Source organism: Streptomyces sp. CA-278952, from assembly GCF_028747205.1.
GTDB lineage: Bacteria > Actinomycetota > Actinomycetes > Streptomycetales > Streptomycetaceae > Streptomyces.
This window is the reverse complement of record NZ_CP112880.1, coordinates 6,946,158-7,061,500: the sequence shown is the minus strand read 5'-3', so window position 1 is coordinate 7,061,500 and position 115,343 is coordinate 6,946,158. Positions and strand designations below refer to the sequence as shown.

The window sequence follows — 115,343 nt, the reverse complement described above, 5'->3', positions numbered from 1 at the left end:
CGTGCCGACTTTCACCGTCGGTGAGGGTCGAGTCCGCCTGGGCCTGCGCCCGCACGGAATCGCCCTGCTTTCCAGAGTGACCTCGTCCGTGCGGTACGGGGGCCTGAGAGATTCCGGGGAGGAGTTGCTCCTTCGGCGCCTCCGGATTCAGCACCGGAGGACTCTCCCGCACGGGGTCAGCAGCCACCGCCAGCCTACCAGCGGCCACTGCGCGGGAGTTCTCGAGTGGCCGACGCCGCGGATCTGCACTTGTGTGGTGCCGGTGGAGCGACAGCGTCCACCCTGAGCAGGGGCGACCAGTGGGAGGCACCGTGCAGACCGATATCGATCCGCGCCGCCTGATCGGCCGCAAGGCATTCGATCGCAAGGGCGCCAAGATCGGAACGGTGGATGAGGTCTATCTCGACGACGCGACGGGCGTGCCCGAGTGGGCGGCCGTCCGCACCGGCCTGTTCAGCAGGGACGCCTTCGTCCCTCTGGAGCCCAGCGAATTCGTCGAGGACGCGCTGCGCGTCCCCTTCGACCGCGCGTTGATCAAGGGCGCGCCGGACTTCGGCGTCGGCCGGCACCTCTCGCCCGAGCAGGAACTGCAGCTCTACCGCCATTACGGGCTGGACTCCCCGCCCCCCTCGGAGGAGCCGGCGCCCGACCGGGACTTCGGCAGGCTGGCGGGCCAGGAGGAGTAGTCGGCCGCGTCACGGACGAGCGGCAGCGGGTCGGCCGGCCGCAGCAGCGGATCGTCGATGCGGAACGTCAGCACCCGGCCGGGTGCGCTCCACGGTTCCTCGAACCGGACGGTGACCCGGCCCACGCCGCTCCCCTGCACCCAGCCGTGCCCGTGCTCCTCGTGGTGCACGTCGTGACCGGCGGGCCAGCGCCGCGCGGCGAGCAGCTCCGCGCTGTCCGGCTCGGGCTCCGTCAGCGCGTTCTCCTCGCCGCCCTCCCCGGGCGGCGCCCGGTGCTCCTCCTCGGCCCGCTGAGCGAGCTCCCGGGCGTCGGCGGCCTGGGCGAACAGGTCCTCCTGCGTGTAGTCGGCCAGCCCCGTCACGCCGACCCCCAGCAGCCGTACGCCCCCCGTGGTGTCGACGGACTCCAGCAGCCGCCCCGCCGCCTCACGGACCACTGTGGGGTCGTCCGTGGGGCCTCTGAGCGTCTCGGAGCGGGTCAGGGTGGAGAAGTCGTAGCGGCGCACCTTCAGCACCACCGTGCGCCCCGACCGGTCGGCGGCGCGCAGCCGCTCCACGCACCGGACGGCCAGCCGCTCCACCTCGGCCCGCACCCGCACCCGGTCGTGCAGGTCCACGTCGAAAGTGTCCTCCACCGATACGGACTTGGCGTCCCGCTCGGCGACCACCGGCCGGTCGTCGAGGCCCAGCGCCATCCGGTAGAGCCCGTGGCCGTGCGCCTTTCCGACCAGCCGTACGAGCTCCGCCTCGCCCGCCTCGGCCAGATCGTGGACGGTGGTCATCCCCGCGCGTCTGAGGTGGTCGCCGGTGGCCGGGCCGACCCCCGGCAGGATGCGCACGGACATGGGGGCGAGCAGCTCACGCTCGGTGCCGGGCTCGATGAGCAGCAGCCCGTCGGGCTTGGCCTCCTCGGAGGCGATCTTGGCGAGCATCTTGGAACCGGCCAGCCCGACGGATCCGCTGAGGCCGGTCACCGCGCGGATGGCCGTCCGCAGCCCTTCACCCGTCGCACGGGCCGACGCCGCGTCGTCGGCCGTTCCGCCCGCCTCCAGGTCCACGAAGGCCTCGTCCAGGCTGAGCGGCTCCACCAGGGGCGACAGCCGCCCCAGGAGCTCCATCACCTGGTCGCTCACCGTCCGGTACAGCGAGAAGCGGGGCACCAGGTAGGCGGCGTTCGGCGCGAGCCGCCGGGCCTGCGCGGTGGGCATCGCCGAGTGCACGCCCAGGCGCCGGGCCTCGTACGAGGCGGTGGCGACCACTCCGCGCGGTCCGAGGCCGCCCACCACGACCGCTTTGCCGCGCAGGCTCGGCTTGGCCGCCTGCTCCGCCGACGCGTAGAAGGCGTCCATGTCCAGGTGAAGGATGGTGGGCGCGGGTCTCACACCGTCGATGCTGCCCTACGGCACTGACAACGCGACGGTCCGGCGCCCCGTGAGGTGCCGGACCGTCCCGTCGTCCTGTTCGTGTGCTGCCCGCCGTCCTGTGCCTCCGGGGATGCTCAGACGGCGCGGTTGCGTCGCCGCGCCAGCTCGTCGGCGGGGTTGTGCCCGACGAGCGTCTCGCCGGTGTCGACCCGCTCGCCGTGCAGCTGCGAGAGCGCCGCGTCCACGTCCCGCCAGACGACGCCGACGGCGATCCCGAAGACTCCCTGCCCGCCCTGGAGCAGGCTGACGACCTCGTCGGGCGAGGAGCACTCGTAGACCGTGGCTCCGTCGCTCATCAGCGTCATGCGCTCAAGATCCTGGAAACCGCGGGCCCGCAGATGCTGGACCGTGGTGCGGATGTTCTGCAGAGCGACCCCGGTGTCCAGGAACCGCTTGACGATCTTGAGGAGAACCACGTCCCGGAAACTGTAGAGACGCTGGGTCCCCGACCCGTAGGCCGGGCGCACACTGGGCTCGACCAGTCCCGTACGGGCCCAGTAGTCCAACTGGCGGTAGGTGATCCCCGCCGCCGCGCACGCCGTCGGTCCGCGATAGCCGATGTCCCCTGCATCGCTCGCCGCTGCCACGCCGCCCGCTGCCACCGCTGCCGGTTGAACCGGCTGCCTGATGGCGTGGTCGGCTCCACTGCCGTGCTGCGGATACGGCCCACCCGCCGCCGTACCGTCGCCGCTGCTTCTCACGCCGACCTCCGTCCTTGACCTGCCCACTCGAAGGTAGGCAGTCACTCGGGGTGCGTCAACGATCGCCACACTCGGCACGCCGAGTGATAATCACCCTGAGGGTGGTTTCCCGTGTCTCGTTTCCGGGAAAGGCTTGTCGGATGCGCTGACAGCACCCCTGCGGGACGGTCACTGACTGTTCGTACCGAAGTCCTCCGGAGAGATCTGATCGAGGAACTCGCGGAACTTCTCCACCTCGTCCTCCTGCTCGTCGGGGATCGCGATGCCCGCATCGTCCAGCACACCGTCACTGCCGTAGATCGGCGTGCCGGTCCGCAGGGCGAGCGCTATGGCGTCGGAGGGCCGTGCGCTCACCTCGACTCCGCTGGCGAAGACGAGCTCCGCATAGAAGACCCCTTCGCGGAGGTCCGTGATGCGGACCTCGGTGAGCTCCTGGCCCAAGGCCTCGAGCACATCCTTGAACAGGTCATGGGTCAGCGGCCTGGCGGGAGCCATGCCCTGCTGGGCGAAGGCAATCGCGGTCGCCTCCCCAGGACCGATCCAAATGGGGAGGTACCGGTCGCCTCCCACTTCACGCAGGAGAACGATCGGTTGGTTGGAGGGCATTTCCACCCGGACACCGACAACGTCGAGCTCGTTCACACAGCAACCCTAGGACGTGCTCGCCATGTTTGGGTAGTCGGGCTCCGCCGAGGTCAGTGCAGACGGCTGCGCAGAGCGCTCTGTACGAGTGCCGCGTGCAGCCGTACGGACAGCTCGGCGAGCTCGTTCGCGGTTGCCTCGGCATGGGCTCTGGTCTGCGGATTACGGTGCCGGCGCAAGGGCGCGACCAGCTGCTCCACCAGCCCCGCCTCTCGGTCGGCGGAGGCCCGCATGGCCCGAAGATGACGCGGTTCCAGGCCGAAACGCCCCAGGTCCCCCACCAGCTTGGCGACCGTCACCATCTCGGCGTCATAGCCGCCGTCGGGGGCGGGGACGATCAGTCCGTAGGACTCCCACTCGGCCAGCCGGTCCTCGTCGACCTCGGCCGCCGCGAGCAGCTCGGCCCGTCCGATCCGGGCGGCGGTCGCCGTCCCGGAGCCGGACTCCCACACCCCGTCGGCCAGGTCCCGCCGCTCGCCGGGCGAGGGCAGCACGGGCTGCTCCCCCCGGGCCAGGGCGTCCAGGTGCTCCCGGATGACCTTCAGCGGCAGATAGTGGTCCCGTTGCATGCGGAGCACCTGAGCCAGGCGTTCCACGTCACGCGGGGCGAACTTCCGGTATCCGGAAGGAGTGCGCTGCGGCTCGATGAGCCCCTCCGCCTCCAGGAACCGGATCTTGGAGATGGTGACTTCGGGGAACTCGTCGCGCAGCTGGATGAGCACCGTACCGATGCTCATCGGGCGCGCTTCCGCGGCGGCGGTGCCGTGTCCGGCACCGCCTGTCGGTGTTCGCAGCATGGGCCTTCCTCGGGGTCCCCCCGGACGGAGTCCGGGGGCTGGTCACACGCCCCGCGGGCTCGCATAGAAGACCAGGCGGTACTTTCCGATCTGGACTTCGTCGCCGTTGGACAGCTGGACCGAATCGATGCGCTCACGGTTGACGTAGGTGCCGTTGAGGCTGCCGACATCACCCACGGTGAAGCTACCGTCCGGGCTCCTGCGGAACTCCACATGACGCCGCGACACGGTCACGTCATCGAGAAAGATGTCGCTCTGCGGGTGACGGCCGGCCGTGGTCAGGTCGCTGTCGAGCAGGAAGCGGCTCCCGGAGTTCGGGCCCCTCCGCACGACCAGCAGCGCCGAGCCTCCGGGCAGCGCGTCGACCGCGGCCTGAGCCTCCGGGGAGAGCGAGGGCAGAGCGGTCTGCCCCGTCGCCTCCGCCTCGTACGCCTCCAGGCCGGAGATGGAGATGGTGGACGTCGTCTCCGAGGGACGCTCGGGAACACCGCCCCGCAGCGGCGCGCCGCAGTTGGAACAGAACCTGCCGGTCTCCGCGTTGCGGTGACCGCACCTCGTGCAGACCGGCATCGACGAGCCCTCCGGGGTGAACCCTCCACCCGTACTCGAGGCTGATGGTGCGCCGAAACCTATGCGTCCGGCACCGGCAGGGTCAACAGACGACACGCCGTCACCCCCCGGGGCGCCGGACACCTCGTCGCGGAAGAGCGGACGCTCCGCCTCCTGCTCCTCGCCCTGACCATGGCGCGGCGCGCGGTGGCGGGCAGCACTGTTGCTGTCCTCGCGTGCACTCTTCCCGAACAACTTCGCAAACAACTTCACGGGCGATTCCCCTTGACCGACATAGACCCGCCCGTGGGGCAGGACGAACCCTGATTGAACACACCTGCCGACCCGGACATCTTCACAACGTCCGTATCCACCCGACAGTTTCCACCACGCACCACCAATCCGGTGCGCCGACCCCCCGCAACCGCCCGACCCGCTCCACCGGCCCCCACGCCCGCCCGGCTCACGGGGATGACGACCGAGCGTAGTCAGGCCGCTGCGCCGGTCGCAAGGCACCGACGACGATGTCGTCGGACCGCGCCACGAGCACGGTGGCCTGCTCCTTCTCCAGCGTCTGGACCACACCGCCGGGAATGTTGAGGGCCGGCTCCAGATCCTGCGGTTTGCCGATCACCGTGAACTCGTACGGCGCCTCGATCTTCTCCCCGTCCACCTGGACGTTCCCGGCATCGCCGGAGAAGTAGGTGTTGGCCACCACCCGCACCCCGTTGACCTCGATCGCCTCGGCCCCCGCCGCCCGCAGTTCCTGAATGGCGTCGAGCAGCATGTCGGGCGCGACCGCCCCCGAGGGGTCGGTGATCGTCAGCGTGATGCCGGGACCCTGCGCCGCCACGGTGCCCGCGAGGATACCGAGCTGACGTTCCTTCTCCAGCGTCTGCTTCCGGGCCTCCTCGGCCTGGTCGGAGCTGGTCTCCAGCTCGGTGCGCTGATCGTCCAGGCGCTGCTTCTCGTCCTCCAGACGCTGGGTCCGGTCGTCGACCTCGTCGAGGATACGGACCAGGTCCTCCTGCCGGGCTCCGCGCAGCGCACTGTCGTCGCTGGTGGACCGCACCTGGATGGCGAGCCCCAGCCCGAGCCCGAACAGCAGCACGGCGACGATCAGTTGGGCCCGGCTCAGCCGCGGCGGCCACAGGCCCGCCTTGAGCCTCTGCCGACCGGACACCTCCGTGGCGGGCGGCGGCGCGGGAGCGTCGGGGACGGCGGACGCGCCGCCCTCGGGCTGTTCGCTGCGGGGATTCTCGTCGTTGTTCATCGGCCTCAAGCCCGGAAGACGTGCCGGCGGATCGCGGCGGCGTTGGAGAAGATCCGAATGCCCAGCACGACCACCACACCGGTGGAGAGTTGAGCGCCGACACCCAGTTTGTCGCCGAGGAAGACGATCAGCGCGGCCACCACGACGTTCGAGAGGAAGGAGACCACGAAGACCTTGTCGACGAAGATGCCGTCGAGCATGGCCCGCAGACCGCCGAAGACGGCGTCGAGCGCGGCGACCACCGCGATCGGCAGATAGGGCTCGACCACCGCCGGTACCTCGGGCCGGACCAACAGTCCGACCACGACTCCCACGACGAGGCCCAGTACGGCGATCACGATGTGCCCTTCCCTGTGTCTGCCGCACCACTGCCGGCGGCCTTCGGCTCTGCTGTACGGACGATCAGGCTCGGCGCGGCCGGAAGCCCCACCTTCGCCTGAGCGGAGATGCTGGTGCGGATGTCGAAGCTCTCCTTGAGCGCCTGAAGGTACTGGCCGTCGGCGCTGTCCTGGAAGGCGGTCGCGAGCTTCTCGCCGTCCCCCACCGCGAGCACCGTGTACGGCGGTACGAGCGGTCTGTTGTCGACCAGTATGGCGTCGCCGGCGGCCCGGATGGCCGACAGTGCCGTCAGCCTCTGCCCGTTGATGGCGATCGCCTCGGCCCCGGATTCCCACAGGCCGTTGACGACCCGCTGCATGTCCCGGTCGCGCACCCGCCCGGTGTCTGCGAAGCCCGTCGACTCACGCGGCCCGCCGCCGCCCTGATCGGTGTCCTTCGCGTCGTCGACGACCAGTTTCACGCCGGGGCCCTCGACCGGCGTCGCTCCGGCCAACAGCGCCACCAGCTGCCCCTGGTCCCCGCCGTGCCGCTCGAGCGCCTTGCGCTGACGTTCGCTCACATCGCGGCGGAGCGCGTCGACATCGGACTCCAACGTGTCCGCCGCCTCTGTCTCCGCGTCGATGCGGTCGATCAGCTCCTCGCGCTCCTTGGCGACGACCGGTGCGGAGATCCGCGCCTCGGCGGCGCCGAGGGTGACCACCAGAGCGGCCACCACCAGGCCGGCGGCCAGGCCGAGCTTCGACTTGAGCGTACGGGGCAGCCCCGCGCTCCCGTCGGCCCTGCGCCGTGCGGAGGCCTCCGCGTACCCGTCGTCGAGGCTGTGGTCCATCACGTTGTTCAGCAGCGACATGGAGGCGTCGGGGCGTGCGGGCGGCGGGACGGTGCTCCGATCGGGGGACTGCTGCGACATGCCGCACATCGTCGCACGTCATCGTGGCTGCCGCCGAATGGCCCCACCGGTGCGCCGCGACCCCCTGCCCGGGGCGTCGCGGCGCACCGAACGCGCGTCAGTCCCCGGCGCTGTCCACCACCGCGGCCCACTCGTCGAGCAGTGCCTGGGCCGAGGCGTCGTCGGGGCCTTCCGCCCACAGGTGGGTGACGGCCTCCGCCCGGTCGGGCAGGACCATGATCCACCGTCCGTCCGCCTCGACCACACGGACCCCGTCCGTGGTGTCCACGCTGCGGTCACCGGCCGCTTCGACGACCCGGCGCATGACGAGCCCCTTGACGGCCCACGGGGTCGCCAGGTCGCGGCGCAGGACATGAGCCCGGGGAATCCGGGCGTCGATCTGGCTCAGCGTGAGCTGGGTGCGCGCGACGAGCCCGATGAGCCGGACGAACGCGGCACTCCCGTCGAATACGCTGCTGAATTCGGGAACGATGAACCCGCCGCGCCCGTCTCCTCCGAAGATGGTGTCCTCTTCACGGCCCACCCGGGTCAGATCGTCGGGCGAGGTGGTCGTCCACTCCACCTGGGTGCCGTGGTAGGCCGCCACCTGCTCGGCGACGCGCGTGGTCGTCACGGGCAGGGCGACACGACCGCTGCGCCGCTCGGCGGCGACGAGGTCCAGGAGGACCAGCAGGGCCCTGTCGTCCTCGATGATCCGGCCCAGTTCGTCGACGAGGGAGAGCCGCTCACCCACCGGGTCGAACCGCACCCCGAAGGCCGCCCGTGCGGAGGACACGATCTCCCCGAGCCGGACGAGACCGGCCCGTCGGGTCTCGACGGACTCGGTGGGCCGTGCCTCGTCGAGTCCGGGGTTGATCGTCAGCGCGTCCACGCCGAGCCGCCCGAGCAGGCTGGGCAGGACGAGCCCGGCGCTGCCGTTGGAGGCGTCGACGACGACCTTGAGTCCGGAGTCCGCGATGCCGGTGACGTCGACGTTCCGCAGGAGGGACCCGGTGTACGAATCGAAGACGCTGGACGGGAAGTGCAGGTCCCCGATCTCGCCGGGGAAGGCCCTGCGGTACTCCTGGCGTGCGTAGACCCGGTCGAGCTTGCGCTGCTGCGCCTGCGAGAGGTCCGCACCCCGCTCGTCGATGAACATGATGTCCACCGAGTCGGGCACCCCGGGCGACGTACGGATCATGATGCCGCCTGCACTGCCCCGGGCGGTCTGCTGGCGCGCCACGGGCAGAGGGACGTTCTCGAGGTCCCGGACGTCGATGGCGCTGGCCTGGAGGGCCGAGATGACGGCCCGCTTGAGGGCACGGGCGCCCCGGGAGTGGTCACGTGCGGTCGTGACCGTCGAGCCCTTCTTGAGGGTCGTGGCGTAGGCGCCGGCCAGCCGTACGGCAAGTTCGGGGGTGATCTCGACGTTCAGGATTCCGGAGACCCCGCGCGCCCCGAAGAGGTGCGCCTGTCCTCGGGACTCCCAGATCACCGAGGTGTTGACGAACGCGCCGGCCTCGATCGTCTTGAACGGATACACCCGGACGTTGCCCTGGATGATCGACTCCTCGCCGACCAGGCATTCGTCCCCGATGACGGCGCCGTCCTCGATCCGGGCCGCGCGCATGATGTCGGTGTTCTTGCCGACGACGCAGCCCCGGAGGTTGCTGTGCTGTCCGATGTAGACGTTGTCGTGCACCACGGCCCTGTGGAGGAAGGCGCCCGTCTTGACGACGACGTTCGACCCCACGACCGTGTGCTCGCGGATCTCGACGTCCGCCTCGACCTTGGCGTAGTCGCCGATGTACAGCGGTCCGCGCAGCACGGCGTCGGGGTGGACCTCAGCCCCTTCGGCGACCCACACGCCGGGGGAGATCTCGAAGCCGTCGAGCTCCACGTCGACCTTGCGCTCCAGGACGTCCGCCTGGGCCTTCACATAGCTTTCGTGGGTGCCTACGTCTTCCCAGTAGCCCTCGGCGATATAGCCGTAGATGGGCTTGCCCTCCTTCATCAGCTGAGGGAAGACGTCACCGGACCAGTCGACCGAGGTGTCGGCCTGGACGTAGTCGAACACCTCGGGCTCCATGACGTAGATGCCCGTGTTCACGGTGTCCGAGAAGACCTGTCCCCAGGTCGGCTTCTCCAGGAACCGTTCGACCTGACCGTTCTCGTCCACGATGGTGATCCCGAATTCCAGGGGATTGGGAACCCTGGTCAGGCAGACCGTGACGAGCCCGCCCTTCTCCTTGTGGAACGCGATGAGGTCGGTGAGGTCGAAGTCGGTGAGTGCGTCACCGGAAATGACGAGGAACGTGTCGTCCTTCAACGCCTCTTCTGCGTTCTTCACGCTGCCCGCGGTGCCGAGTGGCTTCTCCTCGTTGGCATAGGTGAGCTCCATCCCGAGCTCTTCGCCGTCCCCGAAGTAATTTTTGACGAGGGAGGCGAGGAACTGGACGGTCACTACGGTTTCGCTGAGCCCATGCCGCTTGAGCAGCCGCAGAACGTGCTCCATGATCGGCCTGTTGGCCACGGGCAGGAGCGGCTTGGGCATGCTTGAGGTCATGGGGCGAAGGCGTGTGCCTTCGCCGCCAGCCATCACGACGGCCTTCATGTCGGAAACGTCCTCCTAGAAGAGACGACGGTCAGCCGAGTTCGCCCGTCGGGGCATCATTCACACCATCTGCCGCGGGCCGGCCACACTGCGCGACACCGCATCAACGAGCTCATTCGGCTACTGCGTCCGCCTTCACGATCCGGCGGACCTGAACCACATAGAGGATTCCTGCCCACCAGTAGAGCGTTGTACCCCATCCTGCGAACGCCCATCCGAAGACAGCTGCCACTGTGGCCAGCCAACCACTCCCGTCGCTGAGCAGCAACAAGGGGAACGCGTACATCAGGTTGAAGGTTGCAGCTTTTCCGAGGAAGTTGACCTGCGGAGGCGGATACCCGTGGCGTCGCAGGATGGCCACCATCACCAGGAGCATCAGTTCCCGGGCGAGAAGAGCCGCGGTGACCCAGAGGGGCAGGATCTCACGCCAGGTGAGGCCCACAAGGGTGGAAAGGATGTAGAGGCGGTCAGCCGCCGGGTCAAGGAGCCGGCCGAGGCTGCTGATCTGGTTCCACTTGCGGGCCAGCTTCCCGTCGAGGTAGTCGCTGATACCGCTGAACATCAGCACCAGCAGCGCCCAGTTGTCGCTGTTGGGCCCTCCGAACACGGGGCGAAGAATCAGCCACAGGAAGAGCGGTACCCCGACAAGGCGAGCCATGCTGAGGATGTTGGGGATGGTGAGGACCCGGTCCGTCTGGACCCGAGTCTCCTGGACCTCCACCCGGGGGCCTCCTGTGAGGAATGTGCCAATGATGCTCCCTGACCCTACCCTCAGCTTCCCCCGTCCGGTGCACCGGGGTGGAGGTCGCACAGGGCACACCCGAGGTCCTGGAACGCAGAAAAGCCCCGCACCAGAAGGTGCGGGGCTTTCCCGGAAAAATTGTTCGGCGGCGTCCTACTCTCCCACAGGGTCCCCCCTGCAGTACCATCGGCGCTGAAAGGCTTAGCTTCCGGGTTCGGAATGTAACCGGGCGTTTCCCTAACGCAATGACCACCGAAACACTATGAAATTAACCAACACCGGATGAAAACACGGCCGTTCGTTATTTCAGAACTAACACAGTGGACGCGAGCAACTGAGGACAAGCCCTCGGCCTATTAGTACCAGTCAGCTCCACCCGTTGCCGGGCTTCCACATCTGGCCTATCAACCCAGTCGTCTACTGGGAGCCTTAACCCTTCAAGAGGGTGGGAATACTCATCTCGAAGCAGGCTTCCCGCTTAGATGCTTTCAGCGGTTATCCTTTCCGAACGTAGCCAACCAGCCATGCCCTTGGCAGGACAACTGGCACACCAGAGGTTCGTCCGTCCCGGTCCTCTCGTACTAGGGACAGCCCTTCTCAATATTCCTGCGCGCGCAGCGGATAGGGACCGAACTGTCTCACGACGTTCTAAACCCAGCTCGCGTACCGCTTTAATGGGCGAACAGCCCAACCCTTGGGACCGACTCCAGCCCCAGGATGCGACGAGCCGACATCGAGGTGCCAAACCATCCCGTCGATATGGACTCTTGGGGAAGATCAGCCTGTTATCCCCGGGGTACCTTTTATCCGTTGAGCGACAGCGCTTCCACAAGCCACTGCCGGATCACTAGTCCCGACTTTCGTCCCTGCTCGACCCGTCGGTCTCACAGTCAAGCTCCCTTGTGCACTTACACTCAACACCTGATTGCCAACCAGGCTGAGGGAACCTTTGGGCGCCTCCGTTACTCTTTAGGAGGCAACCGCCCCAGTTAAACTACCCATCAGACACTGTCCCTGATCCGGATCACGGACCCAGGTTAGACATCCAGCACGACCAGAGTGGTATTTCAACGACGACTCCACAACCACTGGCGTGGCCGCTTCAAAGTCTCCCACCTATCCTACACAAGCCGAACCGAACACCAATATCAAACTATAGTAAAGGTCCCGGGGTCTTTCCGTCCTGCTGCGCGAAACGAGCATCTTTACTCGTAGTGCAATTTCACCGGGCCTATGGTTGAGACAGTCGAGAAGTCGTTACGCCATTCGTGCAGGTCGGAACTTACCCGACAAGGAATTTCGCTACCTTAGGATGGTTATAGTTACCACCGCCGTTTACTGGCGCTTAAGTTCTCAGCTTCGCCACCCCGAAAGGCAGCTAACCGGTCCCCTTAACGTTCCAGCACCGGGCAGGCGTCAGTCCGTATACATCGCCTTACGGCTTCGCACGGACCTGTGTTTTTAGTAAACAGTCGCTTCTCGCTGGTCTCTGCGGCCACCCCCAGCTCAAGCAGCAAGTGCTATCACCAGTGATGGCCCCCCTTCTCCCGAAGTTACGGGGGCATTTTGCCGAGTTCCTTAACCATAGTTCACCCGAACGCCTCGGTATTCTCTACCTGACCACCTGAGTCGGTTTAGGGTACGGGCCGCCATGAAACTCGCTAGAGGCTTTTCTCGACAGCATAGGATCATCCACTTCACCACAATCGGCTCGGCATCAGGTCTCACCCTTGATGTGTGACGGATTTACCTACCACACGGGCTACACCCTTACCCCGGGACAACCACCGCCCGGGCTGGACTACCTTCCTGCGTCACCCCATCGCTTACCTACTACAAGTCTGGTTCATCGGCTCCACCACTACCCTCAACTCCGAAGAGATCGGGCCGGCTTCACGGACTTAGCATCGCCTGATTCAGTACTGGGCGTTTCAAAGCGGGTACCGGAATATCAACCGGTTGTCCATCGACTACGCCTGTCGGCCTCGCCTTAGGTCCCGACTTACCCTGGGCAGATCAGCTTGACCCAGGAACCCTTAGTCAATCGGCGCACACGTTTCTCACGTGTGTATCGCTACTCATGCCTGCATTCTCACTCGTGAACCGTCCACAACTCGCTTCCGCGGCTGCTTCACCCGGCACACGACGCTCCCCTACCCATCCATACGGGCGTTGGCCCTATGTGTATGAATGACACGACTTCGGCGGTACGCTTGAGCCCCGCTACATTGTCGGCGCGGAATCACTTGACCAGTGAGCTATTACGCACTCTTTCAAGGGTGGCTGCTTCTAAGCCAACCTCCTGGTTGTCTCTGCGACTCCACATCCTTTCCCACTTAGCGTACGCTTAGGGGCCTTAGTCGATGCTCTGGGCTGTTTCCCTCTCGACCATGGAGCTTATCCCCCACAGTCTCACTGCCGTGCTCTCACTTACCGGCATTCGGAGTTTGGCTAAGGTCAGTAACCCGGTAGGGCCCATCGCCTATCCAGTGCTCTACCTCCGGCAAGAAACACACGACGCTGCACCTAAATGCATTTCGGGGAGAACCAGCTATCACGGAGTTTGATTGGCCTTTCACCCCTAACCACAGGTCATCCCCCAGGTTTTCAACCCTGGTGGGTTCGGTCCTCCACGAAGTCTTACCTCCGCTTCAACCTGCCCATGGCTAGATCACTCCGCTTCGGGTCTAGAGCGTGCAACTCAATCGCCCTATTCGGACTCGCTTTCGCTACGGCTTCCCCACACGGGTTAACCTCGCTACACACCGCTAACTCGCAGGCTCATTCTTCAAAAGGCACGCAGTCACGACTGCATGTGCAAGCACATACAGCGACGCTCCCACGGCTTGTAGGCACACGGTTTCAGGTACTATTTCACTCCGCTCCCGCGGTACTTTTCACCATTCCCTCACGGTACTATCCGCTATCGGTCACCAGGGAATATTTAGGCTTAGCGGGTGGTCCCGCCAGATTCACACGGGATTTCTCGGGCCCCGTGCTACTTGGGTGTCTCTTAAACGAGCCGTTGATGTTTCAGCTACGGGGGTCTTACCCTCTACGCCGGACCTTTCGCATGTCCTTCGCCTACATCAACGGTTTCTGACTCGTCTCACAGCCGGCAGACCGTGAAAAAGAGATCCCACAACCCCGCATGCGCAACCCCTGCCGGGTATCACACGCATACGGTTTGGCCTCATCCAGTTTCGCTCGCCACTACTCCCGGAATCACGGTTGTTTTCTCTTCCTGAGGGTACTGAGATGTTTCACTTCCCCTCGTTCCCTCCACACTGCCTATGTGTTCAGCAGCGGGTGACAGCCCATGACGACTGCCGGGTTTCCCCATTCGGAAACCCCCGGATCAAAGCTTGGTTGACAGCTCCCCGGGGACTATCGTGGCCTCCCACGTCCTTCATCGGTTCCTGGTGCCAAGGCATCCACCGTGCGCCCTTAAAAACTTGGCCACAGATGCTCGCGTCCACTGTGCAGTTCTCAAACAACGACCAGCCACCCATCACCCCACCCATACAGGCGAGTTCACTGGGGCCGGCAACCGAAGGACAGACTCAAACGAGCCCGTACCCTCAGATACCCAACAACGTGCCCGACACAATCAACCCGTTCCCGTTTTCCACGCCGAAGCAGTACTAACGAAACCGTGCTCATCGTGCCGAATAGTCAACGTTCCACCCATGAGCAACCAGCACCGAACATTCGCCGGTGTACTGGCCTCTGACCAAGCGAACTTGGTAAGAAGTGCTCCTTAGAAAGGAGGTGATCCAGCCGCACCTTCCGGTACGGCTACCTTGTTACGACTTCGTCCCAATCGCCAGTCCCACCTTCGACAGCTCCCTCCCACAAGGGGTTGGGCCACCGGCTTCGGGTGTTACCGACTTTCGTGACGTGACGGGCGGTGTGTACAAGGCCCGGGAACGTATTCACCGCAGCAATGCTGATCTGCGATTACTAGCAACTCCGACTTCATGGGGTCGAGTTGCAGACCCCAATCCGAACTGAGACCGGCTTTTTGAGATTCGCTCCGCCTCGCGGCATCGCAGCTCATTGTACCGGCCATTGTAGCACGTGTGCAGCCCAAGACATAAGGGGCATGATGACTTGACGTCGTCCCCACCTTCCTCCGAGTTGACCCCGGCAGTCTCCTGTGAGTCCCCATCACCCCGAAGGGCATGCTGGCAACACAGAACAAGGGTTGCGCTCGTTGCGGGACTTAACCCAACATCTCACGACACGAGCTGACGACAGCCATGCACCACCTGTATACCGACCACAAGGGGGGCACCATCTCTGATGCTTTCCGGTATATGTCAAGCCTTGGTAAGGTTCTTCGCGTTGCGTCGAATTAAGCCACATGCTCCGCTGCTTGTGCGGGCCCCCGTCAATTCCTTTGAGTTTTAGCCTTGCGGCCGTACTCCCCAGGCGGGGAACTTAATGCGTTAGCTGCGGCACCGACGACGTGGAATGTCGCCAACACCTAGTTCCCAACGTTTACGGCGTGGACTACCAGGGTATCTAATCCTGTTCGCTCCCCACGCTTTCGCTCCTCAGCGTCAGTAATGGCCCAGAGATCCGCCTTCGCCACCGGTGTTCCTCCTGATATCTGCGCATTTCACCGCTACACCAGGAATTCCGATCTCCCCTACCACACTCTAGCTAGCCCGTATCGAATGCAGACCCGGGGTTAAGCCCCGGGCTTTCACATCCGACGTGACAAGCCGCCTACGAGCTCTTTACGCCCAATAATTCCGGACAACGCTTGCGCCCTACGTATTACCGCGGCTGCTGGCACGTAGTTAGCCGGCGCTTCTTCTGCAGGTACCGTCACTTTCGCTTCTTCCCTGCTGAAAGAGGTTTACAACCCGAAGGCCGTCATCCCTCACGCGGCGTCGCTGCATCAGGCTTTCGCCCATTGTGCAATATTCCCCACTGCTGCCTCCCGTAGGAGTCTGGGCCGTGTCTCAGTCCCAGTGTGGCCGGTCGCCCTCTCAGGCCGGCTACCCGTCGTCGCCTTGGTAGGCCATTACCCCACCAACAAGCTGATAGGCCGCGGGCTCATCCTTCACCGCCGGAGCTTTTAACCCCGTCCCATGCGGGACAGAGTGTTATCCGGTATTAGACCCCGTTTCCAGGGCTTGTCCCAGAGTGAAGGGCAGATTGCCCACGTGTTACTCACCCGTTCGCCACTAATCCACCCCGAAAGGCTTCATCGTTCGACTTGCATGTGTTAAGCACGCCGCCAGCGTTCGTCCTGAGCCAGGATCAAACTCTCCGTGAATGTTTACCCGTAATCGGGTGCACACATCACGAGAGCGGAACAACCGGTCGGAATAAGACCCGTTGTTCTCAGCGTCCTCGCTGTGTAATTGCCTGCCGCCACCCACGAGGAGCGGAACGACAGGACTTTCAAAGGAACCACCAACCTGCCGAAGCAGGCCGGGGTATCAACATATCTGGCGTTGACTTTTGGCACGCTGTTGAGTTCTCAAGGAACGGACGCTTCCTTCGGTCCCGTTTCACCGGGGCCCTCCGGGCGCTTCCCTTCGTTTACTTCTTTGTCTTGCTGTCTTGCGTTTCCGACTCTATCAGACTCTTTCGTGTCCGATTCCCGGTCGAAGCGGGTCTCTCTTTTCGCTTCCAGGTAATTCGCTTTCGCGTTTTCCCTTTCGGCGAGTCCGACTCTATCAGGCCTTTTCTGTCCCTCTGACCACGTCCTGCGGGCATGCCGAAGGAAGGTTCAAGGTTAGAATCTGGGCTTGAAGGTCGCCGCCGACCCCCGACTCAAAGTCGCGTTGGGGTCAGGCAGGAGTACGACAGTACAGGCCGCCGGGGATCGAGGCAAATCGTTTCTGGTGTGCCCCTAGGTCCGCCAAGCGGTAGGTCTCGGGCGGAACCGGGACTTCATATGACTTACTCTGCTGAGCAGTACGCCGTCCCCCATCAGTCGCGGCGGCGACACCTGAATCTCCACCCCCCTGGGAGGCTCCCCATGACCAACGTGACGTCCCCTCTTGCTGGACGCGCCATCGGACTCGCCGCGGTTCCCGACCCGGTCTTCTCGGGCGCGATGGTCGGTCCCGGCACCGCCATCGACCCCGTACGTGAGCCCTCCGAGGCGGTGTCCCCGGTCGACGGCATCGTCGTCTCCCTGCACCCTCACGCGTTCGTCGTCGTCGACGCGGATGGGCACGGGGTCCTGACGCACCTCGGCATCGACACCGTCCAGCTCAACGGCGAGGGCTTCGAGCTCCTCGTGAACAAGGGGGACACGGTGACCCGGGGCCAGAGCATCGTGCGCTGGGACCCGGTCGCCGTCGAGGCCGCCGGCAAGTCACCCATCTGCCCGATCGTGGCCCTGGAGGCCACCGCCGAGTCGCTCTCCGATGTCCGTGAGGACGGGGACGTGAAGGTCGGCGACCCGCTGTTCGGCTGGCAGTGACGCCTCGGGCGCAGTGACAAGCCAGTTGCACAACCACCGCGGTGACTCGGTCGCCGCACAACCGGAGACGGGTGAAATGGAGACAACGCTGCGAGGCGTCGGCGTGAGCCACGGTGTGGCCATCGGCGAGGTTCGGCACATGGGTACGGCGGTGCTGGAGCCGCCCGCCAAATCGATTCCCGCCGAGGAGGCCGGTCGCGAACAGGGGCGCGCCAGGCAGGCGGTGGAAGCGGTCGCCGCCGATCTGATCGCGCGGGGCAACCTGGCCGGCGGTGAGGCACAGCACGTGCTCGAGGCGCAGGCCATGATGGCTCAGGACCCCGAGTTGATGTCCGACGTCGATCGTCGCATCGCCGTGGGCAGCACCGCCGAGCGTGCGGTGTACGACGCGTTCGCCGCGTACCGGGCGCTGCTCGCCAATGCCGGGGAGTACCTGGCGGGGCGGGTCGCGGACCTCGACGACGTGCGGAACCGGATCGTGGCGCGGCTGCTCGGTGTGCCGATGCCCGGGGTGCCGGACAGCGACGAGCCGTATGTGCTGATCGCGCGCGACCTCGCGCCGGCCGACACCGCGCTCCTCGACCCGACGCTGGTGCTCGGCTTCGTCACCGAGGAGGGCGGGCCGACCAGTCACAGTGCGATCCTGGCGCGGGCGCTCGGCGTTCCCGCCGTGGTGGCGCTGCCCGGCGCCGGTGAGCTGGCCGAGGGCACGGTCGTCGCGGTGGACGGCAGCACGGGCGAGATCTTCGTCGACCCGAGCGACGAGAAGCGCGCCGAGCTGGAGAGCGCCGCCGCCGCTCGTAGGGCGGCGCTGTCCGCCTCGACCGGTCCCGGCGCCACGTCGGACGGGCACAAGGTGCCGCTGCTCGCCAATGTCGGCGGTCCGGGCGATGTGCCCGCGGCGGTCGAGGCGGGGGCGGAGGGTGTCGGGCTGTTCCGCACCGAGTTCCTGTTCCTGGACGACAGCAAGCAGGCTCCTTCCGAGGAGAAGCAGATCGCGGCCTACCGCGCGGTGCTGGAGGCGTTCCCCGAGGGGCGGGTCGTCGTGCGCGTGCTGGACGCCGGCGCCGACAAGCCGCTGGACTTCCTGACGCCGGCCGACGAGCCGAACCCGGCGCTCGGCGTCCGTGGGCTGCGGAGCCTGCTCGACCACCCCGAGGTGCTGCGTACCCAGCTGACCGCGCTGGCGAAGGCCGCCGAGGGGCTGCCGGTGTACCTGGAGGTCATGGCCCCCATGGTGGCCGACCGTATCGACGCCAAGGCGTTCGCGGACGCGTGCCGCGAGGCCGGGCTGCGGGCGAAGTTCGGCGCGATGGTGGAGATTCCGTCCGCCGCTCTGCGGGCGCGGTCGATCCTCCAGGAGGTGGAGTTCCTGTCGCTGGGCACCAACGACCTGGCGCAGTACACCTTCGCGGCCGACCGCCAGGTGGGCGCGGTGTCGCGGCTCCAGGACCCGTGGCAGCCGGCGCTGCTGGATCTCGTGGCGATGTCCGCCGACGCGGCTCGTGCCGAGGGCAAGAGCTGTGGCGTGTGTGGTGAGGCGGCGGCGGATCCGCTGCTGGCGTGTGTGCTGACGGGTCTGGGTGTCACCTCCCTGTCGATGGGCGCGGCGTCCCTTCCTTATGTGCGGGCCACGCTGGCCAAGTACACGCTGGCGCAGTGCGAGCGTGCGGCGAACGCCGCTCGGGCGGCGGACTCGGCCGAGGAGGCGCGCAGCGCCGCTCAGGCTGTGCTGTCCGGCGAGTAGCCGGGATTTCGCAGGTCGAGGAGGGGCTTTCCGCCGGGTGGCGGGAAGCCCCTCCTGCTGTGTGGCTGGGGCGTGTCAGTGGTGGGGCTCCGTCGGGTCTGCACCGATGTCGAATCCCGCGCAGTACTCCACGCCGGATTCCGGGGAGACGGGCTCTCCGGTGTCCGCGTCGGTGCAGTAGGCGTTGAAGACCTCGCCCGCGGTGAGCGGGGCGAGGGCTCCGTGGGCCAGGCGCCAGCCGTGGACGCGGTCCGGGCTGTCGGGGGCGCTGGTGCGCAGGACGACTCCCCCGCGCGATTCCAGGGCGATGGCCACCGCGAGGACGGTGGCGAACTCCGCGCCCTCCGAGCTGTCGAGGCGGGCCGGTCCCGTGGTGTCGCGATGGGTGTGGAGCACGGCCAGGAGTTGGTCGTTCTCCGTCGGGGTGCTGCACACCAGGTGGTGGGTGCCCGGTCCGGCCGCTTCCAGCAGGCGCGTGAGGAGGTGCGAGGCGCGGTCGAAGGCCGCGCGTCCGATGTCCTGGCCGCAGTCGGCGCAGGTGCCGAGGTCGGCGAGGAGGAGGGTGGCGTACTCCCAGGTGGCCTGGCGGACCGCTCGGGAGACGAGGACGGGGATGAGGTCGCTCAGGCGTTGGCCGGTGTAGGCGACCGTGGCTCCGGCGGCGGCGATCTCGGCGGTGAAGCGGCTGCGGCTGGCTCCGGTGTCGGCGTCGAGGCCTGATTCGGCGCAGAACTCCGCGTAGTCCTCCGGGTCGAAGAGGGCGACGGTGGTGTGCACGCCTTGGGCGGCGAGCGCTTTGAGCAGGCCTTCGACCTGCTGGAGATAGACGGTGTGGTCGTCGAAGGTGAAGGTGCGGTAGCGCCGCATGGCCGCGAAGTCCTGTGCGTCGGTGAGGAGGCCGATCGTGCTGGGTGCTTCGCGGCGCAAGGTGCGTCGCATGGTGGCGCTGTGCTTCGTGTGGTGGGTGGTGGTGTTCTCGGTGGTGCTGTTCTCGGTGTGGCCGGTCTGCGCCATGTGTCCCCCTGTGCGCGGTGAATGCTTGCTCACTCAGAGTAATCAGGGGGACTGACAAGCGGGCTGACCAGCGGCCTAGCGGTTTCGGTTCGCGGCCAGTTCGGCGTAGAAGTGGAGGAGGTCGAGGTTGTCGACGGAGCCCGGGTTGACCGCCTTGGCCAGCTCGGTTCCCTGGAGGAGGCGCTTGACCGGAACCTCGATGCGCTTGCCGGTGAGGGTGTGCGGGATGGCGGGGACCTCGATGACCTCGTCCGGTACGTGGCGTGGGGAGAGGTTCTCGCGGATGGTCCGCTTGATCGCGTCCCGCAGCTCGTCGTCGAGGGTCGCGCCGTCGGCGAGGTGGACGAAGAGCGGCATCCAGTAGCCGCCGTCGGGTTCTTCGAGGCCGATGACGAGGGATTCGCGGATCTCGGGGAGCCGTTCGACGGCCTCGTAGATGTCGGCGGAGCCCATGCGGACGCCCTGGCGGTTCAGAGTGGAGTCGGAGCGGCCGTGGATGATCACCGAGCCGTGGTCGGTGAGGGTGATCCAGTCCCCGTGGCGCCAGACGCCGGGGTACATGTCGAAGTAGCTGTCGTGGTAGCGGCTGCCGTCGGGGTCGTTCCAGAAGCGGATCGGCATGGACGGGAGGGGGTTGGTGACGACGAGTTCGCCGACCTCGCCGATGAGGGGTTCGCCGGCCGGGTCCCAGGACTGGAGGTCGGTGCCGAGGCAGGGGGCCTGGAGTTCGCCGATGTGGACGGGGAGGGTGGGGACGGCTCCGGCGAAGCAGCTGCAGACGTCGGTGCCGCCGCTGACGGAGGCGATCCAGAGGTCTTCGGCCACCTCGTCGTGGAGCCAGCGGAAGCCGTCGGGCGGGAGCGGTGATCCGGTGGTGGCGACGCACTGGACGCGGGAGAGGTCGAAGTCGCGGCCGGGGTGGACGTCGGCCTTGCGGCAGGCCATGACGTACGCGGCGGAGGTGCCGTAGAGCGTCGCGCCGGTCTGTTCGGCGACCCGCCACTGGGCTTGGACGTCCGGATAGCCGGGGCTGCCGTCGTACAGGACGACGGTGGTGCCGGTGAGGAGGCCGGAGACGAGGAAGTTCCACATCATCCAGCCGGTGGAGGTGTACCAGAAGAAGCGGTCCTCGGGTCCGAGGTCGCAGTGCAGGCCGATCTGCTTGAAGTGTTCGAGCAGGATGCCGCCCTGGGACTGGACGATGGCCTTGGGCAGGCCGGTGGTGCCGGAGGAGTAGAGGACCCAGAGCGGGTGCTCGAAGGGGACCTGTTCGAAGACCGGCTCGGTGTCGGCGGAGGTGAGGGCGGCCCAGGCGAGCGCGCCTTCGGGGGCGTCGGTGCCGAGCAGCGGGATGTGGACGACGGCGCGCAGGGTGGGCAGTTCGCGGCGGAGTTCGGCGACGGTCTCGGTGCGGTCGTGTTCCTTGCCGCCGTAGCGGTAGCCGTCGACGGTGAACAGGACGACGGGTTCGATCTGCTGGAACCGGTCGAGGACGCTGCGGGCGCCGAAGTCGGGGGCGCAGGAGGTCCAGATGCCGCCGACGGCCGCGGTGGCGAGGAAGGCGACGACGGCCTGCGGGATGTTGGGAAGGTAGCCGCTGACGCGGTCGCCGGGGGTGACGCCCAGCGCGCGGAGTTCGGCGGCCAGCGCGCCGACCTGACGGCGGAGTTCGGCCCAGCTGACAGGGGACTGGGTGTGGGTCTCGTCGACGTACAGCAGGGCGGGGGTGTCGGCGCGGGCCGGGTCCTCCGCGGTGCGCAGGGCGTGTTCGGCGTAGTTGAGGGTGGCGCCGGGGAACCAGGTGGCGCCGGGCATCGCGCGGTCGCCGAGGACGCTCTCGTACGGCGTGGAGAAGCGGATGTCGAACCACTCGGCGACGGCCTGCCAGAAGCTGTCGAGTTCGTCGACGGACCAGCGGTGCAGGGCCGCGTATCCGCCCTCGGCCGGGGCGCCGTACCGGGTCGCGGCCCAGTTCTGGAAGCGGGTGACGGCCGCGGCCTCGATGCGGTCGGGGCCGGGCTGCCAGAGCGGGGCGTCGGGCGTGGCTGCGGTCATGAGGGCTGCTCCCTGGCTGTACGGGTACGCGGGGTGGGCGTGTCGGCGCCGCACGGGCCGGGATGTGCGCGTGAGCGGCTGACACGGACGATGCCATGTGATCGTCTTCGGCACCAGGGTGGCCCCTCCGTCAGGAGTTCCGCCCTTCTCCGGCCGGCATGGGTGAACGGGAGTTGAACGGGAGGTTCTGCGGGTCGGGCGGGTGGCAGGGTGTGCGCCATGGACGGTCGTGACCTGGTGCGTCGGGTGAGGTTGGTCGGTTCGGTGCGGGGGCTGCGCACGGTGCGTTCGGCGTGGCGGCGGCGGTCCGCGGACGCGGCGGCGCTGCCGCCGCGGGGGGTGGAGCGGGCCCGGGTGCCCGGTGCGCTGACGGGTGCGGAGCCGGGCCCGGGTGGGGGTGTGGTGCGGTTCGCCCGTTCGGAGCTGCGTATCCGTGTGTCGGTGGGCGGTGCGGTGTTCTGGGCGTGGGACGGGGCGGAGCCGCTGCCGTCGTACGCGGTGGCGGGTGAGGCGCCCGCGCCGGATCCGCGGGCGGTGCTGGAGCCGGACAAGGACGGCGGCTGGCAGGTGGTGTCGGAGCGGCTGACGGTGGTGGTGTCGCGGACCGGGGCGGTGGAGCTGCGGACGCCGGGCGGGTTGCTGTTGCGGCGGGAGCTGCCCCCGCGCTGGTGGGAGCCGGCGGGCGGGGGGCCGGTGCGGTGGGTGCAGCGCTCCGAGGTGCCGGCGGACGCGCGGTTCTTCGGGCTGGGGGGCCGGGCGGGCGGGCCCCGGTTGCGGGACGGGGTGTACGGGCTGTGGAACACCGATCCGGGCGGGCGTTTCGGTCCGGGGGACGATCCGCTGTATCTGACGATGCCGGTGCAGGTAGTGGTGTCGGACGCGGGGACGCATCTGGTGTTTCACGACAACAGCTGGGCGGGACGGGTGGTGCTGCGGGAGGGCGAGGAGGGCGCCGGTTCGGGGCATGACCGGCCGGGCGCCTGCGAGGTGCGGATGGAGGGCGGGCCGCTGCGCTGCTGGGTGGTGGCGGGGACGCCGGCCCGGGTGCTCCAGGGCTGGACGGCGCTGACGGGCGCGCCGGCGCTGCCGCCGTCCTGGGCGCTGGGGCCGCAGCATGCCCGGTGGGGGTTCGGCAGCGAGGTGGAGGTGCGGCGGGTGGTCGACGGGTACCGGGAGCGGGGGCTGCCGCTGTCGGTGCTGCATCTGGACATCGACCACTACGACGCGCATCGGGTGTTCACGGTGGACCGTGCGCGGTTCCCCGCGTTGCCGGCGCTGGCGGAGGAGCTGCGCGAGGACGGGGTGCGGCTGGTGTCGATCGTGGATCCGGCGGTGAAGGCGGAGCCCGGCGACGCGGTGTTCGACGCGGGGGCGGCGGTCGGGGAGCGGGGGGCGTACGTCCGGGACGCGCGGGGGCGGGTGGTGGTCGGGGAGGTGTGGCCGGGGGCCTCGGTCTATCCGGACTTCACTGATCCGCTTGTGCGGAATTGGTGGGGATCTCTGTACGAGGAACGGCTTGCGCAGGGCTTCTCGGGGGTCTGGCACGACATGAACGAGCCGGTGTCGTTCGCGGCGTTCGGGGATCCGTCGCTGCCGCGTTCGGCCCGGCATGTGCTGGAGGGCGCGGGTGGTGATCACCGGGAGGCGCACAACGTGTACGCCCTGGCGATGGCGAGGGCGGGTTATGAGGGGCTGCTCCGGTTCCGTCCGGAGGAGCGGCCGTTCTTGTTCTCGCGGTCGGGCTGGGCGGGGATGCAGAGGTACGGGGGCACCTGGTCCGGTGATGTGTCGACGGGGTGGCCGGGGCTGCGGGCTTCGTTGTCGCTGGTGGTGGGGCTGGGGCTGTGCGGGGTGCCGTATTCGGGTCCGGATGTGGGCGGGTTCGACGGGTTCCCGTCGCCGGAGCTGTATCTGCGGTGGTTCCAGCTGGGGGCGTATCTGCCGTTGTTCCGGACCCATGCGGCGATCGACGCGGGGCGGCGGGAGCCGTGGGAGTTCGGTCCTGAGGTACTGGAGCACGCGCGGGCGGCGCTGGTGGAGCGGGAGCGGCTGCGCCCGTACTTCGTGACGCTGTCGCATGTGGCGCGGATGACCGGCGCGCCCTATGTGCGGCCGATGTGGTGGGGCGCGCCGGGTGACCGGGCGTTGCGGGAGTGCGAGGACGCGTTCCTGTTGGGCGACGCGCTGTTGGTGGCTCCGGTGCTGGAGCCGGGGACGCGGCGGCGGGCGGTGCGGCTGCCCCGGGGGCGGTGGTACGACACGGCGACCGGGCGGGCGTACGAGGGCCCGGGCCAGGTCCTGTTCGACGCTCCCCTGTCGCGGGTGCCGGTGCTGGCGAGGGCGGGCGCGGTGATTCCGGTACGGGGTGCGGACGGCGGCCCGGAGCTGGAGGTGTGGGCGCCCGCGCCGGGGCGTACCGGCGGCGGGCTGGTGGTGCGGGACCCGGGCGACGGGTGGGCGGAGGCGGAGGTCGAGCGGTATGTGACGCGGTGGGAAGGCGACCGTGTGGTGGTGGAGCGGGACGGCGCGGAGGGCGGGGTCGACTTTCCGGTACGGGTGCGGGGGGTGCGGGGGCGGGACAGCCCTTAGGGCCTCTCGTTCGGACCAGGTCGGACCAGGTCGCATCAGGTCGGACCAGGTGGGACCGGGTCGGACCAGGTGGGACCGGGTCGGATCAGGTCGGACCGGGTCGGATCAGGTCGGACCGGGTCGGATCAGGGAGCGGGTCCCGGCGCGTGCGGGGCCGGCGCGTGGGGTCCAGTGGCCTCAGCCGTGGCCGCCCCGACTGTGACGGCCTCAGCCGTGGCGGCCTGCGAACCAGGCGTCGGCCGCCTCCGTGTGCAACGGGAAGGCCAGGGGGCGCGGGCCGTACAGGACGTCGTAGCCGGATGTCTCGTCGGTGGGGACCGAGGGCGGGAGGCTCGCGAGGGGGCGTGCCGGGAGAAGGCCGAAGACCAGGAGGTGGCCGGCGGTGTCGCTGAGGGTGTCGGCGAGACGGACGTCCTCTGCGGCGGCCTCGATGCCGGTCTCCTCGCGCAACTCCCGGACGACCGCCGCACGCCAGTCCTCGGCATGGTCGATGAACCCGCCGGGCAGGGCCGTTCCGCCCTTCTGGGGCTCGATGGTGCGGGTGATGACGACGAGTCCGGTGGAGCGCGGGCCGGTGACGGGTAGCAGGGCGACCGCGACAGGGAGCGGGTTGCGGTAGGCGGTGGTTCGGCAGTGCGCGCAGGTGCGGGGCCAGGCACCCGCGGACGGTAGCGCGGTGTACGGGGCTCCGCAGGTACCGCAGTGGGAATCCCGTACATACCGGGGCGGCTGCGGGACGGCGGTCGGGGAGGGGCTGCTGTCGGGTTCGGACACGGGCGGACTGTATCGAACCGTCCTTCCGGCATTTCGGCCCTTCCGGCTCTCTCCGGCCCTTTCGGCTCTCCGGCCGTCCCTGATTTCCGGGGGAAGCGACGCCGTGTCCTTTCCCGGAGGCCACGAAGCTGATAGACGGTGTGCCCATGACAGGAATGCGTACCGCTCTGCGTGCTCTGGCCGCCACGGCCGCCGCCCTCCTCGCCGTCACCGCCCTCTCCCCCGCGGCGCAGGCGCGCCCCGAACCGAAAGCTCCCGAGGAGTTCGTGGCGCTGCGCTCGGTGGACCCGACGATCATCCAGGAGATGCGTTACACCACGGCGCACACCTTCCTCGGCGAGAGGGTGGACGGATACCGGCAGCCGGTCTGCATCCTGACCCGGCCGGCCGCCCGTGCCCTGCACCTGGCGCAGCGGCGGCTGTTGCCTCAGGGGTACTCACTGAAGGTGTACGACTGCTACCGGCCACAGCGGGCGGTGGACCATTTCGTGCGGTGGGCGAAGGACCTCGACGACCAGACCATGAAGGGGGAGTTCTATCCGCGGGTCGACAAGGACCGGCTGTTCGAGGACGGCTACATCGCGGAGAAGTCCGGGCACAGCCGGGGCAGCACGGTGGACCTGACCCTGGTCCGGCTCCCCGCCCTGCCGACCGGGCCGTACCGTCCGGGCGAGCCGCTGGCCCCCTGCTTCGCGCCGAAGGACGTGCGGTTCCCCGACAACTCGGTGGACATGGGCACGGGTTACGACTGCTTCGACACCCTGTCGCACACGGACGATCCCCGGGTCCAGGGGTCTCAGCGCGCCAACCGGCAGTTCCTGAAGCGGACGTTGAGCGAGGTGGGGTTCGTGAACCTGCCGGAGGAGTGGTGGCACTTCACGTTCAGGCCGGAGCCGTTCCCGGACACGTATTTCGACTTCCCGGTGCACCGCCGCTCGGTCGCCGGGCGCTGACCGAAAACAGTCGCCCCGAGGGGTGGGGAACGGGCGACCGGGACCACCCCCGTGGGCTCCGGCCGCCCGTTCTTCATCTCGGACGCGAAAGCGGCGTGTTCGGTTGCCGATCGGGCGGCTACGGTGCCCGTATGTCACAGCAGACGTTCGATACGTACGAGGAATTCTGGCCGTACTACGTCGCGATGCACTCCCGTGCTGCCACCCGCTGGGTCCATCTCACCGGCACCCTGACCGGGCTCGCGATCTCCGCGTACGGGCTCGCGCGGGGCCGGAAACGCTATCTCGCGGCTCTGCCGCTGATCGGTTACGGCACGGCGTGGCCCGCGCACTTCCTGATCGAGAAGAACAACCCGGCCACGTTCGGGCATCCGGCGTGGTCGCTGCGCGGTGACGCGCAGATGATCCGGACGATGCTCGCGGGCCGGGACGCGGAGTTGGCGGAGACCGCGGCGAAGTGGCTGGCGGAGCACGGCGAGGGCGGGAGTACCGGCGGGGGTGAACACGGGCAGGGCGGGGACGGGCGCGGCTGAGGCCCGGCGCGCCGGGGCGGGTCGGCGCGCCGGGGCGGGTCGGCGGGCCGGGCTCGGCCAGGGTCGGCGGGCCGGACCCCTCGCCGGACGAGGGCGCCCGTGGCACACTTCTGACGTTCCGTCAGATTCAGTGCCGGGAGGGGCTTTGTCGCGCACGCGCATACCCGTGGTGGCCGGTTGGTTCACCGAGGACGCCGCGGAGGAGGATTTCCGGCTGCTGGGCACCCGGTGCTCCGACTGCCGGTCGGTGCACTTCCCCCGGGAGGACGGCCACTGCCGCAACCCGGGCTGCCCCGGCGGCGAGCTGGAGGAGGCTCCGCTGTCGAAGCGGGGCACGGTGTGGTCCTGCACCGACGGGCGCTACCGGCCCCCTCCCCCGTACGTCAGCGACCCCGAGGCGCCCTGGACTCCGTACACCCTGGTCGCCGTCGAGCTGGCCGCCGAGCGCATGGTGGTGCTGGGGCAGGCCGCCCCGGGGGTGGCCGTGGCCGATCTCCCCGTCGGCTCGGTGGTGGAGGTCGTACCGGGTGTCCTGGACGAGGACCGGGCGACGGGAGTCGTGCACACGACCTGGCACTGGCGTCCCGTAGCGGCGGCAGGGGCCGGTTCATGACCGGCGGGAGGGCCGGCGACGTGGCCGTCCTCGGGGCCGGGATGCACCCGTGGGGCAAGTGGGGGCGCGGTTTCGTCACGTACGGGCGGATCGCCGCGCACGCCGCCCTCGCGGACGCGGGCATCGGCTGGCCCGAGGTCCGGTCGGTGGTGGGCGCGCAGACGGTGCGCGGGGGCTATCCGGGGTACGTGGCGGGGGCGACGTTCGCCCGGGCGCTCGGGTGGCAGGGGGCGCGGGTGGCGTCCGTGTACGCGGCCTGCGCCTCCGGGGCTCAGGCGATCGACACGGCGCGGGCGCAGATCCTGGCGGGACTGGCGGACGTGGTGCTGGTGGTGGGGGCCGACGCGGCGCCCAAGGGGTTCTTCGCCCCGGCGGGCGGGGAGCGGCCCGACGACCCGGACTGGTTGCGCTTCCGGGCGCTCGGGGCGACGAATCCGGCCTACTTCGGGCTGTACGCCCGTCGCCGCATGGCGCTGTACGGGGACACCCAGGAGGACTTCGCCCTGGTCAAGGTGAAGAACGCGGCGGCGGGAGCGCTGAACGAGTACGCCCGCTACCGGGTGCCGGTCACCGCCGAGGAGGTCGCCGCCTCCGCGATGGTCGCCGATCCGCTGCGGCTGCTGGACATCTGCGCCACGTCCGACGGAGCCGCCGCCTTGGTGCTGTCCAGCATGGAGTTCGCGCGGCGTCGCGGGGTGCGGGATCCGGTGCGGATCCGGGCCGTCTCCACCGTGACGCCCACGTTCCCGAGGACCGTCCTGGACCTGCCGGACATCGGCACGGACTCGGCGGTGGCGGTGGCCCCCTCCCCCGAGAGCTTCCGCGCCTCGATCGCGCGGACCGCGTACGAGGAGGCGGGGATCGGGCCGGAGGATCTCTCACTGGCCGAGGTCTACGACCTGTCCACGGCCCTGGAGCTGGAGTGGTACGAGGACCTCGGGCTCTGTGGTCCCGGTGAGGGAGCGAAGCTGCTGCGGACGGGGGCGACCGCGCTGGGCGGCCGGGTTCCGGTGAACACGAGCGGCGGTCTCGCCTCGTTCGGCGAGGCCGTCCCCGCCCAGGCCATCGCGCAGGTCTGCGAGCTCACCGGGCAGTTGCGCGGACGGGCCGGGGAGCGGCAGGTACCGGGCGCACGGGTCGGCATCACAGCGAACCAGGGGCTGTTCGGGCACGGCTCGGCGGTGGTGGCGGTGCGCTGAGCGGGCCGCCCCCACCATGTTTTCCCCGCCCTTTACTTGACTGGGCGTCACCGCCGCAGAACACTCGGGGCCCGGTCCGCCGGACGACGTGCGGCCCGTACCCCTGTCGGCGGGGGTACGGGCCGTACGCGTACCGGGGCGCGCCAGGGCATCCCCCGGCTCAGGTGGCGACGGGTTCGCGGGCCCGTGCCGCGCGCTCCAGGGCGTGCTCCACGACCGCGACCAGAACGTCGCGGACGGAGGACCGGTCGCGCGCGTCGCAGACGAGCACCGGGACCTCGGGGTCGAGGTCGAGGGCGGCCTGCACGGTCTCCGTCGGGAACCGCTCCGCGCCCTCGAAGGTGTTGACCGCGACCGTGAACGGGATCCGCCTGCGCTCGAAGTAGTCGACCGCGGCGAAGCAGTCCTCGAGGCGCCGGGTATCGGCGAGGACGACCGCGCCCAGGGAGCCCTGGGCCAGTTCGTCCCACAGGAACCAGAAGCGGTCCTGGCCCGGCGTGCCGAACAGGTAGAGGACCAGGTCCTCCCGCAGCGTGATCCGGCCGAAGTCCATCGCGACCGTGGTGGTGGTCTTGGACTCGACCCCCGCCAGATCGTCCACCGGGCGGCCCGCCTCGCTGAGGCGTTCCTCGGTGCGCAGCGGCCTGATCTCACTGACCGAGCCGACCGCAGTCGTCTTGCCGACGCCGAACCCTCCCGCCACCAGGATCTTCAGGGTGACGGGCTCGACGTGCCGCTGTTTGCGGCGGCTAGAGCGCCCGAAGGCCATTGATAACCTCGCGAAGAATGTTCACGTCCGGCAGCTCGGCCGGTGGAACGGGTCGGGTGACATGCACCAGCTCGTCCTCGACGAGGTCGCCGACCAGGACCCGTACCACCCCTACGGGAAGGTCGAGTTCGGCGGCGAGCTCGGCGATCGACTGAGGCATGTCGCTGCAGAGTTCGACGATCGCCACATGTTCGGGGGCGAGCGTCTCGTCCCGGCCGGGATCGTCGGCGGCCGGTTCCGGCACAACGAGCGCGATCAGGTCGAGGCGGTGACGGGAGGCGCTGCTGGTGCGCCCGCGGGTCATCGCGTACGGGCGGACCACCGGTCCCGCCTCCGCGTCGTACCACCGCGAGACCTGGGGGTCGACGGCCCCGTCCGTGGATCCGGGGCCGGTGCCCCGGGGGGATTCGGCGCTCATGCCCGCCACCCTCACCCTCCGGCGGGCAGACCGGTCGTCCGTGGGGCGTTGGCCAGATGGGCCCCCACGCGCTTGACCATCAGTGTCATCTCGTACGCGACCTGGCCCACGTCGGAGTCGGCGTCCGCCAGGACGGCGAGACAGCTCCCGTCGCCGGCGGCCGTCACGAAGAGGAAGGCCTCGTCCAGTTCGACGACGGTCTGGCGGACCCGGCCCGCGTCGAAGTGGTGGCCCACTCCCTTGGCGAGGCTGTGGAACCCGGAGGCGACGGCGGCGAGATGCTCGCTGTCCTCACGGGTCAGGTCGCCCGACGCCCCGGTGGCGAGTCCGTCGCTGGAGAGCACCAGCGCCTTGTGGATGCTCGCGACGCGCTGGACGAGTTCGTCGAGCAGCCAGTTCAGTTCGCCCGAGCCCTGGCGGGCGGGGTTGTGTGCTGCGGCGTTCGGTGCGGTCATCGACCGTCCCCTCCCGGAGTGGTTCCTGGTGCTGTGCCACCGGGGCCGCCGGTGTCTTCGGTGTTCGCGATGGATGCGGTGTGCTCGGTGTTCGCGGTGGGATCGGTGGGATCGGTGTTCGCCGTGGATTCGGCGGCGTTCTGCCGACGGCCGCGCTGCCAGCCCCGCTGGAGGGAGGCCATGCGGTCGCGTACCTCGTCCGCGTCGCGCTCGCCGTCGTCGAACGTGTCCACGGGCGCCCGCTGCGGAGTCCGGTCCGCGGATTCCTCGCGGAGCTGGCGGGCGAGGCTGGCCTGCCGGACCCGCCGGGGCAGTCCGCCCACGGTGTCGGGCGCGGGTGGTCCGGCCGGCGCCGGATTCCTGTCGTGCCGTGCCCCGGGGGCCGGGGACGGCTCCGTGACGCGCGGTGCTTCCGTGGCGCGGGATGCCTCTGTCGCACGGGACGGCTCCTTGGCACGGAACGACACCTGGGCACGGGGCGTCTCTTTCGCACGGGACGGCTCCGTCGCGTGGGACGTCTCTTCCGCCCGGTGCGTCTCTGTCCCACGGTGCGTCTCTGTCCCACGGTGTACAGCTGCTCGTACGGTCCAGGGCGCGTCGGTGGTCCGGGACCTGCCGGCCGCCTCGGGCTCGCGGTCGGCGGTGTGCGGGACCGGGCCGGTGGTCTTCGCGGGGGTCTCGCCCGGGTCGTCGCCCTGATCGTCGACCCGGCGGCCCCGGTCGGTGACCAGCGTCGGCGGGGTACGGCGCGGCAGCGGGACGGGCCCCGCGGGGCGCATCGGGCGCACCTGCGCCGAGGGCTCGTCGCCGTGGTCGCGGGCCTGCTGGTGCTGGTCCCGGTCGGTGGCCCGGCGCATGGAGCCGGGCTCTTCGCGGTGGGGCTCGCGGTCGCCCTCGCGGCGCAGGTCACGGGCGCGGAAGATGCCGCCTCGCTCGCTCTCGGTGTCCTCCAGGTCGGACACGCCGTCCAGGACCGGGCCGAGGGCCGGGTCCAGTGCGGGATCCGGCGATCGGTCCAGCGGGTCGCCGGTGAGGTCCAGCGGGCCGACCGGCGGCTCCAGCTCGACCGGCCCGTCCAGGACGCCCGGTGCGGTGAGCCCGGTGGGCACGGGAGACAGGGCCGGGGACCTGCCGTTGACGCGGCGCTCCGCGCCCGGGGCCGCGCTCCGCGCGCCCGGGGCCGCGTCGGAGCTCCGGCCGCTGCCGATCGCCCGCTCGGCCCGGCGGTCGAGGCGGAACCCGGTGCCGTGGGTGTCGGGGGCGTCGGTGAGCAGCGCCGCGGGGATGAACACGACCGCGGTGGTGCCTCCGTACGGCGACTTCTGCAGGGAGACGCGGACGTTCTGCCGCTGGGCGAGCCGGCTGACGACGAACAGGCCCAGCCGGTCGGTGTCGGAGAGTTCGAAGTCGGGGGTCTCGGCGAGCCTCAGGTTGGCGTCGAGGAGGATCTCGGGCGCCATGCCGAGGCCCCGGTCGTGGATTTCGAGCGTGAAGCCGTTGGAGACGCGTTCACCGTGCACCTGGACCGCGGTGTGCGGGGGTGAGAAGACGGTGGCGTTCTCCAGGAGTTCGGCGATCAGGTGGGTGAGGTCGGCCACGGCGGGGCCGCCCACGCCGATCCGGGCGAGGCGCCGGACCTCGATGCGTTCGTAGTCCTCGACCTCGGCGACGGCCGCCCGCACGACGTCCATCAGCTGGATGGGCTTGCGCCACTGGCGGGAGGGGGCGGCGCCGGAGAGGATCACGAGGCCCTCGGCGTGGCGGCGCATGCGGGTGGTGAGGTGGTCGAGGCGGAACAGGTCGGCCAGCTCGTCGCCGTTCTCGGTACGGCGCTCCATCGCGTCCAGGAGCGTGAGCTGGCGGTGCAGGAGGACCTGGTTGCGGCGGGCGAGGTTGACGAAGACCTCGGAGACGCCGCGCCGCATGTCCGCCTGTTTGACGGCGGCCTCGACGGCGGCCCGCTGAAGGGTGTTGAGCGCCTGTCCGACCTGGCCGATCTCGTCGGGTTCGTAACTGAGGTGCGGGGCCTCGGTCTCGACGTCCACCTGCTCGCCCGAGGCCAGCCTGCGCATGACGCTGGGCAGCCGGACACCGGAGACCTCGTGGGCGTCCTTGCGCAGGCGGGAGAGGTCGCGGACGAGTTCACGGCCGATACGTACGGAGACGAAGACCGAGACGATCAGGGCCAGGAAGCCGAGGACTCCGGCGATCCCGGCCTGGGCGAGGACCCGGTAGGCGGCCGGTTCGGCGCGGTCCTGGAAACGGTTGCCCATCTCCTTGGCGTCGCCCGCCAGCCGGTCGAGGACGGTGACGGCCGATTTCTCCCAGCGGTCGGCGTCGACGGCGCCGGGACGTTCCGTCGGACCTGCGTCGATCAGGGCGTCCTCGGCGGTGCGCAGCGGTTCGGTGTCGGGGCTGCCCCAGAACTGCTCGACGCGGCGGCGCTCGGCTGCGGGCAGGTTGTCCAGGCTGACCTCGTAGAGCAGCTCGCGCTGGGCCACGAGGCCGGATATCTGGCGCAGTTCGGAGGTGGTGAAGCGGCCCGCGATGAGGCCCGAGGCGATCAGCGCGTCCTCGCGGGAGAGCATCTCCCGGGCCCGGGAGACTCCGACCAAGGCCCGCATCTGCTGGTCCATCGACACGTTCTCCAGAGTGTGGAGTCCGTTGAGGAAGCGGTACGACGGGTCGACCAGGCCGTTGTAGAAGTCCAGCGCCCTGGCACGGCTGATGGTGCGCTTCTCGACCGATTCGCGCAGGGCGTCCAGTCCGTCGACGGCGCTGAGGATCGCGTCCAGGCGGCTCGCGTCGGAGGCGGTCAGCGCCTCCTGGACGTCCTGCTCCCGGGCGTTCTCCCTGACCTCGCCCACAATGCGGTCGGTGGCGGCACGCTGGCCCATGAGGACGGGGAGCGCGTCGGAGGCCCGGGGATCGGCGAGGAAGACCAGTGTCTGCCGTCGCTCGTCCTGGACGGCTCGGACGGCGTCCTCCAGCGGGTGGCCGACCTTCTCCACGATGGATCCGGCGCTCATCAGCTCGTCGGCCTGACGGCCGGTGATGTAGGTCGCGAAGACCCAGAGGCCTGTGAGGGAGACGAGCGGCACCAGCAGCAACGCCACGATCTTCCTGCGGATCGACTTCCCGCGAAAGCGCATGGCCTCCCCCAGATCGGCCCCGCACCGCGGGGGTGTTCTTCTCCCGGTCGTCCCTCGGCCCTGCCCCGCCGCGCACCGTGCGTACACCGGCGCGCATCGGGCGGACGCGGGCGAGGTCCGTCCTGCGTCAATAAACGGCGCGAGCCTACTACCGACACAGAGACAACTCGAAGACACGTCCGGATGATTTTCAGCCGTCCACCCTGGACTTGATCATGAGTTGTCCCGGTATTCCCGGAGATGAAATTCGCGAAAGCGACAGAGGATACCGACCGGACCTGTCGGTACCGGCACGTATCAGTTGGCTGGAATTCTTCGCTCCGTGCCCTTCTGTGCCCTGCGGGCGTTTTCCAGGGGAATCTTCGGGACGGGTGGTTCGTCCATATGTACGGGGTAGACGCACGGTGGGGTCGTGCGCGGCAGGGCGGACGTGTTCCGCCCGCGTAGAACCGGCGCAAGCCGGGCAGCCACCCTGAAGTCGGACAGTGGTGGGGAGTTGAAGGTCCTTGAGCACGCAGGAACGCGGGAGCGCCGGAGCACCGGCGGCCGCGGACAGGGAAGCCGCGGACGGGGCACGGGTGCCGCGGCAGTTGTGGGTGGAGGAGCCGGCGTCGAAGCGGCGGATGCCCGACGCGGTGCGGACGGCCGCCGTGCGCGCCGTGCTCATCATGTCGCTGACGATCATCCAGGCGATGGTCGCCTTTCTGAGCACCTTGACCGGCTCCTGGCTGGCCTTCCCGATGGTCCTCAGCAGTGTGGCCAGCACGGTGGTCGCCACCTGGGCGGTGCTCGATGTCTGGGTGACGCGGCAGGTGTGGATCCAGCGCAACGGCGTGGTGTCGGCGCCGAGCAGTTCGGCCCGGCAGATACGTCGTGAGCGGCGGCGGTCCCGCCGGGCCGAGCGGGCGGCCGAGCGGGACGGCACAGGCGGTGGCATAGACGGCCGCCGGAAGACCGGAGACCTCTCCCGGGCGTGATGCGCGGGGGTGGTCCGTAGGCGTGGTCCGCGGGCCTGATCCGCGGGCGTGGCCCGCAGGCAGATCCGCAGGCGTGGCCCGCAGGCAGGTCCGCAGGCCTGATCCGCGAGCGTGATCCGCGGGCCTTATCGCGGAGCGTCATCGCCGGCGGGACAGTCCAATCCCCTCAGGAGCCGGGCCGTGGTGGCGGGGTCTCGGCGGCCGTCTGCTCGTTCTTCCTGAACATGCGGGTCGCCGTGATCTCGCCGTGGACCGTCTCTCCGTCCGGGTCCTGCTGCGGCAGACCGGGACGCAGATGCTCCTCCACGCTGATGTACTTGAGCCCCGCCCTCAGGTCCGCGTCGTTGCGCAGCCGGATGACGAGGGGGAACTCGGCGAGCGCGGTCGTGTCGAACAGGCCGGTCGTGTAGAGCAGTTGCACGCCCAGCGCGTCCGACACCGCCCGCTGGAGCTCCAGCAGGTACGTGGCGTTGGCGCGGCCGATCGGATTGTCGAGGAACAGGGTGCCCGCGTGACGGTGGCGGTCGCGGCCCCGGTCGTTGCTGCGCAGCGCCGCCATCGTGCAGTAGAGGGCGATGGCGGCGGTGAGCAACTGCCCGCCGGAGAAGACGTCGCCCATCTGCCCGACGGGGACGCGCTCGGCGCGCAGCACGGCGTCCGGCTTGAGGATCTCCACCGCGATGCCCTTGGGCCGCAGCGCCGCCTCGACGCCCCTCAGCAGCAGGGACATACCGTCCCGGCGCAGGTCGGAATTCTTCTTGAGGGCGGCGTGGGTGGCCTCGTCGACAACCTCGCCGAGGCGTTCGGTGAGGGTGGCCTGGTCGGGTTCCTCGAAGCGGATCCGGAGGAATTCCTGCCCCGACCACTCCCCCAGACCTTCGGGGAGCTGGGAGAGCCGCTGGGCGGAGCGCAGGGTGGTGAGCGCGGAGTCGACCAGACCGCGCAGCCGGTCGACGATCGAGTCGCGGTTGCGTTCCAGCTGGATCAGTTCGTCGGTGAGGACGCGGAGCCGGGGGGCGAAGGCGTCGGCCCACCTCTGGGCGTGCTCGGGCAGTGCGGAGGCGGGCAGCTCGCGGATCTGCTGGCGGGCCGGGGTGCGGACCTGTTCGTACCGGGTGGAGTTGGCGTGCCGGACGAGGACGTCGCTCGCTTCCCGGACCGCGCTCTCGGCCGCCGAGAGGTCGGTGTTGCAGCCGCGCAGGGAGCGGCGGGACTCTGCGGCGGACTGCCGGGCCTCCTCCAGCGTGCCGGGGTAGGGGTCGGGGTGCTCGGACCCGTCCTCCGTGCCGTGGTCGCGCAGGAGGTCCCGCAGCAGGGCCGCCGTCTCGTCGAAGCCGCCTACGGAGTCCTCGGCGGTGCGGTGGGCGTGCAGCAGCTCGCTGTGGGCGGCGCGGGCGGTGTCCAGGGTGGCGGTGGCTTCGGCCAGTTCGCCGTTGGCGGTACGCAGGAGGGCCTGGGCCCCTTCGGCGTCGGCCGGGACCAGGTCGTCCGGCAGCTCGGTGTGGTGGGGGCGTTCGTCGCCGGGGGCGAGCCGTTCGGCCTCGCCGCGCAGCCGTCCCAGGTGCTCGCTGGCGGTGGAGGCGCGGGTCTCCAGGAGCTGGACGTGTGCTTCCGCGCGGGCGGTGGCGGCCTGGCGGGACGGCCCGTCGGCCCCGTCGGTCCCTTCCAGGAACTGGGCGGCGCGGGTGCGGACCTTGTTGGTGAGGCGGTCCAGCTCGGCCAGGGCGGCGCTCTCGTCGCTCTCGGCGCGGGCCTGTTCGGCGCGCAGGTCGGCGCCGACGCCGACCTTCTCGTACAGCTGGGAAGCGGCCCGGTAGGCCTCACGCAGGGTGGGCAGGGCGGTGCGGGCCTTCGACGCGTCCTCCTCGGGGAGGACTTCGGGGACGCCGGCGATCTCGGCGCGCTCGGCCCGGAGGGCGCGGGCGGTGCGGCGGGCGTCGTCCCCGGCGCGCTGGGCGGCCCTGCGGTCCTCGTCGGCGGCGCGGGCGAGGTCGAGGCAGACGGCGGCACGGGCCTCGGACTCGGCGGCCTCGTCGACCAGTTCGCGCAGCCGGACCTGCCAGCCGGCCCGCTCCCGCAGCCGGTGGGCGAGTCCGGCGAGGGCGTCGGCGGCGCGGCGGGCCCGCTGAGCGGCTTCCTGGCGCTCGTCGCGGACCCGGGCGGTGTCGGCGGCGGCCTCGTCGGCCTCGGCGCGGGCGGTGCGGGCCTCGGCGAGGACGGCTTCGGCGCTCTCGGCCGCCGTACGGGCGCCGGCGGCGGCCTCGGCCAGTTCGGTGAGCATGCCCGGCGGGCAGTCGGCGCGCCAGGAGCCGATGCGGGCGGCGAGGGCGCGGTCCCCGGAGAGGCGGGCGGCGAGCGTCCTGATGTCCTCGTCACGGGCGGCGGCGCGGCTGCGCAGCGCGTGGCGTTCCTCGTCGGCGGCGTGTTCGTCGTGCATGGCCGGGTTCGGCGGGACGAGGAAGACGCCGTCGTGCTGCGCGTCGGAGCCGGTGCCGGGGGCCGGGACGGGGGCGAGGAGGGCGGCGGCGGTGCCGACGGCCACGGCGGAGCGGGGCAGCAGGGCCGCGCCGCCGAGGACCTCGCGGGCGCGGGTGTGGGCGTCGGGGTCGGTGATGACGACGCCGTCGACGAGCTCCGGGCGTGCGGCGAGGACGGCGGCGTGGTCGGCCGGGTCGACGGCCTGCGCGAGATAGCGCCAGCCGGGCAGGGCGGGGATGCCGTGCTCGCCCAGGTATTCGACGGTGGCCAGGACGTCGGGTCCTGGCGGCAGCAGCCCGCCCTCGCCGAGCGCGCCGAGGATGCGGGCGTCGTCGGCGGCGGCGGTGCGCAGGTCGAAGAGGCGGCGTTCGGCGGCGGCGACGGACTGGTCGAGGAGGTCGCGCAGCTCGTCGGCGCTGCGGTCGAACTCCTCGGCGGTCAGCGGCTGCTGAGTGGCGGCGGGCTGGTCGGCGAGGGCCACCGCGCGATCGGCGGCCGGTTCGGCGGAGGCGGCCGTGCCGTCGTCCGCCCCCGGGCCGGGGCGGGCGCCGGATCCCCGGTCCGGTCCGGACGGCTCGTCGACGGCTTCCTTGCGGGGGTGCGGGACGCCGGTGCCGGACGGAAGGCCCAGCAGGTCGCCCAGGCGGGGGTCGGCGGCGATGGATTCGGCGGCGCGGAGCTCGTCCTCGTAACTCTGCTCGGCCGCCCTGGCTCCGTCGGCGGCGCGGGCGGCGGTCAGATCGGCGCGGCTCTCGGCGACGGCCGCCTCGCGGGCGTTGTCGGCGGCGGCGCGCGCGGCGTCGCGGGCGGCGTCCCAGGCGGCGACGGCGGACTGTTCGGCGTCGCTGGCGGCGAGGGCCGCGCGGGCGGGGTCGGCGTCGGGCGCGGTGTCGTCGAGCCAGCCCGCCCTGACGGCTTCGGCGGTCTCCTGGCCCACTTCGGCGAGGCGCTGGCGCAGGTGTCCGGCCTCGCTGCGGGCGCGCTGGGCCTCGGTGGCGGCGACGGTGGCGTCGCGGTGGGCGCGTTCGCCGGTGGCCTGGAGGGTGTCGGAGCGCTCCTCCTCGTCGTTGGCGACGCGCTCACCCTCCTCGGCGGCCCGGTGCAGGGCGCGGACGAGGTCGGTGGCGGCGGCGGAGCGGGCGGCGAGGGCGGGGGCGGCGTCGCGCTCGGCTTCGCGGATGGCGACGGCGACCCTGGCGGAGCGGTCGGCGGCCGCCCGGTGGCGCAGGACGGCTTCGGCTGCCTGCCAGGCGGCGTGCAGGGTGCGGGCCTCGACCAGCTCCTTGCGGCCGGCGGCGGCGCTCTTCTCGGCGGCGGTCAGGGCCAGCGAGGCGTGCCGGTAGGCGAGTTCGGCGGCGATCAGGGAACGGCTGCCCCGGGTGGACTCGGCCTCGGTGACGGTGTGGGCGGCGGCGGTGACCCGTTCGGCCAGCTCGGCGGTGCGGCCGCGCTCCTCGGCGGCGCGGGCGGTCAGCCGGCGGGCCAGGGTGCGGGAGCGGCGTTCGGCGCCGGCGTGGATGTCGCGGGCGCGGGCGCGGGTGTCGGTGGCCTCGACGATCCGGTTGAGGAGGTCGACGGAGCCCGCGGTGAAGTCGCGTTCGGCGGTCAGCTCGGCGCGGCGGCCCAGCTTGTTGCCGAAGCCGCTGACCAGGTCGGCGAGTCCGTCGGTGTCGCGGGTGTCGGTGACGGCGCGGAGCAGGAGGTCGGTGAAGTCGGAGTCCTTCTTCACCGCGAAGAGTCCGGCGGCCTCGCCCTCGTCGGAGTTCATCTCGCGCTGGTAGCGGAAGAGTTCGGGGTCGAGACCGAGGTCGCCGAGGTGTTCGTTCCAGCGGTCGTGGATCTCTTCCCAGTGCACGTCGAGGTGGGCATAGAACTTGCCCGCGTCCATCAGCGCGTCGCGGAAGCCCTTCATGGTGCGCCGCCTGCCGCGTGCGCCGGAGACGCCTTCGGCGGGGCGGCCCACGGCGGAGGACTCGGCGACGGGCAGGCTGTCCAGGGTGAGCCCGGGGCCGGGCCGGAACGAATACCAGGCCTCGGCGAACTTGCGGGGGTCGCCCGAGACCTGACGGCCGCGCCACTCGCTGACCTTGCCGACGACGACGCACTCACCGGTGAGGGTGTGCTGCCACTCCAGGGCGACGTGCCCGCAGTCGTCGGCGAGGAGGAACTTGCGCAGCACGCCGGAGCTGGCACCGCCGAGCGTGTTGCGGTGGCCGGGGAGCATCACCGAGAAGATCAGCTTGAGCAGGACGGACTTGCCGCCGCCGTTCTCCAGGAAGAGGACGCCCGCGGGGGCGGGGCGGCGGGGCGGGCCGACCGGCTCGTCCTCGAAGAACTCCGCCTGGGCGGGGGCGGGGCTGGGAACGGGTGCGCCGACGCCGCGCAGGTCGAGGACGGTGTCGGCGTAGCGCGCACCGGCAGGCCCGATGGAGTAGAGGCGGACCCGGGACAACTCGTACATGGCGGCGGACTCTCGTCGTTCGGTGAGCAGGGGCGGAGCGGCAGGTGCGGGACGTGCGAGCCGGTAGGGAACGGCCGGTCAGGTCAGAAGGGAAGGTCAGGAGTGGAAGGGAAGGCCCGCGTCGGCGGCCAGCTCCATGCTGTCGGGGTCGGGCGGTGGCAGCAGGGTGGCGGAGCCGTCGGTGACGGGAACGACGCCGAGCTCCAGCAGTTCGGCCATGGCGGCGCTGCCCGCCAGGTCGCGGACCTGGAGCTGGTAGCGGGCGGTGGTGCGGTAGGCGCCGCCCGCGTCGTCGCCGGTCCGTTGGAGGAAGCCGGAGTCGGTGAGGAAGGCGACGGCCTTGCCGATGATGCCGGTGGTGGATCCGGCGAGCCGACGGGCGTCCTTCGTCGCGCCGGTGGAGCTGCGGCGGGCGTAGATTCGCCAGCCGGCTTCGAGTCCGGGGGCGTCACTGGCCGGGTCGGTGTTGTCGCCCTGTTCCTCGGCGCGCTCCTCCAGCCGTCGGCAGGCCTGGCGTACGAAGGCGTCGACGCCGTTGACCGTGATGCGGCCGATGTACGCGTCGTCGGCGAGGTCCTCGGGGCGGGGGAAGGCCAGGGCGGCGACGGCGAGGTGGGCGAGGCCGTGCAGGAAGCGGTCGGCGGAGTCGGACGATGCGCGGCGGGCGTAGTCGCCCATGCGGACGGCGAAGACGGAGTCCTCGCCCGCGGTCACGGCCATCCCGGCGCGTGGGGAGACCTCCAGGACGATGAGGCCGAGGCCGGTGGCGACGGCGTCGGCGAGCCGGGCGAAGGCGCTCTCCTCGCGGTAGCGCCGCAGCAGGTCGGCGTATTCGGCGTCGCGGGCGGGCAGCAGCTTGGGCTGGAGCCCGAAGGAGACCAGGCGGGCTGCGTCGGCGGCGTCGGCCGGGGTGACGGGCGTCTGCCCGGCGGGCTCGGCGGCCCCCTGGTGCGCGGAGTCGCCCGCGTGCGGGAAGGCGGGCCCGGCGTGCGCGGAGGGCTCGGTCCACGCGTCGGTGTGCTCGGCGTCGTGGTCGCTCACGGCTGGGACTCCTCGGTACGGAAAACGTGCGGGTGCGGCAGGAGGGCGGGCCCGGTCACGGCGGAGAGGGCGGGGCTGTTCACGACGGACGCGGCGGGGCCGGTCACTACGGACGCGGCGGGGCGGTGCGCGGCGGACGCCGCGGGGCCGGTCATGAGGCCTCCTTGCGGTCGGCGGCCATGCCGACGGCGTCCAGCAGGGCGGTACCCACGATCAGGTCGGCGCCGCCGAACTCCGGGTCGTCCAGCTGCGCCCCGTCGTCCACGGCGAACAGCAGGCGACGTTCGCCCTGACGGTAGGCGGTGCCGACCGGCGGGCTGGCGGCGTGGACGGCGAGCAGGGCGACCAGGTACGGCAGGTCGGTGTCTCCGGTGCCGCGGGCTTCGGCGAGCAGTCCGGAGAGCCGGCGCGGGGCGTCGTGCTCCAGGTCGAGCAGGGTCATGGCGCGGGCGAGCTGCTCCTCGCTGAACCGGCTGTCGTCAGGCGTGGCGATGAGGTCGGGCTCGGGCATCTCCGCGCCCAGGTGCTCGCGCTCCAGCGGCGGGGTGAGCAGCAGGTCGACCAGGTCCGCGACCCGTACGGAGGTGGGGGTGCGCAGTCCGGTGCCGTGGGCGAAGAACGCGTCGGTGGCGCGGGTGGACTGTTCGACGGGGAGGGGGAGGAGCGGGGCGAGGAGCTGCCCGTACAGGTCGAGGCCCGTGTGGGCGGCGGGTGGGGCGAACGCCTGCCGGTCCTGCTCCGCGCGGAAGAGGGGGCCCGCCTCCAGGAGCCGGGACTGGAGCTGGGTGTGGCGGCGGATGCAGTCCTTGACGATGTCGACCAGCTCCGCGGCCCGGCGCTTGTGCTCGGGCTCCTCGGCCTCGTCGCGTGCCTTGCGGATGTTGGTGAGGATCGCGTTCTCGTGGCGGTAGCGGTCGGCCACGTGGTCCAGGGCCTCGGCGATCATGTCCGGGACGGTGTGGAGCCAGTCGACGGCGCGGACGTTGCGCCGGGTGGCCTCCAGGGTCCGGCGCAGGGTCTCGGCGTACTGCACGGTGCGGTAGCGGGCCTGTTCGGCGGCGAGCTGGGCGTCGGCGAGGCGGCCCCGGCTGATGAGGACCTCCAGCTTGACCTCGGCGGCGATCTGGGCGCTGGTGACATCCGTGTCCAACGCGCCGACCAGGACGTTGACCGCTTCGTCGGTGGCGCGGAGGTAGACCGTGCCGCCGTAGCCCGGGACCTCTTCGATGAGCTTGAAGTCGTAGTCCCGGCGGATGTAGACCCCGTCGGGGCCGAAGGTGCCGTAGACCGCGCGGAAGCCGCGGTCGACGCTGCCGACGTTGATCAGGTTCTCCAGGACCCAGCGGGCGACCCGTTCGTGCTCGGCGACGGGGCGGTCGGGGGCCTGGGCGCCGACCCGGGGCAGCAGTCTGGCCACTATCTGGTCGTGGTCGGCTCCGGTGTCGAAGTCCATGTTGAGCGTGACGTGGTCGATCGCGGCGAGAGCGACCTCCGCCATGGCGTACACCGTGTACTCGCCGGCCAGATTCGCCTTGCGGACGTCGAGGTCGTGCAGCGGCGCCGTGCACGCGAGCGCGCGCAGCCGCCGCGACAGCCCCTCGTCGGCGGCGGGGCCCGGGGCAGGCCGCGGCCCCGCGCTGAGCTGCGGCGAGGCGGTGTCCGGGTAGGCAGGCGAAGTCACGTGGGACAGATTAGGTCCTCGCACCGACAACGGTCGAAACGGCGTTTATGCGACCGGCCCCGCGTGAGCGTCCGGTGCGAGCGGCCGAGTCCGCGCGGGTCCGTAGCCGCCGCCCGGTGTGCGCACCACGAGCACGTCTCCGGCGTCCAGTTCGACGGTGTCGCAGCCCTCCAGCGGGACCAGCAGACCGTCGGCGTGGGCGGGGTGGCGGCAGCCGTGCATCAGGACGACGGCGGCGCTGCGCAGACCGTCGGCGTGGGCAGCGCGCAACTGTTCGCGTACGGGGGCGATTTCCAGGGGCGTACGGTGCGGCCGTGGGCGTGGAGACGTTCGGGGACCTCGATCACGCGCTCGTGGACGGCCTCGGGCAGGACGATGTGCCGGTCGAAGAGGCGGGGCCGGTTCTGGTAGGCGATTCGCAGTGCGTCCCGGAAGCCCTCGGTGGTCAGCGGCACGGTCGGCTCGCCCCGCCGTTCCAGCAGGGCGTTGGTGGCGACGGTGGTGCCCATCCGGGCGGCGGCGACCCGGTCGACGGGCACCGGTTCGCCGGGGTCCAGGCCGAGGAGCAGCCGGATTCCGGCGACGGCCGCGTCGTCGTAGCGGTCGGGGTCGTGGGAGAGGAGCTTGCGGGTGATCAGGCGGCCGTGGGGGCGGCGGCCGACCACATCGGTGAAGGTGCCGCCCCGGTCGATCCGGAACTCCCAGCGTCCGGTCATGGCGCCCTTCTGTGCCCGCGCCCGCGGGCTCGCAGGGGCGGAGCGTCCGCAGGGACCTCGCGGGGACGGAGCACCCGCAGGGGGTTCAGTCCTGGAAGAGCGCTGCCAGCCGGGGCAGATGGCGGCGGTTCGCGGTGGCGTCCTCGGCGTCCCAGCTCTCGCCCGCCGGGTCCGCCGGGCGTATGCGGTCGCGCAGCGCCGCTTCGACTGCGGCGTCGAGGGAGGCACTCTCGCCCCGGAGACGGTGGTAGGCCTCGGCGATCGGGGCGTTCAGGGACTCGTATCCGATCCAGCCGCGCTCTCCCCGGCTCATCCGGATCACCACCGGCAGTCCGGCCAGCGTGTCCGGATCGGCCACCGCTCGGGTGAAGGTCTCCCGGCCGAGCAGGGCGAGCCCGTCGCGGAAGTCCATGAAGCCGTCGTCGCCGCAGCCTCCCTCGATGAGGTAGGCCGCGTTCCACAGGGGCCACCGGTAGGCGGACCGGGTCACGTCCACGGCGGTGACGGCGAAGGCCGTGATCCGCGCCGGCTCCAGGGAGGCGAGTACGTCGGTCAGGGCTCCGGGCAAGGGGTCGTCGGGCGGGTCCCGGTCGTCCGCCCGGTCCCCGGCCGCGTCGCGAGCCCGCTCGACGAGCCCCCACCACTCGTTGACGTCCATGGGGAGAAGCCTAGGAGGAGGGTCTGACAACGCCCCTCCTCCTAGGCCACCGGCCGCGTCCGCCCTAGCTCCGCGTCCTCCCGGACTCCCGGACTCCCCGCTCCCGCGGTCAGAGAGCCGGTGCGTCCGGCCCGATCCGGCTCCGTACCGCCGTCTGGACCTCGGCCTCCTCGGCCGGGTCGGCGGCGAGGCGGCGCAGGCGTTCGGCGACGCGGACGTCTCCGGTCTCGGCGTGCAGGGCGGCCACCTCGCGGGTGGTCTCCTCGCAGTCCCAGAGGCACTCCACCGCGAACCCGGTCGGGTAGGACGGGTCGGTGGCGGCCAGGGCGCGGGCGGCCCTGCCCCGCAGGTGCGAGGAGGACGTCTCGCGGTAGACGTGGCGCAGCACGGGCGAGGCGCAGGCGATGCCGAGGCGGCCCGCTCCGTCGACCAGCGTCCACAGCCGGGGGGCGTCGGGTCCGTCGCCGCGTACGGCCTCCCGCAGCGCGCCGAGGACTTGGGGAGCGTCCTGGGCGGTGCCTCGGCAGGCGAGCACTCCGGCGGCCGAGGCCCCGAGGGCGTCGGGGCGGTGGGCCCAGCGCCGGGCCCGTTCCACGGCGTCGTCGCAGGTCATCCGCTCGAAGGCGGCGATGGCCGTGTCGGCGACGGTGCGGGCGGGGCTGACGGCGGCGGCCTCGATGAGGTCGAGGACGGCGGGGTCGCCCGCCTCCGCGAGATAGTGCAGGGCGGCGCAGCATGCGCCTTCGGGGCCGCTGCGGGCGGCCTCGACGATCAGGGGCAGGTCGTCGGGTCCGGCGACGGCGGAGAGGCAGCGGGCCGCGGGGACGTGCAGTTCGCTGCCGCGCTCCAGGGCCTGCTGGGCCCAGTCGAAGACGGCCTGGACGCTCCAGCCGGGGCGGGGACCCCCGGGGCGCATCTGGCGCTGCCATCGGTCGAACGAGCCCTGTTCGCCGGCGGCCCTGACCCGGGCGCCGACCGCCGCGCGCGGGTCGTCGGCCCACAGCCGCCAGGGGCGCGGCTCGAAGGAGTCCCGTACGGCGGCGGCGAGGTCGGCCGAGCCCTGGTCGGTGGCCGGGAAGCGGGCGAGGACGGGCAGCGCGAGGGAGCGCAGGCCGGCGTCGTCGTCGCGCAGGGCGAGTTCGTCCAGGGCCCAGGCCCAGTTGGCTCCGGTCGCCGCGTAGCGGCGGAGCAGGGCCAGGGCGTCGTCGCGCCCGTAGGAGGCGAGGTGGCCGAGGACGGACAGCGCCAGACCGGTCCGGGAGTCGTCCGTGTCGAGGTGGTCGTCGGGATCGGCGAGGTGTCGCTCGATCTCCTCGATACCACCGTCGAGGTCGAGGTAGAGGCGCGCGTAGTAGAGAGAGCGGTTCTCCACCTGCCAGTCGTGACGGGGGTCGCTCACGACGCAGTGGTTGAGAGCCGCGAGGGCCTCGGGGCGCGGTGCGGCGAGCGCGTGGAGCGTGCCGTCGCCGCGGCCCCTCTGCAACAGGCCGAGCAGGGTGCCGCTCGGCGCTATGAACGGATCGAACATGGGAGAAAGCCTCACATCAAGCTGTCGACGCAACCGGGACTGTGCAGTGCCCCGTGCCTCTCGGCACGCGGGAGTGTCCGGGGGGACACCGTTACGCCGCGCAGTGACATGATCGGCCGACCGCCGTCTTTCGCCTGGTGTAGAGCATCTTCCTCTGCCTCTCGTCGGTGGCCCTGAGCGGGCCCGCGACGTCATGATGACCCAGCCATTTCGCCACCGCGACCACATTTACGACGGACCGGTCAGCGGAGCCCACGGCGGACGCGCGACGGGGCGCGCCCGCCGGCGTCTCACCGGGCACCGAAGCGTTCCAGCAGGTCGGTCTTGCCGAACATCCGGGCCGTGTCCAGCGCGGACGGTGTTCCTGCGGCCGGGTCGGCGCCGGCGGCGAGCAGCGCGTCGACGACGGCGTCCTCGCCCTTGAAGACGGCTCCGGCCAGCGGGGTCTGGCCCCGGTCGTTGGCCCGGTCCGGGTCGGCGTCACGGGCGACGAGGGCGGCGACCGTCCCGGCGTGCCCGTGGTAGGCGGCGAGCATGAGCAGCGTGTCGCCCCGGTCGTTGGTGAGGTTGGCGGGGACTCCGGCCTCGACGTACGCGGTGAGCGCCTCGGTGTCGCCGGCGCGGGCCAGGTCGAAGACCTTGGTCGCCAGCTCGACCACCTCGGGATCAGGGGTTTCGCTCATCGGACGGACCGCCTTCCTTGACTGCTGCCACGGCTGTGACCGCCGCGGTTGACCTGGTGGGGAGTACGGCACGGGACCGTACGAGTGAATCGACAGGGTACTGCTCCAGGGCCGACATGACCCGGCCCGGATGCGGCAAGGGATCACCGCGGCTGATCCTGCCCGGCACGGACGAGGTGATGCCGCTCCCCGGGGGCCTGCTTCTGTGAGCCAGTCAAGTGAAAGCGCGGCATATTCACCCGATTGCACCTTTTGTCGTATAGATACTTCTCGTGATCCTGGAAGGACTCATGGTGACTGTCCCCTTCAACCAGGAGAGAACCGCTCATGATCCTTTCCATCTCGGGCGTGGTACTGCTCGCCATCGTCGTCTTCCTGTTCTTCAAGAAGGACGGACTCAAGGCCTCCCACGCCATCGTCTGCGCCCTGTTCGGCTTCTACCTGGCCGGTACCGCGATCGCACCGAGCATCACGGCGGGCGGCGCGAGCCTCGCCGGCCTGCTGGGCGGGATCAAGTTCTGACGCTCCGCGACCGCTCCCACCCCTACAGGAGACCGATGTGGCACGGCGACCACTCCCCCGCATTCTGAGCAGCGGCAGCGCTTCGATCACGCGCAGCAAAGAGATCGCGCGCACGGCCGCCGACAGTGCCACCGATGTCCTCCATCCGCTGATCACCGTGGTCCGCGGACTACGGCTGCTGGCCGTGTCCGGCCGGCGGAAGTGGGTCGCGACGCCCAAGGAGCGGCGGGGTCCCAAGCTGCTCCTCGGCGCGGCCTGCGTGCTCGTGGTGGCGCTCGTCCCCTACGGGCCGATCCTGGCCCTGGTCACGGTGATGGGCGCTGCCGCGTGGAAGGGGCGGGAGCGGACCCCGGTGAGGACCGGGCCCGACGACGCGGAGACCGCGCGTCTGCGGTCGCTGTACGAGGCGCTCGTGCCGTACTTCTCGACGCCCGACGACCCCGACCCGCTGTTCGCCCACGGCGGCGACTGGACGAAGGCCTTCGACGGGTACGCCTTCGACGCCGACGGGCGGCCCACCCGTCTGCGGGTCTCCTACCCCGCGTACTTCACGGACGGCGAGCCGGCCGCCCGCTCCCGCATCGAGCAGTTGCTCCACACCAAGTCCGGCCGGGGTCGCGAATACCACTTCGGCTGGGACGAGGAGGCCAACCGCCTCGTCATGACCGTGCTGGACGCGCTCCCCACGACGATCGCCGCCCAGCGCTTCGTCACCGCCCCCGGCGAGACGGTGCTCGGCTTCACCGACCCGGACGCCGTCTCGCGCACCGTCCCCGTGCGCGACGGCGACATGACGGTGGACGCCTCGCCCGTGGTCTGGCGGACCGGCGGCCGCTCCACCGAACCGCACCTGCTGGCCGTCGGACAGCCCGGCGGCGGCACCACGACCCTGGTCCGCTCGATCGCCCTCCAGGCCCTCCGGGACGGCGACGTCATCGTCGTCGACGGCAGCGGCACCGGCGAGTACGGCGCCCTCGCCGGGCGCGGCGGCGTCCTCGCCGTGGAGTCCGGCCTCGGTGGGGCGCTGGCCACACTGGAGTGGGCGGCACACGAGACGGAGCGCCGGCTGATCGCCGCCAACCGGGCCCGGCAGAGCGGCCACCCCGTGCCGGACGACATCCGGCGCCCGCTGTGGATCCTGCTGGACCGCCCCGGCGCCCTGGGTCATCTCGCGGCGGCCGACGGCAGGCCCGACCCGCTGGAGCTGCTCCGGATCCCGCTGCGGCACGGCCGGGCCGCCCAGGTCACCGTCGTGCTGGCCGAGCAGTTCGACGCGCTGGAAACCCTCACCGAGACCGTCACGACCCACACCCGCGCCCGCGCGGTCCTCGGGCCGGCCTCCCGCGAGCAGATCGAGGCCGTCCTCGGAACCGAACCGCACACCACGCCGCCACCCGAGGTCCCCGCGGGGCGCGGTTACGTCCGCCTCGGCGCGGGCCCGGTCCTGCGGCTCCAGGTGCCCGCCACCCCGGACCCGTACGACGACGCCACGAGCGAGGCGCACCGGCAGGCGGTGCTCGACCTGCTGCCCGACCGGCACCCCCCGATGGAGGCGGCTCCGGCGAGGGAGCCCGCCGACGAGGGCCCCCCGACGGAGCAGGTCCCCGTGGCGGTGGAAGCCGCGGCCCCTCAGGTGGAGGCCGTTCCGGTGGAGGCGATGGTCGCCGAGGCCAGGCCGTCCGAGCCGCTGGCACAGGCGCAGCCGGCGGGCGCCGAGAGCTGAACGGGGAGCACCGCCGCGCCACCGCGGGCGGGAAGTGGACCATCGATGGTCCACTTCCCGCCCGCGGTCGCCTGCGCGAGGTCCAGAGACCCTCAGGCCACGAAGCTGCGCGGGGCGTCGGCCCCCACGCCCGCCCCGGAGCGCACCAGGTCCACCGCGGCGGCCAGCCGTACGGCCGCCTCGTCCGCGACGGGCCCGCTGACCGTGAACGGCAGCCGTACGTAGCCCTCGAAGGCCCCGTCGACCCCGAAGCGGGGGCCCGAAGGCACCCGGACGCCGACCCGTTCGCCCGCCACGGCCAGCCGCGATCCGGAGAGGCCCCCGGTGCGCACCCACAGCGTCAGGCCGCCGCGCGGCACGGCGAACTCCCAGTCCGGCAGCTCCCGGCGCACCGCCGCGACCAGGGCGTCCCGGTTCTCCCGCGCCTGGCCGCGCCGGACCTCGACGGCCTGTTCCCAGCCGCCCGTGCCCATGAGCCAGTTGATGGCGAGCTGTTCCAGGACGGGGGTGCCCATGTCGGCGTAGGCGCGGGCGGCGACCAGGCTGCGGATGACGTCGGGGGCCGCCCGCACCCAGCCGATGCGCATGCCGGCCCAGAAGGCCTTGCTGGCCGAGCCGACGGTCAGGACCGTGCTGCCCGCCGGGTCGAAGGCGCAGACGCGGCGCGGCATGTCGACGTCGGCGTCCAGGCGGAGTTCGTTCATGGTCTCGTCGACGACCAGGACCGTTCCGGCGGACCGGGCCGCGTCCACCAGGTCCCGGCGCTGCTGCTCGTCGGCGAGCGCGCCGGTGGGGTTGTGGAAGTCGGCCACCACATAGGCGAGCCGGGGCGCGGCGTCCCGCAGCACCTGGCGCCAGCGGTTCATGTCCCAGCCGCCGAGCCCTTCCTCCATCGCGACCGGGACGAGGCGGGCGCCCGTCTCGCGCATCAGCTGGAGGATGTTGGCGTAACTGGGGGACTCGACCGCGATCCGTTCGCCGCGGCCCGCGAAGAGGTGACAGATCGCGTCGATGGCGCCCATCGCGCCGGTGGTGACCATGATCTGTTCGGGCATGGTCGGGATGCCGAGCGCCGTGTACCGGTCGGCGATCATCTGCCGCAGGGCGGGCAGTCCGGCCGGGTAGTCGCCGTGTGTGTGGGCGTACGGCGGCAGCTCCTCCAGCGCCCCCTGGACGGCGCGGGTCAGCCAGGGCTCGGGCGCGGGCAGGGCCGCGCAGCCCAGGTCGATCATCGAGCCGAGCGACTCCGGCGGCAGTGGTTCGAGGCCGCGGGCGGGCAGCGGGTTGCCGGCCGGGACGGCGGTCCAGCTGCCGGCGCCGCGCCGGGACTGCAGGAAGCCCTCGGCGCGCAGCGCCTCGTAGGCCGCCGCGACGGTCGTACGGCTGACGGCCAGGGCGAGGGCCAGTTCGCGTTCGGCGGGGAGGCGGGCGGCGACCGGGACCCGGCCCTCCAGGACGAGCAGCCGCACCCCGTCGGCGAGCGCACGGTAGGCGGGCGGCTTGCGGCCGCCCGGTCCGGTGGGCCGGGCCTGTTGCGACCGGAGCTGCCGGGCGAGCTGGGCCGCCCCCACCGTCGACGTCCACTGCGCCATCAAAATCAGTCCACCTTCCTCGTATTGGCCATAGTTGGTGACCGATCCCCTGCCACAGAGTGGCACGAAGCAGTCCACTACCACTACAGCAGGGGGCACAACGTGGCCAGGACCACCGGCCGGAGCACCACTCACCTCACCCGGCGGCTGGTCCAGCTGTACGTCGGCCTGACGCTGTACGGGGCGAGCTCCGCGCTCCTGGTCCGGGCCGGACTGGGCCTGGAGCCGTGGGGCGTGCTGCATCAGGGCCTCGCGGAGCTGACCGGGATATCGATCGGCGTGGTGTCGATCATCATCGGCGCGGTGGTGCTGCTGCTGTGGATCCCGCTGCGCCAGCGGCCGGGGCTCGGCACGGTCTCGAACGTCTTCGTGGTCGGGCTGGCGATGGACGGGACGCTCGCCGTGGTCGGCGACCTGGACGGACTCGGGTTCCGCGCGCCCGTCATGGTCCTGGGCATCGTGCTCAACGGGGTGGCGACCGGTCTCTACATCGCGGCCCGGTTCGGTCCCGGGCCGCGCGACGGGCTGATGACCGGGCTGAACCGGGTCACCGGGCGTTCCATCCGGCTGGTCCGCACGGCGATCGAGGTGGCGGTCGTGGTGACCGGATTCCTGCTGGGCGGCTCGCTGGGGGCGGGCACGGTGCTGTACGCGCTGGCCATCGGTCCGCTGGCCCAGTTCTTCCTGCGGATGTTCGCGCTCCCCGAGCCCTCCGGGCCCGGTGTCACCGTCGCCTCGGGCGAGCCGTCCACCACCGCGCCGCCCGCCGGTTCCGGCCCTGTTGCCGACCCGGCATCCGGGCAGGCCATACTGCCGCAGTGAATCCGAGCCACCCCTATCTGGACCACCCGGCGCCGATCGCCTTCGCCCATCGCGGCGGGGCGGCGGACGGCGTGGAGAACACCGCGACCGCCTTCCGCCGGGCGTCCGAGGCGGGCTACCGCTACTTCGAGACCGATGTGCACACCACGGCGGACGGCCGTCTGGTCGCCTTCCACGACGCCACGCTGGACCGGGTCACCGACGCCCGGGGCCGGATCTCCGCGCTGCCGTGGAGCGAGGTGCGCCGGGCCCGGGTCGGGGGCGGCGAACCGCTTCCGCTCTTCGAGGAACTGCTGGAGGAGTTCCCGAAAGCCCGGTGGAACGTGGACCTCAAGGCGGAATCGGCGCTGGAGCCGCTGCTCGGCCTGATCCGCCGCACCGACGCCTGGGACCGGGTCTGCGTCGGCTCGTTCTCGGAGGCCCGGGTGGCCCGCGCCCACCGCCTGGCGGGCCCCCGGCTGGCCACGTCGTACGGGGTGCGCGGCGTCCTGGGGCTGCGCCTGCGTTCGTACGGCATCCGGGCGGCGCTGCGCGCGGGCGCGGTCTGCGCCCAGGTCCCGGAGCGGCAGGGCGGCGTCCCGGTGGTGGACGCGCGCTTCGTCCGCACGGCGCACGCCCTCGGGCTCCAGGTGCACGTCTGGACGGTGAACGAACCGGAGCGGATGGCGGCGCTCCTGGACCTCGGCGTGGATGGCATCATGACCGATCACATCGAGACGCTGCGTACGGTGCTGAGCGAGCGGGGGGCATGGTCCTGACGCCCGGTCCGTCCACGTCCACAGGGGACGACCGAGGGGGCGCGGCTTGAGCACCGGGACCACAGGGAAGGCCGATCCGGCCGGGCAGCCGCCGGACGACCAGGCCGCTGCCGCCCGCAGACGCGAGCAGCACGGCTGGTACTTCTACGACTTCGCGTGCTCCGTCTACTCCACCAGTGTGCTGACCGTCTTCCTCGGTCCGTATCTGACGTCGATCGCCAAGGCGGCGGCGGATCCCGACGGGTTCGTGCACCCGCTGGGCATACCCGTGCGCGCGGGTTCGCTGTTCGCGTACTCCGTCTCGGCGTCCATCGTGGTGGCCGTCGTGCTGATGCCGATCGTGGGCGCGGCGGCGGACCGTACCGGGCGCAAGAAACCGCTGCTGGCGGCAGCCGCCTACACGGGGGCCGCGGCGACGGCGGGGATGTTCTTCCTGGACGGCCACCGCTATCTGCTGGGCGCGTTCCTGCTGATCGTGGCGAACGCCTCCATCTCCGTGTCGATGGTCCTTTACAACGCCTATCTGCCGCAGATCGCCGGGCCGGAGGAGCGCGACGCGGTCTCCTCGCGCGGCTGGGCGTTCGGCTACACCTCGGGCGCCGTCGTGCTGGTCCTCAACCTGATCCTCTACACCGGCCACGAGTCCTTCGGTCTCGCGGAGTCCGACGCGGTGCGGATCTGCCTCGCGTCGGCCGGTGTGTGGTGGGGCGCGTTCACCCTCGTACCGCTGCGCCGGCTGCGTGACCGCCGGATCCCGCCGAGCGGTGAGGGAGCGGTCGGATCCGGATGGCAGCAGCTGAGAGCGACCCTGCGCGACATGCGGCGCCACCCGCTGACGCTCTCCTTCCTGCTCGCCTATCTCGTCTACAACGACGGGATCCAGACGGTGATCTCGCAGGCCTCGCTGTACGGCTCCGAGGAGCTGGGCCTGGATCAGACGACGCTGATCGTCGCCGTGCTGCTGGTGCAGATCCTGGCGGTGGCGGGGGCGCTCGGCATGGGGCGGCTCGCCCGGACGTACGGGGCGAAGCGCACCATTCTGGGATCGCTGGTGATCTGGACCCTCATCCTGATCTCCGCCTATCTGCTGCCCGCCGACGCTCCGGGGTTCTTCTTCGTCCTGGCGGCGGCGATCGGCCTGGTGCTGGGCGGCAGCCAGGCCCTGTCGCGGTCGCTGTTCTCGCACCTGGTGCCGCGCGGCAAGGAGGCGGAGTACTTCTCCGCGTACGAGTTGAGCGACCGCGGACTGAGCTGGCTGGGGCCCCTGGTGTTCGGTCTGGCGTACCAGCTGACCGGCAGCTACCGCGACGCGATCATCTCGCTGATCGTGTTCTTCGCGCTCGGCGCGGTGCTGCTCGCGCGGGTCCCGGTGAGGCGTGCGGTGGAGGCCGCGGGCAACCCCGTGCCGGAACGGATTTAGACGTTGAAGTCAAAGGGCGGTAGTATACGTCTTTGGCCTGCCCGGGAGGACCGTTACTGCCAGTGGAAGCGGCTCGACCGTTGAGTGACAACTTCCACCAGAGGTGACAAACCGGGCATGCGCGGGTACTCAACCCAGATAAAGCAGCGGCACGACGGGCGACGCATGACCGGCAACGGGAATCTTTACCGCCGACCGGACGTTGACCGGATGACGACGACAGCGACATTTTGTCCTGTGGGCGACAAGCCCGGGAGGCACGATTCATGAGTGAGCGAGCTCTCCGCGGCACGCGACTTGTGGTTACCAGCTACGAGACGGACCGCGGCATCGATCTGGCCCCGCGCCAGGCGGTGGAGTACGCATGCCAGAACGGACATCGATTTGAGATGCCGTTCTCGGTAGAAGCAGAGATTCCGCCGGAGTGGGAGTGCAAGGCGTGCGGCGCCCAGGCACTCCTGGTGGACGGGGATGGCCCCGAGGAGAAGAAGGGCAAGCCCGCGCGCACGCACTGGGACATGCTCATGGAGCGGCGCACCCGCGAGGAGCTGGAGGAGGTGCTGGCCGAGAGGCTGGCGGTTCTGCGCTCCGGAGCCATGAACATCGCCGTGCACCCGCGGGACAGCAGGAAGTCTGCCTGACCGCGTAGTACCGCACTGCAGCACAGCACCAAGAGCCGTGGGCCGTGACACAGAACGTGTGTCACGGCCCACGGCTCTTGTGTATGCCCGGGGGCATGGCCCCGACGCCCGATGGCATGGCCCCCCGGCACGCCGGGAGCCTCCCTCAGGGCGTGAGGGGCGGGCGAGGGCCCCGGGGGTCGTCGTCGGGCCCGGAGGGCGCCTGGGAGCCGTCCTCGCGGATGACCTCGCCCTGGACGACCTTTCCGTCCGGCCGGCCCATCCTGGCCTGCTGGAAGGCGTCCGAGAGGCCCCCGGGCGCCGCGTCCCGCATACGGCGCTCCAGCGAGCGCTCCGCGTACCGGCTGATCATGGTGCGCACCGGCGGCACCAGCAGGATCAGTCCGGCCACGTCCGAGATCGGACCGGGGATCAGGAGCAGCAGCCCGCCCAGCATCAGCAGCCCGTTGCCCCGGGAGCCCTTGGCGCCCGCGGAGGTGGCCGGCGGCGTGGCCGGAGCGCCGGGCTGCCCCGGCATCTGCTGGAGCGTCTCGGTCAGGTTCTTGAAGGCGCGTCGGCCCGCGCTCTTGATGACAGCGGCGCCGAGCGCGGCCCCGGCCACCAGGATCAGCAGGACGACGAGACCGCCGGCCGCCGAGGCGACCAGGGTCAGGAGCCAGATCTCCAGGACCAGCCAGGCGGCCAGGGCCAGCGGCAGGAATCTACGGGCGCGCGAGCGCCGGGGACGGGTCGGGGGCGGAGTGCCGGTCGTCATGTCCCCAGTGTGCCTGTACGGGCGTGCGAACGGCGTAAGCGGGTGATCATGAAGCCGGTCGGGCCGCGCCCTCGTTCGCCGGTCCGGAGCTTCGGCGTTCGCCGGTGCGCGGTCTCAGAGGGTCTTGCGGCCCAGGACCTTGTTCGCGCGGGAGGTGATGCCCCAGCCGGTGACCCGCCACAGCGCCTCGACGAGGATGTCCCGGCTCATCTTGGAGTCGCCGATCTCCCGGTCGACGAAGGTGATGGGGACCTCGACCACGTGATAGCCCGCCTCGACCGCGCGGCGGGCGAGATCCACCTGGAAGCAGTAGCCCTGCGAGGCGACCTCGTCCAGTCCGAGGCCGTCGAGCGTCCCGGTGCGGAAGGCTCGGTAGCCGCCGGTGACGTCCCGGACGGAGAGACCGAGGGCGAGCCGGGAGTAGAGGCTGCCGCCGCGCGAGATCACCTCACGGCTCTTGGGCCAGTTGACCACGCGGCCGCCCGGCACCCAGCGGGATCCGAGGACCAGGTCGGCGCCCTTCAGCGCGGTGAGCAGCCGGGGCAGCTCCTCGGGCTGGTGGGAGCCGTCGGCGTCCATCTCGACGAGCACGCCGTAGCCGTGCTCGGAGCCCCAGGCGAAGCCGGCGAGGTAGGCGGCGCCGAGCCCTTCCTTGCCCTTGCGGTGCAGGACGTGGACCTGGTCGTCGGCCGCGGCGATCTCGTCGGCCGCCTTGCCGGTGCCGTCGGGGCTGTTGTCGTCGGCCACCAGGATGTCGGCATCCGGGACGGCGGTACGCACCCGGTCGACGATCGGCCCGATGTTCTCGACCTCGTTGTAGGTCGGAATGATCACCAGAACCTTGCCGAGCGGGCCGAACTGCCTCTGACCGCCGTCGTTCACTACTGCCCCTTAGAGTCCGTACACAGGGGGACACCATATCCAGCGCACCGCCGTCGGACGCCGACGCGGTCGCGCGGGCGCGCGGCGCGGCGCGGACAGACCCGTGGAACTGCGGACAGAACACGGGCCCGGCACCCGGCGACCGCCTCCGGGAGACGAGGCGGAGGAGACGCGGGAGGAAGCGTCGGAACTTCGGATCGGGGCCCGGCGCCCTTCGGGCCGACCTGGGACCCGCTGGCTGCGGGTCGACCGAAAGCCGTTGTCTACTGAACGTCCGGGCCCCACCCGGGTCCCACCCTCCGTCCGGCTGGAACCTTCCCTCGCCCCCGAGGCGCGGGCGCTGAACCTGGCTGTCGGCGGTGGTGGGCCGGTGCGGCACACCATCTCATGACCCAGCGGCGTTCGACGACTGCGTGGAGGTTTAACCGGACGGACGTCCTGTGGTGGACCCGGCCGAACCTACCGGCCCGTGGGCGCTTTCTGTCAACACCCGTGCGACCTGCGACTTTTTCCAGAATCGCCTGGTCAGTAAGGAAGGGCCGCAGGTCGCGGACCAGCGATCGGGCCATCGATCGGCGGTACGAAATGTCCCGACGTCACTCGTTCGGTCGAACGTAGACAGTTTGTCCGAAGACCACGGTCCGCAGGCAGACGGGAAGGTCGGCCCCGGGGGTGAGATCCGGCAGGCCGGGCGTCCCGGACCGGGGGTCGGTGGACCAGCGGGCGACCCGGTCGTCGGGGGCCTGGACCAGGAGTTCCGCGGTGCGCCAGACGGCGTAGTCGGCCGGGGCGCCGGGCACCAGGAGGCCCGCGTCGTCACGGCCGACGGCGCGCCAGCCGCCGCGGGTGTGCGCGGTGAACCCGGCGCGGACCGAGATGCGGTGTTCCGGGGTGCGGTGGTGGGCGGCGGCCCGCACGGCGCCCCAGGGGTCGAGCGGGGTGACCGGGCTGTCGGAGCCGAAGGCCAGCGGCACTCCGGCCCGCAGCAGCGCCGCGTACGGGTTGAGGGTGGCGGCCCGCTCCGCGCCCAGGCGCTCGGCGTACATCCCGTCCGGGCCGCCCCAGGCGGCGTCGAAGGCGGGCTGGACGGAGGCGGTAAGGCCCAGTTCCGCGAAGGCGGCGATCGTCTCGGGGGTGAGCATCTCGGCATGTTCGACGCGGTGGCGGGCGGCCCGGATCCGGTCGAGGCCGAGCGTGCCCGCGGCGGCCCGGATCCCGTCCACCACGGCGGTGACCGCGGCGTCGCCGATGGCGTGGAAGCCCGCCTGGAGGCCCGCCTCGGTGCAGGCGGTGACATGGGCGGCGATCCGGGCGGCGTCCAGGTGGGCGGTGCCGGTGTGCGGGTCGTCCGCGTAGGGCCGGTGCAGGCAGGCGGTGTGCGAGCCGAGGGAACCGTCGACGAACAGGTCGCCGGCCGCGCCGATCGCGCCCAGCTCGCGGATGCGCCGGGCGTCCTTCTCGTCGGCGATCTCCTCGGCCCAGAGGCCGAGGACGCGGGGTCCGGGCCGCTCGGCGGCCAGGGCGAGGAGGGAGGTGAAGTCCTCCTCGTCCGAGATCTCCGGCCCCCCGCACTCGTGCACGCTGCCGATGCCGAGGGAGGCGGCGTGGTCGAGGGCGGCGCGCTGCGCGGCTCCCCGCTGGGCGGCCGGGAGCGCGCCGTGGGCGGCGGCCCGTACCGCGTGGTGGGCGTCGCCGGTGAGCGGCGCGTCGGGGTGGTAACCGGTCATCGCGGTGACGCCGGGGACGAGGTCGAGCAGGGCCGTCGTGACGACCGCGGAGTGCACGTCGATCCGCGGCAGGTACAGGGCCCGGCCGCCGGCCGCCTCGTCGAGCTCGGCGCGCGACGGATGACGCCGCTCGGGCCAGCGGGCGGCGTCCCAGCCGTGTCCGAGCAGAACGTCCCCGGCGGGGCGCCCGTTCGCGAACGCACGGACGAGGCCGAGGGCCTCGGACAGGGTGCGGGCGCCGGAGAGGTCCAGCCCCGTCAGGGCCAGGCCGGTGGCGGTGGTGTGCACATGGGCGTCGGTGAACGCCGGGGTGACCAGGGCGCCTTCGAGGTCGACCACCTCGTCCACGCCGCTCGCGAAGGCGTCGGCGGCTCCTTCGGAACCCACCCAGGCGACATGGCCGCGTTCGACGACCATCGCGGTGGCGAACGGATCGGCGGGGCTGTGGACGTCTCCGCCGCGCAACAGCACGGTGCGGTGTCCGGGGGCGCTCTGGGGGGCGGTGCTCTGGCTCATGGGACCAGTCTCGCGCCTGGCGGCCGCCGCCCGGTCCCCGGCCCCCCGAGCGGCGGGCGGCCCGCCGCTCAGATACGCGGGGGCCGGGCCTCGTACGGGGTGGACAGGACGACGGTGGTCCGGGTGGACACGCCGGCGAGCGTGCGGATCCGGGTGAGCAGGTGTTCCAGCTCCAGCGGGGTCGCCACGCGCACCTTGAGGATGTAGTTCTCGTCCCCGGCGACGCTGTGGCAGGCCTCCAGTTCGGGCACTCCGGCGAGCCGTTCGGCGATGTCGTCGGGTGCGCTCGGGTCGAACGGTTTCACCGAGATGAACGCGGTGAGGGGCAGCCCGACGGCCTCGGGGTCGACGACCGCGGCATAGCCGCGGATCACCCCGCGCTGCTCCAGTCGGCGGACGCGCTGATGAACCGCCGAAGTGGACAGGCCCGTGGCCTTGCCCAGGTCGGTGTAGCTCATCCGCCCGTCCTTGACGAGCAACTCAACGATCTGACGGTCCAGCTCCTCCATGTGGATCAACCTATGGCCACGGGCGCCGCTCGGCACAGTCGCACGGGTCACGGTTCGACCTCTGCGGGCCCCATGTGACGAATGCCACACACTCGCGGCTCGGTAGCGGGCCGCCTCACGGTTATCGGCGATGCGCGGCGGGAAGTGCTTGCTGTGGTCGAGGCCGTGGCGCCTTGTCGGCCCACCCGAGGGGGGAATTTCCATGCAGAGCCTGAAGCTCACCGAACGTACCGAACCGGAGCCTGTTGATCCGGACGACGACGGTAGCGCCGACGCGTACGACATGTTCGAGATGGTCCGGGTGATCTGCCCGGACTGCGCCCAGCCCATCGCGCTCCTGGCCGACGAGGACGTCCTGCCGGAGCACGCCCGGTGCCCCACGCCGTGGAACCCCTTCGTCCTCACCGTCTGCACCGGAACCGGCCGCGGCGTGAGCGACGCCCGGCCCGCGGACGAGACGCTGGAACTCCAGGAGCAGGAGGCGGCGCTGTTGCTGACGCTCCCCCAGGGACTCGACTGGCGGATGCAGCCCTTCTCGCACGCCGGGGGACCCGGCTCCCGTCCGCTGCGCGTGCCGGGGATGCGGCGCGAGGCCGCCTGACCCGCAGGCCGTACGCCCTGCCCAGCACCACGACGGCCCAGGTCCTGTCGTTCGACGACAGGACCTGGCCGCCGTGGTGCCCGAGGCACCGCATCGGCCGGTCGTCGGCGACCGGGCGCGGGAACCCGCGAACGAGCGCTCGAATCGACATGGCAGTGACCCCGGCCGGCCCCGGCGCGTTGGCCCCGTATGACCACGCTGCATTCAACAGTCGGTTCGGGTCACCGCCGTCTCGCCGCACCCGCCCCCGCAGAATCGGTTCCGCAGCCGGGGACGCCCACACAGCCGCTGCCCCGCTCCACGGGGGCCTCACCCTTGGGCGCCCCCGTGGACCCGCCGATCTACAGCGCGCTGCTCAGGCAGTGGGAGAGCGACGGCCGCACCCTGCCGGGCCGCCGCGACCCGGAGTGGCGTCGGGCCGCGGCACTGCCCCCGTGGCCGGAGGCGCCGCCGCGGTTCAGCGCGTCTCGGGACCCGCGAGGTGGCGCGCGATGACCATGCGCTGGATCTGATTGGTGCCCTCCACGATCTGGAGCACCTTCGCCTCGCGCATCAGCCGTTCGACCGGGAAGTCGAGCGTGTAACCGTAGCCGCCGAGCACCTGGACGGCGTCGGTGGCCACCCGCATGGCCGCGTCCGTGCAGAACAGCTTCGCCATGGCGGCCTGCCGGGAGAAGGGCTCCCCCGCGTCCCGCAGCCGCGCCGCCTCCAGGTACAGCGCCCGGCCGGCCTCGATCTGGGTGGCCATGTCGGCGAGCATGAACCGCAGCCCCTGGAAGTCCGCGATGGGGCGGCCGAACTGCCGCCGGTCCGTGGCGTACCGGACGGCCTCGTCCAGCGCGGCCTGGGCGACCCCGACGGCACAGGCGGCGATGCCCAGGCGCCCGGAGTCGAGCGCGGACAGGGCGATGGCGAAGCCCTGGCCCTCCTCACCGACGCGCCGGTCGTCGCCGACCCGGACGCCGTCGAAGTGGAGCTGGACCGTGGGCGAGCCCTTCATCCCCATCTTCTTCTCGGGGAGAGCGGCGTTCAGACCCTCGGCGTCGCCGGGGACGAGGAAGGCCGTGATGCCGCGGGGGCCCTCGACGCCGGTGCGGGCGAGCACGGTGTAGAAGTCCGCGACGCCACCGTGGGTGATCCAGGCCTTGGTCCCGGTGATGACCCAGCCGTCCCCGTCCCGCACGGCCTTGGTACGCAGGGAGGCGGCGTCGGAGCCGGAGGCGGGTTCGGAGAGGCAGTAGGCGCCCAGCAGGCCCCCGGAGAGCATCGCCGGCAGATGCGCGGCGCGCTGCTCGTCGGTGCCGAATCCGGCCAGGGCGTGGCAGGCGAGGGAGTGGACGCTGACGCCCAGACCGACGGTGAGCCGGGCGGCGGCCAGTTCTTCCAGGACCTGGAGGTAGACCTCGTAGGGCTGGTCACCGCCGCCGTGGGCGGAGTCGTACGGGAGTCCCAGGAGTCCGGCCTCGGACAGGAGGGTGAAGACCTCGCGGGGGAAGACACCCGCTTCCTCCTCCCCGGCCGCCCGGGGAGCGATCTCCTTCGACACGATGTCGCGGACGAGCGCGACGAGCTGCCGGGACTCCTCGGTGGGCAGGCGGCGTTCCACCGGCTGCGGGGCACGGTCGGACATGACGGCGCTCTCCTCCCTGTCGGGCGTTGCGGCGGTCACGCGCTCGGGGTGGGAGAGGCGCCGCCGGGTGGTCTCCCGGAAGTGACCCGGGAAAGAAAGACAGACTGCCCAGCCGATCCTGCCTTCCCGGGTCACGGGTGGCGCGGTGATCGGCTGTGGCGGGTCGAGTATGCCCGATCGAATGTCTCCCGTCACGGGGGCAACCGCGCAGGCCAAACGGCCAGGACGACCGCGAACCACCGGCGAATTGGTCCGAACCATTGGCCCAACTGGTCCCGTGCTCCTACGGTTCCACCGAACGGCCATCGCGCCCCTGTCACGTCGGGTGCTCCCGGCCGCAGCCGGTGCCACGACGGAGGGCTTCCACTCCGACGCCGCGATCTCCACGCCGGGGGCCCTCGGCATCCCGCCGCAGAAGCTGCTGCCGGGCATCGGCCGAAGCGGACGTCGAGGGCTACAGGGTCCTAGCGCGAGCGAGCCGTCACAGCAGGCCGAGCTGGGTGACGAGCATCGCGAACACGACCACGAAGGCCCAGCCGGCGATGTGCTCCATCAGCTTCGAGCCGTCCTCGGGGCCGCCGGTGCGCGCGCGGCGGGCGTGGTGGGCGTTTCCTGCGGCAGTGGTCGCGGTCATGGCGTCTCGCTCTTCGTACGGCATCGACTGGGTCCCCCGGGACCCGACCAGAGTGCCAGCACCCCGGGCCGCGGAAAACGAGATCCCCGTCACGGCCCCGGGCGGACCGAGCGTCCGCGGGCGTCCCGCTCCGCAGGTACGGCAGGGAAAACGGGCCGGGACGGGCCACGCGGGCGGGAGCACGCAGTGGGGCACGCCACACCGGCTACGGGCCCGGTGGCCCGAGGGACCACCGGGAGCCGTCCTTCACTTGCGGCCGACGCCCGCGTACATCGCGACGTCCGGCGTCGGCGATGCGGCCCGCCACGCGGAGCAGGACACCACCCCGGGCTCCAGCAGCTCCAGGCCCTCGAAGTAGCGGGCCACGGCGGCCGGGGTCCGCTGCGTGAGCTTCGGCGTCCCGTGCTCGTTCCAGAACGCCACCGCCTCGTCGACGTCCGGCATGTCGGGGTGCGTGACCGTGTGGGACAGGACGAGGTGGCTGCCGGGGGCGAGCGCGTCCATCAGCCGACGGACGACTCCGTACGACTCCTCGTCGTCCTCGATGAAGATGACGACCCCGAGCAGCATCAGCGCCACCGGCCGCGAGAAGTCGAGAGTCTTCGCCGCTGCCGCCAGGATCGCGTCGACGTCCCGCAGATCGGCGTCCAGGTAGTCGGTGCGCCCCTCGGGTGTCCCGACCAGCAGGGCCTGGGCGTGCGCCAGCACCAGCGGGTCGTTGTCCACGTACACGACACGGGCGTCCGGGGTCACGCGCTGGGCGACCTCATGGGTGTTGTCGGCGCTGGGCAGACCCGTTCCGATGTCCAGGAACTGCGTGATGCCCTCCTGCTCGGCCAGGTGGCGGACCGCCCGTCCCAGGAACAGACGGTCCGCCTTCGCGTACGCACCGATGCCGGGGTGCAGCTCCCGGATCTCGTCACCGGCCTGTCGGTCGACGGGATAGTTGTCCTTGCCGCCGGTCCAGTAGTTCCATATCCGGGCCGTGTGCGGGCGGGATGTGTCGATGCGCGAGTTGAGGTCGGTCACCTCTTCAACATAGCGCGGCCCTCCCGGCAACTCCTCTGCGCCCACGGCACTTTGGCGGCGCGGACGGCCGCGGGGCCGCGCACGCTCACAGCAGGCCGAGCGCCGTTAGCACGCGCCACTGCCCCGGTGTCGTCCGCGTCGGCCAGTAGACATAACACACCCCGCCCGTGCCGCTCCTGACCTTGCCAGCCGCGTCGTAGCGTCTGGTCCGCAGCCAGATGTTTTCCCATTCACGCCGCCGGTAGACCCGGCGTACCGCGTCGTTGTCGGGGGACGCGGGGTCGTTGGCGATGACGTCGCCCTCGGGGGTGAAGCCGATGACCGTCATCAGGTGGCCGGCCGTTCCGTATCCGGCGCCGGTCAGTTCCTCCTCGCGGAAGGACTGGGAGGTGATGACGGGGATGCCGGCGCGGATCAGCCGCTCCACGTCGGTGAGCGAACCGAGCCGGGTGACGACGGCGTTCAGGTCGCGGTACGTGGCGGCGTAGGCGGCGTTGAACGGCCAGTTGCCGCAGCCCTCGTACTGGTAGTCGTAGGTCTGGCGGGCGGCGTGGCAGACCTGGGGGTCGGGCAGGCCGGGCTTGACCCAGGCCAGGTCCTCGGCGGTGGGGCGGCGGCCCCAGTGCTCGATGATCATCTGCGAGGAGGTGGGGCTGCACCACGCCTCGCCGCCGTTGTCGTACTCGGGGTACTGCCCGATGTGGATGTTCTGCGAGTAGCGGGGCACGGGCAGTTCGCGGGCGAGCGCGGGGGTGCTCGCGGGCACGGTGAAGCGGTCGGGCACGTCGGAGGCCATCGCGCCGACCCGCCAGACGGTCGGGGTGAGGCGGCTGCCCGGGGTGCGGTACAGCGTGAGCCGCAGCCGGTAGGAGACCAGGCGGACGCCGCTCGCGGGGTCGTCCACCGAGAAGGTGTCCGTCCACACGGAGCTGTACGGGTCGCCCTGGCCGTCGACGGACGTACGGCGGATGTCGCCGTCGCCCGCCGCCCAGCGGCCCATCACGAACCAGGGCGTCGCGGTGCCGTCCGCGTAGACGCCGCTCAGCTCGACCTGGATCCAGGTGCCGGCCGGGGTGCGCGCGTTCCAGGAGGCGATCACCTCGGTGGCGGGGACGGCGGAGCGGTGCACGGGGGACGTCCAGGTGGCGTAGTCCCAGGCGGCCGTCCCGCCGGTGTGCGGGTCGGTGTAGTCGGTGCGGCCCGCCGGGACGGCGATCACCACGCCGGGCCGGGGCCCCGGAAGCACCCGGGTCCCGTCGCCCGTGCCGCAGCGCCAGTCGGTGTAGGTGTGCCAGAAACGGTTGTCCATGAGCGCTTCCGGGGCGGCGGAGGAGCCGGTGGGCGAGGTCGGGGCGGCGGACGCGGACGCGGTGGAGCCCACCGTGCCGGCGGCCGCCGCCGCGGCGAGCGCGGCGGTCAGAACGGTTCTGCGCGAAGTCGGACTGGTCATGGTCGTGACCCCCGGTCGGATGCGGAAGGTGGTCTGCGGGTGCCGTGCGGTGCGCCAACTATCCCGGTCCGCAGTCGGATCGGGCCAGTGTTCGGCAGTCGCCGCCGGACCGAATATGGGTCTGGACCACTGGCGTGACCTGCGGTGGACCCCGGGCGCTTCCGTGCCGGAACGTACCCTGGAGCCATGGATGACCTGGCCCGCCACGCCGATGACCTCTCCGCACTGCCCCCCTCCTGCGGACCGGTGCGGCTCGTCGCGGTCGACGGGCACGCCGGTTCGGGCAAGAGCACTTTCGCCGCCCGTCTCGCGGCGGCGCTGGGCGGTGCGCCGGTCCTCCATCTGGACGACCTCGCCACGCACGAGGAGCTGTTCGGGTGGACGGGGCGGCTGCGGGAGCAGGTGCTCCTGCCCCTCTCGCGCGGCGAGAGCGCCCGGTACGCCCCGTACGACTGGACGGAGCGGCGCTTCGGCCCGGCGCGGACCTTGGAGCCGGCCCCGGTGGTGCTGGTGGAGGGGGTCGGCGCGGGGCGCCGTCAGGTGCGCCCGTGGCTGGCGGCGGTGTGCTGGATGGAGGTGGACCGGGACACGTCCTGGGAGCGGGGCCGGCGGCGGGACGGGGCCGGGCTCACCGGGTTCTGGGACGGGTGGACGCTCGCCGAGGCCCGGCATTTCGCCGAAGATCCCTCACGGCCGTACGCCGACACTCTGATACGCCAGTTGCCGGAGGGGTACGTGTGGCTGGCGGGGCCCCGCACGACAGCGGGAGTGCACCGGGCCATCACACACGGTAGCCAGGACGTCCCGCCATACTGAGCAGTCGGAAATCGACCCGGAAGTGCCCCAACTCCGCTTGACCGGGGGGCCTTACTGGTCTTACGTTCTCATTGTGCGGCTTTTCGGAGCCCCCATGGACGCGAAGCCCCCGGTTGTTCCCCCGTGATCGGGGGCTTCGCTCTGTGCTCCCCCGCCGCCCCGGCGACCACGCAGAGCGATTCACTCACCCTGGGTCACCACCTCCGAGGGTCGGCCATCGGGCGGTCACCTCCCCGTGCGCGGGTACGATGCACCTCGGTGTGGTCAATTCCCTTCCTCCACGCCGTGATTCAGCACGCTCCGGTGGGCATGCTGTGCGGGCGGGACATCCTGGGGGCACGGTTTGTGGGGGACCTGATGGACATCGGCACACAGGGCGCTGGAGCCCCTGCCGACCTCGCCTGGCTGCGTGGCATGGACGCCTACACGATGGGCGCCTACCCGCAGGCCGAGGAGGAGTTCAGAGCCGCGGTGCGGTTCGATCCGGGCATGGCGGACGGCTGGCTCGGCCTCCACGCGCTCCGCATCGACACCACCACGGCCCTGTTGCGCATGTACCAGCACCGCGACCGCTTCGGCGAACAGCGGGCACGCCACCGCCGTACGCTCAACTCCTGGTACTGGCTCGGCTGGTGGGTGCAGCCGGTGCTGGAGAGCCGGCGCGATCTACTGCTCGCGCACGCCTCGCACTGGCTGGACGGACGCCATGTGCCCGAGCTGGACCGGGCGTTGGCCGGGTTGCCGCCGGTGGACGCGGATCCGCAGGTGCGGTTCCTGCACGCCTGTCGCTCCTATCTGGTCAAGGACTGGGAGCAGTTGGTGCGCTGCACCGAGCAGCTCGTCGACGATCCGATGCTGGGCATCGAGGCGGGTCTGTTCGGCGGGATGGCTCGGGTGCGGCTGGAGATGTTCGGGCAGGCGGAGCCCCTGCTGTCGGCCGCGCTGATGCGCTGCCGCAGCGAACAGCCACAGCGCAAGGAGCTGCGCTACTGGCTGGCGCGGGCCCACGAGGGCACGGGGCGCAGCGCGGCCGCCCTGCCGCTGTACCGGGCGGTGCACCGGGTCGACCCGGCCTTCATGGACACCTCCGCCCGGCTGGCCGCGCTCGTGGAGGGCGACGGGTACGACGAGTCGGCGGACCTGGCCGCCGTGACCCTGACCGGTTTCGGTTCCGGTGCGTCGGGGACGGCGGCGCAGCCGGAGGGCGACGCGCTGCTGGGCGCCGATCCGGTGGACGGACGGGAGCCCTGGCCGGTGAGCGACGCGGGGCTGCTCGGTGACGAGCCGGTCCCCGGCCCGCCCGCCCCCGTCGAGGGCGCCCGTCGGACCAAAACCCGTAAGCCGCCACCGTTCCCTGCCGGACCCAGCGATCCCGCCCTGCTCGCCGAGGCGCTGGCGCAGTTGGAGCGCATGGTCGGTCTCGAACCGGTCAAGCGGCAGGTCAAGGCGCTCTCGGCGCAGTTGAACATGGCCCGGCTGCGGGCCGAGCAGGGCCTCCCGGTCCAGCCGCCGAAGCGTCACTTCGTCTTCTCCGGCCCCTCCGGCACCGGCAAGACCACCGTGGCGCGCATCCTGGGCAGGGTCTTCTACGCCCTCGGGCTGCTCGGCGGCGATCATCTCGTCGAGGCCCAACGGTCCGATCTGGTGGGCGAGTTCCTGGGGCAGACGGCGGTGAAGGCCAATGAGCTGATCGACTCGGCGCTCGGCGGGGTGCTGTTCGTCGACGAGGCGTACAGCCTGGCCAACTCCGGTTACAGCAAGGGCGACGCGTACGGCGACGAGGCGCTTCAGGTACTCCTCAAGCGGGCCGAGGACAACCGGGACCATCTCGTCGTCATCCTCGCGGGTTACCCGGAGGGCATGGACCGGCTGCTCGCCACGAACCCGGGGCTCTCCTCCCGCTTCACCAGCCGGGTCGACTTCCCCAGCTACCGGCCGCTCGAACTCACCGCGATCGGGAGCGTGCTGGCCGCGGAGAACGACGACGTGTGGGACGAGGAGGCGGTGGACGAGCTGCGCTCCATCAGCGGCCATGTGGTGGACCAGGGCTGGATCGACGAGCTGGGCAACGGCCGCTTCCTGCGGACGCTGTACGAGAAGAGCTGTGCCTACCGTGATCTGCGGCTCTCCGGCTGTCCGGGCGAGCTGACCCGCCAGGACCTGTCGACGCTGCGGCTGGCGGACCTGATGCAGGCGTACGGCGAGGTGCTGTCGGGGCGCGGCCCGGTGGGCCGGGGCAAGCAGGAGCCGGGCGCGGGCTGACGCCGCGCCGGGGGCGTTCGCTCCCGGCGCGGCGCGGCCGTGCCTCAGTGCACGAGGGCCCCGGGCGCCGGAAGGTCCGGCGCCTTCGGCACGTCCACCGTCCGGCGGGGCACCGAGACCGTCCGGTGGGCCGGGTCGCGGACCTCCCCCACCAGCGTCTCCAGGACGTCCTCCATGGCGACCAGGCCGAGGATCCGGCCCGAGGCGTCCGCGACCTGCGCCAGGTGCGTCGCGGCTCGGCGCATCACGGTCAGGGCGTCGTCCAGGGGGAGTTCGGCCCGTACGGTCGCCATCGGGCGCCAGAGCTGCTGCGGGACCGCGCGGTCGGCGTCCTCCAGCTCCAGGACGTCCTTGACGTGGAGGTAGCCCATGAAGGGGCCGTTGCCGTCCGCGCAGACCGGGAAGCGGGAGAAGCCGGTGCGCACGGTCAGCTCCTCGATCCGGCGCGGGGTCACCGACGGGTCGACCGTGACCAGGGACGCCCGCTCCAGCAGGACGTCGGCGACGGGCCTGCTGCCCAGTTCGAGGGCGTCCTCCAGGCGTGTCGCCGCCTCCGGTCCGAGGAGGCCGGCCTGTCCGGAGTCCTCCACGAGCCGGTTGAGCTGCTCGCTGGTGAAGACGGCCTCCACCTCGTCCTTCGGTTCGACGCCGAACAGCCGTAGCACCAGCCCTGCGCAGGCGCCCAGCGCGGTGGTGACCGGGCGGCAGAGCCGGGCGAAGGCGACCAGACCGGGGCTCAGCCACAGTGCGGTCCGCTCGGGCGCGGCCATCGCGAGGTTCTTCGGGACCATCTCGCCGATGACCAGGTGCAGGACGACCACCGACAGGAGCGCGAGGGCGAAGCCGAGGGGGTGGACGAGCCCGTCGGGGACGTGGGCCGCGTGGAAGAGCGGCTCCAGGAGATGGGCGAGCGTCGGCTCGGCGACGGCTCCGAGGGTGAGGGAGCAGACGGTGATGCCGAACTGGGCGGCGGCCATCATCTGGGGCAGGTTCTCCAGCCCGTGCAGGACCGTGCGGGCCCGGCCGGAGCCCTGTGCGGCGAGCGGTTCGATCTGGCTGCGGCGTACGGAGACGAGGGCGAACTCGGCGCCGACGAAGAAGCCGTTCGCCAGCACGAGGAGGGCGGCGAGGAGGAGTTGGAGCATGCTCATCGCGCGGCCTCCAGCAGTGCCGGGGCGGCCCTGTCCGGCAGCGGGTCGGGCGCCAGTGGGCCGGACACCCGGGTGAAACGGACCCGTTCGGCGCGGTTGTGGGCGACCTGGCGGACGGAGATCCGCCAGCCGGGGAGTTCGGCCCGGTCGCCGGGGGCGGGGATGCGGCCCAGCAGGCCGGCGACGAGCCCGGCGACGGTCTCGTAGGGCCCCTCGGGCACATCGAGTCCGCTGCGGCGCAGGGTGTGCACCCGGCAGCTGCCCTCGGCGTCCCACACCGGGCGGCCGTCCTCGGCGGGGGCGGCGGTCAGCTCGGGGCGGCCCGCGCCCTCGGCGTCGTGCTCGTCGCGGACCTCGCCGACGAGCTCCTCGATGATGTCCTCCAGGGTGACGACGCCCGCGGTGCCGCCGTACTCGTCGATGACCACGGCTATCGGCTGTTCGTGGCGCAGCCGCCGCAGCAGCGCCTCCACCGGCAGCGTCCCGGGCACCAGGAGCGGGGGGACGGCGATCCGTCCGGCCGGGGTGCGCAGGCGTTCGGAGGCGGGGACGGCGAGGGCGTCCTTGAGATGGACCATGCCGATGACCTCGTCGATGCGGTCCCGGTAGACCGGGAAGCGGGAGAGGCCGGTGGCGCGGGTGAGGTTGAGGACGTCCGCGGCGGTCGCAGTGGAGTGCAGGGCGCTGACCTTCACCCGGGGGGTCATGACGTGCTGGGCGGTGAGGCCGGCCAGCGAGAGGGTCCGGACGAAGAGGTCGGCGGTGTCCTGTTCCAGGGTTCCGGCCTCGGCGGAGTGCCGGGCCAGGGAGACCAGCTCGCCCGGGGTGCGGGCGGAGGCCAGTTCAGCGGTGGGCTCGACGCCCAGGAGCCGCACCAGCCGGTTGGCCAGGGCGTTGAGGAGGGTGATCACCGGGCGCAGGAGCGCGGCGAAGCGGGCCTGCGGTCCGGCGACGAAGCGGGCCACCTGGAGCGGCCGGGAGACCGCCCAGTTCTTGGGCACGAGTTCGCCGACGACCATCTGGACGGCCGAGGCCAGCAGCATGCCGACGACGACGCCGACGCCCGGGACGGCCCCCGCGGGGAGTCCGGCGGCGGTGAGGGGTCCGGCGAGCAGCTGGGCGAGGGCCGGTTCGGCGAGCATGCCCACCACCAGGGAGGTGATGGTGATGCCGAGCTGGGTGCCGGAGAGCTGGAAGGAGAGTTCGCGCAGGGCTTCGACGACGGTACGGGCCCGTCGGTCGCCTTCGGCGGCGGCGCGCTCCGCGTCGGGCTTCTCCACGGTGACGAGCCCGAATTCGGCCGCCACGAAGAATCCGTTGGCGAGGATGAGGAGAAAGGCCGCTGTGAGGAGCAGCAGAGGGGTGGTCATGAGGCCGCCGCCTCCGGGGAAGGGGCGGCGCAGGTACTACCGGACGATCCGTCCATTGCTGGAGGGAGTCACTCCTTGGGTCGCAGGGAAAGCCCCGCGGGCCCGGGATGGGGCCGTGGAACGGGCGGGGCGGGGCGCGCGGGGCGCCGCCGCCCACCAGAGTAGACAAGAAGGCCCCGCACCGGGCAGGGGCACAGAGGCTTTCGGGTGACCTCGGCCCGGGCAGGCTCTCAGCCGGCAGCCGGGGTGTCGTCGCTCCCGGAGCCGTGCGACTCGGCGAGGGAGCGCAGGGCGCGGGCGTCGCGGATGGCCTGCTGCTTGGCCAGGCCGGGCTGGATGCCGAGGGCGGGCAGGCTCGTTCCGTCGCTGAGGTCGAGGTAGACCCAGGGGTCGCCGGAGCGCAGGTTGACGCGGAGGATCTCCTCCCACGCCAGCCTGCGGGTCAACGTGAGGTTGACGACCGTGATCCCGGTCTCGTCGGCGGTGACCTTGGGCCTGCTGAGCAGGGCCAGGACGCCGAAGAAGAGCGCCGCGACGAAGACGAAGGTGATCCGCTCCCCCGGGTTCAGCCGCTCCAGCATCAGCGCGATGACGGTGATGACGAGGAACATCGCCAGGCCCGTGCTCAGCAGGACCACCCGGGTGAGGGTGGGCCGGAAGGTGACCGGCAGGGTGGGCTGTTCGGGCCTGGGCGCGGACATCGGATCTTCTCTCGGGGGGTGCGGGCGGGCCGTGGCCGTCAGAGGCGGCAGGCGTGGATGGCCGTGGTGAGGATGGCGCGGGCGCCGAGCTCGTACAGGTCGTCCATGATCCGCTGGGCTTCCTTGGCGGCGACCATGGAGCGGACGGCGACCCAGCCCTCGTGGTGCAGCGGGGAGATGGTCGGCGACTCCAGGCCCGGGGTGAGGGCGACGGCGCGCTCCAGGTGCTCGACGCGGCAGTCGTAGTCCATCATCACGTAGGACCGGGCGACCAGGACGCCCTGGAGGCGGCGGAGGAACTGCTGCACCTTGGGGTCGTCGGCGGGGGCGCCGTGGCGGCGGATGACGACGGCCTCGGAGGTCATGATCGGTTCGCCGATCACTTCGAGGCCGGCGTTGCGCAGGCTGGTGCCTGTCTCCACCACGTCGGCGATGATCTGGGCGACGCCCAGCTCGATGGCGGTCTCGACGGCGCCGTCGAGGTGGACGACGGAGGCGTTGACGCCCGCCTTGTCGAGGTGGGCGGCGACGATGCCCTCGTAGGAGGTGGCGATCGTCATGCCGTCGAAGTCCTGCGGGCCCGCCGCGGTGCCGGGCTTGGTGGCGTAGCGGAAGGTGGAGCGGGCGAAGCCGAGCTGGAGGATCTCCTCGGAGTCGGCCCCGGAGTCCAGCAGCAGGTCGCGACCGGTGATGCCGATGTCGAGCTTGCCGGAGCTGACGTAGATCGCGATGTCGCGGGGGCGGAGGTAGAAGAACTCGACCTCGTTCCCGGGGTCGACCAGGACCAGTTCCTTCGACTCCTTGCGCTGCTGGTAGCCGGCCTCATGGAGCATCGCCATCGCAGGTCCGGAGAGTGAACCCTTGTTGGGAACGGCGATGCGCAGCATGAGGTCGGCTTCCTTCGTGCGGAGGGAGTGTGCGGGCGGTTCGCGGTGGTGTCCGCCCGGGCCGGGCCCGGGGAACGGCGTGGCGATCGGCTCAGAGATGGGCGTAGACGTCGTCGAGCGAGATGCCGCGGGCGACCATCATCACCTGGACGTGGTACAGCAGCTGGGAGATCTCCTCGGCGGTGGCTTCCTTGCCCTCGTACTCGGCCGCCATCCAGACCTCGGCGGCCTCCTCGACGACCTTCTTGCCGATGGCATGCACGCCCTTGCTCACCAGTTCGGCGGTGCGGGAGGTCGCGGGGTCGCCTTCGGCGGCCTTGAGCTGGAGCTCGGCGAAGAGCTCTTCGAAGGTTTTGTCAGCCATGATGGTCCTCAGAATACGGGGTCGCGGGAGGGCACTCAGCGCCAGGGTTCGTTGACGGTGCGCAGCGTGGCCGCGGTGGCCACGGCGGCGGTGACCGCTTCGTGCCCCTTGTCCTCGTTGGAGCCTTCGAGGCCGGCCCGGTCCAGCGCCTGCTCCTCGGTGTCGCAGGTCAGTACGCCGAAGCCGACGGGAACACCGGTGTCGACGGTGACCTGGGTGAGGCCGAGGGTGACGCCCTGGGAGACGTACTCGAAGTGGGGGGTGCCGCCCCGGATGACCACGCCGAGGGCGACGATCGCGTCGTAGCCGCGTCCGGCGAGCACCTTGGCGACGACGGGCAGCTCGAAGCTGCCCGGGACGCGGAGGAGGGTCGGCTCGTCGATGCCCAGCTCGTGCAGGGCGCGCAGGGCGCCGTCGACGAGTCCGTCCATGACCTTCTCGTGCCACTGGGCCGCGATCACGGCCACGCGCAGGTCGCCGCAGTTGCGTACGGACAGTTCGGGTGCACCCTTGCCGCTCATGTCTCTCCTGTTGCTGGTTACGTGGTGTTCGGTGGTTCGCGTCACTGGTTGGCGCAGGTCGACGCGGGGGCGCCGTCCAGCCAGGGCAGGTCGTGGCCCATGCGGTCGCGCTTGGTGCGCAGGTAGCGGAGGTTGTGCTCGCCGGCCTGGACGGGCATGGGTTCCCGGCCGGTGACGGCGAGGCCGTGGCGGACGACGGCCGCGGTCTTGTCGGGGTTGTTGGTCATCAGCCGCAGGCTGCGCACGCCGAGGTCCGCGAGGATCTGGGCGCCCGCCGCGTAGTCGCGGGCGTCGGCGGGCAGGCCGAGCTCCAGGTTGGCGTCGAGGGTGTCCACGCCGCGCTCCTGGAGTTCGTACGCGCGCAGCTTGGAGAGCAGGCCGATGCCGCGTCCCTCGTGGCCGCGCAGGTAGACGACGACGCCCCGGCCCTGCTCGGTGATGCGGCGCATGGAGGCGTGCAGCTGGGGGCCGCAGTCGCAGCGCTGGGACTGGAAGATGTCGCCGGTCAGGCACTCGGAGTGGATCCGGACGAGGACGTCCTCGCCGTCGCCGATGTCGCCGTGGACCAGGGCGACGTGTTCGACGCCGTCGACGCTGGAGCGGTAGCCGTACGCGGTGAAGTCGCCGAACGCGGTGGGCAGCCGGGTCGCGGCCTCGCGGCGGACGGTCGGCTCGTTGCTGCGGCGGTAGGCGATCAGGTCCTCGATGGAGATGATCGTCAGGCCGTGCTTGCGGGCGAAGGGGATCAGCTCGGGCAGCCGGAGCATGACGCCGTCCTCGCCCGCGATCTCGACGATGGCCCCGGCGGGGCGGAGCCCGGCGAGCCGGGCGAGGTCGACGGCGGCCTCGGTGTGGCCGTTGCGGACGAGGACGCCGCCGGAGCGGGCGCGCAGCGGGAAGATGTGGCCGGGCCGGACGAAGTCGCCGGGGCCGGCGACGCCGCCCGCGAGCATGCGCAGGGTGGTGGCGCGGTCGGCGGCGGAGATGCCGGTGGTGACGCCGTGCGCGGCGGAGGCGTCGACGGAGACGGTGAAGGCGGTCCGCATCGACTCGGTGTTGTGCTCGACCATCTGCGGGAGGTCGAGGCGTTCCAGCTCGTCGCTCTCCATGGGCGCGCAGATCAGACCGCGGCACTCGCTCATCATGAAGGCGACGATCTCGGGGGTGGCCTTCTCGGCGGCGATGACGAGGTCGCCCTCGTTCTCGCGGTCCTCGTCGTCCACGACGACGACGGGCCGGCCGGCGGCGATGTCGCGGACGGCCTGCTCGACCGGGTCCAGGGAGAGGTTCTCGGGGGGCGGTTCGTGGTCGGGGTGCAGCCAGGTGGGCTGGGCAGTCATGCCGTGGCTCCTTCCAGAGCGGGTGTCCGCGTGCGCAGCCACCAGTCGCGCATCCCCCACAGGACGAGGGCGCCGTAGATGACGTAGACGAAGCCGGAGAAGGCGAATCCGTTGGCGAAGTTCAGCGGGACGCCGACGAGGTCGACGAGCAGCCAGGCGAACCAGAACTCGACCATGCCGCGGGCCTGGGCGTACATCGCGACGACGGTGCCGACGAAGATGTACGCGTCCGGCCAGGGGTCCCAGGACAGCGACGGGAAGGCGGTGAACAGGCCGCCGACGGCGAGGGTGCCGAGGGCGGCGGCGCCGATCAGCACGCCGCGCTCGCGCCAGGTGGCGAAGCGGACGGCTATGGAGCCGTCCTGGGCCTGCTGCTTGCCGCGGTTCCAGGACCACCAGCCCCACAGGGCGACGACGATGACGACCAGCTGCTTGCCCGCGCTGCCGGAGAGGTGCGCGGAGGCGAAGGCGACGAGCAGGATCACGCCGGAGAGGAGCTGGGCGGGCCAGGTCCAGATCGAGCGCCGCCAGCCGAGGGCCAGGGCGATCAGGCCGACGAGGTTGCCGATCATGTCCGACCACTTGATGTGCTGGCCGAAGACGGTGAAGGCCTCGGAGTTGAGCCAGTTCGCGGCGTTCATCGCGGGTCCTGTCCGGCCCGGTCGCCGAGCAGCCGCTCGACGTACTTGGCCAGCACGTCCACCTCCAGGTTGACCGGGTCGCCGGGCTGCTTGCGGCCGAGCGTGGTCAGGGCGAGGGTGGTGGGGATGAGGCTGATGGTGAAGTGGTCGGCCGCCGCGTCCACGACGGTGAGGCTGACGCCGTCGACGGTGATGGAGCCCTTCTCCACGACGTACCGGGTCAGCTCGGGCGGCAAGGAGACCTTGACGAGCTCCCAGTGCTCGGAGGGGGTGCGCTCGACGATGGTGCCGGTGCCGTCCACATGGCCCTGGACGATGTGCCCGCCGAGCCGGCCGCCGAGCGCCATCGGGCGCTCCAGGTTGACCCGGGAGCCGGTGGTGAGCGCGCCGAGGCTGGAGCGCTTCAGCGTCTCGGCCATCACGTCGGCGGTGAACTCGCCGTCGGCGGTCTCCACGACGGTGAGGCAGACGCCGTTCACCGCGATGGAGTCGCCGTGCCCCGCGCCCTCGGTGACGACGGGGCCGCGCAGCCGGAAGCGGGAGGCGTCCGCCAGCTGCTCGACGGCGGTGACCTCACCCAGTTCTTCGACAATTCCGGTGAACACTCAGTTTCCCTTCCGAGCAGGGGCGGGGACGGCGGTGATGCGCAGATCGGGGCCGATCGGCACGGTCTCGGTCACATCGAGGCGCAACGCCTCGGCGATCGTGGTGATTCCGGCGTCGGCGAGGGCGGCGGGGCCCGCGCCGAGGAGCACCGGGGCGAGGTAGCCGACGACCTTGTCGACCTTTCCCGCGGCGACGAACGCGCCGGCGAGGGTGGGGCCGCCTTCGAGGAGTACGGAGAGGACGCCGCGCTTGTGCAGGGCCCCGAGGAGGGCGTCGAGGTCGAGGCCGGGTCCGGCGGCGGCGCGGGGCACGCGCAGGACGGCGGCCTCGGGGAGGGGGCCGGCGGGGGCGTCGTCGGCGACGGCGACCAGGGTGGGCGCGGTGTCGTCCAGGACCCGGGCGCCGGGCTTCACGGCGGTGGCGTTCGTGTCGACGACGACCCGCAGCGGCTGGGTGACGCCGTCGATGCCGCGTACCGCGAGCTGGGGGTCGTCGGTGCGGGCGGTGCCGGAGCCGACGACCACGGCGTCGGCCTCGGCGCGCAGCCGGTGGACGTCGGCGCGGGCCTCGGGCGAGGTGATCCAGCGGCTGGTGGCGTCGGCGGCGGCGATCCGGCCGTCGAGGGTGGCGGCGTACTTCCACAGGACGTACGGCCGCCCGAGGCGCACCGAGGTCAGCCAGGCGGCGTTGCCCGCCTCGGCCTCCTCCGCGAGGAGGCCCTGTTCGGCCCGGACCCCGGCGTGGCGCAGGGCGTCGCCGCCGCCCGCGGCCCCCGGGTTCGGGTCGGCGACCGCGTACACGACGCGGCTGATCCCGGCGGCCAGGAGGGCTTGGGAGCAGGGGCCGGTGCGGCCGGTGTGGTCGCAGGGTTCGAGGGTGACGTAGGCGGTGGAGCCGCGGGCCCGCCCGCCGGCCGCGCGCAGGGCGTGGACCTCGGCGTGCGGCCCTCCGGCGCGCTGGTGGAAGCCTTCGCCGACGACGGCTCCGGCGGCGTCGGTGATCACACATCCGACGACCGGATTGGGGCTGGTGGAGCCGAGACCGCGCGCCGCGAGCGTGATCGCTCGGCGCATGGCGGTGATGTCGGCTGCGGTGTCCACCGGGTCCTCCTGCCTCTTCGGGCACGGACTCCGGGGCCTGTCGATGACGACAGATAGAGCGGACCACCAGCGGAAACGCCGAAAACCCGAGAACGGGAAACGCCAGGAACGCACGGCGTCACGGGAGACTCCCGGCCATGCGTCCGCCGACGGCGGCGTACCGATGACAACCCGCCGCGCACTGCCTCCCATCCGGACTTTCACCGTCGGTCCAGGAATCTCACCTGGTCAACCGGCCGCTGGCTGCGGACGGGTCGCGGACTATAACCGCCGGTTCGGAATTGCACCGACCCCGGAGTGCGCTGCTACTGGTACGGAACCAGTCTGCCACGGACGCCTCACGGCCATGCGGGTGAGCACTGTGGGCTGGGTCACAGGAAACGTGGCGCGAATCCGTTGGCGAGAAGCCGACAACGTAGTCATCGGCGAGCCACAGGGAAGCCACAGGGGACCCGTCGGGAAAGTTGACGCTTAAAGGTCCGGACCTATTGACGCACTGGTCTAGTCCTCTTAATCTCTGCGTCACCTCCGAGGTTCGGTCCGGCGGTGTGCGCACACCAGGACCCCGACACGACCCACCCCCTTTTGCCAGTTGTGTTCTGCCGACCTCCCCAGGAGGAACGACCACATGCTGTCCCCCACCCGAGCGAGAGCCACCCTGCTCGCCGCCGGCGCCGCCGTCGCCGGACTGCTGATGAGCTCACTCGCCGCAGGCCCCTCGGCCGCCGCCGACCAGACCTCCTGTCGCCCCGACGGGCTGTACCAGACCCCCGGCGTCGACGTCCCCTACTGCTCCGTCTACGACGCCGACGGCCGCGAGAAGATGGGCGCCGACCACAAGCGCCGCGTGATCGGCTACTTCACCAACTGGCGTACCGGCAAGGACGGCAAGGACGCCTATCTGGTCCCGGACATCCCGTGGGACAAGGTCACCCACCTCAACTACGCCTTCGCGCACGTCGACGGCTCCAACAAGCTCTCGGTCGGCCCCGACAGCGCCGACAACGCCTCCACCGGTATGACCTGGCCCGGTGTCGCAGGCGCGGAGATGGACCCGGCGCTCCCCTACAAGGGGCACTTCAACCTGCTGACGAAGTACAAGAAGCAGCACCCGAACGTGAAGACCCTGGTCTCCGTGGGCGGTTGGGCCGAGACCGGCGGATACTTCGGACCCGACGGCAAGCGCGTCGACTCGGGCGGCTTCTACTCGATGGCGACCAACGCCGACGGCTCGGTCAACCAGAACGGCATCAACACCTTCGCGGACTCGGCCGTCGACTTCATCAAGAAGTACGGCTTCAACGGCGTCGACATCGACTACGAGTACGCGACGACCATGAAGGACGCGGGCAACCCGCTGGACCACACGCTGTCCAACGGCCGCCGCGCCGGGCTGGTCAAAGGCTACGACGCCCTGATGAAGACGCTGCGCGAGAAGCTCGACCGCGCGGGCGCCGCCGACGGCAAGCACTACCTGCTGACCGTCGCCGCCCCCTCCTCCGGCTACCTGCTGCGGGGCATGGAGACGTACCAGATGCAGAAGTACCTGGACTACGTCAACATCATGTCCTACGACCTGCACGGCGCCTGGAACGAGTACGTCGGCCCGAACGCCTCCCTGTTCGACGACGGCAAGGACGCCGAACTGGCGCAGGCGAGCGTGTACTCCACCTCGCAGTACGGCGGCACCGGCTACCTCAACACCGACTGGGCCTACCACTACTTCCGCGGCTCGATGCCGGCCGGCCGGATCAACATCGGCCTGCCGTACTACACCCGCGGCTTCAAGAACGTGCAGGGCGGCACCGACGGCCTGTGGGGCAAGGCGGCCACGACCGACTGCCCGGCGGGCGCGGGGCTGACCAAGTGCGGTGACGGCGCGGTCGGGATCGACAACCTCTGGCACGACAAGGACACCAACGGCAAGGAATCGCCTGCCGGTTCGAACCCGATGTGGCACGCGAAGAACCTGGAGAAGGGCATCGTCGGCGACTACGTCACCGACTACGGTTTCCCCGCGAACACCCAGCTGACCGGCACGTACGTCCGCAAGTACGACTCCACGCTGGTCGCGCCGTGGCTGTGGAACGCCCAGAAGAAGGTGTTCCTCTCCACCGAGGACGAGCAGTCGGTGAAGGCCAAGGCCGACTACGTCGTGGACAAGGGCATCGGCGGCACGATGATCTGGGAGCTGGCGGGCGACTACCGGTGGAACGCGGCCAAGGGCCAGTACGAGACCGGCTCGACGCTGACCACCGCGATGTACGACGCGTTCAAGTCGGCGACCCCGTACGGCGCGAAGCGCTCCACGATCGACCTGCCCACCCAGGCCGTGAACATCGACGTCTCCTTCGGGCAGTTCCCGCTGGGCGACTCCAACTACCCGATCAGCCCCAAGCTGAAGATCACCAACCGGACCAAGGCCACACTGCCCGGCGGTACGGAGTTCCAGTTCGACTACTCCACCTCCGCCCCGGCCAACGCCAAGGACCAGTCCGGCTTCGGCACGACGATCATCCGCAGCGACCACACGGCGGCCAACAACATCGGCGGCCTCAAGGGCGACTACAACCGCGTCTCGCTGAAGCTCCCGGCCTGGCAGACGCTGGCCCCCGGCGCCTCGGTGGAGCTGGACTTCGTCTACTACCTGCCGACCTCCACACCGTCGAACTGGACCGTGACCTTCGGCGGGAAGTCCTACTCCCTCGCCGGTGACCTGGCCCGGGGCACCACCGTGGTCGAGCCCGGCACCGGGACCGACCCCACGCCCACCCCCACGCCCACCCCGACGCCGACGCCGGACCCGACCGGCCCGACGCCGACCCCGACGCCGACCCCGACTCCGACGCAGCCGGGCGGCACCTGCTCGGCCCCGGCCTGGAACGCGGCCACCGAGTACGGCGGCGGCTCCACCGTCAGCCACGGCGGCCACCAGTGGAAGGCCTCGTGGTGGACGAAGGGCGAGACGCCCGGATCCACCGGCCAGTGGGGCGCCTGGAAGGACCTCGGCGCCTGCTGATCCCCTCTCCGACCACCCGGTGGTGAGCGGCTGCACCCCTCCGTTCACCACCGGGCGGACCGGCCCTGTCGTCCCCGGCCCCGGCGCCCACCGCCGGGGCCGGGGGCATTGCCGGGGGCGCTGACAGGCGCCGGGCGCTTTCCGGCGGGCCCGACCCCGTTCTGGCAGGCTGGCACCATGACGACGATTCTGGTCACCGGCGCCACCGGAACCCTCGGCCGGCAGGTCGCGGAGCGGCTGCGCACCGCGGGGGCCGACGTCCGCGGGCTCAGCCGCCGCTCCCCCTCGTACGCCGTCGATCTGCGCGACGGCAAGGGTCTGGACGCGGCGGTCGAGGGGGCGGACGTGATCGTCCACTGCGCCACGACCCCGCGCGGCGGCGACGACCGGGCGGCGGGGTTCCTCCTCGACGCGGCGGAGCGGGCCGGGACGCCGCATCTGCTCTACATCTCGATCGTGGGCGTGGGCCGGCTGCCGCTGGGCTACTACACGGTCAAGCGCCGGGTGGAGCGGATGATCGAGGACTCCGGGCTCGGCTCGACGATCCTGCGGACCACGCAGTTCCACGACCTGGTCCTGCGTGTCCTGTCCGGCGCGGCCAAGCTGCCCGTGCTGCCGGTGCCCTCCGGTGTCCGGGTCCAGCCGGTCGACAGCGGCGAGGTCGCCGGCCGGCTGGCGGCCCTGGCGCTGGGCGGACCGGCGGGCCGGGTGCCCGACCTGGGCGGCCCCGAGGTCCGCGGGCTCACGGACCTGGCCGGGACGTTCCTGCGGACCACCGGACGCAAGCGGCGGGTGGCACCGGTCCGGCTGGCCGGCAAGGCGTACGCGGGCAACCGGCGCGGCGACCACCTGGCACCCGGGCACGCCACGGGGACCGTGACGTTCGAGGAGTTCCTCGACCGCCGCCACCGCCACCCGGCCTGAGCCGGACCGGCCCGCCACCGCCTACGCTGAGCTGTGGGCCGCCGGTCAGCCCTCCGGCGCGAACAGCGCGTCCTGCGCCGCGTCCCGGGCGGTGATCAGCGCACCGCGCAGCACGGCCCCGTCGCCCAGCGAACCGGCCCGGACCTCGGTCCGCAGGGGTGACATCGCGGCCAGCCGCTCCTCGACCCGGGCGGCGAGCGCGGGGCCGCCCGCGTGGCCCACGGTCCCCGCGAGCAGGACGCAGCCGGGGTCGAGCACCGAGACGACGGCGGCGGCGCCGAGGGCGAGGCGGTCCGCCAGCTCCTTCAGGAAGGGCTCACCCGCCTCCCCCGTTCCCAGGGCGGTCCGCACCGCGTCCACGGCCGCCGCCTCCTCCCGGCCGTCGGTCACCGCGCCGGGGCCCAGGAGGCCGTGCGTGACGGCCAGTTCGCACAGGGCGGCGGAGCCGGCCAGGGAGTGGAAGCCGCCTTCGCAGTTGACCGCCGAGGGCAGCCCGCTCACGCCGGGGACGGGGAGGAAACCGATCTCGCCCGCGCCGCCGGACGCACCCTGACGCAGCTTGCCGTCCAGCATGACGGCGGCCCCGATCCCCTGGCCGAGCCAGAGCAGCACAAAGGTCTCCCGGTCGTGGGCGGCGCCCGCCCGGTGTTCCGCGACGGCCGCGAGGTTGGTCTCGTTCTCCACCAGGACGGCGGCGGGAAGCCGCCGCTGGAGCTCCCGGACCAGGCCCCGGTGCCAGGCGGGCAGGCCGGTGCTGTCGCGCAGTTCGCCGGTGCCGGGGTCGATCAGCCCCGGCGCTCCGACCCCGACGCTGTGCAGCGGGACGGACCCGGCCGCGCGGGCCGTGCGCTCCAGAAGGGCGGCGGCCCGCTCGACGGCCGGTTCGGTGCCGGTGTCGCTGCCGATGGGCAGGGAGCCCTCGGCGAGCGTGGCTCCCAACAGGTCGGTGACGACCACGCTGACGCTTCCGAGCCGTACGTCGAGCGCCGCGAGATGGGCCCGGTCGGCGACGATCCCGTACAGCCGGGCGTTGGGTCCGCGGCGGACGGCCCCGGACTCGCCCACGACCCGGATCAGCCCGGCGCCCTGAAGCCGTTCGACGAGGTCGGCGACGGTCGGACGGGAGAGGCCGGTCAACGTCTTGAGCTGGGTGGCCGTCAGCGGGCCGTCCTCCTGGAGCAGCCGCAGGGCGAGGCGGTCGTTGATGGCCCGAGCCGTGCTCGGTGATGCGGGCATACCGGGATCCTTCCAGATCGCCGCCCCGCCGCTTCCGGGGCCGGGCCGCACAGTAACGACTATTTATCAGGCAGGGTTCCTGATAGTTTACGGCCCGCATCGTCGCACGGGGCGCCGGGACGGCCGGCATCCGAGAATTCCCAGGGGAGGGACACGACGGCATGAGAGACGACCCGACCGTCACGGTCTACAGCACGGAGCAGGTGAAGCGGGCGCGGATCGCCATCGCCGCGGTCTTCGCCGTCCACGGGGCGGTGACCGGCAGTTTCGCGACCCGGGTGCCGTGGATCCAGGACCACGCCGGAGTGAGCGCGGGCCAGCTCGGCCTGGCGCTGGCCTTCCCGGCGATCGGCGCGTCGATCGCGATGCCGCTCGCCGGCCGGATCAGCCACCGGTTCGGTGCGCGGACCGCCCTGCGGGGGCTGCTGGCGCTGTGGACGCTGGCGCTGATCCTGCCCGCGCTCGCGCCGAGCCTGGTCACGCTGTGCGCGGCGCTGTTCGTCTACGGGGCGACGGCCGGGATGTCCGACGTGGCGATGAACGCCCTGGGCATCGAGGTGGAGAACCGTCTCGACAAGTCGATCATGTCGGGCCTGCACGGCATGTGGAGCGTGGGCGCGCTGATCGGTTCGGCGGCCGGCACCGTCGCCGCGCACACCGCGACCGACGCCCGGCTCCACCACACCATCGCCGCCCTGGCGCTCACGGCACTGGGGCTGATCGCCTGCCGGGGCGTCCTCGATCTCCAGAGCCGCCCGGACGAGGAGCCGCCGCCGCGTTTCACCCTGCCGCCGAAGTCGGCCCTGATCATCGGGGCGATCGGGTTCTGCGCGGTGTTCGCGGAGGGTGCGAGCCTGGACTGGTCGGCGGTCTACCTGCGGGACGTCCTGGACAGCTCGGACGGTCTCGCCGCGGCCTCCACCACCGCGTTCACCCTGACGATGGCGATAGCGCGGATCGCCGGGGACCGGATCGTCGACCGGTTCGGCGCGGTCCGCACGGTGCGCACAGGCGGACTGATGGCCACCGCGGGCGGGCTGCTGGTCGTGTTCTCGCCCTCCCCCGCGGCCGCGATGGGCGGCTTCGCACTGCTGGGGCTCGGCGTGGCGGTCGTGGTCCCGCTGGCCTTCGCCGCGGCCGGGCGCAGCGGGCCGAACCCGAGTCAGGCCATCGCGGGCGTCGCCACCATCACGTACACCTCCAGCCTGATCGCTCCCTCCGCGATCGGTTCGCTGGCCGAGGCCACCTCGCTGGTGGTGTCGTTCGGCGTGGTGACGGTGCTGGCCTTCGGCCTGGTGCTGGGCGCCGGGGTGCTGCGGTCGGCCGATCGCAAGGTCACCGGCTCGGCGGCCGGAAGCGGTACGACGACGAAGAGCGCGGCCGGGAGCTGACGGGACCGGACGGAACGCGGTACGGCGGCGCGCACGGGCGCGGGGGCGGCGCGGGACGCGGTACGGGTGCGGCGGGCGGCGGCGAGGTACGGCAGGCCGGGCAGCGGTACGGCGGCGCGCGGCGGGAGACCCTCGCGCGGCGCCGCCCGCCGCACCACTACCATGACGCTGATCTTTTCCGCAGGTGAACACGGAACAACCGGGTCGCAGACCGGCCGGCACACCGAGCAGACCTTCAGGGAGCAACCATGAGCCTCGGCGTGCGCTGGACCTTGCACGGCGACGGGAAGACACCGGCGCCCGGGGCGGTGGTGCGGCCCGACGAGCGGCTCTCCTGGCCCCGTACGTTCGGACTCGGCGCACAGCACGTGGTCGCGATGTTCGGGGCGTCGTTCGTCGCTCCGGTCCTGATGGGCCTCGACCCGAATCTCGCGATCATGATGTCCGGCGTCGCGACCGCGATCTTCCTGCTGGCGACCAAGGGCCGGGTGCCCAGCTATCTGGGCTGCTCGCTCTCCTTCGTCGGCGTCGCGGCCACGATCCGGGCGAGCGGCGGCGATGTCGCCACCATCACGGGCGCGGTGTTCGTGGTCGCGGTGGCCCTCTTCCTCGTGGGTCTCGCCGTGCAGCGGTTCGGCGCGCGGATCATCCACGCGGCGATGCCGCCGGTGGTGACGGGCGCGGTGGTGATGCTGATCGGCTTCAACCTCGCACCGGTGACCGCGTCGACCTACTGGCCGCAGGACCAGTGGACGGCGCTGGCGGTGATGCTGTTCACCGGACTCGCCGTGGTCTGCCTGCGCGGCTTCCTCTCCCGGATCGCGATCTTCCTCGGGCTGGTCTTCGGATACGTGCTGTCCTGGCTCCTCGACCTGGTGTTCGGCAAGATCCACTCGCCGGTGGGCGGTGGCGAGGCCACCGACCACTGGCGCCTGGACCTGTCCGCCGTCGGCCAGGCCGACTGGATCGGCTTGCCGTCCTTCCACGCACCGAGCTTCGAGTGGTCCGCGATCCTGGTGGCGCTGCCCGTGGTGATCGCGCTGGTCGCGGAGAACGCCGGGCATGTGAAGGCCGTGGGCGAGATGACCGGCGACTCGCTGGACGACAAGCTCGGCACCGCCATCGCGGCGGACGGCGCGGCGTCGATGCTCTCCACCGCCGTGGGCGGGCCGCCCAACACCACCTACTCCGAGAACATCGGCGTGATGGCCGCGACCCGCGTCTACTCCACCGCCGCGTACTGGGCGGCGGCCTGCTTCGCACTGCTCTTCGGCCTGTGCCCCAAGTTCGGCGCGGTCGTCGCGGCGATCCCGGGCGGGGTCCTCGGCGGGATCACCGTGATCCTTTACGGGATGATCGGCCTGCTCGGTGCGCAGATCTGGCTGAACGGCCGGGTGGACCTGCGTAATCCGCTCAACCTCGTCCCGGCGGCCGCGGGCATCATCATCGGCGTCGGCGGGGTGAGCCTGAAGATCACGGACAACTTCGAGCTGGGCGGCATCGCCCTCGGCACGATCGTCGTGATCACCGGCTACCACGTGCTGCGGGCCTTCGCCCCGGCCCATCTCAAGACGCAGGAACCGCTGCTGGACTCCGGCACTTCCGCGTACGACGAGAGCTCGGACGGCGACAGCTCGGACGGCGAGGGCGCTCACGACGGGAGTTCCGGCGTCCAGGGCGCGGGGCCTCGGAAGTCCTGATCCGGCGGGCGCTGCTCCGAGGCCACGACCGCCGAGTCCCTGCCCGGGTCCTGCTCAGTCCTCGGGGAGTTCCACCGGGGCGATCTCGTCGAAGACGTCGCCGGGTCCGGGGTTGGTCGCGTCGGTCGCCCCGCCGAACTGGTGCATGACGCCCCACACGGCGTTCAGCGCGGTCTGCACCGCGCCCTCGGCCCAGCCGGCCGTCCAGGAGATGTCGTCGCCCGCCAGGAACAGGCCCCGCTTGTCGGCGGGCAGCGCGTCCTGCATGAAGTGGGTGAACAGCCGCCGCTGGTAACGGTAGTGGCCGGGCAGGTTCGCTTTGAAGGCGCCCATGAACCAGGGCTCGTTCTCCCAGGAGACGGTGACCGGATTGCCGATGATGTGGCTCCGGACGTCGACGTTCGGGTAGATCTCGCCGAGCGACTTGAGCATGACCTCCATGCGCTCCTTCGGGGAGAGCGGCAGCCACTTCAGGCTGTCGTCGCACCATGTATAGGAGAGGCAGATGACGGCGGGCTTGTCGGGGCCGTCGTCCAGGAGGTACGTCCCCCGGGTCATCCGGTCGGTGAGCGTCATCGACATGGTGTCGCGGCCGGTGGTCGCGTCCTTGTCCAGCCAGAACGGCCGGTCGACCGGGACGAACAGCTTGGACGACTCCATGTAATGGGTGCGCTCCATCGCCGTCCAGTGGTCGATCGGGAAGAGCGCGTCGTCGCAGTCGATCTTGGAGAGCAGCAGCCAGGACTGGCCGGTGAAGACCGCGGCCCGGAAGGTGCGGATGTCGCCGGTGGCGTCGGTGACCGTGATGCGGTTGCCCGCGGTACGGGTCAGCCGGGTCACGGCGGGACGCGGCTCGCCCTCGTGCAGGGAGGCCAGCGAGGTGCCGAGCGGCCAGTGGACGATCTTCTGCGGCTCGCGGTCCCACAGGCGCAGCGGGAGCTGCTGGCTGCCGCCGACGATGCCGCGGTGGTGGTCGTCGGCCTCGGTGTAGACGACGCGCAAAATCTCCAGGATGGAGTTGGGGAAGTCGGTGTCCCAGCCGCCGGTGCCGAAGCCGACCTGGCCGAAGATCTCGCGGTGCCGGAAGGACTTGAACGCGTCGGAGTCGCAGAGGAAGCCGTAGAAGGTCTGGTTGTCGAGCCGCTCGACGAGCTGCGACCAGATCTCCCGGATGCGCGGTACGTCGCGCTCGCGCAGCGCCCGGTTCATGTCGGAGAAGTCGGCGCCCTCCTCCAGAGCGGCGCTCCACGCCTCGGCCACGTCGCGGTAGACCTGCGGCAGGTCGTCGATGGTCTCGGCGTAGTGCGACTCGCCCTTGAGGTCGACGACGGTCGAGGGTGTGGCCGGGGAGAGCGGGTTGGGGAAGGGCCGGGTCTCCAGGCCCACCAGGTCGATGTAGTGCTGGAGCGCCGTGGAGGAGGGCGGGAAGCGCATGGCGCCCATCTCGGCGGTGAGCGAGGGGTCGCAGCCGTCGAAGCCGACGGTGCGCAGCCGGCCGCCGATCCGGTCGGCCTCGTAGACGACGGGCTTGAGGCCCATCTTCATCAGCTCGTACGCGGCGATGATCCCGGAGAGCCCGCCGCCGATGACGGCGACCTCCTGGCCGTGCTCGGTCGCCGGTATCTGCCCGAGGCCCGCCGGGTGGGCGAGGAAGTCGTCGTAGGCGTACGGGAAGTCCGGCCCGAACATGGTGATCGGCGGGGCGGCCGCGTCGGTGTGCTGGACGGCGTTGGGCACCGTGGACGTCATGGGGTACGGACTCCTTGCGCGGTACGGAAGTTCAGGGAGGAGACGGGCTCAGGCGAGGGAGCCGTACAGGCCGGGGCGGCGGTCGTGCAGATACGGGTTGGCGGCGCGCGAGGCGGCCAGGAACTCCGGGTCCACCTCGCCGACGACGAGTTCCTCGCCGCGTCCGGCGCGGGCGCGCACGGTGCCGTCCGGGCCGGCCAGGCAGCTGAGCCCGACGAACTCGAACGCGCCTTCCGGGCCTGTGCGGTTGACGTACGCCACGTACATCTGGCTCTCGAAGGCCCGTACGGGGACGACGGATTCGGCGACGAACTGGAAGGGGTGCATCTGCGCGGTGGGCACCAGCAGCAGATCGGTGCCGGCGAGGGCGTGCGCCCGGACGTTCTCCGGGAACTCGACGTCGTAGCAGATCAGCAGGCCGATGCGGATGCCGTCGAGGTCGGCCTGGACGACCGGCTGGTCGCCGGGGGTGAACCACTCCTGCTCGAAGCAGCCGAACAGGTGGGTCTTGCGGTAGTTCGCGAGGCGCCCGCCGTCGGGGCCGATGAGCTGGGACGCGTTGAAGATCCGCTCCCCGTCGCGCTCCGGGTAGCCGTAGAGGACCGCGAGGCCGTGGCGTACGGCGATCTCGGCGACTGCCTCGGCGCCGGGGCCGTCGGCGGGTTCGGCCAGCTCGGGGACCGCGTCGCCGATGGCGTATCCGGTGAGGAACAGCTCGGGCGTAACCAGCAGCCGGGCCCCCGCACCGGCGGCCCGCGCGGCGGCCTCGTCCAGCGCCTTCAGGTTCTCGGCGACGACGCCCGGGCGTCCGGAACTCTGGAGCAGGGCGGTGCGCAACGACGGCATGGCTGACCTCGGGCGGTGCGGGCGGGGTGGGGAGACGTAACGAAGGTACGTGGCCCGGATCGGCCCGGACAAGGCGCGAGTGTTGCGCACCAACCGTCGATTCGTTGCGCGGGAAGGGCGAGGCGCGACGAATCGTTGCGTGAGGTGTCATCGCAGGTCAGCGGGGTGATGTGCGCCACTGCCGGGAGGAGGACCCCAGGCGGCGGGTCCTTAAGCGGGCGGGCCCTCCGCCGCGTACCGCCGCAGCAGCGGCGAGAGCACCAGGACGGATTTGGTGCGTTCGACGTACGGCTCCCCCGCGATCCGCTCCAGGACCTGTTCGAAGTGGCGCATGTCGGCGGCGAAGACCTGCACCACCGCGTCCGCCTCGCCGGTCACCGTCGAGGCCGAGGCGATCTCCGGATAGCGGGCGAGGCCCTGCTTGATGGCGTCCGGGGAGGTGTTGCGGCTGCAGTAGATCTCGATGAAACCCTCGGTCTCCCAGCCGAGCGCCGCCGGGTCGACCCGCACGGTGAAGCCGGTGATCGCCCCCTCGGCCCGCAGCCGGTCGACGCGGCGTTTCACGGCGGGGGCGGAGAGGCCGACGATCGCGCCGATGTCGGCGTAGGAGCGCCGGGCGTCTTCGGCGAGGGCGTGGACGATGCGTTCGTCGAGGTCGTTCAGGCGCACGTCGGGCGGTTCACTTCTCTGCGATGGGTCGGCTTGCGGGAGGCGGAGCGTGCCGCCTCCCGCAGTAGACCATGCGCCGCCGTCCCGGGCGTGCCCGGCGTGATGGGGTCCCGGCCGGCCGGGACCGGGCGGGAGGGCTTTCAGAAGGGGAACTGCGAGCGGCCGTGCTGGATGGAGATCCACTTCTGGGTGGTGAAGGCCTCGACCATCGAGTCGCCGTTCAGCCGGCCGAGGCCGGAGCTCTTCTCGCCGCCGAAGGGGACGATCGGCTCGTCGTGGACGGTGCCGTCGTTGATGTGGATCATGCCGGTGTGGATGCGCTGGCCGATCCGCACCCCGCGCTCGATGTTGCCGGTGTGGACGGCGCCGCTGAGGCCGTACGGGGTGTCGTTGGCGATGCGGACGGCCTCGTCCTCACCGTCGAAGGGCACCAGCAGGGCGACGGGGCCGAAGATCTCCTGGTGCAGGACGGGCGAGTCGGCGGCGAGACCGGTCAGCACGGAGGGGCTGACCAGGTTGCCGTCGGCGCGGCCGTGCAGCAGCGCCGTCGCCCCGGCCGCCACGGTCTGGTCGACGAGCTTGGAGATGGATTCGGCCTGCGAGGAGTTGATCAGCGGGCCGATCTGGGTGGCCGGGTCGGCGGGGTCGCCGACGGTGAGCGAGGCGACCTTGGCGACGAACTTCTCGGTGAACTCCGCCTCCACGGCGCGGTCGACCAGGATGCGGTTGGCGGCCATGCAGACCTGGCCCTGGTGGACGTACCGGCTGAAGACCGCCGCGTCGACGGCGTAGTCCACGTCCGCGTCGTCGAGCACGATCAGGGCGCTGTTGCCGCCGAGTTCGAGGACGGCGCGCTTGAGGTTCCGGGCGCAGACGGTGGCGACGTGGCGGCCGACCTTGTCCGAGCCGGTGAAGGAGATGACCTGCGGCACGGGGTGCTCCAGCAGGGTGTCGCCGATCTCCGCGATGTCGGTGATCACGACGTTCAGGAGCCCGGCGGGCAGCCCCGCGTCCTCGAAGATCCTGGCCAGCAGGGTGCCGCCGCAGATCGGGGTGTTCTGGTGCGGCTTGAGGACGACGGCGTTGCCGAGGGCCAGCGCGGGGGCGACGGACTTGAGGGAGAGCAGGAACGGGAAGTTGAACGGGCTGATCACGCCGACGACCCCGACGGGCACGCGGTAGACGCGGTTCTCCTTGCCGTCGGTCGGCGAGGGGAGGATCTGTCCGGCGGGGCGCAACGCCAGCTGGATGGCCTCGCGGAGGAACTCCTTGGCCAGGTGCAGTTCGAAGGCGGCCTTCAGCCGGGTGCCGCCGAGCTCGGCGACGATCGCGTCGCTGATCTCCGGCTCGCGCTCCTCGACGAGGTGCAGCGCCTTCTCCAGGACGGTCCGCCTGCTGTACGGGTTGGTGTCCGCCCACGCCTGCTGGGCGCGCTCGGCGGCCCGGTAGGCCTGGTCGACCTCGTCGGCGGTGGCGACGGGGATCGAGGCGAGCTTCTCCCCGTCGAACGGGTTGAAGTCGATGATGTCCCAGGACCCCTTCCCCGGCCTCCACTCGCCGTCGATGTACTGGTGGGCCAGGTCAGTGAAGAAGGACATGAGATCCCTTACCGCAGAGAGGCGGGCAGCTGAGTGAGCTTCATATTACTTACCATTCAACGAAGTTGAAGCGCACCCCCGACCCGCCTCCGGAGGCCCGAAAACGACCCTGCCCCCTCCGGCGCGAAGTGCCGGAGGGGGCAGGGTCGTTGCGGTGTATCCGGGATCAACTCCAGCTGGCGTGAAGCGGCTTGCCCTCGGCGTAACCGGCGGCGCTCTGGACGCCGACGACCGCCTTCTCGGCGAACTCCGTGAGGGAGCCGGCGCCGGCGTAGGTGCAGGAGGAGCGGACGCCCGCGATGATCGAGTCGATGAGGTCCTCGACTCCCGGGCGGGTCGGGTCGAGGAACATCCGCGAGGTGGAGATGCCCTCCTCGAAGAGCGCCTTGCGGGCGCGGTCGTACGCGGACTCGTCCGAGGTGCGGTTCTTCACGGCGCGGGCCGAGGCCATCCCGAAGGACTCCTTGTAGAAGCGGCCGTCGGCGGACTGCTGGAGGTCGCCGGGCGACTCGTACGTCCCCGCGAACCAGGAGCCGATCATCACGTTGGACGCGCCGGCGGCGAGCGCCATCGCGACGTCGCGCGGGTGCCGGACGCCGCCGTCCGCCCAGACGTGCTTGCCGTGCTTCTTCGCCTCGGCGGCGCACTCCAGGACGGCGGAGAACTGCGGGCGGCCGACGCCGGTCATCATCCGGGTGGTGCACATGGCGCCGGGGCCGACGCCGACCTTGATGATGTCCGCGCCCGCCTCGATCAGGTCGCGTACGCCCTCGGCGGCGACGATGTTGCCCGCGACGATCGGCACCTGCGGGTCGAGCGCCCGGACGGCCTTCACCGCGCTGATCATGGACTCCTGGTGGCCGTGGGCGGTATCCACGACGAGGACGTCGGCGCCCGCGTCCAGGAGCTGCTTGGCCTTGCCGGCCACGTCACCGTTGATGCCGACGGCGGCCGCGATGCGCAGCTTGCCCTCGGCGTCGGTGGCGGGGGTGTAGAGCGTGGCGCGCAGGGCTGCCTTACGGGTGAGGATGCCGACGAGGCGTCCCTGCGCGTCGACCGCGGGGGCGAGCTTGCGGTTGGCACCGTCGAGCTTGTTGAAGGCGTCGCGCGGATCGATGTCCGCGTCGAGCAGCACCAGGTCTTTGGACATGACCTCGGAGAGCTGGGTGAAGCGGTCGACGCCCGTGAGGTCGTGGTCGGTGACGACGCCCACCGGACGGCGGTCGGCGTCGACGACGACGCCCGCGCCGTGGGCCCGCTTGGGCAGCAGGGAGAGCGCGTCGGCGACGGTCTGGCCGGGGGCCAGCTCGATCGGGGTGTCGAGGACGAGGTGGCGCGTCTTGACCCAGGAGATGACGTCGGTGACGACCTCGATCGGGATGTCCTGGGGGATGACGACGAGGCCGCCCCGGCGGGCGATGGTTTCGGCCATCCGGCGGCCCGCGATGGCGGTCATGTTCGCGACCACGAGCGGAATGGTGGTGCCGGTCCCGTCGGGCGACGAGAGGTCCACGCCCTGCCGGGAGCCGACCGCGGAACGGCCCGGGACCATGAAGACGTCGTCGTACGTGAGGTCGTACGGGACCGCGGGGGACTCTGTGTAGCGACCGGTGCCCGGCTCAAGAAAGCGCATAACACTCATTTTTTCATACGAAACGGTGCAGGTCGTTTCCACAAAGACACAACAAAGGACCCCCGCGTTCGTCTCTTCCTCCGAAGAGGAGCGAAGAGGCGGCCGGGGGCTCCGGGCAAGTGGAACCTGCCTTACCCACGGACCCTACCCGAACAGGATTCGAATCATTCGTGATCACCATCCCTGGACCGGGTGACAAGGGGTCAGGTAGCTTCAAACGCGCAGGTCCCGTGGGTGTCCGAAACGTCGATCCGGCTCGTCGGCCCCCCTGGGCACACCGTTTGACCGGAGAGGATCCCGATCCGCCTGTGGACAGCGAACTGCCGGACATCTACTGCCCGTTCCCACAGCGGACCAACCCGCACGTGGCGCACACCCGTGGGCATCTGGACAGCTGGACCAGACGGACGGGTCTGGTCCACCGCGAGTCCGCGAGGAACCGATTCGAGCAGGCTGATTTCGGGGCGTTCGTCGGCATGGTCTATCCGACGGCCGACGAGGAACACCTCGATCTGGTGGCCGACTGGTTCGTCTGGCTCTTCCTGGTCGACGACCAGCTCGACGACGGCCACCTCGGGCGTTCACCCGAGCGGGTGAGAGACGTCGTCGACCGGATGCGCGCGGTGGTCGACGGCTCCGCCCCCGAGCCGCTGCCGGGCGAGGACGTCCCGGCCGCCGTGACGGCCCTGGCCGACCTGTGGAAACGTACGATGCCGAACGCCGCCCCGCACTGGCGGACCCGGTTCGCCTGGCACCTGGTCACCTACCTCACGACCGCCACCACCTGGGAGGCGGGGAACCGCGCCGAGGACGTGGTGCCCTCGGAGGACACGTACATCGCCAAGCGGCGGCACACCGGGGCCATCCACGTCTGCATGGACCTCATAGAAATCGTGGCGGGCATCGACGCCCCGGAGTCGATCCACAACGACCCCCGCTTCATCACCGCCCTGGAAGCCGCCTGCAACCACGTGTGCTGGGCCAACGACGTGTACTCCTTCGAGAAGGAGCAGGTGCTCGGCGAGATCCACAACCTCGTCCACCTGGTCCGCCACCACCGGGGCTTCGGGGAGCAGCAGGCGCTGGACCACGTCGCGGAGCGCCTCGCGATGGAGACCGAGCGGTTCCTGACCGCCGAGGACGAGCTGCTGGAGCTGTATCCGGAGCTGTCCGGGATGCTGGTGCCCTACCTCGACGGGATGCGGAGCTGGATGCGCGGCAACCTGGACTGGTCCCGCCGGACGCCGCGCTACAACCCCGCCGACGTGGGCCAGTACGAGGAGCCCGAGGAGTATCTGGAGGAGACCGTGCTGGGCGTTCCGTCCGCGCGCACCGAGACCGCCGCCCCCGCCCCGTGCGCGGCCAAGGCCCCGCCGGCCGGCTGAGGGGGGCCCGGTTCTGACCCGCCGGGCACTCCCTGGACGCGGGGCAGGACGGGCCGAGGGCCGTGCACCGGATGCGGTCGGTGCACGGCCCTCGGTGTGTTCCCGCCCGTCACTCCCCGTCGGGGTCGGCCCGCTCCAGTGCCGGACGGCTGCCCGCGGGGGACTCGGTGAGCAGGAAGTCGGCCGCGGCGGTGTCCGTCACCAGGCTGGTGACGAGTCCGGAGCGCAGCACCGCGCCGATCGCCGCCGCCTTGCGCAGACCCCCCGCGATAGCGACCACCTCGGGAATCCGGCGCAGCCGGTCCGCCTCCACGGTGATGCAGCGCTCCCCCAGGTCACGGCCGACCCGGCGGCCGTCGGAGTCGAAGAGGTGCGCGGACATCTCGGCGGCGACGCCGAGCGAGGCGTAATGGGCGCGTTCGGCGTCCGAGAGCATGTCGTGGACCGTGGAGATGCCCGGCTCCCAGGAACCGATGGAGACGGCGGCGACCGTCACCTTGTCGAAGTACTCGAAGGCCCGGGCGATGCCGGTCTGCTCGCGCAGCGCGGCGGCCGTCGCGGGGTCGGGCAGCAGCATCGGCGCGTAGATGGGGTGCGCCTCGCCGCCCGAGACCTGGGCCGCCCGGCGGACCGCCTCGACCGAGCCGCGCTCGGCGGTGCCCGCGTCATACACACCGGTCAGCTGGACGACCGTGCACGGCGGGAGCCGGTCGAGGGCGGCTGCCATGTGGATGGTGGAGCGGCCCCAGGCCAGGCCGAGCACGTCGCCCTCGGCGACGAGCTCGCCGAGGAGGTCGGCCGCGACCTCGCCGAGGTTCTCCGGGTCGGGGGCGTCCTCCTGTTCCTCGGCCGGGGACTCGACGACCACCGCGTGCCGCAGCCCGTAACGGGCCCGCAGGGCATCGGAGCGTTCGGCGTCCAGCTCGGCCGGTACCCGGATCTCGATGCGTACGAGATCGCGTTCGAGGGCTGTCTCCAGGACCCGGGCCACCTTGAAGCGGCTCACGCCGAACTCCTCGGCGATCTGGATCTTGGACTTGCCCTCCAGGTAGAACCGGCGGGCCATGGCCGCCGCCTGCACCAGCTCCGCGGGTCCCATCCGCATGGCTGACCGACCCGCCGAGATGCCAGACACCGCGATCTCCTCACTGCTGTTCACACGCCCGATACGCCGTTCATCCTGTCAGATCCGGCGACCCTTGATCGGCCCTGTCGGACCGCGTTCATCTGCCCTTGGTTCAGTGTCCGCATGCCCAGGGGGCATCGGCCGTGGCCGCGTCCGCCTGTGCCCGCAGCTCCCGCACCGCCGCGGCCGGGTCCTGCGCGCCGTAGACAGCGGAGCCCGCCACGAAGACGTCGGCGCCGGCCTCGGCGCAGCGCTCGATGGTGGTGGCCGATACCCCGCCGTCGACCTGGAGCCATAGTTCGAGACCGTGCTTGCTGATCAGCTCCCGGGTTCGGCGGATCTTCGGCAGCATGATGTCCAGGAAGGACTGGCCGCCGAAGCCCGGCTCGACCGTCATGATCAGCAGCATGTCCAGCTCGGGGAGCAGGTCCTCGTACGGCTCGATGGGCGTCGCGGGCTTGAGCGCCATCGAGGCGCGCGCCCCCTTCGCCCGGATCTCCCGCGCCAGGCGCACCGGAGCCGCCGCGGCCTCCGCGTGAAAGGTGACGGATCCGGCCCCCGCCTCCACGTACTGGGGGGCCCAGCGGTCCGCGTCCTCGATCATGAGGTGGCAGTCCAGCGGGGTGTCCGTGGCCTTGCTGAGCGCCTCGACGACCGGCACGCCGAGGGTCAGGTTGGGCACGAAGTGGTTGTCCATGACATCGACGTGGAGCCAGTCCGCGCCTTCGACGGCCTTCGCCTCCTCGGCGAGACGCGCGAAATCGGCGGACAGGATGCTGGGGTTGATCTGCGCCATGACCCCAAGCCTGCCACGTCTCCCGCCGGTTCCCCGCCTCGATGCGCTCCGAAGCCTCACAGGGCCATCACACTTCGCACATTCTGCGCATTTTGCCAGCGCTTTACTGTTCCTTTGCCTCACTCGGGATTCTCGGGGTGCGATCGGACGACGCGGGGCCGACGGCCGGGCACGGCCGCCGTCCGCGCGCCGGACGCTCAGCCGGTCCGGCGCAGCAGCGCCAGGTACATCGCGTCCGTACCGTGCAGATGCGGCCACAGCTGGACGTCGGGGCCATCCCCCAGCGCGGGCACCCCGGGCATCAGCGGGCGGGCGTCGATCCACTCCGCCTCCACCGGCTCCCCGCCCCGGCCCTTGAGGACGTCCTCGACCACCACGCGGGTCTCCGCGATATGCGGGGAGCAGGTCGCGTACCCGACTACGCCGCCGACCCGTACCGCCTTCAACGCCTCGCGCAGCAGGCCTCGTTGGAGCGGGGCGAAGGCTTCCAGGTCCTCGGCCCGACGCCGCCAGCGGGACTCCGGACGACGCCGCAGAGCGCCCAGGCCGGAGCAGGGGACGTCCATCAGGATCCGGTCGAACGTGCCGGGCAGCCACGGCGGACGGGTGCCGTCCGCCGTGATCACCTGATACGGGCCGGGGTTGCCGGCGAGCGTCCGCTCGACCAGCCGGGCGCGGTGCGGCTGCTTCTCGGCGGCGAGCAGGGCGGCGCCCCGCCCGGCGGCGAGGGCGGCGAGCAGGGCGGCCTTGCCGCCCGGGCCGGCGCAGCCGTCCAGCCAGCGGGTGTCACGGCCCTCGACGGGTGCGGCGGCCAGAGCGGCGGCGACGAGCTGGCTGCCCTCGTCCTGGACGCCCGCCCGGCCCTCCTGGACGGCCTCCAGCGCGCCGGGCTCGCCGCCCTCGGCCATCCGGACCGCGTACGGGGACCAGCGGCCCGGCAGGGAGTTGTCTTCGCCGAGCGCCTCGGCCAGCTCATCGGTGGTGGAGCGGCCGGGGCGGGCCGCCAGCGTCACCTCGGGCCGCTCGTTGTCGGCTTCCAGCAGGTCCTCGATGCCCGCCCGGCCGCCGCCCAGCGCGTCCCAGAGAGCGGAGACGATCCAGCGGGGGTGCGAGTGCGCGACGGAGAGGTGGTCCTCGGCGTCCTCGTCGTACGGCGGGGCGACCTTCTCCACCCAGCCGTCGAGATCGTGCGCGGTGACCTTGCGCAGCACCGCGTTGACGAACTTCGCACGCCCCTCCCCCAGCACCACCCGGGCCAGCTCCACGCTGGCGGAGACGGCCGCGTGCGTGGGAATGCGGGTGCCGAGCAGCTGGTGGACGCCCATGTTCAGAACGTCGAGGACCGGCGGGTCGACCTCGCGCAGCGGCCGGTCGATGCAGGCCGCCACGATCGCGTCGTACGTGCCCTGGCGGCGGAGCGTCCCGTAGACCAGCTCGGTCGCCAGCGCCGCGTCCCGGCCGTCGAAGTCACCCTTGGCACGGGCCTTCTTCAACAGCGGGGGCAGCACGAGGTTGGCGTACGCGTCACGCTCGTCGACGGCCCGGAGCGCCTCGAAGGCGAGGAAACGGACCGGGTCCTTCTGCGGTCGGCGGTGGGGCTTGGCGGGACGGCGACGCGGCTGGTCGTTCACGTGAAAGGTGCTCCGCTGATGGTGAGAGGTGCGAACCCTCCCAGCGTACGTCGCCGTCCCCGGGCGCCCGAACGGCAGCCCGGGCCCCTCGAAGGCCGCCCGGGACCCGGACCGGCTCTGCCCGCTCGGGGCGCCTGCCTACAGGCCGAGCAGCTCTCCGTGGACGATGCGGACGCCGCGCGCCCAGTCGGCGCCCTTCATCGGCTTCTTGCCCTGCGGCTGGACCCAGAGCAGCTCGACCGCGTGCGATCCGGTGCCCACGTACACGTTGTTCTTGGCGGCCGACAGCTCGCCGGGGGCCAGGTCGGTGCGGTCTGGGACCGGCGTGGCCTGGATCAGCTTGAGCCGCTCGCCCCGGAACAGGGTCCAGGCGCCGGGGGCCGGGGTGCAGCCGCGCACCACCCGGTCGACCCGCAGGGCGGGCGCGGACCACTGGACCTGGGCGTCCTCGACGGTGATCTTCGGGGCCAGGGTGACGCCGTCGTGGGGCTGGGGCACGGCGTGCAGCGTGCCGTCCTCGATGCCGTCCATGGTGGCGGCGAGCAGCCCCGCGCCCGCGAAGGCCAGCCGGGTGAGCAGGTCGCCGCTGGTGTCGGTGGGGCGGACCTCCTCGGTGAGGACGCCGTAGACCGGGCCGGAGTCCAGCCCCTCCTCGATCAGGAAGGTCGACGCGCCGGTCACCTCGTCGCCGGCCATCACCGCGTGCTGGACCGGCGCCGCGCCCCGCCAGGCGGGCAGCAGCGAGAAGTGCAGGTTGACCCAGCCCCGGGCGGGCACGTCGAGGGCGACCTTGGGCAGCAGGGCCCCGTAGGCGACGACCGGGCAGCAGTCCGGGGCGATCTCCCGCAGCCGGGCGAGGAACTCCTCGTCCCGGGGCTTCGCGGGCTTGAGCACCTCGATCCCGGCCTCCTCCGCCCGCTCGGCCACCGGGCTCGCGACGAGCCGGCGGCCCCGCCCGGCGGGGGCGTCCGGACGGGTCACGACGGCGGCCACCTCGTGGCGGTCGGAGGCGATCAGGGCGTCCAGTGCGGGGACGGCGACTTCGGGGGTGCCGGCGAAGACGAGCTTCATGGGTGACTGACTGCCTCTCGGGCCAAGACGTACGGTGACGAGCAGCGCACCAGTCTAACGAGCTCGTGCGCGGTCGGCGGTGGGACGTAGCAGAGGGTGGTCGCAGAGGGTACGAGAGAGCAAGCTCAGCACGAGGTGGGAAAGGCTCGGTCACGCGACGGGTACGACAGCCTTCAGGGGCTCGGTCACCGCTCCGGCCCTCGTACTCGGCGTCGTCGTCGGGTTCAGCTGAACATGTCGAGGTAGTGCTGTTCGTGGGCCGGGTGGTAGTCGCCGAAGTCGACGGACGCCGGGTCGCCGCCGCTCTCGGCGACGACGAGCCGGTCGAGGTAGTAGTCCCAGCCGGGGCCGACTCCGCCCGCCATCGCTGGGTCGTCGCCGACGGACTGGGTGAAGGTGAGTGTGGTGGTGCCCTCGTGCTCGACGAGCGTGAGAGTCATGTGCCAGATGAGTTCCTGGCCGGGAACCTGGGACTTGAGGGCCAGACGGTGGGGGGCCCGGCACTCCTGGATGGTGAGGAGTTCGGGCTGGGGCTCGTCGCCTTCGTAGAGCATCCGGAAGTCGACCGAGCCGGTCGACGGGTCGCCGGTCCACGCGCCGATCCATCGGGCCAGCCGGTCCGGCTCGGTGACCGCCGCCCAGACGTCCCTGATGCCGGCCCGGAAGGTGCGGTCGAAGGCGATGCTGTCCAGGCCGTCAATGTTCACGCGACGCCCGGTGGGGGTGCTGGTCATGCTGATTCCTCCTGAGAGCTTGCGGTGCCGGAAGCGGTGTCGGTGCCGGCCCGACGGTCGTGGACGGTTCTCCGGACCTCCAGGTCGAGGGCGTCGAAGGCGCTCTCGGGGATCGGTGGGCGGCGCCCGGCGAGCTCGTCGAGCAGAGCGCGTACCGGGGCGAGGCCCGGGCGGGCGAGCGCGTAGTGGCGCTCGCGGCCGCGGTCCTCGACGGTGGCCAGCCCTGCCTCGGTGAGCAGTCGCAGATGTTTGCTCACCGCGGGCCGGCTGATCGGATGCCGCGCCGCGAGGTCGACCACGCGGGCCGGGCCGGAGGCAAGGGCGCGCAGCAGGTCGCGGCGTATGGGGTCGGCCAGGGCGATGAACGGGTCCACCCCCTATTAGTAACCTACCGGTTACCAATTGCCAAGTCCTCGGGCCTCGTCCGACACCGCGCGCCGATTCACCAGGACTACGGGACAGCCTTTCGGATCTCCGTCCGGGCACGGCCCGGCCGGGTCATCGCGGGCGGGCGCCGCGCAGGGGGCGTACGCGCGCCGTGCACGCCCCGTGCATATGCACATACGCCCCGATAGCGTGACCACATACCCGGCTCGGGCGTTGGTCAAAGGAGATTGACCGAAGCGGGCCGCCCCGATGCGGCCCGATCCCTTTCAACGCCGGTTCGAGAGGCTTCTTCATGGCCGACCACGCAACCCACGACGCCCAAGCGCGGGCCAGTCTGCATCTTCTGGTGCGGGACATCGAGCGGGTCCGGCGGCAGGTGGACGCGCTGCGCACCCTCACCGCCCAGCTGGGCAACGTCTACCGTCCGCGCCGCTCCGGCCCCTCCGCGGGCTTCGTCGTCTACGGCAGGGCCCCGGCCCCCACCGTCCGCCTCGCGCAGGAACTGCGGGACAGCGTCGAGACGCTGGTCACGGCCGCGGTGGACTTCGACCGCTCGCTGGGCTTCTCCTGGGACGCGGTGGGCTCCGCCCTCGGCGTCACCAAGCAGGCCGTGCACCGCCGTTACGGAACGCGCCGGGCCACGCCGCAGCCCACCACCGAGACGGGCGGCGAGAGCGCGGCCGTGCCGCGCCCGGTCTCCGTCGGGAGCGGGCAGGCCGGTATCTCCACCGGGGGGCCCGGCTCCCCGGTGCCCTCGGTCCCGGCGGCCCGCTCGATGCCGCCGCAGCCTCTCGCGGACCGGCCGGTCCGCGAGGAACTGCGTCCTGGCGCCTTCCCGGGCCCCCGCAACGGCTGACCGCACGCCGCCCCTCTGCCCCACCGTGCCGGTCGCACGGCGGGGCAGTCCCCTGTCCTGGCCCGCGGCCTTGCCGCAGCGGCCTCCCCCGCGGCCTCAGCCGATGTCGGGCGGGTCGATCCTGATGCGCACCGGGTCGGTCGCCCCCTTGGCCATGCGGGCCGCGAGCGCCGTCTTCAGGGCGCGGGCGAGTGCCGCCCCCCGCCCCGGGACCACCCGGATCAGGGCCCGCTCCCAGCTCTCGCCCGGCGGAGCGTCCCCCGACCGGCGCGGCCTGCCCGGCTCGGCCGACGGGACCGGCACCGGGCCCAGGATCTCGGCCTCCGGCGGCAGCCCGGCGGTCCTGAGGAACGCGGCCAGGGCCTCGGCGGGGCCGGTCGCCGAGGCCATCCGGGAGACCGGCGGGAAGCCCAGCTCGGCGCGGTCCGCCAGCTCCCGCCGGGCGAATCCCGCCGGGTCCCAGCGGACCAGCGCCTGCACCGCGCGCTCGGTCGGTTCGGCCACGATCACCACCGTGCCGCCCTCGTCCTGGCCCCGCACCAGCGCCCCCGCAGCCGTCCACCGGCGCAGCGCCTCCTCCCCCGCGCGCAGATCGGGCCGGCCGAGCATGGCCCAGCCGTCCAGGAGCAGGGCCGCCGCGTAGCCGCCGTCGGCGACGGGCTCCGCGCCGGGCGTGCTGACGACCAGGGCCGGGGTGCTGGGCACCGCGTCCAGGATGTGGTCGCGCCCCGAGGTGCGGACGGGCACGGCGGGGAAGGCCCGGCCCAGCTCCTCCGCGGTGCGGCGGGCGCCGACGATCTGGGCGCGCAGCCGCGCGGAGCCGCACTGGGCGCAGTGCCAGGCCCGCTCGGCCCGCCCGCACCAGGCGCAGTTCAGATCCTGCTGGTCCGGGGCCTGGAGGGGACCCGCGCAGTGCCGGCAGCGGGCGGGAGCACGGCAGCGTTCGCAGGCGAGGCGGGGGGCGTAACCCCGGCGGGGCACCTGGACCAGCACCGGACCGCTGCGCAGACCGTCACGCACGGCCCCCCAGGCGAGGCTGGGCAGCCGGGCGGTACGGGCGGCGCCGTCCCGGGCCAGCTCTCCGTCCCCGACCGTACGGATGAGGGGCGCGGCCCGGCGCAGCCGCTCGCGGTCCGCGAGGAGCGGCAGCGCCCAGCCGCTCTCCACGAGCTGGGCGGCCTCGACCGTGCAGCTGGTCCCGCCGAGGAGGAATCCGCAGCGGCCCTGTGCCGACCGCAGCTCCAGGACCTCGCGGACATGCGGGAAGGGGGCGTTGTCGTCGCTGTGGCTGGAGTCGCCGTCGTCCCAGACGACGACCAGGCCGAGGTCCCGGACGGGGGCGAACATGGCGGCCCTGGTCCCCACGACCGCCCGCACCGAGCCCCGGCGCACCGCGAGCCACTGCCGGTAGCGCTTCTCGGGGCCGGAGTCGGCGGTCAGGAGGGCGTGCCGGCCCGCGCCGAGCACCTCGGTCAGGGCCGCGTCGACCCGTCCGGCGGCCCGTCCGTCCGGGACGACGACGAGCGCGCCGCGCCCGGAGGAGAGCGTCGCGGCGACGGCCCCGGCGATCTCGGCGGGCCAGTGCGGGCCCGGCAGGGCGGTCCACACCGCGCGCGGAGCGCCCCCCTCGGCCAGCGCACGCAGGAAGGCCGGGCCCTGGCCGTACCGCTCCCAGGTGCCCGGCTCCGGGGCGGGGGGCGGGGGCAGCGGGTCCGGGGAGGGCTTGGACTCGGCGCGGCCGTTGCGGGGCGGGACGGCGAGCTGGAGCACATCGGCGAGGCTGCCCGCGTACCGGTCGGCGACGGCGCGGCAGAGGGCGAGCAGGTCGGGCCCGAGGACCGGCTCGGGGGAGACCACGGAGGCGAGGGCGGCCAGGGCCCCCTGGTAGTCGGAGTCGGCGCGGCGCTCGATGACGAAGCCGTCGATCAGGCCGCCGCCCTCGCGCCGCCCGCCCTGGATATTGCGCCCTCCGGCCCCGAACCGGACCCGCACCCGGACGCCGGGCTGCGCGTCGGCGTCCAGCTCCTCGGGGACCGCGTAGTCGAAGTACTGGTCGAGGTGGAGGACGCCCTTGTTGACCAGGACGCGGGCGACGGGCAGCTCCTCGGCGAGGGCCGCGCCGCGCCAGGTGCGCGGCTTGGCGCGCGGCACCTTCGCCCGGCGCACGGTCTCCCGGATCAGCGCAAGCTGCTCCGGCGCCCCGGCACCGGGTTCGGCGGACTGCTCGTTCTCGCTGCTCACAGCTGAATTCCTACCAGAGGGCACTGACAACGGCGGGGGCACGGCAGCGGGGCCCGGCCACCGCGTTCGGTGTCCGGGCCCCGCTGTCGTACTCGATGACGCCCGCCCCGCTGTCGTACGCGGGCGGTCTCGCTAGTGCCGCGACCGGCGATGTTTGCTCCTTACGGGGCAAAGCTTGCCGGGAGGGGCACTAGAGACCGGCGGCGGCGCGCAGGGCGTCCACGCGGTCGGTGCGCTCCCAGGTGAAGTCGGGCAGCTCACGGCCGAAGTGGCCGTAGGCGGCGGTCTGGGCGTAGATCGGGCGGAGCAGGTCGAGGTCCCGGATGATCGCGGCCGGGCGGAGGTCGAAGACCTCGCCGATCGCGTTCTCGATCTTCTCGGTGTCGACCGTGGCGGTACCGAAGGTCTCCACGAACAGTCCGACGGGCTCGGCCTTGCCGATCGCGTACGCGACCTGGACCTCGCAGCGCGCGGCGAGACCGGCGGCCACCACGTTCTTGGCGACCCAGCGCATCGCGTACGCGGCGGAGCGGTCGACCTTGGACGGATCCTTGCCCGAGAAGGCGCCGCCGCCGTGCCGGGCCATGCCGCCGTAGGTGTCGATGATGATCTTGCGGCCGGTGAGGCCGGCGTCGCCCATCGGGCCGCCGATCTCGAAGCGGCCGGTCGGGTTCACCAGGAGGCGGTAGCCCTCGGTGTCCAGCTTGATGCCGTCCTCGACGAGCTGCGCGAGCACGTGCTCGACGACGAACTCGCGGATGTCGGGCGCGAGCAGCGAGTCCAGGTCGATGTCGGAGGCGTGCTGCGAGGAGACGACCACCGTGTCCAGCCGGACCGCCTTGTCACCGTCGTACTCGATGGTGACCTGGGTCTTGCCGTCGGGGCGCAGGTAGGGGATGGTCCCGTTCTTGCGCACCTCGGACAGTCGCCGGGAGAGGCGGTGCGCGACGTGGATCGGGAGCGGCATCAGCTCCGGCGTCTCGTCGCAGGCGTAGCCGAACATCAGCCCCTGGTCGCCCGCGCCCTGCTTGTCGAGCTCGTCCTCATCCCCCTCGACCCGCTTCTCGTACGCGGTGTCGACGCCCTGGGCGATGTCCGGCGACTGCGCGCCGATCGACACCGAGACGCCGCAGGAAGCACCGTCGAAGCCCTTTTTGGAGGAGTCGTAACCGATCTCCAGAACCTTGTTGCGCACGAGGTTGGGGATGTCGGCGTAGGCCTTGGTGGTGACCTCGCCCGCGACATGCACCAGACCGGTGGTGATCAAGGTCTCGACGGCGACGCGCGAGGAGGGGTCCTCACGCAGGAGCGCGTCGAGAATCGTGTCGCTGATCTGGTCAGCGATCTTGTCGGGGTGACCCTCGGTGACGGATTCCGAGGTGAAGAGACGGCGGGACACATCGCTCCCTGGGGTTGCAGCGGCTGCTGGCTGATCATGGGTGGCACGACCGAGAGCTGCGCTCGGCGCGTACCGTCGGCCAGTTTATCGGTCGCATCCGGCGACCGGGGCAGGTGTCTCGCCCTTTGGGAGGTTCGTGACATGCGCCACGCGGGGCGCCAGTAGGACAATCCACCCTTCACGGCGCGCGTTTCAGGTCTTATGGGACGATTTCGCTCGCCCGGAGGGTTGATTGTGAAATCGGCTGGAACCTGCCTGCAACCAGATCCCAGACCGTGTCGGCGAGCGCTTCCTTGGGGCCGTACGGCACCGGCGTCTCCGAGCCGTCGGCGGCGAGGACGACCGCTTCGTTCTCCTCCGAGCCGAAGGTCTTGCGCTCCCCCACCTCGTTGACGACGAGGAGGTCGCAGCCCTTGCGGCGGAGCTTCGCACGGCCGTTGACCAGCACGTCGTCGGTCTCGGCGGCGAATCCGACGACGATCTGGTCCGGGCGTGCCCGCTCGCCGGATACCTCGGCGAGGATGTCGGGGTTACGGACCAGGGTGACGGCGGGCGCCTCCTCGCCGTCCTTCTTCTTGATCTTGCCGGAGGCGTACGCGGCAGGCCGGAAGTCGGCCACCGCGGCCGCCATCACCACCACGTCCGCGTCGGGGGCGGCCTTCAGCACGGCCTCGCGCAGTTGGACGGCGGTGCCGACGCGGAGGACATCGGCCCCGGCCGGGTCGGGCAGCCCGGTGTTGGCCTCGATCAGGGTGACCCGGGCCCCTCGGGCCACGGCGGTGCGCGCCAGCGCGTACCCCTGCTTGCCGGAGGAGCGGTTGCCCAGGAAACGCACCGGGTCGAGCGGCTCGCGCGTACCGCCGGCGCTGATCACCACATGGCGGCCCGCGAGGTCGGGCTCGGTGACCCCGCGCGCCAGCACCCGGCGGCAGACCTCGAAGATCTCGCCAGGGTCGGGGAGCCGGCCCTTGCCGGTGTCGACGCCGGTGAGCCGCCCGACCGCGGGCTCGATGACGACGGCTCCCCGGCGGCGCAGGGTGGCGACGTTCTCCTGGGTGGCCGGGTGCTCCCACATCTCGGTGTGCATGGCGGGGGCGAAGACCACCGGACAGCGGGCGGTCAGGAGCGTGTTGGTGAGAAGGTCGTCGGCGAGCCCGTGGGCGGCCTTGGCCAGCATGTCCGCGGTGGCCGGGGCGACCACCACGAGGTCGGCGCCCTGTCCGATCCGCACGTGCGGGACCTCGTGGACGTCCTCCCAGACCTCGTCGGACACCGGGTGGCCGGAGAGCGCCGACCAGGTCGCGGCCCCCACGAAGTGCAGCGACGCGGCGGTCGGGACCACCCGTACGTCGTGGCCGGACTCGGTCAGCCGGCGCAGCAGCTCGCACGCCTTGTAGGCGGCGATGCCCCCGCTGACCCCCAGGACGACCTTCGGCTTGTCCACTGCGTCTCCCCGCACTCGGCAACGTAAGGCAACGTATGCGTCCCATACGTACGCCTCCCATGCTGCCTCACCGCGCAGACCGGGTTCATCCGGCCCCGGGCACGCCTCAGGCCCGGCGGACGGGCCGCCGGGCCTGAGGTGAAGTGCCGTGGTGCTCCTGCGTTACTGCGCGGGGCCCTCGATGGCCTCGGAGGTCAGCAGGCCCGCGTTGATCTCGCGGAGTGCGATCGAGAGCGGCTTCTCGTGCACGTGGGTGTCGACGAGCGGACCGACGTACTCCAGGAGGCCTTCACCGAGCTGCGAGTAGTACGCGTTGATCTGGCGGGCGCGCTTGGCCGCGTAGATCACCAGGCTGTACTTCGAGTCGGTGGCTTCGAGGAGCTCATCAATCGGCGGGTTGATGATGCCCTCGGGCGTGGTGATGGAAGAGGACACTCTCTGCCTTCCGAAGGGGATGTAGATCAAAGATCAGAACGATCCGAAACGATCGAGGAGATCTAGGCCTGAAGCATCAACGTTAGCAGCTCACGCGCCACGTCCTCGACGGAGGTGTTGACGAGCGTCGTATCGAACTCGGCCTCGGCCGCCAGTTCGATCTTCGCGGCGGCGAGCCGGCGCTCGATGACCTCGGGGGCCTCGGTGCCCCGGCCGGTGAGCCGGCGCACCAGCTCCTCCCAGCTCGGCGGGGCCAGGAAGACCAGGCGCGCGTCGGACATCGACTGGCGGACCAGCCGGGCGCCCTGGAGGTCGATCTCCAGCAGGACCGGTTCGCCGGCCTCCAGACGGTCGAGCACGGCGCGCCGGGGCGTGCCGTAGCGGTTGCCCGCGAACTCGGCCCACTCCAGTAGTTCGCCGTTGGCGACGAGCTTGTCGAACTCCTCGTCGTCCACGAAGAAGTAGTGCACACCGTTGCGCTCCCCGGGGCGTGGCTTGCGTGTCGTCGCCGACACGGAGAGCCAGACCTCGGGGTGCACGGTGCGCATATGAGCGACGACCGTGCTCTTGCCGACCCCTGAGGGGCCGGAGAGCACGGTCAGCCGCGGACGTACGTCCGGGGGTGCGGGGGACGTCCCCCGGGATGTTGCAGCCATGGGGCGATTATCCCCGTTCTCAGGAGTGCCTGAGAACGTCAGGCGGGGCTGCCGCCGAACTCACGCTCCAGGGATGCGATCTGATTGGAGCCAAGACCCCTGACCCGGCGGCTCTCGGAGATACCGAGACGCTCCATGATCTGCTTGGCGCGGACCTTGCCGACGCCCGGCAGGGATTCGAGCAGTGCGGAGACCTTCATCTTCCCGATGACGTCGTTCTCCTGGCCCTGCTTGATGACCTCGTGGAGGGAAGCGCCGGAGTGCTTGAGTCGATTCTTGACCTCGGCCCGCTCCCGGCGAGCCGCGGCGGCCTTTTCGAGCGCGGCTGCGCGCTGTTCAGGGGTAAGGGGCGGAAGAGCCACGCCTACGTCACCTCGGATGTCGATCTGTCGGATACGGACCGGCGGGGAAGCTGGACGCCACCCACCAGGTGAGCGGAGAACACACTGTGTTCGGCCGCTCCCGACGGAGACTAGCGGCAAGGGCCGCTGTAGTCAGCGAGAACAGACGAAAAGTCCTGGTCAGCTGTGGCTGACCAGGATTTTCGCGACATATCAACCAGGTTTCTCGTCAGTATTTCGTCAACACGCTGTAAACGTGTCAGGGTCAGCTGCCGGATACGGCGCTGCGGACCTCGTCCGCGAACCGTTCGGCGGCTCCGCGCAGCCCGGACACGTCCGGGCCGTGGCGCAGCACGCCCCGGCTCACGCTGGGGACCACATTGCCCACCGCGTCGCCGAACACGGCCGGAAGATCCGCCGGGGTCGCGCCCTGGGCGCCGATGCCGGGCGCGAGGAGCGGCCCGTTGATCGCCAGGTTCACCCCGGCGTCGCCGAGCGTCGCGCCGACCACCGCGCCGACCGAGCCGAGCGGGACGGCCCCGGCGTTCTCGGCGGCCATGTGGTCGAGCATCAGCTGGGCGAGCGAGCGGCCGTCGGCGGCCGTGGACCGCTGGACCTCGGCGCCCTCCGGGTTGGAGGTGAGGGCGAGGACGAAGACGCCCGCGCCGGAGACGGCGGCCGCGTCGAGCGCCGGGCGCAGCGAGCCGAAGCCCAGGTACGGGGAGAGCGTGACCGCGTCGGAGAAGAGCGGGGAGTCCTGGTCCAGGTAGGTCGCCGCGTAGGCGCCCATGGTGGAGCCGATGTCGCCGCGCTTGGCGTCCATCAGGACGAGGGCCCCGGCGGCGCGTGCCTCCTCGACGGCCTTCTCCAGGACGGCGACGCCGCGCGAGCCGAAGCGCTCGAAGAACGCGGACTGCGGCTTGAGGACGGCGACCCGGTCGGCCAGCGCCTCCACGACGGTCCGGGTGAAGCGCTCCAGGCCGGCGAGGTCGTCGCCGAGGCCCCAGGAGGTGAGCAGGGAGGCGTGCGGGTCGATGCCGACGCAGAGCGGCCCGCGGGTGTCCATGGCGCGGCGCAGGCGGGCGCCGAAGGGTTCGGGCGTCACAGGGCGGCCTTCTTCCGGGTCTCGGCGCCGACGGCCTCGGCGAGGGTGGCGTACGGAGAGGTGGCGAGCCGGGCGGCGAGGCCCTTGTGGATCGCGCGGGCGTAGAAGGGACCTTCGTAGATGAAGGCGCTGTAGCCCTGGACGAGGGTGGCTCCGGCGAGGATGCGCTGCCAGGCGTCCTCGGCGCTCTCGACGCCCCCGACGCCCACCAGCGTGATCCGGTCCCCCACACGGGCGTACAGGCGGCTCAGGACCTCCAGCGAGCGCTCCTTGAGGGGCGCGCCGGACAGTCCGCCGGTCTCCCCCACCAGGCCGGGGGCCGACTTCAGGCCCAGGCCCTCCCGCGCGATGGTGGTGTTGGTGGCGATGATGCCGTCCAGGCCCAGCTCCACGGCGAGGTCGGCGACGGCGTCGACGTCCTCGTCCGCGAGGTCCGGGGCGATCTTGACGAGCAGCGGGACGCGCCGGGTGGTGACGGTGCGGTCGGCGGCCTCGCGTACGGCGGTGAGCAGCGGGCGCAGCGACTCGGTGGCCTGGAGGTTGCGCAGGCCGGGGGTGTTGGGCGAGGAGACGTTGACGACCAGGTAGTCGGCGTGGCCGGCCAGCGCCTCGGTGGACTTCACGTAGTCGGCGGCGGCCTCGGCCTCCGGGACGGCCTTGGTCTTGCCGATGTTGACGCCGACCGTGGTGCGGAAGACCGGGTTGCGGGCGGCGAGGCGGGCGGCGACGGCGGCGGAGCCCTCGTTGTTGAAGCCCATGCGGTTGATCAGCGCGCGGTCCGCGACCAGCCGGAAGAGTCGCTTCTTGGGGTTGCCCGGCTGCGGTTCGCCGGTGACGGTGCCGATCTCGATGTGGTCGAAGCCGAGCATGGCCATGCCGTCGATCGCGACGGCGTTCTTGTCGAAGCCGGCGGCGAGGCCGAAGGGACCGTGCATCCGCAGGCCGAGGGCCTCGGTGCGCAGCTCCTTGTAGCGCGGGGCGAGGGCGGCGGCGACGAAGGTGCGCAGGACGGGGGTCCGGGCGGCGAGGCGGATCCAGCGGAAGGCTGCGTAGTGGGCCTGCTCGGGATCCATCCGCTTGAAGACCAGCCGGAAGAAGAGCTTGTACATGAAGAGATGTCCTTGGTGCTCGGCGTGCTCGACAGGGCTCGCGAGGAGTCGACAGGGCTCACAGAGAGGGGGACACCGTTTGACGGTGTCCCCCTCTCCGGGCCGCTAGCCGCGCGCCGCGATCAAGTGTTCCGCGTGTTCCTGGAGGGAACGGACCCCGACGCCACCGTGGTTGAGGGCGTCGATGCCCTGGACGGCGGCGGCGAGCGCCTGGACCGTGGTCAGGCAGGGTACGGAGCGGGCGACGGCCGCGGTGCGGATGTCGTAGCCGTCGAGCCGGCCGCCGGTGCCGTACGGCGTGTTGACGATGAGGTCGACCTCGCCGTCGTGGATGAGCTGGACGATCGTCTTCTCGCCGTTCGGGCCGGTGCCCTCGGACTGCTTGCGCACGACGGTGGCGTTGATGCCGTTGCGCTTGAGGACCTCGGCCGTGCCGGAGGTGGCCATCAGCTCGAAGCCGTGGGCGACCAGCTCGCGGGCCGGGAAGATCATGGAGCGCTTGTCGCGGTTGGCGACCGAGATGAACGCGCGGCCCTTCGTGGGCAGCGGGCCGTAGGCGCCGGCCTGCGACTTGGCGTACGCCGTGCCGAAGACCGAGTCGATGCCCATGACCTCGCCGGTGGAGCGCATCTCCGGGCCGAGGACCGTGTCGACGCCCCGGCCGTGGATGTCGCGGAAGCGCGACCACGGCATCACGGCCTCCTTGACGGAGATCGGCGCGTCCAGCGGCAGGGTGCCGCCGTCGCCGGTCTTCGGCAGCAGGCCCTCCGCACGCAGCTCGGCGATGGTCGCGCCCAGCGAGATGCGGGCGGCGGCCTTGGCGAGCGGCACGGCGGTCGCCTTCGAGGTGAAGGGGACCGTGCGGGAGGCGCGCGGGTTGGCCTCCAGGACGTAGAGGATGTCGCCGGAGAGCGCGAACTGGATGTTGATCAGTCCGAGGACGCCGACGCCCTTGGCGATGGACTCGGTGGAGGCGCGCAGCCGCTTGATGTCGAAGCCGCCGAGCGTGATCGGGGGCAGGGCGCAGGCCGAGTCGCCGGAGTGGATGCCGGCTTCCTCGATGTGCTCCATGACGCCGCCGAGGTAGAGCTCGGTGCCGTCGTAGAGGGCGTCCACGTCGATCTCGATGGCGTCGTCGAGGAAGCGGTCGACCAGGACCGGCCGGGTGGGGCTGATCTCGGTGGACTCGGAGATGTACGAGGCCAGGCGCGTCTCGTCGTACACGATCTCCATGCCGCGCCCGCCGAGGACGTACGACGGCCGTACGAGGACGGGGTAGCCGATCTCGTCGGCGATGGCCTTGGCCTCGGCGAAGGTGGTGGCGGTGCCGTGCTTGGGCGCGGGCAGTCCGGCCTCGGCCAGGACCCGGCCGAAGGCGCCCCGGTCCTCGGCGGCGTGGATGGCCTCCGGGGAGGTGCCGACGACGGGCACGCCGTTGTCCTTGAGGGCCTGCGCGAGGCCGAGCGGGGTCTGGCCGCCGAGCTGCACGATGACACCGGCGATCGGGCCCGCCAGCGACTCGGCGTGCACGATCTCCAGGACGTCCTCCAGGGTGAGCGGCTCGAAGTAGAGCCGGTCGGAGGTGTCGTAGTCGGTGGAGACGGTCTCCGGGTTGCAGTTGACCATGACGGTCTCGTAGCCCGCGTCGCTCAGGGCGAAGGAGGCGTGCACACAGGAGTAGTCGAACTCGATGCCCTGGCCGATGCGGTTGGGGCCCGAGCCGAGGATGATCACGGCCGGCTTGGTGCGGCTCGCGACCTCGCTCTCCTCGTCGTAGGAGGAGTAGAAGTACGGCGTGTTCGCGGCGAACTCGGCGGCACACGTGTCGACGGTCTTGTAGACCGGGCGGATGCCGAGCGCGTGCCGGACCTCACGGACGACGTCCTCGCGCAGCCCGCGGATCTCACCGATCTGGACGTCGGAGAAACCGTGCCGCTTGGCCTCCGCGATCAGGTCGGCGTCGAGGCGTTCGGCGGAGGCCAGTTCGTCGGCGATCTCCTTGATCAGGAAGAGCTGGTCGACGAACCAGGGGTCGATCTTCGTGGAGTCGAAGACCTCCTCCTGGGTGGCTCCGGCCCGGATCGCCTGCATGACGGTGTTGATGCGGCCGTCGGTGGGGCGGACCGCCTCGGCCAGCAGCTCGGCCTTGTCGCCGATGGGGCCGGTGAAGGCGAACTGCGAGCCCTTCTTCTCCAGGGAGCGCAGGGCCTTCTGGAGGGCCTCGGTGAAGTTCCGGCCGATCGCCATGGCCTCGCCCACCGACTTCATGGTGGTGGTGAGGGTGGAGTCGGCGGAGGGGAACTTCTCGAAGGCGAAGCGCGGGGCCTTGACGACGACGTAGTCGAGGGTCGGCTCGAAGGAGGCCGGCGTCTTCTCGGTGATGTCGTTGGGGATCTCGTCCAGGGTGTAGCCGACGGCCAGCTTGGCGGCGATCTTGGCGATCGGGAAGCCGGTGGCCTTGGAGGCGAGCGCCGAGGAGCGGGAGACGCGCGGGTTCATCTCGATGACGATGACCCGGCCGTCGGCGGGGTCGATGGCGAACTGGATGTTGCAGCCGCCGGTGTCGACGCCGACCTCGCGGATGATCGCGATACCGACGTCGCGCAGCCGCTGGTACTCGCGGTCGGTGAGGGTCATCGCCGGGGCGACGGTGATGGAGTCGCCGGTGTGGACGCCCATCGGGTCGAAGTTCTCGATGGAGCAGACGACCACGACGTTGTCGTTCCTGTCGCGCATCAGCTCCAGCTCGTACTCCTTCCAGCCGAGGATGGACTCCTCCAGGAGCACCTCGGTGGTCGGCGAGAGCGTGAGGCCCTGTCCGGCGATGCGGCGCAGCTCCTCCTCGTCGTGGGCGAAGCCGGAGCCGGCGCCGCCCATGGTGAAGGAGGGGCGGACGACGACGGGGTAGCCGCCGAGGGTGTCGACGCCGGCGATGACGTCGTCCATGGTGTGGCAGATGACGGAGCGGGCGGACTCGCCGTACCCGATCTTCTCCTTGACGGCCTCGACGACGCCCTTGAAGAGGTCGCGGTCCTCGCCCTTGTTGATCGCCTCGACGTTGGCGCCGATGAGCTCGACGCCGTACTTCTCCAGCACGCCGTTCTCGTGCATGGAGATCGCGGTGTTCAGCGCGGTCTGGCCGCCGAGGGTGGGCAGGAGCGCGTCGGGGCGCTCCTTGGCGATGATCTTCTCGACGAACTCGGGGGTGATCGGCTCGACGTAGGTGGCGTCGGCGATCTCCGGGTCGGTCATGATCGTCGCCGGGTTGGAGTTCACCAGGATGACGCGCAGGCCCTCGGCCTTGAGGACGCGGCAGGCCTGGGTGCCGGAGTAGTCGAACTCGGCGGCCTGGCCGATGACGATCGGACCGGAGCCGATGACCAGGACGGACTGGATATCGGAGCGCTTAGGCACGCTGGCCCTCCATCAGGGTGGTGAAACGGTCGAAGAGGTACGCGGCGTCGTGCGGGCCCGCGGCCGCCTCGGGGTGGTACTGGACGCTATAGGCGGGCCGGTCCAGGAGCTGGAGGCCCTCGACCACCTGGTCGTTGAGGCAGACGTGGGAGACCTCGGCGCGGCCGAACTCCGTGTCGGAGACCTGGTCCAGCGGGGCGTCGACGGCGAAGCCGTGGTTGTGCGCGGTGACCTCGACCTTGCCGGTGGTGCGGTCCTGCACCGGCTGGTTGATGCCGCGGTGGCCGTACTTCAGCTTGTAGGTGCCGAAGCCGAGCGCGCGGCCAAGGATCTGGTTGCCGAAGCAGATGCCGAAGAGCGGGGTGGAACGCTCCAGGACGCCGCGCATGAGGGCGACCGGGTGGTCGGCGGTGGACGGGTCGCCGGGGCCGTTGGAGAAGAAGACGCCGTCCGGCTTGACCGCGTACACCTCTTCCAGGGTGGCGGTGGCGGGCAGCACGTGCACCTCGATGCCGCGTTCGGCCATCCGGTGGGGGGTCATGCCCTTGATGCCGAGGTCGATCGCGGCGACGGTGAACTTCTTCACGCCGATCGCGGGGACGACGTAGGCCTCCTTGGTGGCGACCTCGGCGGAGAGGTCGGCGCCCGCCATCTCGGGGGCCTGCTGGACCCGGGCCAGCAGCGCGGCCTCGTCGGCCAGCGCCTCGCCGGAGAAGATCCCGACGCGCATCGCGCCGCGCTCGCGCAGGTGGCGGGTGAGGGCGCGGGTGTCGACGCCGCTGATGCCGACGACACCCTGCGCCTGAAGCTCCTCCTCCAGCGAGCGCTGGGAGCGCCAGTTGGAGGGCTTGCGGGCGGGGTCGCGGACGACGTAGCCGGAGACCCAGATGCGAGCGGACTCGGGGTCCTCGTCGTTCACGCCGGTGTTGCCGACGTGCGGGGCCGTCATGACGACGACCTGGCGGTGGTACGAGGGGTCGGTCAGCGTTTCCTGGTAGCCGGTCATGCCGGTGGAGAACACCGCTTCGCCGAAGGTCTCCCCCACGGCCCCGTAGGCACGGCCGCGGAAGGCGCGACCGTCCTCCAGGACGAGTACGGCGGGGGTCTGGGCCCCCCTGGTGGAGATCGTCATCGTGCGGTGCCTTCCGTAGTGGTGCTGGTGAGTTCCGTGGCGGCCGGTGCGCCGGTGAGCCGGCTGACGGCGTCGACCCAGGCCTGGTGCTCGGCGGCGTGGTCGGAGCGGAAGCCGGAGTCGATCAGCGTCTCGCCGTGCGCCCAGGTGATGATCAGCAGGCCGCCCTCGGGGAGGACCTTGCCCGCGAGCGCCTTGTCGAGGCGGGCCTCGCGCAGGGCGTCGGCCGGGATGAAGAAGTCGGCCGCCCCGGGGCGTACGACGTCCAGGCCGCGGGCGGTGAGCGTGAGCTCGGTGCGGCTGCGGGTGCCGAGGCCGTGCGCGACGATCCGGTCGAGCCACTGCCCGGCGGTGGTGGAGGCGTGGTAGCGCCCCTGAAGCGTGAGCAGCGTCTCGTCGTCGGCGAAGTCCTCGGGGGTGGCCGGGAGCTCCGGCAGATCGGACTGGAGGCTGGCGCGCCACTTCCAGCCCTGGCGCATCAGCCAGTAGACGAGGGCGATGAAGACGAACAGGCCGACCACCCAGGCGATGCGGGCGGCCCAGTCCGTCACTTCCGCCGACTTCTGCTCGGCGGCCAGGTGGTACAGGGGGGTCAGAGTTGTCACGCGAGCTTCCCGTCGACGACCGTGGCACGGCCCCGCAGGAAGGTGTGGGTGACGCGGCCCGGCAGCTCACGGCCCTCGTAGGGAGTGTTTCGGCTGCGGGACGCGAAGCCCGCGGGGTCCACGGCTCCACGGTATGCCGGATCGACCAGAGTGAGGTTGGCGGGCTCACCCGCCGAGACGGGGCGGCCGTGTCCTTCGAGCCGGCCGATGGCCGCGGGGCGGAAGGACATGCGGTCCGCGACGCCCGCCCAGTCCATCAGGCCGGTGTCCACCATCGTCTGCTGGACGACCGAGAGCGCGGTCTCCAGGCCCACCATGCCCATGGCGGCTGCGGCCCACTCGCAGTCCTTGTCCTCGTGCGGGTGCGGGGCGTGGTCGGTGGCGACGCAGTCGATCGTGCCGTCGGCGAGCGCCTCGCGCAGGGCCAGGACGTCGGCCTCGGTGCGCAGCGGCGGGTTCACCTTGTAGACCGGGTTGTAGGTGCGGACCAGCTCGTCGGTGAGGAGGAGGTGGTGCGGGGTGACCTCGGCGGTGACGTTCCAGCCCTTGGACTTGGCCCAGCGGACGATCTCCACGGAGCCGGCGGTGGAGAGGTGGCAGATGTGGACGCGGGAGCCGACGTGGGCGGCGAGGAGGACGTCGCGGGCGATGATCGACTCCTCGGCGACGGCGGGCCAGCCGCCGAGCCCGAGTTCGGCGGAGACGATGCCCTCGTTCATCTGGGCGCCCTCGGTGAGGCGGGGCTCCTGGGCGTGCTGGGCGACGACGCCGTCGAAGGCCTTCACGTACTCCAGGGCGCGGCGCATGATCACCGCGTCGTCGACGCACTTGCCGTCGTCGGAGAAGACCTTCACCCCGGCGGCGGAGTCGTGCATCGCGCCGAGCTCGGCGAGCTGCTTGCCCTCCAGGCCGACGGTGACGGCGCCCACGGGCTGCACGTCGCAGTAGCCGGACTCCTTGCCGAGGCGCCAGACCTGCTCGACGACGCCGGCGGTGTCGGCGACGGGGAAGGTGTTGGCCATGGCGTGCACGGCGGTGAAGCCGCCGACGGCCGCGGCCCTGGTGCCGGTGAGGACGGTCTCGGAGTCCTCGCGGCCGGGCTCGCGCAGATGGGTGTGCAGGTCGACCAGGCCGGGCAGCAGGATCTGCCCCTCGGCCTCGATCACGGTGGCGCCGGCGGCGTCGAGGCCGGTGCCCACCTCGGTGACGGTCTCCCCGTCGATCAGTACGTCCCTGGGCTCGCCGCCGAGGATCCGCGCACCGCGGATAAGGATCTTGCTCATGGTTACTTGTTCTCCTCGGTACGGGCGGGGGCGGCGGACAGTGCGGTGTCGGAGCCGCCGAGCAGCAGGTAGAGCACGGCCATGCGGATGGAGACGCCGTTGGCGACCTGCTCGACGACCGTGCAGCGGTCGGAGTCGGCGACCTCGGCGGTGATCTCCATGCCGCGGACCATCGGGCCGGGGTGCATGACGATGGCGTGCTCGGGCATCTTCGCCATGCGGTCGCCGTTCAGGCCGTAGCGGCGGGAGTACTCGCGCTCGGTCGGGAAGTACGCGGCGTTCATCCGTTCACGCTGCACACGCAGCATCATCACCGCATCGGACTTCGCCAGCACGTCGTCGAGGCTGTAGCTGACGTCGCAGGGCCACTTCTCGACGCCGACGGGCACCAGGGTGGGCGGGGCCACCAGGGTGACGTGCGCGCCGAGCGTGGTGAGCAGGTGGACGTTGGAGCGGGCGACGCGGCTGTGCAGGATGTCGCCGACGATCGTGATGCGGCGGCCGTCCAGGTCGCGGCCGAGCCCGGCGTCGGCGCCGACGAGCCGGCGGCGCATCGTGAAGGCGTCCAGCAGGGCCTGGGTGGGGTGTTCGTGGGTGCCGTCGCCGGCGTTGACCACGGCCCCGTCGATCCAGCCGGAGGTGGCGAGCCGGTAGGGGGCTCCGGAGGCGCCGTGCCGGATGACGACGGCGTCGGCGCCCATCGCCTCCAGGGTCAGCGCGGTGTCCTTCAGGGACTCGCCCTTGGAGACGGACGAGCCCTTGGCGGAGAAGTTGATGACGTCGGCGGACAGCCGTTTGGCGGCCGCCTCGAAGGAGATGCGGGTGCGGGTCGAGTCCTCGAAGAAGAGGTTGACGACGGTACGGCCGCGCAGGGTGGGAAGCTTCTTGATCGGCCGGTCCGCGACCCGGGCCATCTCCTCGGCGGTGTCGAGGATCAGGACGGCGTCGTCGCGGGTGAGGTCGGCGGCCGAGATGAGGTGACGCATCATCTGGGGGTTCTCCGGGTTGCTGGAGGGAGTTTCAGGCATGCGGGCGCGCGGGAGCGGCCGTACGTCCCCGAGGGGCCGTACGGGAGGGCTCGGGCTACTGCGTGTCCGCGGGGGTGGCCTGCTTGACGCCCAGCAGCACGGCGTCGCGGCCGTCCTCCTCGGCGAGCTGGACCTTGACCGTCTCCCGCAGCGACGTGGGGAGGTTCTTGCCGACGTAGTCCGCGCGGATGGGGAGTTCCCGGTGGCCGCGGTCGACGAGGACCGCCAGCTGCACCGCGCGCGGGCGGCCGATGTCGCCGAGCGCGTCGAGGGCGGCGCGGATCGTGCGGCCGGAGAAGAGCACGTCGTCGACCAGGACGACCAGGCTGCCCTCGATCCCCTCGCCGGGGATGTCGGTACGGGCCAGGGCGCGCGCCGGGCGCATCCGCAGGTCGTCGCGGTACATGGTGATGTCGAGAGACCCGACCGGCGTCTTCCGGCCGGTGATCTCCTGGAGTTTCTCGGCCAGCCGACGGGCGAGGAAGACGCCCCGGGTCGGGATGCCGAGCAGCACCACGTCGTCGGCGCCCTTGGCGCGTTCGACGATCTCGTGGGCGATACGGGTCAGAACACGGGCGATGTCGGGGGCCTCGAGAACGGGGCGTGCCGCGTTGCCGGTGTCGTCGTGCTGTGCGTCCATAAGAAACGGACCTCCTTCTCCGCCTCACGGGACGGATCGTTAAAGGACGTCGAAATTGCGTCATCCACGCTACCAGGGCTTGCGCTCGGCCCTGACCCCGCCCCCGGGAGGTGCCGGTCCGGACCATTCGGCTTGACGCATCCAAGTAACGCTGCGTAACCTCACAGTGAGTTACCAGCCACGCGGCGGAGCCGCACACTGTTCCAGCGTCCGGGGAGCCATATGTCCAGCGAATACGCAAAACAGCTCGGGGCCAAACTCCGTGCCATCCGCACCCAGCAGGGCCTTTCCCTCCACGGCGTGGAGGAGAAGTCCCAGGGGCGCTGGAAGGCCGTCGTGGTCGGTTCGTACGAGCGCGGCGACCGTGCCGTGACCGTACAGCGCCTCGCCGAGCTGGCGGATTTCTACGGGGTCCCGGTGCAGGAGCTGCTGCCCGGTACGACGCCGGGCGGGGCCGCCGAGCCGCCGCCGAAGCTCGTCCTGGACCTGGAGCGCCTCGCCCACGTCCCGCCGGAGAAGGCAGGTCCGCTGCAGCGCTACGCGGCGACCATCCAGAGCCAGCGCGGTGACTACAACGGCAAGGTGCTCTCGATCCGCCAGGACGACCTGCGCACGCTCGCCGTCATCTACGACCAGTCGCCTTCCGTGCTCACGGAGCAGCTCATCAGCTGGGGCGTGCTGGACGCGGACGCGCGCCGCGCGGTCTCCCACGACGAGGGCTGAGCGAGCGGGGCAGGACCCCCAGCAGAAACGTGCCGCCGGGCGGGCGGGGACCTTCGGGCCCCGCCCGCCCGGCGTTTCCGTGCCCCGCCCACCAGGCGTTCCCGTGTCCGCACCCCTGCCCGTGGACGACGGGCCCGGTGCGGGCTCCCGGGTACGACGAAGGGCCCACGGTCGGCTGACCGTGGGCCCTTCGTGGTGTGTGCGACCGAACCGTCGCGGCCGGGGGCTACTGCTCCCGGCGGAGGTTCGGCTTCAGGTCCTTGAAACGGGCCAGCAGGCCGTTCACGAAGGACGGGGAGTCATCGGTGGAGAACTCCTTGGCGAGCTGGACGGCCTCGTCGATCACCACGGCGTCCGGGGTCTCGTCCATCCAGATCAGCTCGTACGCACCGAGCCGCAGGATGGACCGGTCGACGACCGGCATGCGGTCGATCTCCCAGTCCACGGCGTAGGTGACGATGAGGTCG

The 115,343-nt window shown here is 71.3% G+C and carries 96 protein-coding genes, 3 rRNA genes, 1 pseudogene and 2 riboswitches (1 of these 102 only partly in view); of the genes and pseudogenes, 25 read left to right on the top strand and 75 right to left on the bottom strand.

The annotated features are described in order from the left end of the window. Positions 1-81: 81 nt before the first annotated feature. A riboswitch (glycine riboswitch) is annotated at positions 82-179 on the bottom strand. Between the two features lie 132 nt (positions 180-311). Then, positions 312-686, top strand: coding sequence for a PRC-barrel domain-containing protein (locus tag N7925_RS31365; protein WP_265602833.1), 375 nt, complete (start codon positions 312-314; stop codon positions 684-686). Here N7925_RS31365 and N7925_RS31360 read toward each other — a convergent pair. From N7925_RS31360 to N7925_RS31300, 13 genes are all read right to left on the bottom strand, one after another. Continuing rightward, the gene (locus tag N7925_RS31360; protein WP_265602832.1) at positions 605-2,068 is read right to left on the bottom strand and encodes a DNA polymerase IV; all 1,464 of its coding nucleotides are present in this window, start codon (positions 2,066-2,068) and stop codon (positions 605-607) included. The genes N7925_RS31365 and N7925_RS31360 overlap by 82 nt on opposite strands. A 116-nt stretch (positions 2,069-2,184) precedes the next feature. Further along, complete coding sequence (locus N7925_RS31355; RefSeq protein ID WP_265602831.1) at positions 2,185-2,811, bottom strand: MerR family transcriptional regulator; 627 nt, start codon at positions 2,809-2,811, stop codon at positions 2,185-2,187. A 168-nt stretch (positions 2,812-2,979) separates the two neighbouring features. Next, the gene (locus N7925_RS31350; protein WP_003970463.1) at positions 2,980-3,453 is read right to left on the bottom strand and encodes a bifunctional nuclease family protein; all 474 of its coding nucleotides are present in this window, start codon (positions 3,451-3,453) and stop codon (positions 2,980-2,982) included. A 53-nt stretch (positions 3,454-3,506) separates the two neighbouring features. After that, positions 3,507-4,250 (bottom strand): transcriptional regulator FtsR, encoded by a 744-nt coding sequence (gene ftsR / locus N7925_RS31345; RefSeq protein WP_265602830.1) that lies wholly within the window; start codon positions 4,248-4,250, stop codon positions 3,507-3,509. Between the two features lie 42 nt (positions 4,251-4,292). Then, a complete protein-coding gene (locus tag N7925_RS31340) occupies positions 4,293-5,072 on the bottom strand; it encodes an FHA domain-containing protein (protein ID WP_265602829.1) in 780 nt (259 codons plus the stop codon). A 190-nt stretch (positions 5,073-5,262) separates the two neighbouring features. Then, the gene (locus N7925_RS31335; protein ID WP_274345838.1) at positions 5,263-6,072 is read right to left on the bottom strand and encodes a DUF881 domain-containing protein; all 810 of its coding nucleotides are present in this window, start codon (positions 6,070-6,072) and stop codon (positions 5,263-5,265) included. 5 nt (positions 6,073-6,077) lie between these two features. Then, entirely contained in the window at positions 6,078-6,410 is a 333-nt protein-coding gene (locus N7925_RS31330) for a small basic family protein (protein ID WP_003970459.1), read from the bottom strand. Then, positions 6,407-7,321: a DUF881 domain-containing protein gene (locus N7925_RS31325; RefSeq protein ID WP_265602827.1), complete on the bottom strand. Its 915-nt coding sequence runs from the start codon at positions 7,319-7,321 to the stop codon at positions 6,407-6,409. The genes N7925_RS31330 and N7925_RS31325 overlap by 4 nt, the downstream gene beginning before the upstream one ends. Positions 7,322-7,418: 97 nt before the next feature. Beyond that, entirely contained in the window at positions 7,419-9,914 is a 2,496-nt protein-coding gene (locus tag N7925_RS31320; protein ID WP_265602826.1) for a mannose-1-phosphate guanyltransferase, read from the bottom strand. 112 nt (positions 9,915-10,026) lie between these two features. After that, positions 10,027-10,635: a CDP-alcohol phosphatidyltransferase family protein gene (locus N7925_RS31315; RefSeq protein ID WP_265602825.1), complete on the bottom strand. Its 609-nt coding sequence runs from the start codon at positions 10,633-10,635 to the stop codon at positions 10,027-10,029. A 161-nt stretch (positions 10,636-10,796) separates the two neighbouring features. Then, positions 10,797-10,913: ribosomal RNA gene (gene rrf / locus N7925_RS31310) — 5S ribosomal RNA — on the bottom strand. A 79-nt stretch (positions 10,914-10,992) separates the two neighbouring features. After that, a 23S ribosomal RNA gene (locus tag N7925_RS31305) occupies positions 10,993-14,117 on the bottom strand. A gap of 303 nt (positions 14,118-14,420) precedes the next feature. Next, a 16S ribosomal RNA gene (locus N7925_RS31300) occupies positions 14,421-15,946 on the bottom strand. The 16S, 23S and 5S rRNA genes sit together here, the layout of an rRNA operon. 711 nt (positions 15,947-16,657) lie before the next feature. Between N7925_RS31300 and N7925_RS31295 the strand changes: the two genes are divergently transcribed. Next, the gene (locus N7925_RS31295) at positions 16,658-17,107 is read left to right on the top strand and encodes a PTS sugar transporter subunit IIA (protein ID WP_018960637.1); all 450 of its coding nucleotides are present in this window, start codon (positions 16,658-16,660) and stop codon (positions 17,105-17,107) included. Between the two features lie 76 nt (positions 17,108-17,183). Further along, positions 17,184-18,854 carry a phosphoenolpyruvate--protein phosphotransferase gene (gene ptsP, locus N7925_RS31290; RefSeq protein WP_265602824.1) on the top strand — a complete coding sequence of 557 codons (1,671 nt, stop codon included), beginning with the start codon at positions 17,184-17,186 and terminating at the stop codon, positions 18,852-18,854. Between the two features lie 75 nt (positions 18,855-18,929). Here the strand turns inward: ptsP and N7925_RS31285 are convergent, their stop codons facing one another. Then, complete coding sequence (locus N7925_RS31285) at positions 18,930-19,868, bottom strand: hypothetical protein (RefSeq protein WP_274345836.1); 939 nt, start codon at positions 19,866-19,868, stop codon at positions 18,930-18,932. A gap of 75 nt (positions 19,869-19,943) precedes the next feature. After that, the gene (locus tag N7925_RS31280) at positions 19,944-21,923 is read right to left on the bottom strand and encodes an acetoacetate--CoA ligase (RefSeq protein WP_265602822.1); all 1,980 of its coding nucleotides are present in this window, start codon (positions 21,921-21,923) and stop codon (positions 19,944-19,946) included. Between the two features lie 219 nt (positions 21,924-22,142). Between N7925_RS31280 and N7925_RS31275 the strand changes: the two genes are divergently transcribed. Further along, positions 22,143-24,512 carry a glycoside hydrolase family 31 protein gene (locus N7925_RS31275; protein WP_274345835.1) on the top strand — a complete coding sequence of 790 codons (2,370 nt, stop codon included), beginning with the start codon at positions 22,143-22,145 and terminating at the stop codon, positions 24,510-24,512. A 207-nt stretch (positions 24,513-24,719) separates the two neighbouring features. Here N7925_RS31275 and N7925_RS31270 read toward each other — a convergent pair whose 3' ends face one another. Then, on the bottom strand, positions 24,720-25,286 hold the full coding sequence (locus N7925_RS31270) for an NUDIX domain-containing protein (RefSeq protein WP_274345834.1): 567 nt from the start codon (positions 25,284-25,286) through the stop codon (positions 24,720-24,722). Between the two features lie 155 nt (positions 25,287-25,441). Here N7925_RS31270 and N7925_RS31265 point away from each other — a divergent pair, with 155 nt between their 5' ends. The 4 genes from N7925_RS31265 to N7925_RS31250 all read left to right on the top strand — a co-directional run bounded on the left by N7925_RS31265 (position 25,442) and on the right by N7925_RS31250 (position 28,584). Next, complete coding sequence (locus tag N7925_RS31265) at positions 25,442-26,239, top strand: M15 family metallopeptidase (protein ID WP_274346582.1); 798 nt, start codon at positions 25,442-25,444, stop codon at positions 26,237-26,239. A 131-nt stretch (positions 26,240-26,370) separates the two neighbouring features. Beyond that, positions 26,371-26,772, top strand: coding sequence for a DUF962 domain-containing protein (locus N7925_RS31260; protein WP_265602819.1), 402 nt, complete (start codon positions 26,371-26,373; stop codon positions 26,770-26,772). Positions 26,773-26,917: 145 nt separating this feature from the next. After that, positions 26,918-27,385 carry a Zn-ribbon domain-containing OB-fold protein gene (locus tag N7925_RS31255; RefSeq protein ID WP_265602818.1) on the top strand — a complete coding sequence of 156 codons (468 nt, stop codon included), beginning with the start codon at positions 26,918-26,920 and terminating at the stop codon, positions 27,383-27,385. Then, a complete protein-coding gene (locus N7925_RS31250; protein ID WP_265602817.1) occupies positions 27,382-28,584 on the top strand; it encodes a lipid-transfer protein in 1,203 nt (400 codons plus the stop codon). The genes N7925_RS31255 and N7925_RS31250 overlap by 4 nt, the downstream gene beginning before the upstream one ends. A gap of 160 nt (positions 28,585-28,744) precedes the next feature. Here the strand turns inward: N7925_RS31250 and N7925_RS31245 are convergent, their stop codons facing one another. The 4 genes from N7925_RS31245 to N7925_RS31230 are packed head-to-tail and all read right to left on the bottom strand — an operon-like array spanning position 28,745 to position 33,378. Further along, positions 28,745-29,353, bottom strand: coding sequence for a GTP-binding protein (locus tag N7925_RS31245; RefSeq protein WP_274345833.1), 609 nt, complete (start codon positions 29,351-29,353; stop codon positions 28,745-28,747). Next, entirely contained in the window at positions 29,334-29,771 is a 438-nt protein-coding gene (locus N7925_RS31240; RefSeq protein WP_265602815.1) for a DUF742 domain-containing protein, read from the bottom strand. The genes N7925_RS31245 and N7925_RS31240 overlap by 20 nt, the downstream gene beginning before the upstream one ends. A gap of 11 nt (positions 29,772-29,782) precedes the next feature. Continuing rightward, positions 29,783-30,226, bottom strand: a complete 444-nt coding sequence (locus tag N7925_RS31235; protein WP_265602814.1) for a roadblock/LC7 domain-containing protein — start codon at positions 30,224-30,226, stop codon at positions 29,783-29,785. Beyond that, entirely contained in the window at positions 30,223-33,378 is a 3,156-nt protein-coding gene (locus tag N7925_RS31230; protein WP_274345832.1) for a sensor histidine kinase, read from the bottom strand. Before N7925_RS31230 ends, N7925_RS31235 begins: the two co-directional genes overlap by 4 nt. A 623-nt stretch (positions 33,379-34,001) precedes the next feature. Between N7925_RS31230 and N7925_RS31225 the strand changes: the two genes are divergently transcribed. Continuing rightward, the gene (locus N7925_RS31225; protein WP_322784847.1) at positions 34,002-34,355 is read left to right on the top strand and encodes a hypothetical protein; all 354 of its coding nucleotides are present in this window, start codon (positions 34,002-34,004) and stop codon (positions 34,353-34,355) included. Between the two features lie 166 nt (positions 34,356-34,521). Here N7925_RS31225 and N7925_RS31220 read toward each other — a convergent pair whose 3' ends face one another. The 9 genes and pseudogenes from N7925_RS31220 to N7925_RS31180 all read right to left on the bottom strand — a co-directional run bounded on the left by N7925_RS31220 (position 34,522) and on the right by N7925_RS31180 (position 45,601). Further along, entirely contained in the window at positions 34,522-39,294 is a 4,773-nt protein-coding gene (locus tag N7925_RS31220; protein ID WP_274345831.1) for a hypothetical protein, read from the bottom strand. Between the two features lie 96 nt (positions 39,295-39,390). Continuing rightward, positions 39,391-40,335, bottom strand: a complete 945-nt coding sequence (locus N7925_RS31215; RefSeq protein WP_274345830.1) for a hypothetical protein — start codon at positions 40,333-40,335, stop codon at positions 39,391-39,393. Continuing rightward, positions 40,332-40,490, bottom strand: a complete 159-nt coding sequence (locus tag N7925_RS31210; protein WP_274345829.1) for a hypothetical protein — start codon at positions 40,488-40,490, stop codon at positions 40,332-40,334. Before N7925_RS31210 ends, N7925_RS31215 begins: the two co-directional genes overlap by 4 nt. Continuing rightward, positions 40,487-42,016: a hypothetical protein gene (locus N7925_RS31205; RefSeq protein WP_265602808.1), complete on the bottom strand. Its 1,530-nt coding sequence runs from the start codon at positions 42,014-42,016 to the stop codon at positions 40,487-40,489. The genes N7925_RS31210 and N7925_RS31205 overlap by 4 nt, the downstream gene beginning before the upstream one ends. A gap of 45 nt (positions 42,017-42,061) precedes the next feature. Next, positions 42,062-42,238: a hypothetical protein gene (locus tag N7925_RS31200; protein ID WP_274346612.1), complete on the bottom strand. Its 177-nt coding sequence runs from the start codon at positions 42,236-42,238 to the stop codon at positions 42,062-42,064. Next, positions 42,212-42,732, bottom strand: a pseudogene (locus tag N7925_RS31195) (hydantoinase/oxoprolinase N-terminal domain-containing protein); the annotation flags it as partial. The gene N7925_RS31200 and the pseudogene N7925_RS31195, both read right to left, overlap by 27 nt. A gap of 85 nt (positions 42,733-42,817) precedes the next feature. Then, on the bottom strand, positions 42,818-43,390 hold the full coding sequence (locus N7925_RS31190) for a DUF4240 domain-containing protein (RefSeq protein WP_274345828.1): 573 nt from the start codon (positions 43,388-43,390) through the stop codon (positions 42,818-42,820). Between the two features lie 109 nt (positions 43,391-43,499). Beyond that, on the bottom strand, positions 43,500-44,918 hold the full coding sequence (locus tag N7925_RS31185; protein ID WP_274345827.1) for a HEAT repeat domain-containing protein: 1,419 nt from the start codon (positions 44,916-44,918) through the stop codon (positions 43,500-43,502). Positions 44,919-45,208: 290 nt separating this feature from the next. Then, complete coding sequence (locus N7925_RS31180; RefSeq protein WP_265602805.1) at positions 45,209-45,601, bottom strand: ankyrin repeat domain-containing protein; 393 nt, start codon at positions 45,599-45,601, stop codon at positions 45,209-45,211. Between the two features lie 327 nt (positions 45,602-45,928). Here N7925_RS31180 and N7925_RS31175 point away from each other — a divergent pair, with 327 nt between their 5' ends. Both N7925_RS31175 and N7925_RS31170 read left to right on the top strand, forming a co-directional pair. Continuing rightward, a complete protein-coding gene (locus N7925_RS31175) occupies positions 45,929-46,123 on the top strand; it encodes a hypothetical protein (RefSeq protein WP_003970432.1) in 195 nt (64 codons plus the stop codon). Between the two features lie 37 nt (positions 46,124-46,160). Further along, positions 46,161-47,846: a hypothetical protein gene (locus N7925_RS31170; protein ID WP_274345826.1), complete on the top strand. Its 1,686-nt coding sequence runs from the start codon at positions 46,161-46,163 to the stop codon at positions 47,844-47,846. A 92-nt stretch (positions 47,847-47,938) separates the two neighbouring features. On the opposite strand, the gene N7925_RS31165 is transcribed toward N7925_RS31170, so the two are convergent. After that, positions 47,939-49,438, bottom strand: coding sequence for an SCO1417 family MocR-like transcription factor (locus N7925_RS31165; protein WP_265602803.1), 1,500 nt, complete (start codon positions 49,436-49,438; stop codon positions 47,939-47,941). A 102-nt stretch (positions 49,439-49,540) separates the two neighbouring features. Here N7925_RS31165 and yczE point away from each other — a divergent pair, with 102 nt between their 5' ends. The 4 genes from yczE to N7925_RS31145 all read left to right on the top strand — a co-directional run bounded on the left by yczE (position 49,541) and on the right by N7925_RS31145 (position 53,079). Beyond that, complete coding sequence (gene yczE, locus N7925_RS31160; protein ID WP_274345825.1) at positions 49,541-50,260, top strand: membrane protein YczE; 720 nt, start codon at positions 49,541-49,543, stop codon at positions 50,258-50,260. Continuing rightward, complete coding sequence (locus N7925_RS31155; protein ID WP_274345824.1) at positions 50,257-51,018, top strand: glycerophosphodiester phosphodiesterase; 762 nt, start codon at positions 50,257-50,259, stop codon at positions 51,016-51,018. The genes yczE and N7925_RS31155 overlap by 4 nt, the downstream gene beginning before the upstream one ends. A 46-nt stretch (positions 51,019-51,064) precedes the next feature. Further along, positions 51,065-52,438, top strand: a complete 1,374-nt coding sequence (locus N7925_RS31150; protein WP_265602800.1) for an MFS transporter — start codon at positions 51,065-51,067, stop codon at positions 52,436-52,438. Between the two features lie 266 nt (positions 52,439-52,704). Then, positions 52,705-53,079, top strand: a complete 375-nt coding sequence (locus N7925_RS31145) for an RNA polymerase-binding protein RbpA (protein ID WP_003959706.1) — start codon at positions 52,705-52,707, stop codon at positions 53,077-53,079. 145 nt (positions 53,080-53,224) lie between these two features. Here the strand turns inward: N7925_RS31145 and fxsA are convergent, their stop codons facing one another. The 4 genes from fxsA to N7925_RS31125 form a co-directional block, all read right to left on the bottom strand. Then, positions 53,225-53,833 carry an FxsA family membrane protein gene (gene fxsA, locus N7925_RS31140; protein ID WP_274345823.1) on the bottom strand — a complete coding sequence of 203 codons (609 nt, stop codon included), beginning with the start codon at positions 53,831-53,833 and terminating at the stop codon, positions 53,225-53,227. Between the two features lie 114 nt (positions 53,834-53,947). Then, positions 53,948-54,715 carry a polyprenol monophosphomannose synthase gene (locus N7925_RS31135; RefSeq protein WP_265602798.1) on the bottom strand — a complete coding sequence of 256 codons (768 nt, stop codon included), beginning with the start codon at positions 54,713-54,715 and terminating at the stop codon, positions 53,948-53,950. A 596-nt stretch (positions 54,716-55,311) separates the two neighbouring features. Next, the gene (locus N7925_RS31130) at positions 55,312-56,958 is read right to left on the bottom strand and encodes an amidohydrolase (protein ID WP_274345822.1); all 1,647 of its coding nucleotides are present in this window, start codon (positions 56,956-56,958) and stop codon (positions 55,312-55,314) included. 68 nt (positions 56,959-57,026) lie between these two features. Then, the gene (locus N7925_RS31125) at positions 57,027-57,467 is read right to left on the bottom strand and encodes an Lrp/AsnC family transcriptional regulator (RefSeq protein WP_010057405.1); all 441 of its coding nucleotides are present in this window, start codon (positions 57,465-57,467) and stop codon (positions 57,027-57,029) included. 202 nt (positions 57,468-57,669) lie between these two features. Between N7925_RS31125 and N7925_RS31120 the strand changes: the two genes are divergently transcribed. Continuing rightward, on the top strand, positions 57,670-58,068 hold the full coding sequence (locus N7925_RS31120; RefSeq protein WP_265602796.1) for a hypothetical protein: 399 nt from the start codon (positions 57,670-57,672) through the stop codon (positions 58,066-58,068). Positions 58,069-58,525: 457 nt separating this feature from the next. Here N7925_RS31120 and N7925_RS31115 read toward each other — a convergent pair whose 3' ends face one another. From N7925_RS31115 to N7925_RS31095, 4 genes are all read right to left on the bottom strand, one after another. Beyond that, positions 58,526-59,698: an acyl-CoA dehydrogenase family protein gene (locus N7925_RS31115; RefSeq protein ID WP_274345821.1), complete on the bottom strand. Its 1,173-nt coding sequence runs from the start codon at positions 59,696-59,698 to the stop codon at positions 58,526-58,528. Between the two features lie 481 nt (positions 59,699-60,179). Next, complete coding sequence (locus N7925_RS31105) at positions 60,180-60,332, bottom strand: SCO1431 family membrane protein (RefSeq protein ID WP_018960604.1); 153 nt, start codon at positions 60,330-60,332, stop codon at positions 60,180-60,182. A 246-nt stretch (positions 60,333-60,578) separates the two neighbouring features. Further along, on the bottom strand, positions 60,579-61,361 hold the full coding sequence (locus N7925_RS31100; protein ID WP_265602794.1) for an SAM-dependent methyltransferase: 783 nt from the start codon (positions 61,359-61,361) through the stop codon (positions 60,579-60,581). A gap of 85 nt (positions 61,362-61,446) precedes the next feature. Beyond that, complete coding sequence (locus tag N7925_RS31095) at positions 61,447-62,811, bottom strand: peptidase C39 family protein (protein WP_265602793.1); 1,365 nt, start codon at positions 62,809-62,811, stop codon at positions 61,447-61,449. Positions 62,812-62,997: 186 nt separating this feature from the next. Here N7925_RS31095 and N7925_RS31090 point away from each other — a divergent pair, with 186 nt between their 5' ends. Continuing rightward, complete coding sequence (locus N7925_RS31090; RefSeq protein WP_274345820.1) at positions 62,998-63,627, top strand: uridine kinase family protein; 630 nt, start codon at positions 62,998-63,000, stop codon at positions 63,625-63,627. 357 nt (positions 63,628-63,984) lie between these two features. Next, the gene (locus tag N7925_RS31085) at positions 63,985-65,889 is read left to right on the top strand and encodes an AAA family ATPase (protein WP_274346581.1); all 1,905 of its coding nucleotides are present in this window, start codon (positions 63,985-63,987) and stop codon (positions 65,887-65,889) included. A 44-nt stretch (positions 65,890-65,933) separates the two neighbouring features. On the opposite strand, the gene N7925_RS31080 is transcribed toward N7925_RS31085, so the two are convergent. The 10 genes from N7925_RS31080 to ribD all read right to left on the bottom strand — a co-directional run bounded on the left by N7925_RS31080 (position 65,934) and on the right by ribD (position 74,570). After that, positions 65,934-67,040, bottom strand: a complete 1,107-nt coding sequence (locus N7925_RS31080; protein ID WP_274345819.1) for a hemolysin family protein — start codon at positions 67,038-67,040, stop codon at positions 65,934-65,936. Further along, positions 67,037-68,410, bottom strand: a complete 1,374-nt coding sequence (locus tag N7925_RS31075; RefSeq protein ID WP_274345818.1) for a hemolysin family protein — start codon at positions 68,408-68,410, stop codon at positions 67,037-67,039. Before N7925_RS31075 ends, N7925_RS31080 begins: the two co-directional genes overlap by 4 nt. 230 nt (positions 68,411-68,640) lie before the next feature. Next, positions 68,641-69,111: a PH domain-containing protein gene (locus N7925_RS31070; protein WP_265602789.1), complete on the bottom strand. Its 471-nt coding sequence runs from the start codon at positions 69,109-69,111 to the stop codon at positions 68,641-68,643. A 38-nt stretch (positions 69,112-69,149) separates the two neighbouring features. Continuing rightward, complete coding sequence (gene hisG, locus N7925_RS31065) at positions 69,150-69,998, bottom strand: ATP phosphoribosyltransferase (protein WP_265602788.1); 849 nt, start codon at positions 69,996-69,998, stop codon at positions 69,150-69,152. A gap of 91 nt (positions 69,999-70,089) precedes the next feature. Next, complete coding sequence (locus N7925_RS31060; RefSeq protein WP_265602787.1) at positions 70,090-70,362, bottom strand: phosphoribosyl-ATP diphosphatase; 273 nt, start codon at positions 70,360-70,362, stop codon at positions 70,090-70,092. Between the two features lie 35 nt (positions 70,363-70,397). Then, complete coding sequence (gene ribH, locus N7925_RS31055) at positions 70,398-70,883, bottom strand: 6,7-dimethyl-8-ribityllumazine synthase (RefSeq protein ID WP_265602786.1); 486 nt, start codon at positions 70,881-70,883, stop codon at positions 70,398-70,400. Positions 70,884-70,924: 41 nt separating this feature from the next. Beyond that, positions 70,925-72,223, bottom strand: coding sequence for a bifunctional 3,4-dihydroxy-2-butanone-4-phosphate synthase/GTP cyclohydrolase II (locus N7925_RS31050; protein ID WP_274345817.1), 1,299 nt, complete (start codon positions 72,221-72,223; stop codon positions 70,925-70,927). Then, positions 72,220-72,864 carry a nicotinamide mononucleotide transporter family protein gene (locus N7925_RS31045; RefSeq protein WP_007453190.1) on the bottom strand — a complete coding sequence of 215 codons (645 nt, stop codon included), beginning with the start codon at positions 72,862-72,864 and terminating at the stop codon, positions 72,220-72,222. Before N7925_RS31045 ends, N7925_RS31050 begins: the two co-directional genes overlap by 4 nt. After that, positions 72,861-73,469 (bottom strand): riboflavin synthase, encoded by a 609-nt coding sequence (locus tag N7925_RS31040; RefSeq protein WP_265602783.1) that lies wholly within the window; start codon positions 73,467-73,469, stop codon positions 72,861-72,863. The genes N7925_RS31045 and N7925_RS31040 overlap by 4 nt, the downstream gene beginning before the upstream one ends. Beyond that, the gene (gene ribD / locus N7925_RS31035; RefSeq protein ID WP_274345816.1) at positions 73,470-74,570 is read right to left on the bottom strand and encodes a bifunctional diaminohydroxyphosphoribosylaminopyrimidine deaminase/5-amino-6-(5-phosphoribosylamino)uracil reductase RibD; all 1,101 of its coding nucleotides are present in this window, start codon (positions 74,568-74,570) and stop codon (positions 73,470-73,472) included. A gap of 174 nt (positions 74,571-74,744) precedes the next feature. Beyond that, a riboswitch (FMN riboswitch) is annotated at positions 74,745-74,875 on the bottom strand. 323 nt (positions 74,876-75,198) lie between these two features. On the opposite strand from ribD, the gene N7925_RS31030 reads away from it, so the two are divergent. Continuing rightward, positions 75,199-77,589: a chitinase C-terminal domain-containing protein gene (locus N7925_RS31030; protein WP_274345815.1), complete on the top strand. Its 2,391-nt coding sequence runs from the start codon at positions 75,199-75,201 to the stop codon at positions 77,587-77,589. A gap of 177 nt (positions 77,590-77,766) precedes the next feature. Continuing rightward, on the top strand, positions 77,767-78,513 hold the full coding sequence (locus N7925_RS31025; RefSeq protein WP_274345814.1) for an SDR family oxidoreductase: 747 nt from the start codon (positions 77,767-77,769) through the stop codon (positions 78,511-78,513). Between the two features lie 45 nt (positions 78,514-78,558). Here the strand turns inward: N7925_RS31025 and N7925_RS31020 are convergent, their stop codons facing one another. After that, complete coding sequence (locus tag N7925_RS31020; protein WP_274345813.1) at positions 78,559-79,749, bottom strand: ROK family transcriptional regulator; 1,191 nt, start codon at positions 79,747-79,749, stop codon at positions 78,559-78,561. 161 nt (positions 79,750-79,910) lie between these two features. On the opposite strand from N7925_RS31020, the gene N7925_RS31015 reads away from it, so the two are divergent. Then, positions 79,911-81,140 carry an MFS transporter gene (locus N7925_RS31015; protein WP_274345812.1) on the top strand — a complete coding sequence of 410 codons (1,230 nt, stop codon included), beginning with the start codon at positions 79,911-79,913 and terminating at the stop codon, positions 81,138-81,140. Between the two features lie 248 nt (positions 81,141-81,388). Continuing rightward, entirely contained in the window at positions 81,389-82,840 is a 1,452-nt protein-coding gene (locus N7925_RS31010) for a uracil-xanthine permease family protein (RefSeq protein WP_274345811.1), read from the top strand. 54 nt (positions 82,841-82,894) lie between these two features. On the opposite strand, the gene N7925_RS31005 is transcribed toward N7925_RS31010, so the two are convergent. The 5 genes from N7925_RS31005 to N7925_RS30985 all read right to left on the bottom strand — a co-directional run bounded on the left by N7925_RS31005 (position 82,895) and on the right by N7925_RS30985 (position 89,335). Further along, positions 82,895-84,589: a flavin monoamine oxidase family protein gene (locus N7925_RS31005; RefSeq protein WP_265602777.1), complete on the bottom strand. Its 1,695-nt coding sequence runs from the start codon at positions 84,587-84,589 to the stop codon at positions 82,895-82,897. 48 nt (positions 84,590-84,637) lie between these two features. Further along, positions 84,638-85,435, bottom strand: coding sequence for a carbon-nitrogen hydrolase family protein (locus tag N7925_RS31000; RefSeq protein WP_274345810.1), 798 nt, complete (start codon positions 85,433-85,435; stop codon positions 84,638-84,640). A gap of 210 nt (positions 85,436-85,645) precedes the next feature. Further along, positions 85,646-86,104: an Lrp/AsnC family transcriptional regulator gene (locus N7925_RS30995; protein ID WP_215107142.1), complete on the bottom strand. Its 459-nt coding sequence runs from the start codon at positions 86,102-86,104 to the stop codon at positions 85,646-85,648. A 140-nt stretch (positions 86,105-86,244) separates the two neighbouring features. Continuing rightward, complete coding sequence (locus N7925_RS30990) at positions 86,245-87,702, bottom strand: aldehyde dehydrogenase family protein (protein WP_265602775.1); 1,458 nt, start codon at positions 87,700-87,702, stop codon at positions 86,245-86,247. Positions 87,703-87,868: 166 nt separating this feature from the next. Next, positions 87,869-89,335, bottom strand: a complete 1,467-nt coding sequence (locus tag N7925_RS30985; protein ID WP_265602774.1) for a GuaB1 family IMP dehydrogenase-related protein — start codon at positions 89,333-89,335, stop codon at positions 87,869-87,871. Positions 89,336-89,643: 308 nt separating this feature from the next. On the opposite strand from N7925_RS30985, the gene N7925_RS30980 reads away from it, so the two are divergent. Next, a complete protein-coding gene (locus tag N7925_RS30980) occupies positions 89,644-90,720 on the top strand; it encodes a terpene synthase family protein (protein WP_265602773.1) in 1,077 nt (358 codons plus the stop codon). A 109-nt stretch (positions 90,721-90,829) separates the two neighbouring features. Here N7925_RS30980 and N7925_RS30975 read toward each other — a convergent pair whose 3' ends face one another. The 6 genes from N7925_RS30975 to N7925_RS30950 form a co-directional block, all read right to left on the bottom strand. Beyond that, positions 90,830-91,825, bottom strand: a complete 996-nt coding sequence (locus N7925_RS30975; RefSeq protein WP_265604062.1) for a sugar-binding transcriptional regulator — start codon at positions 91,823-91,825, stop codon at positions 90,830-90,832. A 133-nt stretch (positions 91,826-91,958) separates the two neighbouring features. After that, the gene (gene rpe, locus N7925_RS30970) at positions 91,959-92,642 is read right to left on the bottom strand and encodes a ribulose-phosphate 3-epimerase (RefSeq protein WP_265602772.1); all 684 of its coding nucleotides are present in this window, start codon (positions 92,640-92,642) and stop codon (positions 91,959-91,961) included. Between the two features lie 197 nt (positions 92,643-92,839). Then, positions 92,840-94,273 (bottom strand): RsmB/NOP family class I SAM-dependent RNA methyltransferase, encoded by a 1,434-nt coding sequence (locus N7925_RS30965; protein ID WP_274345809.1) that lies wholly within the window; start codon positions 94,271-94,273, stop codon positions 92,840-92,842. Positions 94,274-94,411: 138 nt separating this feature from the next. Continuing rightward, on the bottom strand, positions 94,412-95,344 hold the full coding sequence (gene fmt, locus N7925_RS30960) for a methionyl-tRNA formyltransferase (RefSeq protein ID WP_265602770.1): 933 nt from the start codon (positions 95,342-95,344) through the stop codon (positions 94,412-94,414). 224 nt (positions 95,345-95,568) lie between these two features. Continuing rightward, positions 95,569-96,078 (bottom strand): SRPBCC family protein, encoded by a 510-nt coding sequence (locus N7925_RS30955; protein WP_265602769.1) that lies wholly within the window; start codon positions 96,076-96,078, stop codon positions 95,569-95,571. Then, complete coding sequence (locus N7925_RS30950; RefSeq protein WP_265602768.1) at positions 96,075-96,452, bottom strand: ArsR/SmtB family transcription factor; 378 nt, start codon at positions 96,450-96,452, stop codon at positions 96,075-96,077. Before N7925_RS30950 ends, N7925_RS30955 begins: the two co-directional genes overlap by 4 nt. Positions 96,453-96,757: 305 nt before the next feature. On the opposite strand from N7925_RS30950, the gene N7925_RS30945 reads away from it, so the two are divergent. Continuing rightward, positions 96,758-97,321, top strand: a complete 564-nt coding sequence (locus N7925_RS30945) for a hypothetical protein (protein ID WP_265602767.1) — start codon at positions 96,758-96,760, stop codon at positions 97,319-97,321. Between the two features lie 96 nt (positions 97,322-97,417). Here the strand turns inward: N7925_RS30945 and N7925_RS30940 are convergent, their stop codons facing one another. The 14 genes from N7925_RS30940 to pyrR form a co-directional block, all read right to left on the bottom strand. Beyond that, positions 97,418-99,562, bottom strand: coding sequence for a primosomal protein N' (locus N7925_RS30940; protein WP_274345808.1), 2,145 nt, complete (start codon positions 99,560-99,562; stop codon positions 97,418-97,420). Positions 99,563-99,752: 190 nt separating this feature from the next. After that, positions 99,753-100,961, bottom strand: coding sequence for a methionine adenosyltransferase (gene metK, locus N7925_RS30935; RefSeq protein WP_265602765.1), 1,209 nt, complete (start codon positions 100,959-100,961; stop codon positions 99,753-99,755). A 199-nt stretch (positions 100,962-101,160) separates the two neighbouring features. Beyond that, on the bottom strand, positions 101,161-102,405 hold the full coding sequence (coaBC, locus tag N7925_RS30930; RefSeq protein ID WP_265602764.1) for a bifunctional phosphopantothenoylcysteine decarboxylase/phosphopantothenate--cysteine ligase CoaBC: 1,245 nt from the start codon (positions 102,403-102,405) through the stop codon (positions 101,161-101,163). 162 nt (positions 102,406-102,567) lie between these two features. Continuing rightward, positions 102,568-102,840 (bottom strand): DNA-directed RNA polymerase subunit omega, encoded by a 273-nt coding sequence (gene rpoZ / locus N7925_RS30925; protein WP_003970369.1) that lies wholly within the window; start codon positions 102,838-102,840, stop codon positions 102,568-102,570. Positions 102,841-102,902: 62 nt separating this feature from the next. After that, positions 102,903-103,496 carry a guanylate kinase gene (gene gmk, locus N7925_RS30920; RefSeq protein WP_274345807.1) on the bottom strand — a complete coding sequence of 198 codons (594 nt, stop codon included), beginning with the start codon at positions 103,494-103,496 and terminating at the stop codon, positions 102,903-102,905. A 38-nt stretch (positions 103,497-103,534) separates the two neighbouring features. Beyond that, positions 103,535-103,858, bottom strand: coding sequence for an integration host factor (locus tag N7925_RS30915; RefSeq protein ID WP_003970367.1), 324 nt, complete (start codon positions 103,856-103,858; stop codon positions 103,535-103,537). A 244-nt stretch (positions 103,859-104,102) separates the two neighbouring features. After that, complete coding sequence (pyrF, locus tag N7925_RS30910) at positions 104,103-104,942, bottom strand: orotidine-5'-phosphate decarboxylase (protein ID WP_265602762.1); 840 nt, start codon at positions 104,940-104,942, stop codon at positions 104,103-104,105. Next, the gene (locus N7925_RS30905) at positions 104,939-106,051 is read right to left on the bottom strand and encodes a quinone-dependent dihydroorotate dehydrogenase (RefSeq protein ID WP_265602761.1); all 1,113 of its coding nucleotides are present in this window, start codon (positions 106,049-106,051) and stop codon (positions 104,939-104,941) included. The genes pyrF and N7925_RS30905 overlap by 4 nt, the downstream gene beginning before the upstream one ends. Positions 106,052-106,156: 105 nt before the next feature. Then, complete coding sequence (gene carB, locus N7925_RS30900) at positions 106,157-109,465, bottom strand: carbamoyl-phosphate synthase large subunit (protein ID WP_274345806.1); 3,309 nt, start codon at positions 109,463-109,465, stop codon at positions 106,157-106,159. Further along, entirely contained in the window at positions 109,458-110,597 is a 1,140-nt protein-coding gene (carA, locus tag N7925_RS30895) for a glutamine-hydrolyzing carbamoyl-phosphate synthase small subunit (RefSeq protein WP_265602759.1), read from the bottom strand. The genes carB and carA overlap by 8 nt, the downstream gene beginning before the upstream one ends. Further along, positions 110,594-111,202, bottom strand: a complete 609-nt coding sequence (locus tag N7925_RS30890; RefSeq protein WP_265602758.1) for a PH-like domain-containing protein — start codon at positions 111,200-111,202, stop codon at positions 110,594-110,596. The genes carA and N7925_RS30890 overlap by 4 nt, the downstream gene beginning before the upstream one ends. Next, on the bottom strand, positions 111,199-112,485 hold the full coding sequence (locus N7925_RS30885; RefSeq protein ID WP_265602757.1) for a dihydroorotase: 1,287 nt from the start codon (positions 112,483-112,485) through the stop codon (positions 111,199-111,201). The genes N7925_RS30890 and N7925_RS30885 overlap by 4 nt, the downstream gene beginning before the upstream one ends. A 2-nt stretch (positions 112,486-112,487) precedes the next feature. Then, on the bottom strand, positions 112,488-113,474 hold the full coding sequence (locus tag N7925_RS30880) for an aspartate carbamoyltransferase catalytic subunit (RefSeq protein ID WP_274346580.1): 987 nt from the start codon (positions 113,472-113,474) through the stop codon (positions 112,488-112,490). Between the two features lie 94 nt (positions 113,475-113,568). Then, positions 113,569-114,153 carry a bifunctional pyr operon transcriptional regulator/uracil phosphoribosyltransferase PyrR gene (gene pyrR / locus N7925_RS30875; protein WP_018960532.1) on the bottom strand — a complete coding sequence of 195 codons (585 nt, stop codon included), beginning with the start codon at positions 114,151-114,153 and terminating at the stop codon, positions 113,569-113,571. A 222-nt stretch (positions 114,154-114,375) separates the two neighbouring features. Between pyrR and bldD the strand changes: the two genes are divergently transcribed. Beyond that, positions 114,376-114,876 (top strand): transcriptional regulator BldD, encoded by a 501-nt coding sequence (gene bldD, locus N7925_RS30870; RefSeq protein ID WP_003970358.1) that lies wholly within the window; start codon positions 114,376-114,378, stop codon positions 114,874-114,876. A gap of 226 nt (positions 114,877-115,102) precedes the next feature. Here bldD and nusB read toward each other — a convergent pair whose 3' ends face one another. Then, on the bottom strand, positions 115,103-115,343 hold the 3' portion of the coding sequence (nusB, locus tag N7925_RS30865; protein ID WP_007453233.1) for a transcription antitermination factor NusB. 191 nt of this gene lie beyond the right edge of the window; only the last 241 of its 432 coding nucleotides appear in the window; its start codon lies beyond the right edge, outside the window; it ends in the stop codon at positions 115,103-115,105.

Excerpts from the sequence above, each read along its gene's own strand:
- ftsR (WP_265602830.1), bottom strand. The coding sequence starts at position 4,250 with ATGCTGCGAACACCGACAGGCGGTGCCGGACACGGCACCGCCGCCGCG.
- N7925_RS31335 (WP_274345838.1), bottom strand. The coding sequence starts at position 6,072 with ATGAACAACGACGAGAATCCCCGCAGCGAACAGCCCGAGGGCGGCGCG.
- N7925_RS31325 (WP_265602827.1), bottom strand. The coding sequence starts at position 7,321 with ATGTCGCAGCAGTCCCCCGATCGGAGCACCGTCCCGCCGCCCGCACGC.
- N7925_RS31320 (WP_265602826.1), bottom strand. The coding sequence starts at position 9,914 with ATGAAGGCCGTCGTGATGGCTGGCGGCGAAGGCACACGCCTTCGCCCC.
- N7925_RS31295 (WP_018960637.1), top strand. The coding sequence starts at position 16,658 with ATGACCAACGTGACGTCCCCTCTTGCTGGACGCGCCATCGGACTCGCC.
- ptsP (WP_265602824.1), top strand. The coding sequence starts at position 17,184 with ATGGAGACAACGCTGCGAGGCGTCGGCGTGAGCCACGGTGTGGCCATC.
- N7925_RS31285 (WP_274345836.1), bottom strand. The coding sequence starts at position 19,868 with ATGGCGCAGACCGGCCACACCGAGAACAGCACCACCGAGAACACCACC.
- N7925_RS31280 (WP_265602822.1), bottom strand. The coding sequence starts at position 21,923 with ATGACCGCAGCCACGCCCGACGCCCCGCTCTGGCAGCCCGGCCCCGAC.
- N7925_RS31275 (WP_274345835.1), top strand. The coding sequence starts at position 22,143 with ATGGACGGTCGTGACCTGGTGCGTCGGGTGAGGTTGGTCGGTTCGGTG.
- N7925_RS31265 (WP_274346582.1), top strand. The coding sequence starts at position 25,442 with ATGCGTACCGCTCTGCGTGCTCTGGCCGCCACGGCCGCCGCCCTCCTC.
- N7925_RS31260 (WP_265602819.1), top strand. The coding sequence starts at position 26,371 with ATGTCACAGCAGACGTTCGATACGTACGAGGAATTCTGGCCGTACTAC.
- N7925_RS31250 (WP_265602817.1), top strand. The coding sequence starts at position 27,382 with ATGACCGGCGGGAGGGCCGGCGACGTGGCCGTCCTCGGGGCCGGGATG.
- N7925_RS31245 (WP_274345833.1), bottom strand. The coding sequence starts at position 29,353 with ATGGCCTTCGGGCGCTCTAGCCGCCGCAAACAGCGGCACGTCGAGCCC.
- N7925_RS31240 (WP_265602815.1), bottom strand. The coding sequence starts at position 29,771 with ATGAGCGCCGAATCCCCCCGGGGCACCGGCCCCGGATCCACGGACGGG.
- N7925_RS31235 (WP_265602814.1), bottom strand. The coding sequence starts at position 30,226 with ATGACCGCACCGAACGCCGCAGCACACAACCCCGCCCGCCAGGGCTCG.
- N7925_RS31230 (WP_274345832.1), bottom strand. The coding sequence starts at position 33,378 with ATGCGCTTTCGCGGGAAGTCGATCCGCAGGAAGATCGTGGCGTTGCTG.
- N7925_RS31225 (WP_322784847.1), top strand. The coding sequence starts at position 34,002 with ATGCCCGACGCGGTGCGGACGGCCGCCGTGCGCGCCGTGCTCATCATG.
- N7925_RS31220 (WP_274345831.1), bottom strand. The coding sequence starts at position 39,294 with ATGTACGAGTTGTCCCGGGTCCGCCTCTACTCCATCGGGCCTGCCGGT.
- N7925_RS31210 (WP_274345829.1), bottom strand. The coding sequence starts at position 40,490 with ATGACCGGCCCCGCGGCGTCCGCCGCGCACCGCCCCGCCGCGTCCGTA.
- N7925_RS31200 (WP_274346612.1), bottom strand. The coding sequence starts at position 42,238 with ATGCACGGCTGCCGCCACCCCGCCCACGCCGACGGTCTGCTGGTCCCG.
- N7925_RS31190 (WP_274345828.1), bottom strand. The coding sequence starts at position 43,390 with ATGGACGTCAACGAGTGGTGGGGGCTCGTCGAGCGGGCTCGCGACGCG.
- N7925_RS31185 (WP_274345827.1), bottom strand. The coding sequence starts at position 44,918 with ATGTTCGATCCGTTCATAGCGCCGAGCGGCACCCTGCTCGGCCTGTTG.
- N7925_RS31180 (WP_265602805.1), bottom strand. The coding sequence starts at position 45,601 with ATGAGCGAAACCCCTGATCCCGAGGTGGTCGAGCTGGCGACCAAGGTC.
- N7925_RS31175 (WP_003970432.1), top strand. The coding sequence starts at position 45,929 with ATGATCCTTTCCATCTCGGGCGTGGTACTGCTCGCCATCGTCGTCTTC.
- N7925_RS31165 (WP_265602803.1), bottom strand. The coding sequence starts at position 49,438 with ATGGCGCAGTGGACGTCGACGGTGGGGGCGGCCCAGCTCGCCCGGCAG.
- N7925_RS31145 (WP_003959706.1), top strand. The coding sequence starts at position 52,705 with ATGAGTGAGCGAGCTCTCCGCGGCACGCGACTTGTGGTTACCAGCTAC.
- fxsA (WP_274345823.1), bottom strand. The coding sequence starts at position 53,833 with ATGACGACCGGCACTCCGCCCCCGACCCGTCCCCGGCGCTCGCGCGCC.
- N7925_RS31130 (WP_274345822.1), bottom strand. The coding sequence starts at position 56,958 with ATGAGCCAGAGCACCGCCCCCCAGAGCGCCCCCGGACACCGCACCGTG.
- N7925_RS31125 (WP_010057405.1), bottom strand. The coding sequence starts at position 57,467 with ATGGAGGAGCTGGACCGTCAGATCGTTGAGTTGCTCGTCAAGGACGGG.
- N7925_RS31120 (WP_265602796.1), top strand. The coding sequence starts at position 57,670 with ATGCAGAGCCTGAAGCTCACCGAACGTACCGAACCGGAGCCTGTTGAT.
- N7925_RS31115 (WP_274345821.1), bottom strand. The coding sequence starts at position 59,698 with ATGTCCGACCGTGCCCCGCAGCCGGTGGAACGCCGCCTGCCCACCGAG.
- N7925_RS31105 (WP_018960604.1), bottom strand. The coding sequence starts at position 60,332 with ATGACCGCGACCACTGCCGCAGGAAACGCCCACCACGCCCGCCGCGCG.
- N7925_RS31095 (WP_265602793.1), bottom strand. The coding sequence starts at position 62,811 with ATGACCAGTCCGACTTCGCGCAGAACCGTTCTGACCGCCGCGCTCGCC.
- N7925_RS31090 (WP_274345820.1), top strand. The coding sequence starts at position 62,998 with ATGGATGACCTGGCCCGCCACGCCGATGACCTCTCCGCACTGCCCCCC.
- N7925_RS31085 (WP_274346581.1), top strand. The coding sequence starts at position 63,985 with ATGGACATCGGCACACAGGGCGCTGGAGCCCCTGCCGACCTCGCCTGG.
- N7925_RS31080 (WP_274345819.1), bottom strand. The coding sequence starts at position 67,040 with ATGAGCATGCTCCAACTCCTCCTCGCCGCCCTCCTCGTGCTGGCGAAC.
- N7925_RS31075 (WP_274345818.1), bottom strand. The coding sequence starts at position 68,410 with ATGACCACCCCTCTGCTGCTCCTCACAGCGGCCTTTCTCCTCATCCTC.
- N7925_RS31070 (WP_265602789.1), bottom strand. The coding sequence starts at position 69,111 with ATGTCCGCGCCCAGGCCCGAACAGCCCACCCTGCCGGTCACCTTCCGG.
- hisG (WP_265602788.1), bottom strand. The coding sequence starts at position 69,998 with ATGCTGCGCATCGCCGTTCCCAACAAGGGTTCACTCTCCGGACCTGCG.
- N7925_RS31060 (WP_265602787.1), bottom strand. The coding sequence starts at position 70,362 with ATGGCTGACAAAACCTTCGAAGAGCTCTTCGCCGAGCTCCAGCTCAAG.
- ribH (WP_265602786.1), bottom strand. The coding sequence starts at position 70,883 with ATGAGCGGCAAGGGTGCACCCGAACTGTCCGTACGCAACTGCGGCGAC.
- N7925_RS31050 (WP_274345817.1), bottom strand. The coding sequence starts at position 72,223 with ATGACTGCCCAGCCCACCTGGCTGCACCCCGACCACGAACCGCCCCCC.
- N7925_RS31045 (WP_007453190.1), bottom strand. The coding sequence starts at position 72,864 with ATGAACGCCGCGAACTGGCTCAACTCCGAGGCCTTCACCGTCTTCGGC.
- N7925_RS31030 (WP_274345815.1), top strand. The coding sequence starts at position 75,199 with ATGCTGTCCCCCACCCGAGCGAGAGCCACCCTGCTCGCCGCCGGCGCC.
- N7925_RS31025 (WP_274345814.1), top strand. The coding sequence starts at position 77,767 with ATGACGACGATTCTGGTCACCGGCGCCACCGGAACCCTCGGCCGGCAG.
- N7925_RS31020 (WP_274345813.1), bottom strand. The coding sequence starts at position 79,749 with ATGCCCGCATCACCGAGCACGGCTCGGGCCATCAACGACCGCCTCGCC.
- N7925_RS31015 (WP_274345812.1), top strand. The coding sequence starts at position 79,911 with ATGAGAGACGACCCGACCGTCACGGTCTACAGCACGGAGCAGGTGAAG.
- N7925_RS31010 (WP_274345811.1), top strand. The coding sequence starts at position 81,389 with ATGAGCCTCGGCGTGCGCTGGACCTTGCACGGCGACGGGAAGACACCG.
- N7925_RS31005 (WP_265602777.1), bottom strand. The coding sequence starts at position 84,589 with ATGACGTCCACGGTGCCCAACGCCGTCCAGCACACCGACGCGGCCGCC.
- N7925_RS31000 (WP_274345810.1), bottom strand. The coding sequence starts at position 85,435 with ATGCCGTCGTTGCGCACCGCCCTGCTCCAGAGTTCCGGACGCCCGGGC.
- N7925_RS30990 (WP_265602775.1), bottom strand. The coding sequence starts at position 87,702 with ATGTCCTTCTTCACTGACCTGGCCCACCAGTACATCGACGGCGAGTGG.
- N7925_RS30985 (WP_265602774.1), bottom strand. The coding sequence starts at position 89,335 with ATGCGCTTTCTTGAGCCGGGCACCGGTCGCTACACAGAGTCCCCCGCG.
- N7925_RS30975 (WP_265604062.1), bottom strand. The coding sequence starts at position 91,825 with ATGCGGATGGGACCCGCGGAGCTGGTGCAGGCGGCGGCCATGGCCCGC.
- rpe (WP_265602772.1), bottom strand. The coding sequence starts at position 92,642 with ATGGCGCAGATCAACCCCAGCATCCTGTCCGCCGATTTCGCGCGTCTC.
- fmt (WP_265602770.1), bottom strand. The coding sequence starts at position 95,344 with ATGAAGCTCGTCTTCGCCGGCACCCCCGAAGTCGCCGTCCCCGCACTG.
- N7925_RS30955 (WP_265602769.1), bottom strand. The coding sequence starts at position 96,078 with ATGACCAGCACCCCCACCGGGCGTCGCGTGAACATTGACGGCCTGGAC.
- N7925_RS30945 (WP_265602767.1), top strand. The coding sequence starts at position 96,758 with ATGGCCGACCACGCAACCCACGACGCCCAAGCGCGGGCCAGTCTGCAT.
- gmk (WP_274345807.1), bottom strand. The coding sequence starts at position 103,496 with ATGGCTGCAACATCCCGGGGGACGTCCCCCGCACCCCCGGACGTACGT.
- N7925_RS30905 (WP_265602761.1), bottom strand. The coding sequence starts at position 106,051 with ATGTACAAGCTCTTCTTCCGGCTGGTCTTCAAGCGGATGGATCCCGAG.
- carA (WP_265602759.1), bottom strand. The coding sequence starts at position 110,597 with ATGACGATCTCCACCAGGGGGGCCCAGACCCCCGCCGTACTCGTCCTG.
- N7925_RS30885 (WP_265602757.1), bottom strand. The coding sequence starts at position 112,485 with ATGAGCAAGATCCTTATCCGCGGTGCGCGGATCCTCGGCGGCGAGCCC.
- N7925_RS30880 (WP_274346580.1), bottom strand. The coding sequence starts at position 113,474 with ATGATGCGTCACCTCATCTCGGCCGCCGACCTCACCCGCGACGACGCC.
- pyrR (WP_018960532.1), bottom strand. The coding sequence starts at position 114,153 with ATGGACGCACAGCACGACGACACCGGCAACGCGGCACGCCCCGTTCTC.
- bldD (WP_003970358.1), top strand. The coding sequence starts at position 114,376 with ATGTCCAGCGAATACGCAAAACAGCTCGGGGCCAAACTCCGTGCCATC.